At 44.6% G+C, this 115074-nt stretch carries 98 protein-coding genes and 3 pseudogenes; 67 read left to right on the top strand and 34 right to left on the bottom strand.

The window, feature by feature from the left end; genetic code table 11:
- Positions 1-339 precede the first annotated feature (339 nt).
- The gene (locus tag DW205_RS03165; RefSeq protein WP_005866696.1) at positions 340-3795 is read left to right on the top strand and encodes a DUF6383 domain-containing protein; all 3456 of its coding nucleotides are present in this window, start codon (positions 340-342) and stop codon (positions 3793-3795) included.
- 230 nt (positions 3796-4025) lie between these two features.
- On the opposite strand, the gene DW205_RS03160 is transcribed toward DW205_RS03165, so the two are convergent.
- The 4 genes from DW205_RS03160 to DW205_RS03145 all read right to left on the bottom strand — a co-directional run bounded on the left by DW205_RS03160 (position 4026) and on the right by DW205_RS03145 (position 8633).
- Positions 4026-4559: a GNAT family N-acetyltransferase gene (locus DW205_RS03160; protein ID WP_005866697.1), complete on the bottom strand. Its 534-nt coding sequence runs from the start codon at positions 4557-4559 to the stop codon at positions 4026-4028.
- Between the two features lie 86 nt (positions 4560-4645).
- Entirely contained in the window at positions 4646-6241 is a 1596-nt protein-coding gene (locus DW205_RS03155) for a hypothetical protein (protein WP_121963054.1), read from the bottom strand.
- A gap of 4 nt (positions 6242-6245) precedes the next feature.
- Entirely contained in the window at positions 6246-7280 is a 1035-nt protein-coding gene (locus tag DW205_RS03150) for an HlyD family secretion protein (protein ID WP_005866701.1), read from the bottom strand.
- A gap of 33 nt (positions 7281-7313) precedes the next feature.
- A complete protein-coding gene (locus DW205_RS03145) occupies positions 7314-8633 on the bottom strand; it encodes a TolC family protein (protein ID WP_005866703.1) in 1320 nt (439 codons plus the stop codon).
- Between the two features lie 157 nt (positions 8634-8790).
- Here DW205_RS03145 and DW205_RS03140 point away from each other — a divergent pair, with 157 nt between their 5' ends.
- From DW205_RS03140 to DW205_RS03130, 3 genes are all read left to right on the top strand, one after another.
- Positions 8791-9696 carry an AraC family transcriptional regulator gene (locus tag DW205_RS03140; RefSeq protein WP_005866706.1) on the top strand — a complete coding sequence of 302 codons (906 nt, stop codon included), beginning with the start codon at positions 8791-8793 and terminating at the stop codon, positions 9694-9696.
- Between the two features lie 33 nt (positions 9697-9729).
- A complete protein-coding gene (locus tag DW205_RS03135; protein WP_008778476.1) occupies positions 9730-12420 on the top strand; it encodes a LamG-like jellyroll fold domain-containing protein in 2691 nt (896 codons plus the stop codon).
- A 499-nt stretch (positions 12421-12919) separates the two neighbouring features.
- Positions 12920-14014, top strand: a complete 1095-nt coding sequence (locus tag DW205_RS03130; protein ID WP_005866710.1) for a sugar phosphate isomerase/epimerase — start codon at positions 12920-12922, stop codon at positions 14012-14014.
- An 80-nt stretch (positions 14015-14094) separates the two neighbouring features.
- On the opposite strand, the gene DW205_RS03125 is transcribed toward DW205_RS03130, so the two are convergent.
- The 3 genes from DW205_RS03125 to DW205_RS03115 form a co-directional block, all read right to left on the bottom strand.
- Positions 14095-14370 carry an HU family DNA-binding protein gene (locus tag DW205_RS03125; RefSeq protein ID WP_005866712.1) on the bottom strand — a complete coding sequence of 92 codons (276 nt, stop codon included), beginning with the start codon at positions 14368-14370 and terminating at the stop codon, positions 14095-14097.
- Positions 14367-15287: a helix-turn-helix domain-containing protein gene (locus DW205_RS03120; protein WP_005866714.1), complete on the bottom strand. Its 921-nt coding sequence runs from the start codon at positions 15285-15287 to the stop codon at positions 14367-14369. Before DW205_RS03120 ends, DW205_RS03125 begins: the two co-directional genes overlap by 4 nt.
- 345 nt (positions 15288-15632) lie before the next feature.
- Positions 15633-16280, bottom strand: a complete 648-nt coding sequence (locus tag DW205_RS03115; RefSeq protein WP_005866716.1) for an HAD family hydrolase — start codon at positions 16278-16280, stop codon at positions 15633-15635.
- A gap of 178 nt (positions 16281-16458) precedes the next feature.
- Between DW205_RS03115 and DW205_RS03110 the strand changes: the two genes are divergently transcribed.
- Positions 16459-16701, top strand: coding sequence for a hypothetical protein (locus tag DW205_RS03110; protein WP_005861135.1), 243 nt, complete (start codon positions 16459-16461; stop codon positions 16699-16701).
- An 82-nt stretch (positions 16702-16783) separates the two neighbouring features.
- On the opposite strand, the gene rpsA is transcribed toward DW205_RS03110, so the two are convergent.
- On the bottom strand, positions 16784-18574 hold the full coding sequence (gene rpsA, locus DW205_RS03105) for a 30S ribosomal protein S1 (RefSeq protein WP_005861137.1): 1791 nt from the start codon (positions 18572-18574) through the stop codon (positions 16784-16786).
- Between the two features lie 217 nt (positions 18575-18791).
- On the opposite strand from rpsA, the gene DW205_RS22445 reads away from it, so the two are divergent.
- Both DW205_RS22445 and DW205_RS03090 read left to right on the top strand, forming a co-directional pair.
- The gene (locus DW205_RS22445) at positions 18792-20879 is read left to right on the top strand and encodes a HAMP domain-containing sensor histidine kinase (protein ID WP_005866719.1); all 2088 of its coding nucleotides are present in this window, start codon (positions 18792-18794) and stop codon (positions 20877-20879) included.
- Entirely contained in the window at positions 20876-23017 is a 2142-nt protein-coding gene (locus DW205_RS03090) for a sensor histidine kinase KdpD (RefSeq protein ID WP_005866721.1), read from the top strand. The genes DW205_RS22445 and DW205_RS03090 overlap by 4 nt, the downstream gene beginning before the upstream one ends.
- Here DW205_RS03090 and DW205_RS03085 read toward each other — a convergent pair.
- Entirely contained in the window at positions 22962-23318 is a 357-nt protein-coding gene (locus DW205_RS03085; protein WP_005866723.1) for a hypothetical protein, read from the bottom strand. The two genes, DW205_RS03090 and DW205_RS03085, sit on opposite strands and share 56 nt — an antisense overlap.
- The gene (locus DW205_RS03080) at positions 23311-23868 is read right to left on the bottom strand and encodes an RNA polymerase sigma factor (protein WP_034530538.1); all 558 of its coding nucleotides are present in this window, start codon (positions 23866-23868) and stop codon (positions 23311-23313) included. Before DW205_RS03080 ends, DW205_RS03085 begins: the two co-directional genes overlap by 8 nt.
- A 149-nt stretch (positions 23869-24017) precedes the next feature.
- Here DW205_RS03080 and DW205_RS03075 point away from each other — a divergent pair, with 149 nt between their 5' ends.
- The gene (locus tag DW205_RS03075; protein WP_005866727.1) at positions 24018-24425 is read left to right on the top strand and encodes a DUF6249 domain-containing protein; all 408 of its coding nucleotides are present in this window, start codon (positions 24018-24020) and stop codon (positions 24423-24425) included.
- A gap of 41 nt (positions 24426-24466) precedes the next feature.
- Here the strand turns inward: DW205_RS03075 and DW205_RS03070 are convergent, their stop codons facing one another.
- From DW205_RS03070 to DW205_RS03055, 4 genes are all read right to left on the bottom strand, one after another.
- Positions 24467-25108: a carbohydrate-binding family 9-like protein gene (locus DW205_RS03070; protein WP_121963053.1), complete on the bottom strand. Its 642-nt coding sequence runs from the start codon at positions 25106-25108 to the stop codon at positions 24467-24469.
- Between the two features lie 2 nt (positions 25109-25110).
- Positions 25111-25770 (bottom strand): LysE family translocator, encoded by a 660-nt coding sequence (locus DW205_RS03065; RefSeq protein ID WP_005866731.1) that lies wholly within the window; start codon positions 25768-25770, stop codon positions 25111-25113.
- Between the two features lie 103 nt (positions 25771-25873).
- Positions 25874-27436, bottom strand: coding sequence for an arylsulfatase (locus DW205_RS03060; RefSeq protein ID WP_005866733.1), 1563 nt, complete (start codon positions 27434-27436; stop codon positions 25874-25876).
- Complete coding sequence (locus tag DW205_RS03055; RefSeq protein ID WP_008778473.1) at positions 27436-28983, bottom strand: arylsulfatase; 1548 nt, start codon at positions 28981-28983, stop codon at positions 27436-27438. Before DW205_RS03055 ends, DW205_RS03060 begins: the two co-directional genes overlap by 1 nt.
- A 367-nt stretch (positions 28984-29350) precedes the next feature.
- Here DW205_RS03055 and DW205_RS03045 point away from each other — a divergent pair.
- The 3 genes and pseudogenes from DW205_RS03045 to DW205_RS03025 all read left to right on the top strand — a co-directional run.
- Positions 29351-29515: pseudogene (locus DW205_RS03045) on the top strand (AAA family ATPase); the annotation flags it as partial.
- Positions 29516-29523: 8 nt separating this feature from the next.
- Positions 29524-29797, top strand: a pseudogene (locus DW205_RS22790) (HTH domain-containing protein); the annotation flags it as partial.
- A gap of 946 nt (positions 29798-30743) precedes the next feature.
- Positions 30744-31649: a hypothetical protein gene (locus tag DW205_RS03025; RefSeq protein WP_005866741.1), complete on the top strand. Its 906-nt coding sequence runs from the start codon at positions 30744-30746 to the stop codon at positions 31647-31649.
- Positions 31650-31982: 333 nt separating this feature from the next.
- On the opposite strand, the gene DW205_RS03020 is transcribed toward DW205_RS03025, so the two are convergent.
- Together DW205_RS03020 and DW205_RS03015 are read right to left on the bottom strand one after the other, a co-directional pair.
- The gene (locus DW205_RS03020; protein ID WP_005866743.1) at positions 31983-32324 is read right to left on the bottom strand and encodes a type II toxin-antitoxin system HicB family antitoxin; all 342 of its coding nucleotides are present in this window, start codon (positions 32322-32324) and stop codon (positions 31983-31985) included.
- An 11-nt stretch (positions 32325-32335) separates the two neighbouring features.
- Entirely contained in the window at positions 32336-32596 is a 261-nt protein-coding gene (locus DW205_RS03015; protein WP_005866745.1) for a type II toxin-antitoxin system HicA family toxin, read from the bottom strand.
- Between the two features lie 329 nt (positions 32597-32925).
- Here DW205_RS03015 and DW205_RS03010 point away from each other — a divergent pair, with 329 nt between their 5' ends.
- The 10 genes from DW205_RS03010 (at position 32926) to DW205_RS02965 (ending at position 43645) form a co-directional block, all read left to right on the top strand.
- A complete protein-coding gene (locus tag DW205_RS03010) occupies positions 32926-34239 on the top strand; it encodes a porin (RefSeq protein ID WP_005861166.1) in 1314 nt (437 codons plus the stop codon).
- 30 nt (positions 34240-34269) lie between these two features.
- Positions 34270-35481, top strand: coding sequence for an imelysin family protein (locus DW205_RS03005; protein ID WP_008778472.1), 1212 nt, complete (start codon positions 34270-34272; stop codon positions 35479-35481).
- A gap of 17 nt (positions 35482-35498) precedes the next feature.
- Positions 35499-36905, top strand: a complete 1407-nt coding sequence (locus tag DW205_RS03000; protein ID WP_005866749.1) for a di-heme oxidoredictase family protein — start codon at positions 35499-35501, stop codon at positions 36903-36905.
- A gap of 22 nt (positions 36906-36927) precedes the next feature.
- Positions 36928-38163 (top strand): porin, encoded by a 1236-nt coding sequence (locus DW205_RS02995; protein ID WP_005866751.1) that lies wholly within the window; start codon positions 36928-36930, stop codon positions 38161-38163.
- Between the two features lie 9 nt (positions 38164-38172).
- Positions 38173-38880: a hypothetical protein gene (locus tag DW205_RS02990; RefSeq protein WP_121963052.1), complete on the top strand. Its 708-nt coding sequence runs from the start codon at positions 38173-38175 to the stop codon at positions 38878-38880.
- 11 nt (positions 38881-38891) lie between these two features.
- The gene (locus tag DW205_RS02985) at positions 38892-40046 is read left to right on the top strand and encodes a Rid family hydrolase (RefSeq protein WP_008778471.1); all 1155 of its coding nucleotides are present in this window, start codon (positions 38892-38894) and stop codon (positions 40044-40046) included.
- A gap of 82 nt (positions 40047-40128) precedes the next feature.
- Positions 40129-40818, top strand: a complete 690-nt coding sequence (locus tag DW205_RS02980) for a hemerythrin domain-containing protein (protein ID WP_010185248.1) — start codon at positions 40129-40131, stop codon at positions 40816-40818.
- Between the two features lie 10 nt (positions 40819-40828).
- Positions 40829-41440 carry a response regulator transcription factor gene (locus DW205_RS02975; RefSeq protein ID WP_005866756.1) on the top strand — a complete coding sequence of 204 codons (612 nt, stop codon included), beginning with the start codon at positions 40829-40831 and terminating at the stop codon, positions 41438-41440.
- 171 nt (positions 41441-41611) lie between these two features.
- The gene (locus DW205_RS02970) at positions 41612-42178 is read left to right on the top strand and encodes a DUF3575 domain-containing protein (RefSeq protein WP_005861186.1); all 567 of its coding nucleotides are present in this window, start codon (positions 41612-41614) and stop codon (positions 42176-42178) included.
- Positions 42179-42196: 18 nt separating this feature from the next.
- Entirely contained in the window at positions 42197-43645 is a 1449-nt protein-coding gene (locus tag DW205_RS02965; RefSeq protein WP_005866758.1) for a DUF3868 domain-containing protein, read from the top strand.
- Between the two features lie 60 nt (positions 43646-43705).
- Here DW205_RS02965 and DW205_RS02960 read toward each other — a convergent pair whose 3' ends face one another.
- On the bottom strand, positions 43706-44776 hold the full coding sequence (locus DW205_RS02960; protein ID WP_005861189.1) for a nitronate monooxygenase family protein: 1071 nt from the start codon (positions 44774-44776) through the stop codon (positions 43706-43708).
- Between the two features lie 255 nt (positions 44777-45031).
- On the opposite strand from DW205_RS02960, the gene DW205_RS02955 reads away from it, so the two are divergent.
- Both DW205_RS02955 and DW205_RS02950 read left to right on the top strand, forming a co-directional pair.
- Positions 45032-46318 (top strand): hypothetical protein, encoded by a 1287-nt coding sequence (locus DW205_RS02955; RefSeq protein WP_008778470.1) that lies wholly within the window; start codon positions 45032-45034, stop codon positions 46316-46318.
- Positions 46319-46403: 85 nt separating this feature from the next.
- Positions 46404-47222: a PstS family phosphate ABC transporter substrate-binding protein gene (locus tag DW205_RS02950; protein ID WP_005861193.1), complete on the top strand. Its 819-nt coding sequence runs from the start codon at positions 46404-46406 to the stop codon at positions 47220-47222.
- Positions 47223-47315: 93 nt separating this feature from the next.
- Here the strand turns inward: DW205_RS02950 and DW205_RS02945 are convergent, their stop codons facing one another.
- The 8 genes from DW205_RS02945 to rsmA form a co-directional block, all read right to left on the bottom strand.
- A complete protein-coding gene (locus DW205_RS02945) occupies positions 47316-48095 on the bottom strand; it encodes a UDP-2,3-diacylglucosamine diphosphatase (RefSeq protein WP_005861197.1) in 780 nt (259 codons plus the stop codon).
- Positions 48092-48409 carry a metal-sulfur cluster assembly factor gene (locus DW205_RS02940; protein WP_005861198.1) on the bottom strand — a complete coding sequence of 106 codons (318 nt, stop codon included), beginning with the start codon at positions 48407-48409 and terminating at the stop codon, positions 48092-48094. The genes DW205_RS02945 and DW205_RS02940 overlap by 4 nt, the downstream gene beginning before the upstream one ends.
- A 71-nt stretch (positions 48410-48480) precedes the next feature.
- A complete protein-coding gene (radC, locus tag DW205_RS02935; protein WP_005866762.1) occupies positions 48481-49188 on the bottom strand; it encodes a DNA repair protein RadC in 708 nt (235 codons plus the stop codon).
- An 85-nt stretch (positions 49189-49273) separates the two neighbouring features.
- A complete protein-coding gene (gene efp, locus DW205_RS02930) occupies positions 49274-49840 on the bottom strand; it encodes an elongation factor P (RefSeq protein WP_005861200.1) in 567 nt (188 codons plus the stop codon).
- A 100-nt stretch (positions 49841-49940) separates the two neighbouring features.
- A complete protein-coding gene (locus tag DW205_RS02925) occupies positions 49941-50645 on the bottom strand; it encodes an LrgB family protein (protein ID WP_005861201.1) in 705 nt (234 codons plus the stop codon).
- Positions 50646-50648: 3 nt separating this feature from the next.
- Complete coding sequence (locus tag DW205_RS02920) at positions 50649-50987, bottom strand: CidA/LrgA family protein (protein WP_005861203.1); 339 nt, start codon at positions 50985-50987, stop codon at positions 50649-50651.
- Positions 50988-51098: 111 nt separating this feature from the next.
- Positions 51099-52445 carry a magnesium transporter gene (gene mgtE / locus DW205_RS02915; RefSeq protein ID WP_005861206.1) on the bottom strand — a complete coding sequence of 449 codons (1347 nt, stop codon included), beginning with the start codon at positions 52443-52445 and terminating at the stop codon, positions 51099-51101.
- A gap of 15 nt (positions 52446-52460) precedes the next feature.
- Positions 52461-53261 carry a 16S rRNA (adenine(1518)-N(6)/adenine(1519)-N(6))-dimethyltransferase RsmA gene (rsmA, locus tag DW205_RS02910; protein ID WP_005866765.1) on the bottom strand — a complete coding sequence of 267 codons (801 nt, stop codon included), beginning with the start codon at positions 53259-53261 and terminating at the stop codon, positions 52461-52463.
- Between the two features lie 95 nt (positions 53262-53356).
- Here rsmA and DW205_RS02905 point away from each other — a divergent pair, with 95 nt between their 5' ends.
- Together DW205_RS02905 and DW205_RS02900 are read left to right on the top strand one after the other, a co-directional pair.
- Positions 53357-54370: a lysylphosphatidylglycerol synthase transmembrane domain-containing protein gene (locus DW205_RS02905; RefSeq protein ID WP_005866766.1), complete on the top strand. Its 1014-nt coding sequence runs from the start codon at positions 53357-53359 to the stop codon at positions 54368-54370.
- A 50-nt stretch (positions 54371-54420) separates the two neighbouring features.
- Positions 54421-55875, top strand: a complete 1455-nt coding sequence (locus DW205_RS02900; protein ID WP_005866769.1) for an aminoacyl-histidine dipeptidase — start codon at positions 54421-54423, stop codon at positions 55873-55875.
- 91 nt (positions 55876-55966) lie between these two features.
- Here the strand turns inward: DW205_RS02900 and DW205_RS02895 are convergent.
- Both DW205_RS02895 and DW205_RS22785 read right to left on the bottom strand, forming a co-directional pair.
- Positions 55967-56305 (bottom strand): annotated as a pseudogene (locus DW205_RS02895) (PD-(D/E)XK nuclease family transposase); the annotation flags it as partial.
- Positions 56254-56412 carry a PD-(D/E)XK nuclease family transposase gene (locus DW205_RS22785; RefSeq protein ID WP_005866772.1) on the bottom strand — a complete coding sequence of 53 codons (159 nt, stop codon included), beginning with the start codon at positions 56410-56412 and terminating at the stop codon, positions 56254-56256. The gene DW205_RS22785 and the pseudogene DW205_RS02895, both read right to left, overlap by 52 nt.
- 1052 nt (positions 56413-57464) lie before the next feature.
- Here DW205_RS22785 and DW205_RS02890 point away from each other — a divergent pair.
- From DW205_RS02890 to ispF, 8 genes are all read left to right on the top strand, one after another.
- Complete coding sequence (locus tag DW205_RS02890; RefSeq protein WP_005866774.1) at positions 57465-60311, top strand: DUF6383 domain-containing protein; 2847 nt, start codon at positions 57465-57467, stop codon at positions 60309-60311.
- Positions 60312-60607: 296 nt separating this feature from the next.
- Positions 60608-60886, top strand: a complete 279-nt coding sequence (locus tag DW205_RS02885) for a hypothetical protein (protein WP_005866776.1) — start codon at positions 60608-60610, stop codon at positions 60884-60886.
- The gene (locus DW205_RS02880) at positions 60873-61280 is read left to right on the top strand and encodes a type II toxin-antitoxin system VapC family toxin (protein WP_005866778.1); all 408 of its coding nucleotides are present in this window, start codon (positions 60873-60875) and stop codon (positions 61278-61280) included. The genes DW205_RS02885 and DW205_RS02880 overlap by 14 nt, the downstream gene beginning before the upstream one ends.
- Positions 61281-61333: 53 nt before the next feature.
- Complete coding sequence (locus tag DW205_RS02875; RefSeq protein WP_005866780.1) at positions 61334-61984, top strand: redox-sensing transcriptional repressor Rex; 651 nt, start codon at positions 61334-61336, stop codon at positions 61982-61984.
- 3 nt (positions 61985-61987) lie between these two features.
- Positions 61988-62602: a fumarylacetoacetate hydrolase family protein gene (locus DW205_RS02870; protein WP_005861219.1), complete on the top strand. Its 615-nt coding sequence runs from the start codon at positions 61988-61990 to the stop codon at positions 62600-62602.
- Positions 62599-66012, top strand: coding sequence for a type IX secretion system sortase PorU (gene porU, locus DW205_RS02865; protein WP_005866783.1), 3414 nt, complete (start codon positions 62599-62601; stop codon positions 66010-66012). The genes DW205_RS02870 and porU overlap by 4 nt, the downstream gene beginning before the upstream one ends.
- 91 nt (positions 66013-66103) lie before the next feature.
- A complete protein-coding gene (gene porV / locus DW205_RS02860; RefSeq protein ID WP_005861221.1) occupies positions 66104-67306 on the top strand; it encodes a type IX secretion system outer membrane channel protein PorV in 1203 nt (400 codons plus the stop codon).
- A 6-nt stretch (positions 67307-67312) separates the two neighbouring features.
- Positions 67313-67798: a 2-C-methyl-D-erythritol 2,4-cyclodiphosphate synthase gene (ispF, locus tag DW205_RS02855; protein ID WP_005866785.1), complete on the top strand. Its 486-nt coding sequence runs from the start codon at positions 67313-67315 to the stop codon at positions 67796-67798.
- Here the strand turns inward: ispF and DW205_RS02850 are convergent.
- From DW205_RS02850 to DW205_RS02830, 5 genes are all read right to left on the bottom strand, one after another.
- A complete protein-coding gene (locus DW205_RS02850; protein WP_008778467.1) occupies positions 67767-70076 on the bottom strand; it encodes a PAS domain-containing sensor histidine kinase in 2310 nt (769 codons plus the stop codon). The two genes, ispF and DW205_RS02850, sit on opposite strands and share 32 nt — an antisense overlap.
- A gap of 164 nt (positions 70077-70240) precedes the next feature.
- Complete coding sequence (locus DW205_RS02845; protein WP_005866789.1) at positions 70241-71023, bottom strand: DUF6261 family protein; 783 nt, start codon at positions 71021-71023, stop codon at positions 70241-70243.
- Positions 71024-71337: 314 nt separating this feature from the next.
- Complete coding sequence (locus tag DW205_RS02840; protein WP_227793681.1) at positions 71338-71829, bottom strand: hypothetical protein; 492 nt, start codon at positions 71827-71829, stop codon at positions 71338-71340.
- 91 nt (positions 71830-71920) lie between these two features.
- Positions 71921-73054, bottom strand: a complete 1134-nt coding sequence (locus tag DW205_RS02835) for a 6-bladed beta-propeller (RefSeq protein WP_008778466.1) — start codon at positions 73052-73054, stop codon at positions 71921-71923.
- A gap of 4 nt (positions 73055-73058) precedes the next feature.
- On the bottom strand, positions 73059-73295 hold the full coding sequence (locus DW205_RS02830) for a hypothetical protein (RefSeq protein ID WP_005866796.1): 237 nt from the start codon (positions 73293-73295) through the stop codon (positions 73059-73061).
- Positions 73296-73458: 163 nt separating this feature from the next.
- Here DW205_RS02830 and DW205_RS02825 point away from each other — a divergent pair, with 163 nt between their 5' ends.
- From DW205_RS02825 to DW205_RS02805, 5 genes are all read left to right on the top strand, one after another.
- Positions 73459-73803: a translation initiation factor gene (locus tag DW205_RS02825; protein ID WP_005866798.1), complete on the top strand. Its 345-nt coding sequence runs from the start codon at positions 73459-73461 to the stop codon at positions 73801-73803.
- A gap of 12 nt (positions 73804-73815) precedes the next feature.
- Positions 73816-76983, top strand: coding sequence for an exodeoxyribonuclease V subunit beta (locus tag DW205_RS02820; RefSeq protein ID WP_005866800.1), 3168 nt, complete (start codon positions 73816-73818; stop codon positions 76981-76983).
- Between the two features lie 72 nt (positions 76984-77055).
- Entirely contained in the window at positions 77056-77718 is a 663-nt protein-coding gene (locus tag DW205_RS02815) for a phosphatidylserine decarboxylase family protein (protein WP_005861238.1), read from the top strand.
- The gene (locus DW205_RS02810; protein ID WP_005866802.1) at positions 77715-78416 is read left to right on the top strand and encodes a phosphatidylcholine/phosphatidylserine synthase; all 702 of its coding nucleotides are present in this window, start codon (positions 77715-77717) and stop codon (positions 78414-78416) included. The genes DW205_RS02815 and DW205_RS02810 overlap by 4 nt, the downstream gene beginning before the upstream one ends.
- Positions 78417-78472: 56 nt before the next feature.
- Positions 78473-78751 (top strand): DUF4834 family protein, encoded by a 279-nt coding sequence (locus DW205_RS02805; RefSeq protein WP_005861240.1) that lies wholly within the window; start codon positions 78473-78475, stop codon positions 78749-78751.
- 3 nt (positions 78752-78754) lie between these two features.
- On the opposite strand, the gene DW205_RS02800 is transcribed toward DW205_RS02805, so the two are convergent.
- Both DW205_RS02800 and DW205_RS02795 read right to left on the bottom strand, forming a co-directional pair.
- The gene (locus DW205_RS02800) at positions 78755-79195 is read right to left on the bottom strand and encodes a nucleoside deaminase (protein ID WP_005866805.1); all 441 of its coding nucleotides are present in this window, start codon (positions 79193-79195) and stop codon (positions 78755-78757) included.
- Entirely contained in the window at positions 79192-79419 is a 228-nt protein-coding gene (locus tag DW205_RS02795) for a hypothetical protein (RefSeq protein ID WP_005866807.1), read from the bottom strand. Before DW205_RS02795 ends, DW205_RS02800 begins: the two co-directional genes overlap by 4 nt.
- Positions 79420-79488: 69 nt before the next feature.
- Between DW205_RS02795 and DW205_RS02790 the strand changes: the two genes are divergently transcribed.
- From DW205_RS02790 to DW205_RS02645, 29 genes are all read left to right on the top strand, one after another.
- Positions 79489-79854 (top strand): YraN family protein, encoded by a 366-nt coding sequence (locus DW205_RS02790; protein WP_008773876.1) that lies wholly within the window; start codon positions 79489-79491, stop codon positions 79852-79854.
- Positions 79855-79866: 12 nt separating this feature from the next.
- Positions 79867-80226: an MmcQ/YjbR family DNA-binding protein gene (locus DW205_RS02785; protein WP_121963051.1), complete on the top strand. Its 360-nt coding sequence runs from the start codon at positions 79867-79869 to the stop codon at positions 80224-80226.
- A complete protein-coding gene (locus tag DW205_RS02780) occupies positions 80213-80965 on the top strand; it encodes a biotin--[acetyl-CoA-carboxylase] ligase (protein WP_005866811.1) in 753 nt (250 codons plus the stop codon). Before DW205_RS02785 ends, DW205_RS02780 begins: the two co-directional genes overlap by 14 nt.
- Positions 80966-81364: 399 nt before the next feature.
- Complete coding sequence (locus DW205_RS02775; RefSeq protein ID WP_005866815.1) at positions 81365-84694, top strand: DUF6383 domain-containing protein; 3330 nt, start codon at positions 81365-81367, stop codon at positions 84692-84694.
- 855 nt (positions 84695-85549) lie between these two features.
- Complete coding sequence (locus DW205_RS22440) at positions 85550-85696, top strand: hypothetical protein (RefSeq protein WP_226766666.1); 147 nt, start codon at positions 85550-85552, stop codon at positions 85694-85696.
- 78 nt (positions 85697-85774) lie between these two features.
- On the top strand, positions 85775-86194 hold the full coding sequence (locus DW205_RS02760) for a DUF6575 domain-containing protein (protein ID WP_005866817.1): 420 nt from the start codon (positions 85775-85777) through the stop codon (positions 86192-86194).
- 196 nt (positions 86195-86390) lie between these two features.
- Positions 86391-87170: a ParA family protein gene (locus DW205_RS02755; RefSeq protein WP_005861254.1), complete on the top strand. Its 780-nt coding sequence runs from the start codon at positions 86391-86393 to the stop codon at positions 87168-87170.
- On the top strand, positions 87158-88045 hold the full coding sequence (locus DW205_RS02750; RefSeq protein ID WP_005866819.1) for a ParB/RepB/Spo0J family partition protein: 888 nt from the start codon (positions 87158-87160) through the stop codon (positions 88043-88045). The genes DW205_RS02755 and DW205_RS02750 overlap by 13 nt, the downstream gene beginning before the upstream one ends.
- Positions 88042-88752 carry a DUF5683 domain-containing protein gene (locus DW205_RS02745; RefSeq protein ID WP_005866821.1) on the top strand — a complete coding sequence of 237 codons (711 nt, stop codon included), beginning with the start codon at positions 88042-88044 and terminating at the stop codon, positions 88750-88752. The genes DW205_RS02750 and DW205_RS02745 overlap by 4 nt, the downstream gene beginning before the upstream one ends.
- Before the next feature lie 5 nt (positions 88753-88757).
- Positions 88758-90305, top strand: a complete 1548-nt coding sequence (locus DW205_RS02740) for a lytic transglycosylase domain-containing protein (protein ID WP_005866823.1) — start codon at positions 88758-88760, stop codon at positions 90303-90305.
- A gap of 109 nt (positions 90306-90414) precedes the next feature.
- Entirely contained in the window at positions 90415-91434 is a 1020-nt protein-coding gene (locus tag DW205_RS02735) for a sensor histidine kinase (protein WP_005866824.1), read from the top strand.
- 6 nt (positions 91435-91440) lie between these two features.
- On the top strand, positions 91441-92196 hold the full coding sequence (locus DW205_RS02730) for a LytTR family DNA-binding domain-containing protein (protein WP_005866826.1): 756 nt from the start codon (positions 91441-91443) through the stop codon (positions 92194-92196).
- Positions 92197-92508: 312 nt separating this feature from the next.
- Positions 92509-92907 (top strand): hypothetical protein, encoded by a 399-nt coding sequence (locus tag DW205_RS02725; RefSeq protein WP_005866829.1) that lies wholly within the window; start codon positions 92509-92511, stop codon positions 92905-92907.
- Between the two features lie 163 nt (positions 92908-93070).
- Positions 93071-93796 (top strand): ferredoxin family protein, encoded by a 726-nt coding sequence (locus tag DW205_RS02720; protein ID WP_008778460.1) that lies wholly within the window; start codon positions 93071-93073, stop codon positions 93794-93796.
- The gene (locus DW205_RS02715) at positions 93793-95010 is read left to right on the top strand and encodes a radical SAM protein (RefSeq protein ID WP_005866833.1); all 1218 of its coding nucleotides are present in this window, start codon (positions 93793-93795) and stop codon (positions 95008-95010) included. Before DW205_RS02720 ends, DW205_RS02715 begins: the two co-directional genes overlap by 4 nt.
- Positions 95011-95023: 13 nt before the next feature.
- Positions 95024-96580 carry a polyprenyl synthetase family protein gene (locus DW205_RS02710; protein ID WP_005866835.1) on the top strand — a complete coding sequence of 519 codons (1557 nt, stop codon included), beginning with the start codon at positions 95024-95026 and terminating at the stop codon, positions 96578-96580.
- Positions 96581-96593: 13 nt separating this feature from the next.
- Complete coding sequence (locus DW205_RS02705) at positions 96594-97466, top strand: hypothetical protein (protein ID WP_005866837.1); 873 nt, start codon at positions 96594-96596, stop codon at positions 97464-97466.
- Positions 97463-99181, top strand: coding sequence for a prenyltransferase/squalene oxidase repeat-containing protein (locus DW205_RS02700; protein WP_005866839.1), 1719 nt, complete (start codon positions 97463-97465; stop codon positions 99179-99181). Before DW205_RS02705 ends, DW205_RS02700 begins: the two co-directional genes overlap by 4 nt.
- Before the next feature lie 8 nt (positions 99182-99189).
- Positions 99190-100611: a PQQ-binding-like beta-propeller repeat protein gene (locus DW205_RS02695; protein WP_005866841.1), complete on the top strand. Its 1422-nt coding sequence runs from the start codon at positions 99190-99192 to the stop codon at positions 100609-100611.
- A gap of 39 nt (positions 100612-100650) precedes the next feature.
- A complete protein-coding gene (locus DW205_RS02690) occupies positions 100651-101694 on the top strand; it encodes a hypothetical protein (protein ID WP_005866843.1) in 1044 nt (347 codons plus the stop codon).
- Between the two features lie 8 nt (positions 101695-101702).
- The gene (locus tag DW205_RS02685; protein WP_005866845.1) at positions 101703-102278 is read left to right on the top strand and encodes a ferredoxin; all 576 of its coding nucleotides are present in this window, start codon (positions 101703-101705) and stop codon (positions 102276-102278) included.
- Positions 102279-102282: 4 nt separating this feature from the next.
- Complete coding sequence (locus DW205_RS02680) at positions 102283-103566, top strand: 4Fe-4S binding protein (protein WP_005866847.1); 1284 nt, start codon at positions 102283-102285, stop codon at positions 103564-103566.
- Positions 103563-105359 (top strand): PQQ-like beta-propeller repeat protein, encoded by a 1797-nt coding sequence (locus tag DW205_RS02675; RefSeq protein ID WP_005866849.1) that lies wholly within the window; start codon positions 103563-103565, stop codon positions 105357-105359. Before DW205_RS02680 ends, DW205_RS02675 begins: the two co-directional genes overlap by 4 nt.
- 1 nt (position 105360) lies before the next feature.
- Positions 105361-107751 carry an NAD(P)H-dependent oxidoreductase subunit E gene (locus tag DW205_RS02670; protein ID WP_005866851.1) on the top strand — a complete coding sequence of 797 codons (2391 nt, stop codon included), beginning with the start codon at positions 105361-105363 and terminating at the stop codon, positions 107749-107751.
- 4 nt (positions 107752-107755) lie between these two features.
- Entirely contained in the window at positions 107756-108724 is a 969-nt protein-coding gene (locus DW205_RS02665; RefSeq protein WP_005866853.1) for a 2Fe-2S iron-sulfur cluster-binding protein, read from the top strand.
- A gap of 15 nt (positions 108725-108739) precedes the next feature.
- Positions 108740-109888, top strand: coding sequence for a PQQ-binding-like beta-propeller repeat protein (locus DW205_RS02660; protein ID WP_005866855.1), 1149 nt, complete (start codon positions 108740-108742; stop codon positions 109886-109888).
- Positions 109889-109905: 17 nt separating this feature from the next.
- Positions 109906-110577: an ABC transporter ATP-binding protein gene (locus tag DW205_RS02655; RefSeq protein ID WP_005866856.1), complete on the top strand. Its 672-nt coding sequence runs from the start codon at positions 109906-109908 to the stop codon at positions 110575-110577.
- Positions 110578-110591: 14 nt separating this feature from the next.
- On the top strand, positions 110592-113696 hold the full coding sequence (locus DW205_RS02650) for an FtsX-like permease family protein (RefSeq protein ID WP_227793683.1): 3105 nt from the start codon (positions 110592-110594) through the stop codon (positions 113694-113696).
- 14 nt (positions 113697-113710) lie between these two features.
- A complete protein-coding gene (locus tag DW205_RS02645) occupies positions 113711-114973 on the top strand; it encodes a glycosyltransferase family 4 protein (RefSeq protein ID WP_008778455.1) in 1263 nt (420 codons plus the stop codon).
- The last annotated feature ends 101 nt before the right edge of the window (positions 114974-115074 follow it).

Here is a 115074-nt window from a genome sequence, read left to right as displayed (position 1 = left end):
TAGTTAAATACGTTGATATTTGAGAATTTTTTATGGGATAGAAACGACTAGTTTAAACGATCGATTCTTTTAGTCATTTGCAAAGGTACGCATTTCTTCGATACTTGCAACCCTTCCGAGCTATTTTTTTATCACTTATTCTCTTTCTTATCAATAGGATAGGTTATCCTTCACGAAACAAGCGGTTCCTTCAACAAACCTCCCGTTTCGACGCTCAAAAAACGCAAGATTTAGACGATCGTTTAGACTAGTCGTTTTTAATAGCAAACGACGATTTTCAATTAGTCTAACAGGTTGATTATCTTAATAAACACTAGTATTAATATTAATTTATTTATTATGAACAAAAAGTTTTCTACTCTTTTGGCAGGTGCTGCGCTTGTTGCTGCGGTATCTGCTAATGCGCAGAATCTTGCTGATGTTAAGGACGGAGTGGCTCTTGACATTAACAAAAGTGCACAAGCTTTGCCTACGTATGACAAAGATACCAAGGGCGGCCTTTATCAATTGAGAGATGCGAATGATCAGATCTTGATGATGAAGGAAGTGAATGGCGAATATTCATTGGTCGCAATGAGTGCCAATGATAAGGATTTCGTTTTGAAAAATACGTTATGGTGTGTGACTACTCAGCCGTATAGTCAAGGTCAAGCGGTAAAATTCGATTTCATGAACAAGGGTACTGGCATGATGTTGGATATCGCTATGGGTGATGATCTGAAAAGTGCGGATGGTAAGAAGGGCTATTGGTGGAAGCCTATAATCGGTGGTGAGATCTCTGGTTGGGCCTTTTCTTCTGTATTGAATAAGTTGGAGAAGAATGTTCCTTTGTATTCTCACTTTAGCACAGACTCTGTTATTGGTTTGTTGAACGATAACGGAACTATCAAGGTCGCTAAATATGCCTTGAATGATGTAAAGGTAGATCCTACAGCTGCTACAGACGTTACAGATCTTTCAAACCTTTCAACTGAAGCGAAGAATACGTTCTCTGGCTTTACTTTGTATCAAGCAGAAGATATCGTATTAGATGCGGATCAATTGAATAAGATTTTCGATTTGCAGGATGCTGATGCGGGTGTTAAATTGAATTTCTCTCCGGATGTTAAGGGTACCAGCTTAAAGAATCCGTTCAACGAGAAGGAATTTATCGCTGAATCTACAGGTGATAACAAGTATTACGATGTGAATGCTAGCAGTACTGCGACTTTGACAAATGGCGAATGGCTTTATGTGACACGTAAGAACGATGATAATAAGGACACTTATTTGAAGGTCGATACAGCTTATACAAATGAGACCGGTGCCAAGTTCTTGGCTTATGGCTGGACTGGTCCTAGCAAAACACAAGAGGCTATTGATCGCTTAGGGGATTTACAAGATCAACATAAGTTCTTATTTGTTTATTCTCCTAGCAAAGATGAATTGAAGATCTATGTGAAAAAGATCACTTGGAGAGGTGATGATGATAAGGTAAAATATTGGAAAGAGATTTATCAAAAGACAGACAACCAAAGAAATAACTGGCGTGTGTCTTTGCAAGATTTGATCAAGGATGAGACTCGTATCTTGACCGTTGATTATTCCAAACAGAATACAACCATCAAATTAGGTTATGGTGGTTGTGAGGCTGATCAATCAAAGACCTCTGTTAAGGATGGTGTTTACTACATCATGAACAAGAAGGGTGAGTACTTAGCTTCTCCGATCTATGAGAATGGCGTGATTCGTTGGACTACCGTGAATGCTGATGAGCAAAATGTAGCTCATATGCCAGCCTATCAATGGGTTGTTTTGAAGACAAACGCTAAAGATCAGAATAATCTGTCTTCAGTAACAGCTACTAACCGTGAGTTTGATGATGCGAAAGGAACATTTAGTTTGTATAAGAATGCTGATACGGAATATGTATATACAAAAAGCAATGTAGAATTAACACAAGATGGTGTTTCTTCTAAATTTACAGTAGCAGCGAAGAGTGACTTACGTTTTGTAGAGGTTCCGGCCGAGGCTGTATCTGATTCTTTGTTAGGTTATAAGAACTTAACGAACGATGAGTTGAAGGTTAATAAATATACATTTAATTACTGGCATCCGTATGCGACGGATAAATACATCGCTAAGTCTTCTAAAGACTCAACTTTGACAGTTAATGTTGGTGTATCTGCCTTTAATGTAGATACTGCTAAGAGAAGTGCAAACAGCTCTGTATATGCGGTAGAGAAGTTTGGTTTCAAGGTAGAGAAAGAACATCAAGATCGTATCAAAGGCTTGAAACAACTTTATAGAACGGCTTATGTAGTGAAATTAAATGGTATTGGCTTAGCTATCAATAAAGAGGATAAGTTCAATGTACCTACTCATAACGATTATCGGACTACAGGCGAAAATGAGGAGGTTACTCCGTTCTTCTTCAAGGAGAATAATGAGATCAAAGAAACGGGTAAGTGTTATTATGCGATCTTGTCTACTGAAAAAGACCCTAAAGATGTAAACGATGTACATTATTCAATTTCAGATGACAACAAGGCTGGTGTATCTGACTATGATGGCTCTGCTACATTGAAATCTCAAGTATTGAAAGAATCCAGAACATCCGCATTCGCTATCGAACCGGATGAGACTCCACTGTACCGTCGTTTCAATTCTCTTGAGCTTGAAGGTAATGAAGGTGACAAGGCTGATACATTACGTTTCATCGAGAAATATCGTAAAGAGTACTTGCAAGTTGAGAACAACAAGAATTTCATGAATGGTGATATCGATTTCTTAGGTATCTACACTCCGGATAAGACGGAAGATGGCTTGTCATTCATCGTTGATACGGCATGGGTAAATCGTGGCGCTGGTAATATCAAACCTCAGTATTTGATCTCAATCGATCGTAACGACTTCGAGGGTACACCGGGTGTTGCTTGTACATATACTCACAATCACTATGACAATGAAGGTAACAAGGTAGACGCAGCGCACTGTTCACATGCTACTCCAGCTATCGCTGGCTTCGAGAGAGGTAAGTATTTGATCAATTTCCATGATTTCGCTTTGAAACATGATAAGACTAATACTTCCGATGCGAAGAAAGACGCCGCTTATATGTGGAAGAAATATGATCGTGCCGGTTTCGTAGAGGCTGTTCGTGTAGCTGATACATTGTTCATCTTGAGAGACGAATTCAAGAACTTGAAGAATGAGGAGATCACGATTGAGGCTTTAAATAAGGCTGAGGAAGCAGCTTGGGCTGCCGCTAAGAAGGCTGGTGTAAGCAAGGATAACTTTGTATCATACAAATATGTTTTGTCTGGTGACAACCACAAGTATGTGACTTGGTCAATGCGTTTTGTTGACAGAAATGCTGCCGCTAATGAGGTTGAGGCTGATAGATCATTCTTGTTCGAATCAATGCAGGCAGATGGTCTTGACATCGCTCCTACAAAAGCTGCTTGGTTGAAAATGCAGAATGGTTGCTTGGTATTGTCTGATAAAGATGATTCTAAGTTTGACGAAACTGCTACCGGTGGTGATGACGCTTTAATCTTCAACGTAGAGCAAGGTGACGATATCGCTACAGATAACGAGACAATCGATGCTGTAGAAGGTGTTTCCATCACAACTGATAATGGTACTGTAACTATCCAAGGCGCTGCTGGTAAATCAGTAGTTATCTCTAACATCTTAGGTAAGGTAGTCGCAGAGACAGTTCTTACATCTGATAACGCAACAATTGCCGTACCTGCTGGTATCGTAGCCGTAGCGGTTGACGGTGAGGAAGCTGTTAAGGTGGTTGTTAAATAATTAAACAACAATAGATAGGTCAAGAGATGGGGAATATCCCATCTCTTCCTTTTAAAAGATATATAATTCTGAAATTCCCGTGTGGAGATAGATTCTTCAAGTACACCGCGATGGTAGAACATGCGGGAGTATTAATACTAAAGTAATAAATTAAAAGCTCATCCGTAAGTACTTCCGTGAGGATGGAAGCGGATAAAAGACAAGAGGGAACGGCATTTTGCTGTTCCCTCTTATTCTTTAAAATTTGCCATGACGATATTCCGCAAGTCGGAACAGAATTGGATATACTCATCTTCAGTAATTGGCCTCTCTGTTGTCAGGATGATTAACGCATGTCCTTGATAGGTGTTTCTATAAGGAGGATGGAGGTGGTCGTAACTGTTTTCAAAGAAACCACATTTCTTGTAGAACTTTAACCGGTTAGCTGATACCTCGTCCATGATAGGATCGATCTCTAATAAGATGATCTTATTCAGGCGTTTATTAAAATCCTCCAGTAATAAGCTGCCATATCCTTGTCCTCTGAAGTTCTCATGAATGGCGAAATGTTCGATATATACATAGGTGCTAAAATCCCAGTATGAGATAAAGCCAATAAAGAGGTTATCTTTCAGATAAACCTCTAGATGATAGTTAGGAGACTGGAAGGCCTGTTCTTGTTGCTGCTCTGTTCGTTGCTCAAATAGGGGGAAGCTTGTTGCATATACTTGTTCAAAGGCCGGATAGAGAGGATCTTGCTTTCGCGTTATTTCTAGTAGGTCCATATGACTTCGCTTTATTTTGATGCGAAGATAATAATATTTACAGAAAGAGGCGAGATATTCTCCCGCCTCTCATTATATAATTAGGTCTATGCGCTATTTCTGAATCTCATCCTTGCCCGTAACTCATGTTTGATGTAACGACGGATCACCCTGTAACGGGGATGCCATGCGTATCTCGGACGGATATCGCTCTCTTTTATCATAAAAAGTAAAAGGCAAGAAAGCTCGATAATCGTAAGCCATCCATATAACTCTTTCATGGTAACCATTAAAGCTTGCTGCTGCAATGCCCCGTAAAGCGCACCTTGAGGGATGTAGCCGATAACCGGGTTCACATGATCGAGATTGGCGCTAAGCAAGATGGCATTTTTCTTCATCACGACATTTAAGGCCCGTCCCAGAATCGCCGTGCCTAATACGCTCCCAAATCCCGCGCTAACAAAAGCCTGTACGGATACCGCCTCAAAGAAATGCTGGAAAGGTACACGGCTTAGCGCCGTAAGGAAACAAATAGCGATGATAACATACCCGAAACTCCTCAAGAATATAGGAAGGGCCAAGGCCTCTTTGGGTAAATCGTAATCAATGCGGAAATAGAAATACATCAAGTATCCGGTAATAGCGCTGAAAGCGATGACTGTCATGGTCTTGTATTTCCATTTACGAAGAGCGAATACATAATAGGTAAATACGCTTCCCAGAATAATCCCAGATAATGCGACCCAATTGAGCGATATCAAGTTTGTGGAATCATAACCCAGTATCGTTTCCATATAAATATGCTCGAATAAATGGGAGGGGGCTAATAAGGTATCTACTACGATATAAAGTAAGAACGTGATGTATACAGCCTTGTATCTCCAAGTCTGTATCGCTATAAACGGATGCCGTATAAATGAGGCACGCCATAGATTAAGGGCTAAAATCACGAGTGCGGCGATAGAAGCCATGCGGATCGGTGTGGAATCGAACCAATCGTAATGCTCACCATATACACAAACGAAAATGACGCATAATAAGGTGGAGCCCCACATCGCCGCACCTAACCAATCGATACCGTATAATGGGAGCTTGGGCATAGAGCGGTAATTGCGGAATAAGATAACGGAAGCTAGCATGACAAGCCCGATCAAGCCGATGATCAGCCAATGCATATATTCCCATTTACTCCAGAACGCCGTGTATATGGTAATCAAGCCGGATAATTGGATGCATCCCTGTACCAATAAGTAGATGTAACTGAAAAAGATTGATAGATCCCGGGTTGGCGTAAGCCATAGCTGGATCGTAGAATTACATTCGAAGGTAGCCCACATCCGGAAGATGCCGGCAAAAAAACAAGTGACTACCAGTACCGGTATACTTTGGGTATACATGCAAATCAAGTTGGCGAGGATGATGGCGATACCGCAAACGAAGAATGTGACTTTTGTCGGGAAACGGAATTTAAGCCGGAACATAATGGCGAATGTCAATCCCATTCCCACCATCGACGCATACCCTGCCATCATGATATCCTCCTGCATCAAAGCCGTGGAACCTACCATCTCGCTGACCGCCGCCAGATAGACACCCCCGGAGAACTGGAATACCAAGACAAACGCTATGATAATCCAAGGTCGTAGTTTTTGGGGTACAAAGTCACGCATCGCCGGTATGGCGAAAGGAGCTATCTCATGCATAGGATTAATAATTTACCAAACATTCTACATTCATACCCGCACGTAAGCGTTCCATATCCTCCGGTTTATTCTCCTCGGAGAACTCGATGCGGATAGGGATGCGTTGCTCGATCTTCACGAAATTACCGGCGGAATTATCTTGCGGGAACAAGGAGAAGCTGGCACCCGTGGCTTGAGAGATCGATTTTACTTGTCCCTTGAATACGATTCCCGGTATGGCATCCACCTCTATTTCTACGGGTTGTCCTTCCAGTATGTTCGCTGTTTGTGTCTCTTTGTAATTCGCCATGATCCATTTGCTATTTAGGTCTACCAAATCTACGACGGTTTGTCCCGGTTGTATCAATTGACCTTCCTGTATCTCTTTACGACCGGTCGTTCCGTCGCAAGGAGCGACGATTACCGTATAGGATAAGTTTAGACGGGCTATTTCCAATTCGGCTTCCGCAAGTTTAATACCTGCGTCGTTTTGAGCCAGACGTTGTGTTTGCTCTTGTTTCACGAGAGCGGTGGATTGTTTCTGGCGGAGCAATAACTCATAACGGGCCTTGGATGCCTCGTAATTTGTATGGATTGCGTCATATTGCTGTTTGGTGACGGCGTCTTGCTCCAGCAGATTCTTGTATCGTTTGTATTCCCGTTCTGCGTTATCCAAGCGAATTTTAGCCTCTTGGATGCCGGCATCCGATACCGAGATGTTATTCTGGGTCGTATGGATCGTTGAGGTCATTACCGTTTTCCCGGATAATGCGTTCTGGTAATCGGCTTCCGCTTGGGCGAGCCGTAAGCGGAACTCCGCATCCTCGATAATGGCAAGTGTATCGCCTTTACGTACCTTTTGATATTCATCGAAATAGATTTTCTGGATGAAGCCTTGTACCCGGGAGTTGACGGGCACGATGAGTTGCTTGACTTGTGCGTTATCCGTATATTCCACCTTGCCCAGATGAATGAACTTGGCGGATACCCATGCGATTCCACAGGCGATTAATACTCCGACTACGATATTATAAGTTATCTTTTGGGTTCTACGTTTCATTGTCTTCTAGAATTATGATTTGTGAATAATGATTTATAAGTTTCCTGTCGCTTTTTTGAGCCTGTAGTAATTGAATAAGATGTTGATACGTGCGTTGACGGTTTGTAATTCAGCGCTCAACTTGGAATTACTGGCGTCTAGCATGTCGGTTATCAAGGCCAGATCGTTGAGGTAACGGTTATTGACTACCTCGTAGTTCTGGGTGGCTAGCTCTTGGCTTTTCAATTGGGTCTCATAAACCGTAAAAGCCTCTTGGAAGCGGATATAGGCCTCTTTTATCCCGGTGCGGATGTTCTCTTGTGCCAGCAGATCGTTCTCTATCGCTTTCCGGGTGGATAGTTTCGCTAGGCGGATCTTTTTGCCGGACTTGAACGTGGAGGAGATATCGAATTTTACGCCTACTCCTACATACCAATAGTTAAGGTTCTTGTTGATCGGTGGAACCTCGATCGTGATGGGGCCGTCCAGACGATCGCCGGCTATTAAGGCGATAGAGGGCAGACGTTCGGCTTTCGCTATCTTCTCATTATGCCGGGATTGTTTGATATTTAGTTTTGCCTGCCGCAAAACGGGGGATAGCGTGGCGGCGGTTTCCTGCCATTCGGTCTCGTTGGAGATAACCGGAAGGATGGCGTGAGCGGTTGAATCCACTTCTATCACTGTTTCCCCGGGTAAACCTAGCACGGTTATCAGTTGGTCGTTTAGGATAATGATACTGTTTTGTATCTGTGTTAGGGCTAGTTCCAAGGATTTTAATTGAAGCTCATAGCGAGTGATATCATTTTTCAACGCTAATCCCTGACTTTGTTTTGCGTGGATGTCTGCTACCAGTTTCCGGGTCTGCTCTATATTCTTCCGATAAACTTCCGTTTGATTTCTTAGTTTGTACATCTCCAGATAATTGCCTACCAATAAGAAACGTATATCCTGCTTGTTCTTTTCTTTATCCAGCTGAGCTAATTGCTGCTGTAGTTTAGCGACCGCGATGCGATTCGTGATGGCTCCGCCTGTATAAAGTACTTGCGATGCCTCTATCGCGAAATTATTTCCGAAATGCGGCATCGGGGCATTCTCGCCGTTTGAGAAATCCCGGTCCGACAGCCAAGCGTCGCCTAGATAACTGGCGGATAAAGAGACGTCAATGGAGGGCAATAATGCGTTTTTGGCCACTTTTACCGCCTGTTCCGCCTCTTGTTCCGCTATATGGAACGTCCGGATGCTCCGGCTGGCGGAATCCGCTAACTCAAACATATCCTCGATACTCAATTGTAAAGCCGATGTGTTTTGAGCGGACACAAGAGAGGTGTTGTTTAAGAATAGGAATAAGATAAATAGTCCTTTGAATTTTGTCATATATCTGTTATTTACGATTATTGCGGAACCTTGAAAAGCGGTTGCAAATTTCGGCTAAATTTTAGTTTAGGGAGAAATCCCAAATTACATAAAAATGGTTTTATTTGGACATGCTGAAAGCTTTGGTTATCTTTGTATATAATCGGAACATGGTATCATGAAAGCTGAGATCTATATAAAAAACATCAGTGAGTTGCCGTTGGTTAGCGGTGGAAAGAACGATATGAGGAAGAAGATCAGTTGCGTGACCGTTAATTATGAGGATGCGGTTACCCATTTCTCCACTGCGCTCTATCTGGATGCTCTTATCACTGTTTTGGTTTTATCCGGAAATGCTACGGTGTATATTAATTATAAGGCGTATTCGATTCGTCCCGATACGTTGCTTGTCCTATCCTCTTCCCATCTTTTCCATTTTCAGAAATGTAGCCCGGACTTTAAATGCTTATGTCTATTCGTGAGTAAGGATTTTATTCAAGATATGGATTCTACGGATATGATTTACCGGAGGGTAAAATATGGGGTTCGCTTGTATAATATGCCGCTTATATCGTTGAGTCATGCGCACGTCATGTTGCTTTGTGAGAGGATACTTACGGTGAACAAGCGGATCGACGAGGTGAATCATCTGTATTATAAGGAAACGATATTGAATAGCTTATTTACTTTTTATCTGGATTTGAGTGATATCATCGAACGATCGGAAGTGTTCGTGGAGGAAGGGAACCTGACTCGTTACGAAAGTATCATCAAATCTTTTATCGAGTTGCTTGCCTCCAATTATAGGGAAGAGCATAAGGTAGAATTCTATGCGTCCCGGTTAAATCTGTCCGCTCATTACTTAACGTTGATCGTGAAACGTGTCACCGGTCAGAGTGTCGCCGATTTTATCTTTGAGATGCTCTATAGTGAGGCCCGTACTTTATTGACTCACTCTAAATTGTCGATCCAAGAGATCGCTAGTTCCTTGAATTTTTCGGATCAGTCTTCTTTTGGTAAGTTCTTTAAACGGAAATCGGGAATCTCGCCTGCGGATTATCGAAATGGACGCATTTCTGACTGAAAAACATTGTCATGTCATATTAAAGCCTTATTTTTGGATGATCTTATAATTAAGATATTGTATACGATGATAGCGTGGTTTCGTTATATATGTTTAATTGTTAGCCTTATAATCACCCTGCCGGAATTACTTTCGGCACAACGTCTGGTTTCTCAACGTCAAGAGGATGTAGAGGCCGGTCTTTTATATAACGAGAGCGTCTACATCCTATCTAATTATTCTTGTCTATCCTCCAATTCCCCGGAAAAACTTTCTTTGGACGAGTTATTGCGGAAGCAGATCGAAGGCTTTTATTTCTATTTGAAGCGGGATACGGAGACAAATGTATTGTTACTAAGGAAACCTGATGGTACGTTTACTCCTTTTAGTGAATCATTGGAAGCCATTAAGACGGCCTTGGATGCGGACTCCACTAAGGTTATGACGCTTTTCCTCGATTTCTATGTAGAGATGGAGCTGGAATCCTCTTTTAAGGAAATAGGCTTGATGGAGTATGTACTTGAGTATGATACGAAAAACGGATGGCCATCCCTGAAGGATATGTTGAGTTCCGGAAAGCGACTGGTCGTTTTCGAGGTTCAGAAACATTTGAACAGTCCTTCATGGTTGCATAATATGAGGGATTTTGTGGAGCATACGGACGCTGATTGGGGAAATCAACCGGAAGGGGTTGAGAGTTTTGATGAGCGGCTGAAAAAGAATTTGTCTTTATTTACCGGATATAAGTTCTTGGAGACTTCCCGGGGAAATAGTAATGATATCTCGGCTTTAGCCCGGCAGACACCCTATTTAATAGAATCGTTTAAAAGAGCGTGGATCCGGGATGGAAGGGTTCCCAATTTTGTGTTAGTAGATAAGTATTACGCATGGTTGGATGTCTCGTTGGTTACTTTCCGGAATTTCGATATCATTTACGGCGCGGTTACGAATAACAATGAGTTGCTTAACTACGTGAATTGGGATGGGATGTCTAATTATACGACGGGTAAATATTGCTTTCCGCTAGAGCCCGGAGCCGAGTTGATGCTTTCCCCGATCTCTCCGGGCTATAGGATAGAGCCGGCTACGGTTTATATCTCCGGTACCCAAAGGAAGGCTTTCGCTAGCGATTTTAAGGCTAGACCTTTGCGGATTGACGAGGATATAGAGATTTATTTACCGTTTGAGGGCGATGAGAAAGATGGTTCGTCCAATCATAATCTCACGGTATCTAGGAATGTCGAGTTTATTCAGGACCCTATACGGGGACAGGTCGCTTCCTTGGAGAATCAGGCCCGTGTGGATTTACCGACCGCTTCGGAACTTCATATGCGGGATCATGATTTCACTGTCGGCGTTTGGTTGAAAATACCTAAGTACCTGCCGGAGAAGGAGGATTATTGTATTCTGGGAGCTAAGAACAGTACTTATCAACAAGCGTTGCATCTACTGATACGGAACCGGAAACCGTATATGGGATTCTTTAACAACGATCTGGTTGGTAACACGGAGATCGAGCCGGGTAAATGGTATAATGTCGTATGGCGGTATAATAAGCGGAATGGGGAGCAGGCTATATTCGTAAATGGAAAACTGGACGCGATCTCTTTTGATCGTCCGGCTTATCTGGGTAGTGATAGCTTATATGTCGGTTTCGTGAATTTCAGCCAGTCCTCGAACTTCGTGGGTGTGCTGGATAATCTTTGTATTTGGTCTCGTGTGTTGAGCGATAAGGAGATATTGGGATTGAGCAACCAGTTATTAGATTTACATATATCGAATGCGATTACTTGGTTGGATGTCCTTGGAATTGGGTTGATTTTGATGGCTCTGGTCTCGATAGCTTATCTAGGCTATCGGAAGGTGAAAGAAAAGCCAAGGCAGGATGAGGCTGATGCGGGAACGGTTGCGGAGGAGGGAATCGAGGAAGGAATCGAGGAGCCGGATCGTTCTTCGCGAGAGATGTCGGAGGAGATTGAGGAGGTTCCGGTTCTGCGCAATTATATCCGATTGTTTGGAGAGTTCTATGTGTTGGACCGGGATGGAAATGATATAACCTCTCTATTTACCCCAAAATTAAAACAGCTGTTTATCTTGATTATGCTTCACTCTTCCCGTGGAGGTTTCGGGATATCGAGCAAGGACTTGACACGGATGATTTGGGGGAATGACAACCCCTCGAAAAGTACGAAGAGCCTTCGAAGCGTATCTATATTGAAACTCCGGAAGATATTGGAACGTATCGATACGGTCGAGGTTCTATTTAACGCGAATCGATATATTCTCCAGCTTTCGGAAGATGTCTATTGCGATTATTTGGCTTGTTTGGATTGGCTGAAAGATAAACGGGTACGGACTCAGCCGGACTTTGAATATTTCTATGATATTATCAGCAAAGGAGAAGTGTTCAAAGGGGAATCGTTTGATTGGATGGATGATTTTAAAAGTTATATCTGTAATAGTACGGTGGATGTCTTGTCTCGCTTTATCGACACTTACTCGATCGAGGATGAGGCGGATCGGGTGATCCAGATAGCAGACCAGATCCTTCTGAACGATCCTTGCAACGAGGAGGCTTTGCTCTATAAGATCAAAGCCTTGATTTACCAGAACAACTTCAAATTGGCCCGTTATGTGTACGACCGCTTTTGCGCTTTATACCAAGAGATGTATGGCGAGGCTTTCCCCTCTTCTTTTGAGCAGGTCGTACCGTCTTCGCTGATGAGTCAGCAATCTCCCCAGTAATATTATAGTGTGCCTGCTCATTGGCAGGACTGTGCCATCGCTATTGTCACACCTGTGCCATCGTTGTGGCAAGACCGTGCCACCGTTATGGCATGCCTGTGCCATCCGTGTGGCACTCCTCTGGCATTACAGTGACAAATGTATGCACCCCACTGATAGCGATCCTTTCGAATAGGGAGGCAGGTGCTATGCCTCTGACTTATCGAAGATTTTTATAAATATTTCTTGATTTATTTATGTCGCTGTTATTGCGTGAATTATGCTTTGTGCGGATATGAAATTTGCCTTAAATTAGCCCTAGGTTAATGCCTTGTTTAGCGTTCGTTAACTCATGGTTTACTGCTCCTCCCTATATTCGCTCTCGTTGTTTCGCACGAGGAAGCGAGGAAGCGAAGTTGTGTTTTACTATATATTTTTTCTTACGATGAATATCGTAAAGGTTGAAGTCTGTAAGCGCCTTTCTTCTAAGAGTTGATATTTATGTATAAACTGAATAGTTATGAGTAAAGATGTGAACAATGGTCAGTCCAGACGTGAGTTTCTAGGAAGATCGGTCGCTGCTTTGGCGGCCGCGTCTTTCCTTCCGAGTGCTTTCTCTTGTACGGGGAAGAGTGTGGCGGCTCCCGCTCCGGTTGATACGGCGGCGGAGGCAGGCAAGGTTAACTCGAAGTTCGGTGGCGTGCAAATCGGCACGATCACTTATAGTTGGCGTTCCATGCCGGGTGGATTGGAGAATATCATCAAGTATTGCCAAGAGGCGAATATCAGTTCCATCGAGTTGATGGGAGGTGATCTGGAAGCTTATTTAGGAGCTCCGGAGAATCCGATGATGAAATTCTTCCGTCAGCAAGCTTCTCAACCCGCGGCGAAACCGGGTGAGAAACCTGCGGCTCCTCGTCGGATGGGTCCCCCGAAGTTTACTCCGGAGCAGCAGGCTGAGATCGATAAATATAAGGAAGAGGTGAAAGCGTGGCGTCTCGGGTTGGATCTATCAAAGGTAGAAGGTGCCCGTAAGTTATTGAACGAAGCAGGAATATCGGCGCATATCGTGAAGATGGAACCTTCCCGTATGGGTTCGGACGAGGAAATCGATTATGCGTTCAAGGTAGCCAAGGCCATGGGCGCTAAAGCCGTGACGGACGAGATTAATTTGGAGACGGCGAAAAGAGTCGCTCCATTTGCCGAGAAGCATGGGATGTATATGGCTTTCCATAATCATATGCAATATGCCGAAGAAGGGTTTAGTTGCGATCCGATCTTAGCGGTCTCTCCTTCTATTATGTTGAATTTTGACGCGGGCCACTTCTTTGGCTCTACAGGTATCCACCCGAATGAGATGATCAAGAAATATCATGATCGGATCTATAGTATCCACTTGAAAGACAAGACGGGGCCTACGACAGGGGACCAGCCGAATACGAATCAAGTATGGGGACAAGGGGAGATGCCGTTGGAAGACGTACTCTTGTTGATCAAACAAGAGAAATGGCCTATCTATTGCGATATAGAACTGGAATATGATATCAAGCCTTGGTCTGACTCCGTGAAAGAGGTAGGCACTTGCGTGAAATATGCTCGACAAATATTGATGTAGATTATAGAAAGTTGTCTTTGGTATGTCATTAATAGGTATAACGAAAGGGCCGGTTCCTGATGGAGCCGACCCTTTATTTTTCATTTATTGATCTCTTTTACCAAATTGGGCGCGCACTTAAAATGGACAATGGTTCTGGGGATCAACATTAAAGTCTCTCCGCTTTTCGGGTTTCTAGCCAACCTGCTTGTCTGCAAGCGGGGAGTATAAACACCGAAACCCTGTATACATACCTTTTCTCCGGCTCTCGTTTTCTCTAAGATGATGTTATTCAGTTCTTCCAATATGTACCGGATTTCTTCTTTGTCATTACCGACTCTTTTCGATAATTCCTCGATTAGCTGACTTTTATTCATATCGTATTATTTTTTGAGAAGTTTGTTCTTTGCTCTGTTGTTAAATATTTTTTCCTGTATTGCAAAGGCGATAAGCCCGTGTGCCTCCGAAAGAAGCGTCCCAACGAAGATTGGTTCGAGAACTGCGTCTTCTCAACAATCTCTTGGATATTCAAGGTAGAGTTGGTGAGTAATCCTTTTAATTCTAGGATCATATATTCCGTAATCCAATCTTTGGCGGATTTGCCGCTTACCTCCTTAACAACCATGGTCAAGTATTTAGGGGTGATGCATAGAGAGTTCGCGTAGAACGTCACGCTTCTGTTCACTTTGTAATTACTCATGACCAATTGAAAGAATTTGTGGGTCAGTTCTTTCTTGTGTACATCTATCGTTGCCGTACTGTCTAAAGAATTGACTTTATAATGGTTATATATATCAAGGAATAATATGCGAAGTAAGAGTATAACCGACTCTCTTCGATACTGGTTTTCCGGATCGACGGCTTTTCTTATAAGTAATTCAAAGAAGTCTACAAAGGAAAGAGTTTCCACGTCTTCCATCTTGAAATAGTAATGTTGCCTCATATAGAAAAAGAAATGTGGCGAGAAACGACTGATACCGCTTAATATATCAGTATAAAAGGATTCCGTGATCGTGAAATATCTGATTTGGAAATCTACGCTAACGTCCGTTAATGCGACCAATTGCCCCGGCAAGATGATGATGAGCTCTTTAGGGGTTATAATGTGCTTGTTGGAATAGATATCAATTTTAGCGTTTCCTTTTACACAATAGATGACAATCCCTAATCTTATATAAGAAGGGTAAGTGGTAATAGGGAGTTCTTTGGAAAGTGTAAAGATCTTGAAGTCCTTCTCCAAAGAATAATCAATACCACTATTCGGCTCAACTATTTTTTTAATATTTCCCGACATTCTTTTTGTCTATGTTTCTTATGTAAAATTATAACTTCGTCTTTTACTATATTTATCTAGTGGTTGTTTGGTATAATATTACAGAAATATAGGTCTCGTTTTGGCGTTTTTTAAAGTTTGGTTTAAATGATACCTTGAAAAATAACCGCTATTGGATGTTTTTGTTTGTAGGTCTAATACTTTTTTGCAAGTACGGTTGAGGTGATGTTAGGGATAACTTGTATTCTAAGGGCTGTGCGAGCTGGATGGAATATGTGTTAGGAAATATTAGTAATTCAGGTTAAGGACAAGCGTGCGAGACAAGAACGGGAAGGATTGCCTCGCACGACAGGCTTAGGTCGTATTTTAAATAAACTTGAGTATATCTTCTGCCTTTTCCGCTATATGATCGGGTGCGTATTTCTCTAATTCCGTACGAGGGCGAAACCCCCATGTTACCCCACAGGAGGTCACTTCGCTGTTGATGGCGGTTTGCATGTCTACGTCCGAGTCACCGACATAAAGAGCGTTCTCTTTGGATATGCTCGCTCGTTCTACGATCTCATTGACGATACTGGGATCTGGCTTCGCCTTTACTCCTTCACGCTGTCCGAGAACCTCCGTAAATTGTATGGAAGGGAAGAAATGGGCGATGAGCTTACGGGTAGCGGCTTGATATTTATTAGAAGCGACTGCCAGTTTTATCCCTCTTTCCTGCAACAAGGCTAATAACTCAGGGATACCGGGGTAGGGAACGCTGCGATCTGTGTTATGCAGATCGTAATGCTTCAAGAACTCTTCCCTTACCTTTAGTATATTCTCTTCCGTCTTTTCACCTTCGGGTAACGCACGTTCGAATAATTTGTTGATGCCGTTTCCTACGAAGAAGTTATACTCCTTTACGTCATGTGTCGGAAAGCCGTTTTGCCGCAACGCATGGTTCGTGCTATGGGCTAAATCCGCGATCGTATTTAATAATGTTCCGTCAAGATCGAATATTACTAACTTTTTCATTTTAGTTTTCTGGCAAAATTAATGGAATGTAGAGATATACTTTCTCTTTCGACTGATAAAATAGATGAACCGATTTAAAAATAGATAAAAGTATTAGGTCATATATAAGATATTTGTATCTTTAGGACAGGAATAGAAATCCTTTGTAATATATTGTATAACCTAAAATTGGAACATCATGGGAAAGAATCAATTAATTCACGGGAATGAATTTCATTTGCTGAAACAAGCTGAGATTCATAAAGCTACAGGTAAATTAGTCGAGTCACTAAACTTGGCAGCCGGTTCTACGGGAGGTTTTGATATTTATAAAGTTGTAGAGGCTTATTTTACGGATTTAGAGAAAAGAAAGGAGATCAATGATTTGTTGGGTATTTCCGAGCCATGTGAGACACGTGTCACGGAAGAATGCTTTTCTTAAATAAGCCGCAGTAGGAATAACATAGAAAAAGGAGATACCTGAATCAGATATCTCCTTTTATTATATCTCAAAGAAGAATCAATTACTTACCAGAAAGTTTTTCTTTCAAAGCAGCCAATTCCTCGATGTCACCTAATGTAGTCTTTTCAACCGGACCGGTTACCATTCCAGATTCCTCTTCTTTTTTACCACCACGTTTTGAGGATGCCTTCTTTTCAGAAGTTGCCTTAGCGCCTTTTTGCTCATCTTCAAAGATGCGGCTGTGAGAAAGGATGATACGTTTAGCTTCCTTGTTGAACTCGATTACCTTGAATGAAAGTTTCTCATCTACTTGAGCTTGAGAACCATCTTCTTTTACAAGATGCTTCGGAGTAGCGAAACCTTCTACGCCGTAAGGCAAAGAGATAACGGCACCCTTATCCAATACTTCGATGATTGTACCTTCGTGGATAGAACCAACCGTGAAGATTGTCTCGAATACATCCCAAGGATTCTCTTCCAATTGCTTGTGGCCTAAGCTTAAGCGACGGTTTTCCTTATCGATTTCCAATACTTGAACCTCGATCTCTGCTCCGATCTGAGTGAATTCAGACGGATGTTTGATCTTCTTCGTCCAAGACAAGTCAGAGATGTGGATCAAACCGTCAACACCTTCCTCGATTTCTACGAATACACCGAAGTTAGTGAAGTTACGAACCTTAGCCGCATGACGAGAACCTACCGGGAAGCGCTCCTCGATGTTTTCCCAAGGATCAGCCTTCAATTGCTTGATACCAAGAGACATCTTACGCTCGTCACGGTCCAAAGTCAAGATTACGGCCTCGATCTCGTCGCCAACCTTCATGAAGTCTTGAGCGGAACGCAAGTGCTGTGTCCAAGACATCTCTGAAACGTGGATCAAACCTTCTACGCCCGGAGCGATCTCGATGAATGCGCCATAGTCAGCCATAACGACAACTTTACCCTTAACCTTGTCACCAACCTTCAAGTTCGTATCCAAAGCATCCCATGGGTGCGGAGTCAATTGCTTCAAGCCAAGAGCGATACGTTTCTTCTCGTCGTCGAAGTCCAAGATAACAACATTGATCTTCTGATCAAGCTGAACGATTTCTTCCGGATGAGAAACACGTCCCCAAGAAAGGTCTGTGATGTGGATCAAACCGTCTACGCCACCCAAGTCGATGAATACACCGTAAGAAGTGATGTTCTTGACAGTTCCTTCCAATACCTGTCCTTTCTCCAATTTGGAGATGATATCTTTCTTCTGTTGTTCCAACTCTGCCTCGATAAGAGCCTTGTGAGATACAACAACATTCTTGAATTCTTGATTGATCTTAACAATCTTGAATTCCATAGTCTTACCTACAAATACATCGTAGTCACGGATCGGCTTCACATCGATCTGAGAACCCGGCAAGAACGCTTCGATACCGAATACGTCAACGATCATACCGCCCTTCGTACGACATTTGATGTAACCTTTGATAATTTCGTCTTTTTCAAGAGCCTCGTTAACACGATCCCAAGAACGTGTAGCGCGTGCTTTCTTGTGTGAAAGGATCAATTGTCCTTTTTTGTCTTCTTGGCTCTCGATGTAAACCTCTACCTCGTCACCAATCTTTAAATCCGGGTTATAACGGAACTCGGACATAGGAACAACACCGTCAGATTTGAAACCGATGTTTACAACAACCTCACGTTTGTTCATAGAAGTAACGGTACCCATAACCACTTCTTTGTCTTTTACCGTGTTCAGGGTCTCGTCATACGTTTTTACAAGATCGTCCTTGCTTACTTCGGTGTAAGTCTCGCCTTGCTCGAAAGCGTCCCAGTTGAAATCTTCAACCGGCTGGATGTTTTTTAAATTTTCCATTCTTTAATTGTTAATACTAAGTTTGTTTTAATTAGTAAGTTAGACTTTATGTTGTCATCTCTCAAAAATCGGGGCAAAGGTAATGCTTTTTTTCTGATTGACAAGAGTTTTGAGGGGTAAAAACATTCATTTGGGCCGTGTTGGCTGTAATTACGGAAAACTGTTGATTTTTATTGATATTTATTTTGTAAGTTTGCGAATTGTAAGCGATAAATCAATGAGTAGAGGATTTTTAAGAAAGTCCAGCGTCAATACTTTTATAGGAATAGTGTGGATTTTGTTTGCGGTGGGCACAAGTGCGCAGAATGCCGTGAGTAAATTTCGTGCGGATAGCATACGCCAATCTTTATCACGTATCCAAAAACCTCAGGATAAGATACCCCTTCTTAAAGAATTAATCGGCTTGTACTGGCAATTGCCGGAGGAGGTGCCAGCGTTGAAAGAGATAATCGATATCGCGATGCCTTTGGATTCCATCGGGATCGTATACGATGCGATGGCTGGCTTGAGTCGTTATTATTATAATGTAGAAAATAGGGATAGCCTATTATATTGGGTGGGGCAATTGGATTCGTTGGCCTCAAAAAGGCATGAGAGTCCCAGAGGGTTGTTTTTATCCGGTAGCTTGGTTTGTCAGGATTATCTATGGTCCGGCAATTATGAGCTGGCTATGGACAAGGCCATGCAATATCTGGATTTGGCCCGGGAAAGTAAGAACGATTACGGCCTGCTACGGGCTTATCGCGATCTAGGGATGGTGTACCAGCGGATTAAGAAAGACAGTGACGCGGTAGAGATCTTCGGGAAAGGCCTGCACTTATTGAAAGGGGAGAAGGCGAATCCTGCTTTCCGGATTATGTATTTGTCTAATATGTTGGAATCTACCCTGCTATTAGGACGTTTGTCCGAGTCGGAGGCGCTCTTGAAACAGTATGATCATTTATTGGATTCCTTGGAAAGGAAGTATAATGGGGAGGGAAAGATTTTTCCGGTAAAACGTCATCGTTGCTTGATGAGTTGCTATTATTGCGAGCTGTATACCATGAAAGGGAATTCGGGAAAGGCACAGGCGTATTTGGATCAGGCGACCGCTTATTTGGATAGTTCTTTTGGGGATAGGGTGGAGGCTCAATATCTGCGGACAAAATCATTTTATTATTGGAAGGAGAAAGATTATAGGCATGCGTTGTCCGCTGTCAATCTGGCTTTAAAGATCAATCGTGATCTGGATAAGTTGGAGATGAAGAAAGCGATATTGCAATCATCCGGCCAATTGCAAGAGGCGGTCACTATCTATGAGGAGATCATCAATAAGACGGAGACGATCAACACGGATGCCTTCGACCGGCAAATCGAGCAACTCCGTGTATTGAATGACTTGAATGACCTGGAAAAGCAAGATCGGGAGTTGAAGCTGAAATCGGAGCAAGAAGCTTTGAAGCAGAAGCAGATTGTCGTATCTATCGGTCTTCTATTGGTCTTGATGGGCCTACTCTATATGTTGTGGCGTATTTATATGCATACTAAGAGGTTGAGAAATGAGTTGCTTCAGGAGAAAGACTCCTTGATCGCTTCGGAGAAGCAACTGCGGGTCGTGACGAAAGAGGCGGAGGCGGCGAACAAGAAGAAAAGCGCCTTTATCGCCAATATCAGCCATGAGGTGCGTACGCCGTTGAACGCCATTGTCGGGTTCTCGGAATTATTGGCGAGTAGCGAGTATAGCGAGGAGGAGAAGATCCGGTTTGCCGGGGAGGTGAACCATAGTTCCGAGTTGCTATTGAATCTGGTGAACGATGTCCTGGATTTATCCCGTTTGGAATCCGGCAAGATCAAGTTCAGCGTGAAGCCAAACGATCTGGTCGCCTGTTGCCAGAGGGCGTTGGATTCGATTCGCCATCGGGTGAAGCCCGGGGTCCGATTGACGTTTACTCCCTCGCTTGAATCTTATACCTTGAATACGGATGCCTTGCGTTTGCAGCAGTTGTTGACAAATTTGTTGTCGAATGCCGCTAAATTCACTTCCGAGGGAGAGATTAATCTCTCATTTGCCGTGGATGAGAGCAAAGGTGAGGTTCGTTTCTTCGTTACGGATACGGGCTGTGGAATCCCTGAGGATAAGTGTAAGAAGATATTCGAGCGTTTTGAGAAATTAGACGACTTTGTTCAAGGTACCGGTTTAGGACTTTCTGTTTGCCAGATCATCTCGGAACAGCTTAAAGGTTCTTTATCTGTAGATGTCTCTTATAAGGGCGGTGCCCGGTTTGTCTTTATACATTCAACGAATTTAATTGAAACCCCTATATGAGACTGATGAATCTATTCAATAACAGGATATCTATACGTATAGGGGTGGTTATTATGATCTCCCTTGTATTTTGCGGCTCGATGAAATCTTCCACGCCTCCTCCCGGCAAGGATCGTTTAACAGAGATCGACAGCTTGGAGAGGGTATTACCGGGCTGCCCGACGATAGCGTCTACTTTACCTATATTGCAGCGGTTGGCTTTGCTTTATCGGCAAGATCCCAAAATGAAAGATTATTATCAACGTCTTTATGAGAACGCGATGGCGGTGGATTCCATATCTATCGCATATAGGGGATTGAAAGGTATGGCCGAGTATTATTACAATCAGTCTAAGCGTGATAGTTTGGTCTATTGTTGTAATATCGTAGATTCTATGGCGAAGGCCCGCCATGAATATCCGTATGTCTTGTTTGAGGTGAAGAGTTATTCCAGTCAAGATCTCCTTTGGCTAGGGAATTATGAGTTGGCAATGAGTGAGGCGATGAATCTGTATCGGTTGGCGAGCAATCTGAATCATAAATACGGCTTGCTTCGCTGTTCGGAGACTTTGGGGCTGATTTACCAACGTATCCGTAGGGATAGCGATGCCGTAGTCTCTTTTCAGGAAGGTTTGGATTTATTGAAGGATATAAAAGATGTTCCCGATATCATGGATACTAAAATCCGGTTAACTTCTTATCAATTGGAAAGTAGTGTCCGAACGAAACAATATACGTTGACGGAACGAATCTTGGAACAATATAAAGCCCTGCTGGATGAGCAATATGAGATTAATCAAGAAAAAGGTGATGTTTTGCTACTAGAGCGGGAGTATTGGCTGCTTTATTCTTTTTACACGAGCTTTTATCTTTCGAAAGGAGATTTGGCAAATGCCAAGAAAGCGTTGGATAAAGCCTCTTCCTATGTCGGCAATAGTTTGGTAGAGAAGGACTATGCAATCAATACTTATCTAGCGGTTAAGGCTCGTTATTATAAGGCGGCTGGAGATATCCCGTTGGCACTGCGTTATATAAATGAAGTGTTGGAGACAGAGCGATTACCCGAAGATATTCAGTTCAAGGCGGATATCTTAAAGGAGCAGGGCCGACTCGAGGAGGTTATGGCTCTATATGATGAACTTTATAGAACGCTGACGAAAAGGCGGGGAACTTCTTTTCTCCGGCAGGTGAATCAATTGCGAACCTTGCATGAGTTGCATGAAAAGGAATTGAAAGAAACGGAACTGAAGGAAGCCGGGTTACGTATCGCCCGGAAACAAGATTTGTTGGTGTTTATCTTATCTATATCGGTCGTGTTATCGATCCTCCTCTATATCTCGTTTTTATACTACCGCCATCTACGATCCTTGAAAAACCAATTACAGCGAGAGAAAGACTTGCTTTTGGAATCCCAAAGACGATTGATGAGGGAGAAAGCCCGTGCGGAAGAGGCCAGCCTGATGAAAAGCGCTTTTCTCGCTAATATGAGCCATGAGATCCGGACCCCGTTAAATGCGATCGTAGGTTTCTCCAGTTTGCTGGTGGAACCTTCTACCGATGCGAAAGAGCGGGAGGAATATTCGTCTATCATCCGGAATAATACGGATTTGATGTTGAATCTGGTAAACGACGTATTGGATTTATCCCGGATGGAGACTGGAGACCTTCATTTCAATATCAAGGATTATCCGCTTTTGGAGTGTTGCCAAATGGCATTGGAGAGTGTACGCTACCGGATGCCGGATGGGGTTAAATTGACTTTTTCTCCCGCTGGGGAACCAATCGTGGTACATGTAGATAATCTGCGCCTGCAACAACTGTTGACAAACCTGTTGACAAACGCCGCTAAATTTACGGAGAAAGGTGAGATTAACCTATCGTTCCAACTTGCGCCGGATCGGGAAAAGGTATGCATAGCCGTTACGGATACGGGTGCCGGTATTCCCCTTGAAAAACAAGCTGCGGTATTCAATCGCTTTGAGAAGCTGGATGATTACAAACCCGGTGCGGGTTTAGGGCTTTCTATCTGTCTTTTGATCGCCGAGCGGCTGAATGGTTCCTTGTCCATAGATTCCTCGTATACGGACGGAGCTCGCTTCGTGCTTATCCTTTCTTGTGAAATAGATTCCTCAATTTATAATCCGCCAATAGAAGTATGAGCGTGATGGCCCCTATGTATAAATAGAAAGCCAAGGCCGATGTGCTTATCGTGGGGACGGCTATCTTGGGTATCTCCATATATACGAAAGATACGATCGCAAGGGAAATCATGATAAGCGAGGCCACGATCGCCGCTAACAGGCTGAACCGTTCGTCACGTTTCTTCGCCTTTGCGGACTCAAGCATGATTTGTCGCATTACGTTCGAACGGAACGAGGCGGGAAGCTCCTCCTCCGGTATGCGTTTGAATAAATCCCCCAATAAATCGGGTTGTTCCTTATTTGTGTTTATCTTACTCATGATCCATTTCATTTAATAATACAAACAATTTTTTTCGGATGCGATGTAGCTTGACTTTAATATTCGAGGCGGTCAAGCCGGTGATAGAGACCAGTTCTTCTATTGTTTTTTCTTTCCAATAAAAGAGCAAGATCAAGGCCCGTTCGTCCGGTAGAAGTTGTTCAAGGGCGACTTCCAATCTTTGAACCTGTTCCGTGGATTCGGTTTGTCCGAACAGGTTCGTAACCTCCTCCTCCGATACGTTTTCAAGTGTAGTCTCCTCAATCGCTAGAAACTCATATCTCTTCTTCCTGACCGATGATATCGCCGTGTTATAGGCGATCCGGTAAATCCATGTGGAGAAACTACAATCCCCTTTGAATGAGGCGAGGTTTTTGAATACCTTCATAAACGTATCTTGCGCCAACTCCTCAGCCTCCTCTTGGCTTCGTACCACTTTGAGGATCAACGAGTGAATCGGACGGCTATACTTGTCCAAAAGGCAAGCGAAACATGCCACGTCCCCCGCTTGTATCCTTTGTATGTAATATGTATCGGTATACAATTCCATTGTACTTAATGGACGCAAGCCGGGTAAATAGGTTACAACTTGCGGTAACAAAAATAAAAAATATTTTTCAGCCCGGAGGTGTAACCTATGGGAAACTGTTGCGTCAAATTAGCAAACAATATGAATGAATCAATTAAAATTATACAGTTATGATGGATTTTATTTCTGTTCCGCTAGTTGTCGGAATCGTTTGTGCAGGTATTTACGGATTATTTGAGTTGTTTGTTCGCAAGAGGGAACGTTTGGCGATTATCGAGAAGATCGGTGATAAACTGGATGCCTCTGCTTTCGATGGTAAATTGGGACTGCCTAACTACATGCGAAACTTCTCGTTCAGTAGCTTAAAGGCCGGGTGCCTTTTGGCGGGAATCGGATTAGGTTTGTTGGTAGGCTTTATTATTAATATGTGTATGGCGACAAATTCTTATTATGATGATGGTTGGTACAGGCATGAGGTAGCGGGTACGGCTTATGGGGCTTCGGTTCTTTTGTTCGGGGGAATCGGCTTGATAATAGCGTTCGTCATTGAACTGAAACTAGGTAAAGGTAATAAATAGTCATAGGCTTGTTGGTAGAGACGTAGCACGCTACGTCTCTACTACAAGTAGATCTCCCCGAAGAATTCCGGACAGTGGAAATTCGGTTCCGGCAAGTCTATTGGGCTCCAACTTACGAAATGCGGATACTCGGTATCATCCGCGCATTTATAGAAATTACCCAATATCTTTTCCGGTAGGTTCTCGGGGGCCAATCCCATCAGCTTGAAAGGGATGACGACAATCAGGCTCCATGAGTAGATCCCTTTCTTCTCTGCGAATGACTGCCTTTTTAGGGATGGAAGTCGCTGGATACTTTTATACTCATCTTGCGAGAGGGATGTCTTGATATCCCGGGATGTCCGGCGGGCGGCATCGCAAGTCCCGATACAATTAAACTCGAAATTCATATAATGCGAGTCACCTTCCTTTTTCATGAAGAACTCCACGCAACTATCCTTATGCACCGACGAGTTGTCCATCTCATAAGACGCTTTCAAGGAGTAGCCTTGCACGGTATATCGTATGTAAAGATTCTGCTTGCTCCGGACGATATCAAAAACGGTGATAGGCTTATAGGGATATTCCCGCCAATTGGCATGGCTGATATATTCTCGTTGGGCTTTCTCCTCAAGAAGGGATCCTATGGATGTTATATCGAGTACATCCAGTACGTTGATTGTAGGTACTTTTAGTCTTTTCATTTTTAACTATAGATTTGAAGTAAAGGCCATTGTAAATATGTGGTCAATAAAACAGACAGCGCGCCGATAATAGACAATATTATTATGACCGACCCTACTATCCGGTTTAGTAACCATATTCCTCTGACATTAAACCATTTCCTCAGCTTAGCGATAATATATGTTATACCGAACCACCAAAGAATGGCCCCTATCCCTATACTGACGATGCCTACGACCAGCAACCAGAATGAATATTCCGGAAGCACGAAGCCAAATCTGGCAAACAGCCCGATATAGAGCAGGACGATTAAAACGTTGCTAAAGGTAAGTAGAAAAGCTGTAATAAAGTCTTGCGTGAAGGATAATTTTTTTTCCCGTTGTTTCTTTAGGTTCCGTACCGGGTTGCTTTGGAAGATATAATACCCGAAAATGCCGAGAACGATACTTCCGATCAACTGCAGGGGCGCTTGGTTCGCTTCCACGAAATTGACCACAACTCCCATGCCCAGACAAGTCAGTGCCGCATAAATCACGTCGGATAGTGCGGCCCCTAATCCGGTGACGAACCCGTGCCAACGTCCTTTATTTAGTGTTCTTTGTATACAGAGCATACCGATGGGGCCCATGGGGGCCGAAACCAATACGCCTATAATGATTCCTTTACTAACGATTCCTAGCATTAAGTTGAGTCTCTTCTAGTTTCTCGGGCAAAGATACATCCATTCCGCGATAAAAAAAAGGTAAAAAACGTAAGGGACTGTAGGGACGAGGCTCGCTCGTCCCTTATTTCGGGAAATTGGGACTGTACAATAGGGTCGTATCGAGAGTCATCAATTTACCGTCTTTCACGAATGAATCTCCTCGCTCGGACAGATGCTCTACCATCATCTTGCGTAATTCGGACAACTTATTCTGATAGGCTGCGTCCTCACTAAGGTTATGTGTCTCTCCCGGGTCTTCCCGTAAATCGAACAACTGCTCGCTTCCGTTGTGGAAATTCCATATATACTTAATCTTCCCATCGGTAAGGGCTGCCCAGTAATTATCGTCGCTATAGCAAGTGGCATGCTCCATGTCTATATAGGGGCGCCATTGTTCCTGCTGGCCTTGGATCAGCTTGAGTAAAGACCGCCCGTCCATATCGGGAGGAACCGACCCGCCGGCGATATCGATAAAGGTAGGCAAGAAGTCTCTCAGTTCTACAGGTTGTTCTATGCTGCTTCCGTCCGGTATGGATTTGGATATACCGGCGGGCCATTTTACGATATAAGGAATATGGGCCGAACCCTCGTACGGATAGGTTTTCCGCCAATGATAATGATCGCCCAACATATCACCATGATCCGCCGTGAAACAAATCAGGGCATTGTCGTACATACCTTTGTCTTTTAGGGTCTGGATGATTTGCCCTACTTGATCGTCGATAAAGGTGATATTGGCGTAATAATGGCGACGGGAGTTTATGGCATACGCATCCCCGAAATTACCGAATGGGGCATCCGATGCTCCTTGGAGAGGATCTTTCGGCTCGGCGTATTGTCCGCACCAATCTCCTATATGGGGTTTCGGGATATCCGCGTCCTTATACATATCCAGATAACGTTGAGGCGGATCATAAGGACTATGCGGGCGGGCGAATGATATCTTGAGGAATAAGGGCTTGTCGTTGTCGTAGTTCCGGATCAACTCGCAAGCGGTCTGTCCGGTCCAAGCCGTAGGATGAAGTCTCTCGTCTAACTTATAGACACCGGCGGCATGGTCGTTCCAGCCGATACCCGTAAAATCCGGGTCTTTGCCGGGTGCCTGCAATTGAAACCATTCCCGGTAATCGCTGATGAAATCGGGACTTTCCACCCGGCCACTCTCGTCGATCAAGGTCGCGTGGAATCCGTGAAGTGCTTTCTGCGGAAACCAATGCATCTTACCGATCCCGAAGGTATAATACCCCAGATTCCGCATCATCTGAGGCATCTCGTAACGATACTTCAAGGCCATGCGTCCGTATCCCAGCATACCATGATGCCAAGGAGACATCCCGGTCAATAAACCGGCCCGTCCCGGAGTACTACTTGGAGCGGAGGAATATCCGCTCACGAACAACGAGCCTTCTTGCGCCAGCCGGTCGATATTCGGTGAGATCACCGCCTTGTTTCCCATGCAGCCGAGGGTGTCGCCCCGTTGTTGATCGGTCATGATCAGGATGATATGCGGCTTACCGCTCTTTACGGGCATGGCGGGAGAGACGACGGTCTCTGCCTCTTTCCCGCTTTTGCTATGCGTCATCCCCGGAAGTGTCGCACCCAGACCGATTCCGAGGGATGATTTAATGAAGTTTCTTCTTTCCATTATTTAGCCTTGATTGTGTGATCCCGAACTCCTTTTAAGATTCCCTGCAATTGGAAAACGATCTCCGGATGTTGCAAGGCCTTGTTTCCTTCCTCGTAGACCTTCGTCATGTCGTATAACTGAGGCTCGGGGGAATATCCGGTCTCAATCTTCTCATATTCCATGATAGCGGAACCTACGCTCGGCTCGATATATTTCCAATCTTTCGTACGGACGGAAAGTGCCTTATTAAGCGCTTGCTCAATTACCCACGGGCGGTCTTCCTTGCTTTTCCCGATCCAAGTATCCAGATAATCATAGCTATCCGGCGCGCTTCCTTCCGGAAGACGGGAATTCGTCAGTGAGGCAAGGGAGGCGAACCAGTCGATCTGGCTCACTAGCGCATCTGATACGGCGGCTTGCTTGATCTCCTTTGGCCAATGTACGATAGCCGGGATACGGGTTCCCCCTTCGAAGGCACTGTATTTATTACCTCTAAGCGGTCCGGCGGGTTTATGATCGCCTAGTAGCTCCACGGCCCGGTCCGCGTAACCATCGTCTACGACAGGTCCGTTGTCGCTTGACAAGATGATCAAGGTGTTTTCCGTCAATCCCATCTCATCCAATGTTTTCATCAATTGGCCTACGCTCCAGTCGAATTGCTCGATAGCGTCGCCCCTCACGCCCATCGGGTTCTTTCCCCGGAAACGGTCGTGCGGGAAGCGGGGTACATGCACGTCGTTCGTGGCGAAATACATGAAGAAAGGCTTCTCTTTATTCTCCTTGATAAAATCGATGGCGTGTGTCACGATAGAATCGGCGATATTCTCGTCTTTCCAAAGCGCCTTGCCGCCACCTTTCATGTAACCGATACGGCTGATTCCGTTTACGATGGATTGGTCGTGCCCGAAACTAGGCTTCTGGTTGTATAATAATTCCGGATTATCTTTTCCGGTCGGCTCTCCGGGAAAGTTCTGCTGGTAACTGACATAGATCGGGGCGTCCGGATCGTAGTTCGCCACCTGCCCGTTCTCGATGAATACGCAGGGGACGCGGTCTGCCGTCGCCGCCATGATATAGGAATAATCAAATCCCAGATCGCCAAGGGCGGTGGGGAGTGGGGCGTTCCAGTCTTGCTCTCCCGCTTTGTCTCCTAGGCCAAGATGCCATTTGCCGATAGCGGCCGTGGCGTATCCCGCGTTCTTGAACATATCGGCTATCGTATAACGCTCCGGTCGTATGATCATTCCGGCGTTTCCCGCGGCGATGTCCGTTCCCGGGCGGCGCCATGCGTACTCTCCGGTTAGCATGGAATATCGGGAGGGCGTACTGGTAGAGGCGGTCGCGTGAGCGTTGGTGAAGCGGATACCGTTCTTGGCGAGCCGGTTGATATTCGGGGTTTTCACTTGCGTGCCGTCGTAGCATTCCAAGTCTCCATATCCCAAGTCATCCGCATAGATGAACAATATGTTTGGCGTTCTAGGTGTAATGTCTTGTCTCTGTTGGGCTTTTGCGATACCGGCTGTAAGAAGCGAGGCACCGATCCCTACGATAAGTGTTGATTTCATGTTGTTTATTATTTAGATGTTCTTGTTGTGTATCTGCGATTTCTTATTCATGGCATGTTCTATGGACATTAATTGAATTATATACAAAAATAACCAAATTATTTCAGAATAAGGGTAACCACACCAAAATATCTATGAGATGGAGCTTAGGAAGAAATGCTTTTTGGCTCTGGTTAAAAGGGGGGCTTATCGTATATTTTCATGTACGCTCTTGCTCCTTATCGTATAATGCTGTAAAAAGTCGTACGTGTTTCCCGAAAAACATGTACGACTTTTTACAGAAACACGTACGTGTTTTTCAAAAATCACAATCGTGTTTTTAAGGTGTTGATATTAAGCAATTTATATATTTGTGCCATTTGTATACCTTATTGTATATTATTATTACCAAGACGGAACACGCACTGCCTATACAAGAGTGGGTAATGAAAGTGTAGAATGTAATTCTCAACAACTTCTTTCATTGATATTGAAGGGTATGCACATGACATGGGATTCACTTCCTACCCAAGTGGATGCCAGCAAACATTCTTGTAAATGAAGAAAAGTTCGGAGAGAAGGTTCGGAGAGCCCCATAAAAGTTCGGAGAGTGAGTTCGGAGACACTGCGGATAAGCCTAAAAATATAGGTAGAACAGCACAGAAGATCATCGACCTTGTCATTTCCGACCTTTCTATGTCAGCCGAAGCTATGGCTTATAAAATTAGGTATAAGTTCCCGTGCTGTAGAAAAACAAATCGCAAAATTGCGTTCTATGGGTATATTGTCTCGTGAAGGCGCAGACTTTGGTGGTTATTGGCGTATTATTTTAAGTTACCATTTTGAGGGGATGAGACGCAGCACGCTGCGTCTCTACAACTGGAGACAAAATTGGGCGAAAAAAGTAAGTTAACTTCGTTGGCAAAGTAAGTTAACTTACTTTGCCAACGAAGTTAGCTTGCTTTGGAAGTGAGGTATTGGAGTTTGAAAATCAAATAAAATATTATACATTTGCATGACTGGATAAGTCAAAGCGAATAATTGGTATCAAACAATGATAAACTAAAAAACATATGGATTATCTTAGGTTGAAATATTATTAATACGTATATTTGCGACAAGAAAAGGCTTTTTAATTAAGAGCCTCGTGTTGCGTGTGATATTTGTGCTGTAGGACGAAAATCGGCTAATTTTCTTAAATCTCCCTATGCACGAAGAAGGCCCCGCAACCCTTTACTGGATATACGTGTTATCTATGCTAATATAGTATGGATATATTTTGTATACAGATAAAGGGGGCGTGTGGCTGACTTTATTGGGAGTTGGGTCTTAGCCGAACCTTCGTCTACATAAATGTTCAGTCCTCGCCCTTCCTTTATTTTATAAGAAAGGACCACTACTTAACAAAAGCCATATAGCGCTCGTCTTTACGAAGGACATCTTTTCTAAAACATGTCCGGATCTTGTAAATCTAATAATTAATTATGTAAAGTGAATGGCTTATGGACGCTTGTGATATTGATGAGATCCAGAATCTCTTTATTTACTACTCCGCTTGTTTCAGCAAGTATTTTCCAGAGTTAGGGTTTTATTGTAATGAGAGGGAATTCCAGATACATGGTATCGTGCGGAGATATAGTGACGTCACGGGAGTGTCCCATGATGGCTCTTATTTCTTAATTGAGATGCGAAAAGAATACCTGATCTACTTACCGTTATTGGTCGGTTCCAAATTCCGCATTTTAACTAAACAAAAACAACTTTATTCGTAATACGATCTTATGCCAGAACTCATATCCATAGAAGAAGCCGCCCGTATTACCGGTTTCCCGTACGAGGAGATTGAAGATTGGGTAAAATCCCGAAAGATAACCTCTTTCCATACGAGAACCGGTACATGTATGGTAGATCCTGAGAACCTACGTGATTTCATTGCCCATATCGAACATCTAGGGATCCAAAAACTATACTTGCAACTGGTCATTCAAGACAAGGAGGAGGAAGCCGACGAGATTATCGCCCAGTACGACGATTACCTTTTCTGCCTACGATCCTTAAAGAACATCTCTCCCCTACTTAAACAAATCATCGCCGAACTATCCACATTTATAGATGATAAGCAAGATCGGTATATATTCACGGAAATAACCTCTGGGGCAAAAATACTGGACGTAGCCAAACGCTGCGATATATTTTACGATAGGATGTGCTACCGATATAAGAACATAGTACTCCGCTTGCAGGAAAACACCGGATTCTTAGCCGAATATAAGAAAACGATCAGCTGTCAAGACCTAGAGATAGAGCGCCTGCGGCTTGAGAAGCGAAACATGGAATATGAGCTGAGAACGCTCTATAAAGCAGTCCTCAAAAGTGGCTTGAGTCTCGATGCTCCGAAATCGTCGTTCGACATCCCCACGGATGCGGCCAGACGGATCTCCCTACCGGTCACAAGCCTAACTCTGTCTCCCTACATCCGTAAATGCCTCCAAAAATTGGAACTGGAGACTATGGAGGACCTATTGCGCTACGCTAGGAAGAAAGGGCTCGATTCTTTGTTGAAGATTCCGGGATTCGGCCCTCTCGGTTTAGACCAGTTAAAATTTCAGCTGGAAAAGCATAAGATCATGAATAAGGCCGGAGACTCGGATCTCTATCAATACATCATCAATGAACCGGATAGCTGAACACAAAAAGAGCCTCTCTTCACAGGGAGGCCCTTTTTATGTGATGCCGGAAATAACCAATAAAAACTTCCCGACACTACGGTGTTAATCATCTTATATGCTTACATAAAATTAGCAGAAGGCTTTGGTTTGCGATATACTAATAGTGTTACATTCTTTTTGACATTGCAAAGATACGTCGGCCTATAAGGGTGCGCAATACCTATATATATGTAAAAAAGGAGAGTTCGTACCTATTAATTGCTATATTCTTCTTCATGGCCAGTGAAATATGGCGTAAAAAAGGCGTGAAACCAAGTGGAATCACGCCTAAATCTATCTATGCCTTTATTTTTAATGGGCAAGCTTCAACTGATTCTCCAAAGCCTGTTTTATATACCCGTTAATCGTAGTTCCCGCCTCTTGCGCCAATGCTGCGATTCGGCTATGTATTTCTGGTGAAATACGGATATTTAACGTGCCACTATAAGGTTTACGAGGTTCCACGCCATCAGCCAAACAGCCGGCAAGATAGCTTTCTACTCCGGCTTCAAAATCCGCACGAAGTTCATCGATAGTATTACCTTCATAAAGAATTAAATCTTTACTCATACCAAGTACCTTTCCGCAAAGACAGTTATCAGCCTTACTGTACTCAACAGAACCTTTATAACCTTTGTATTCCAAATAGTCCATATTGAATCATTTCATTTAATTAAACCATTACTTTTTAAATGCTGATATATCGCTTTCATCATCCACTCCTTCATAATACTACCCGGATGCGGTTTATGAATATCAATATATTGTCCCGTCTGTTCATTTTTAAATCTCACGCGAGAACCTGACGTTGCACCTTTATTATGCTCGTTATAGCCATAAGAAGAAAGCAATTTTAAAGTTTCCTCGTAGGTGAAATCTTTAGGTAGTTTACAAAAACGCTCGATCAACTTTTCTTTAGAACCCATATCCTTGTTCTTTCTGCAAATGTAACTAATATTAGTTGCAAAACAAAAGAATATGGAGGAAAACTTCCCGACACTACAGTGTTAATCATTTAATGATCTTCTCGCTTGTAATAACTAACGCTTACCTCTGAAATAATACAAAACCGTATTTTCCAAAATTAACTATCAAGTTGTCTTGCGGGTCAATAATGGGGCCTATTGGGTGTGACGTCCTGAAAATATTCTTCCGGGATACCTATGAGTAGGTAATTAGGGTCTTATTTTACCTACTTCGGGCGATTGTAGCAAATTCTCAGCCCCTGTAATTTTGCCAAAAATTATAAAACGCAATGAGAACGTTAACAAATTTATTAGCGATTGGATTACTTTCCTTTACCGCTCTACATGCTCAAGAGAGTAATATGAGCTCTACCGTAAAGGCATCGGAGATGTATGCCGACGGTTTTTCTAAATTCCGTTTTGGAGGATATGGTGAGATGGCTGCCAGTTATATGGATTATGATTGGAATTGGGTGACACCTCAAGGTACATCACATATGAATCGGGCTACTGTCTCTATCCCTCGTTTTATTTTAGCTTTTGATTATAAGTTCTCTCCCAAATGGGTACTGAGTTCCGAGATTGAGTTTGAGTATGGAGGAACAGGCGCCGCACGGGAAGTGGAGTGGTACGAGGAGAATGGAGAATATGAGACCGAGATCGAGAAAGGTGGCGAGGTCGCCTTGGAGCAGTTCCATATCTCTTATCTGATGAACAAGCATTTAAACTTCCGTTTTGGACATATGATCGTACCGGTAGGCTTGACCAACGCACATCATGAACCCTTGAACTTTTTCGGTGTATATCGTCCGGAAGGAGAGACTACCATATTACCTTCTACTTGGCATGAGACGGGTGTGGCTCTATTTGGTGATTTAGGAAATTTCGATTACGAGTTACAAGTCGTTTCCGGTCTGGACCCACAAGGTTTCCGTATGGAGAACTGGGTTGGCAAAGGTACGCAAGGCGCTTTCGAGGAAACTCAATTTACGCATCCTGCCTTTGTGGCTCGTGTCAACTATAATGGAGTGAAGAAATTTAAAGGCTTACGTGTGGGCGCTTCTTTTTATTATAACCAACCCTCTAAGAATAGTAGCAAACCGCTGCGTAACCAAGGTGAGAAATATCCGCTTACTATCGTGACGGCGGACGCTCAATATAAAAGTCCGAACAATAATTTGATCGCCAGAGGTAATATCGTTTACGGCCATCTGGGCAACAGCAACGCTTTGACAAAGGTAAACAATAACTCATCTTCAGCTTCCGGATATCCTAATTCAACCGTGGCGGAGACCGCTGTCAGTTATGCGGCTGAGGTTGGCTATAATGTAGGTTCCTTCTTTAGTCGGAAAGCCCCTAGAATTTATCCTTTCGTTCGCTACGAATATTATAATCCGATGCAATCCGTGGAGAAAGGCAGTAATAAACTGGCGGATAGACGTCTTCAAAAGAGCGTGATTACGGCTGGCCTTAACTATTACGCATTGCCTAATCTGGTCGTAAAGGCGGATTATGCGCACCGTATTGTAGGTAAGGGTGATTATAATAGCCAGAATATGGTTTCTGTCGGTATCGCTTATATCGGCTGGTTCTTATCAAGATAATAGACTATTAACAAATATATATGTAAGAATATGAAAAAAGTACTTTTATTACCCATGATGTTGATGGGTGTGGCTTTGAGCTTCACTTCTTGTGGAGACAACGATGATCCGGGCAAGGACCCCGATGTTGTAACTTATGACTTTAAGAATCTTCCTGCGGATTCGGGTGCAAAACCAACAGAAGATCAGATGAGTGCGGTTGTCGCTACTTTCGTTGATGAGGTAGCTTTGCCTACCTATAAGGACATGTTGACAAAGATGACCGCTTATAAAAATGCGGTAGACAAGTTCATCGCGTCTGGTTCTAAGAATGATTTAGCGGATGCCTGCGACGCTTGGCGTGCGGTTCGTGTACCTTGGGAACAAAGTGAGGCATTCTTGTTCGGTGTGGCGGATTTGGCACAGCTCGACCCGAGCTTGGATAGCTGGCCTTTGGATAAGAACGGTATAGAGGAGATTATAGCTACAGGAGAATTCAGCAAGATTTCAGGAGCTGTAGACGAAGATGCGGAAGATGGTCCTCAAAATTTACGTGGATTCCATACGGCGGAAAAGATGTTATTCTTAGACGGCGAGCCTCGTGATCTGGAAACAAGCCCGTTCGCAAAGAATGAATTGGAGTATTTGAAGTTAGTGTCCGAACGTATGTTATCTGATACTCAAGACTTATACAATGGTTGGTTGAAAGGCTTAGGAACTTCGGATGTTCCTTCTTCTTATGCGGAGGCTATGAAGAAACATGACGGTTCTGCCTATTCCATTGGTAATGTGTATCAGGCGATTGAGCTTATGCTGAATGGAAATAATGGTATGGCTGGAATCTCCAATGAAGTAGGTTCCGCTAAGATAACTGACCCGGTGACCGCATGGAATGGAAGTAATAAAGACGCTACTGACCCGAATAACCCCGGTGTCTTGGCTGTAGAGTCTTGGTATAGCTGGAATTCCTTGGACGACTATAAGAACAATATCGTAAGTATCAAGAACGCTTATTTCGGCGGTCGTGATTTGGATGAGAAATCCGCTTCCGAGAGTAGCTTGCATGCGTTGACTAAAATGATTAATCCTACGTTGGATAGTTTGATGGTAGTTCAAATTGATAAGACAATCGACGCTATCAATGCGATCGGCTATCCTTTCCGTAACAATCTAGGGGATACGGAGCATATCAATACAGCTACAGAAGCTTGCGCTGATTTAACGACAGGTTTGGGCGTTGTTAAGTCTAAGTTCACGAACTAATCGGACAAGCCGATACGATGAAACGAAGATTACTTCTATTATTCGCTTTATCCGGTAGTCTGCTGTGTAGTTGCGAATCCGAGGACTTGGAAAATTGGCAGGTTAAGAAACCCAATGGGCAGGTAGCTTCCGAGAAGGAATTGTCCGCGGGTATCTCAACCATTTTCTCCAATGCCCCGGATGCGTACGATACGCAGGCAAACTGGGTTACGGGCGAATTAGAGACGCGATTTAATCGTGGTGATGGATTGTACGACGATGCTCGCGGTGTTGAGAATGTGGATGGTGGAGGACTAGGGCCGCTTTATGCCGGATATTCTTGCGGTTCCTGTCATAAAAGTACCGGGCGGACCCGTCCGGCTATAGCCGATGGAGGGTCCGGCCCCGGCTTCTCATCCATGCTTATTTATATATCACGTAAAAGTGGCGGCTATTTTCAAGATTACGGCCGGGTACTACATGATCAAGCGATATACGGAACGAAACCGGAGGGAAGGGTTAAGATTACTACTACTTCCCAAAAATATACGTTCCCCGATGGGGAGGAATATGAGTTGGTCACCCCTCATTATGAGATAAAGGAATGGTATGCTGATAGTATCCCGATGTCGGATTTACGGATTTCCGTACGTCAACCCTTACGGCATGTCGGAATGGGGCAGATGATGGCGCTCGACTTGGATATGCTAAAGCAGATCGCTGCTAAAAGCAATTATCCGGAATATGGTATTAGTGGACGTATAAACTATGTGACGGAAAAGGGAAAGAAGCAGATCGGTATCTCTGGTAATAAGGCGAATCATGCCGACTTAACGGTGGAATTGGGATTCTCTTCCGACCTCGGTGTAACGAACGATCGTTTCCCGCATGAGGTAGGAGAAGGACAGAGTAATATGATGGGTTTTGCCATGACCGGGGCGCAGGTCTCTACGGAAGATATGGAAGATGTGGATTTATACCTCCAGACCTTGGGGGTACCCGCCCGTCGGAATGTGGATGATCCTACGGTTCTTCAAGGAGAGCAACTTTTCTATCAAGCGAAATGTCATTTATGCCATGTGACTTCCTTGAAGACACGCCCTCGCGGATCTGTCCTTTTGAATAATACGGAATTGCCTCAATTAGGTAATCAGGTGATCCATCCTTATTCGGACTTTTTATTGCATGATATGGGGGTTGAGCTAGGGGATGATTATCCCAGTGGCTTGGCCAACGGTAATGAATGGAGGACTACCCCGTTATGGGGATTGGGATTACAAGAGGTCGTAAACGGCCATACCTATTATTTACATGATGGCCGTGCCCGGAACCTGACGGAGGCTATTATGTGGCATGGTGGGGAAGGGGCTGCGTCGCGTACCCTATTCTCTCGCATGACAAAAGACGAGCGGGCCGCTTTGATTAAATTCCTACAAAGTTTATGAATAAATAACGCATAGAATCGAAATGAAAAAAATATATAGGACGTTGCTTGTGGTGCTTCTATCAGCGGGTGTTTTCTCCGTGAAAGCTCAAGATACAAAGAAAGAGATGGATGATAAATATGTAGAGAACGATGTGGTTTCACTAGCGGGAAAGAAGGGCTTTTCCTTTTCTACCAAGGCTGGTGACTTTTTGTTTAAGCCCTATGCGTTGGTACAGGCAAGCGCTTGCTACAACCGGTATGACGACCAAGGGCTGGAAAGCCATTATGCCAAGAGCGTAGCGAACTCTGGTTTCGCGATCCCTAACGCTATTCTCGGTTTTACGGGTAAGGCTTTTGGACGGGTTACTTTCAATTTATCGCTGAATGCCGCTAAGAGTGGAGGGGCCTTATTGCAACAGGCTTGGTTCGACGTAGCGATCAAGGAATCGTTTCGTATCCGTGTCGGTAAGTTCAAGACACCGTTTATGCATGGCTATTTAAGTACTTTGGGGGAGACGTTGTTTCCGGTACTGCCTTATTCCGCTTCCCAATCCGTATTGCTTCCTTACGACGTGAATTATGTTATACCGAATATGTCCACGGGATTCGACTTGGGTGTACAGGTACATGGTTTGATCCATGATAAATGGAATTATCAAGTCGGTATTTTTAATGGTACGGGTATCGACGTGAATTTGGCGACTAAGACAAACTGCGATGATCATAAATGGTTGCCTTCGCTGTTATATGCGGGTCGTCTGGCCTTTATGCCGAAGGGGGAGATGCCAACGTCTCAAGGCTCGCCGGAGAATCTGAACGACGATAAGATGTCTATCGCCGTATCTGCCTCTTATAATGCGGAGGCTGAGTTCTTGACCAGTAGCGACACCCGTGTGGGCGTTGAGTTCGCATGGATCAAGAACCGCTGGTATGTAGCAGCCGAAGGTTATTATATGAATATGCATTTTACCAAGATCATGCAAAAGCCGGATAAGAATTTCTGGGGAGCTTACGCTCAATTGGGCTATTTCATCACTCCGAAATTACAGGGTGCTTTGCGATATGATTTCTATGATCGAAACGCTACGGATGAGGGTGGTTTGTTAAATATGCCCGCCGCTGGTTTGAATTATTATTTCTTTAATAATAATTTGAAACTACAGGTTATGTATCAATATTTAGGTCGTAGCGGTCATGCTACGCAGAATGACCGGGATGAGGACGCTATTGGATTGGCTCGTCACTCCGCTACGGCTATGTTGCAGTTCACGTTCTAATCTTTGGGTATGAAACTATATAGTCTATATATAATGTATGCCTTATTCCTGTTATTCGGGCTGGGTTGTGATGAGGGTAAGATTTATCCGGATGAGACGGTTGATTCCGGGCGAACCGCTACCGTGTCACTTTCTTTCACTGGCCTGAAAGCTTGGCCGAAGGAGAATATGCTCTCGTTATGCGCTTTTGGCGAGGATAAGTCGAAACCTTTGCAAACCCAGCGTATCAGTAAGCCGGCGGAAGACGGCAAAAGACTAAAACTCCGATTGAATAATGTCACTCCGGATACGAGGAGTATAGAGGTCGCTGTGATTAGTAGGGGATTGCGGTTGGTTTACTCCTATTATACGTCTCCGGTGGATGATTCGGACGAACCGCTTAATTTGTCTGTGGGCGAATTGGATTTAGCGAGCTTCAAACGTGTACAAGCGCAGGTGTTCGACTTGAATTGCCTGTCTTGTCATGGCGGGGGATCGGGATTGGCCGGTCAGCTGGATCTTAGGGACGATGTAGCCTATAAATCCTTAGTGAATGTCAAGGCGCCCCTTTCGGAAGAGGGTAAGAACTACGTGACCCCGGGTGATATAAACGATAGTTTCTTGCTGGATATATTGGAGGATAATCCGGTACATAAGGATATGTTCAATAGTTCCGGGAAACAGGAGGTCCTTGCTTTGATCCAAGGTTGGATCTTAGGAGGGGCATTGGATAATTGATAAGAAAGAAAATGATGAATTATACGAGAAAAATAGATACGGATAAAGCGGTAGAGGTTCAGATCTCTTCATTCACGGGCAAAGGTGGAACAACGGAATATCAGGTGATGGTATCGATTACAGACCCTTGTTTGTCTTTCGTGGAGCAATTGCAAAACCTTTTGCGGGTTTATGTGACTGTCGTGAAGGAAGAGCTATCGAATGACGCTACCGCCGTTTTCCGCCGTTATTTTTTAAGTGACGCGGCTAATCAGACGGATAGCGTGATGGAGTGGGAGTGCGAGAGCGCCTTTTGTCCGCTCTCTATCGTGCAGCAACCGCCTTTGAATGGAACAAAGATCGCTATGTGGACTTATTTGCAAACGGGCATGTCGGTACAAACGTACGATTCCGGTTTACTGGAAGCGTCGCATAACGGTTATAGGCACCTCTGGGGGGGAGGTGCCTTCAATAAGGCGGCCAATTCGGAATACCAGATCCGGCTTTTATTGAATGACTATGTGATGCAATTGATGGGGCAGCGTTGTACGTTGGCCTCTCATTGTGTCCGTACTTGGTTCTTTGTGCAAAACGTAGACGTGAATTACGCCGGTGTGGTGAAAGCCCGGAAAGAAGTTTTTATCACGCAGAATCTTACGGAGAAGACGCATTATATCGCTAGTACGGGTATCGAGGGACGTCATGCCGATCCCTCGGTGTTGGTACAGATGGACAGTTATGCGGTGGATGGGTTGGAGCCGGGACAGATTCAGTTCCTTTACGCTCCCACGCACTTGAATCCTACTTATGAATATGGAGTAACCTTCGAGCGGGGTACGGCTGTTACGTATGGGGATCGTAAACAGGTCTTCATCTCGGGTACGGCGAGTATAGATAACCGGGGAGAGATTGTCTATCCGGGCGATATCGTAAAACAAACCGAGCGGATGATGGAAAATATCAGCGTGTTGCTGAAAGAGGCGGACGCTACTACTCGTGATATTACGCAGGCGATCACCTATTTGAGAGATATGGCTGATTATGCGGTGGTTAAGAAGTATTTTGAGGCGCATTACCCGGATTTGCCACATTTGATAGTCTTGGCCCCCGTTTGCCGTCCCGGATGGTTGATAGAGACTGAGTGTATAGCGGTCGTGCCGACGGAGTCGTCCTTTAAGCCTTTGTGAAATAATAATAAATGTACGAGATATGGAAGAAAAAGGAGTATATTTGGCTATTCAAACACCAAGACAAGTTAGAAAGAAGCCTATGTATAAAAATGGAATGTACCGGGAAACCGATAAAATGAGTGATCTGATCTGCGAGAACTATCCGATGGTTTTAGTCATGAGCCGTTTTGGTATAGCGCTCGGGTTCGGAGAGAAGAATATCGGGGAGGTTTGCCGGCAGAATGGGGTGGATGCTTGTACTTTCCTGACGGTCGTGAATTTCTTGGTCGAGGAAGTGAATACGCCTGTCGAGAATATCAGCAAATGCCTGTCGATCGAGAACTTGATCCGCTATTTGCATAATGCCCATGATTACTTCTTGAACTTCCGCTTGCCACATATCCGTCGTAAATTGGTAGACGCTATATCCGGGTGCCCGGAGGATGTCGCTTTTGTGATCACGAAGTTTTTCGATGAGTATGCGGAGGAGGTAAATAAACATATGTCTTATGAGGAACGTGCTGTTTTCCCTTATGTCCGTAATTTGTTGGAAGGAAAGAGAGATCCGAAATACAATATTACGATCTTCCGCAAGCGTCATGATCAGATCGAGATGAAGATCACGGAGTTGAAAAATATCCTGATCAAATACTATCCGGGAGCGGGTACGAATATGCTGAATAGTGTCTTGTTCGATATTTTTGCCACGGAGGAAGACTTGGCTTCACATACCCGTGTGGAGGATTATTTGTTTGTACCGGCCATATTGGCTTTGGAAAAACAATTATAAGCATGAATCGATGAGTACAAATCTAAAGATTGCGATAGCCGAACCTTCTGTTATCATAAGGAGCGGACTGGAGAACCTGTTGAAACGGTTACCGGGTTTCCGTATCCAGATGGTGGAGATTCATTCGGTGGAATCTCTTTTCGACTCGCTTCGTATGCACAAACCGGATGTGTTGATCGTGAATCCGGCTTTGCCCGGCTATTTCACGTTGCAGCATTTGAAGGAGGAAAGCGGCTGTGCCGAGATGAAATGTATCGCTTTATTATATTCTGTCTCAGACAGTGTGTTATTGCGTTCTTATGATGAACAAATTAACATATACGATAGCGCTGATGAGATCAAGCACAAATTGGAACGGTTGAACGCCGAGGTACTTCCGGATGACGAGCCGGAAGGGGATGACGAGCAACAATCGTTAAGCTCGAGGGAAAAAGAGATCGTAGTCTGCGTCGTGAAGGGAATGACAAACCGGGAGATAGCGGATCGTTTGTTTCTTTCTACGCATACGGTCATCACCCACCGCCGTAATATCGCTCGGAAACTTCAAATTCATAGTGCTAGCGGTCTTACGATCTATGCGATTGTCAATAAGCTGGTCGAATTAGGCGACATCAAGCAGTAATCGTATATTTATAAGTAAGTTAAAGGGAATGTGGATAAGCGATAAAAGCGCCTTCCGCATTCCCTTTACTATTAATATAATTAAATTTAATGATCATATCTTATTAACGCTTATCGAAAACTAAAACCCGTTTATTCCTGTTTCTTCTTCAAATCATTAAGCTTATAAGAAATGAAGAAAGCATTTTTACTTGGATTAGCATTGTTATTTTCCTTATCTATGAGCGCACAGCATTTCGCGTTGAAGAACAATCTTCTCTACGATGCGACTACGACTCCGAACTTAGGATTCGAGGTGGGCTTAAGCAAAAAGGTTACATTGGATGTCTCGGCGGGATATAATCCTTTCAAGTTCAATGACGGTAAGAAACTGAAGCATTGGCTTGTCATGCCGGAAGTGCGTTATTGGACTTGCGAGAAATTCAACGGTACGTTTATTGGCGTGCATGCGTTGGGCGGACAGTATAATATCGCTGGGATTAAATTACCCTTTGGCATATTCCCTAATTTGAAGGACCATCGTTATGATGGTTATTTGTACGGTGGCGGACTTACGTTGGGACATCAATGGATACTGAATAAGCGTTGGAGTATAGAAGCCGCTATCGGCGCCGGTTATGCCCGTGTACATTATGATAAGTATAATTGCGGGGAATGTGGCTCCAAGATCGAGACCAAGAACTCGAACTATTGGGGTGTAACGAAAGCGGCCCTTTCTATCATTTATTTTATCCACTAAAAAACGATCTAGAGAGATATGAGACATTTATTGAGTATATGTATCGCTTTATTGTTCCTCGGAGGTGTGAGCCTACAGGCACAGAACGGTGTGCGAGGAACTGTTAGTTTCGAGAATGTAAGCGCAAAGAAGGACGGAAGCCAGCTTATGATGAATTTTACGACCAATCTGAGCAATCTGCGTTTGAAATCCCAAGAGATGGTCATCCTGACACCGGTATTGCAATCGGTGGATAAATCGCAGTCTTACCAGTTTAACCCGATCGTGATTACCGGGCGGGCACGTATGAAGGCGTTGAACCGTGAGTTGGGTTTCGATAGTTATGAATTTCCCCAAACTCCTAGCTTGATTATCCGTCAGACGAAGAAGGGGCCGGAATTGATTCCGGTGGAATTGTCCGTACCCTATGCGGGATGGATGCGAAACGCTACCTTGATGGTGGATGAGAATACCACGGGATGCGCTTCTTGTGAGGTCTCAAATGACATCTATGGGGTGATGAGCCGTGTATTGCCTCCGTTAGCTCCTCCCGTTTATGAGCTTAGCTATGTTACTCCTCCGGTAGAACCTGTGAAACAACGGAGCGAGACGCATTCCGCTTATTTAAACTTTGAGGTAGGCAAGTCCGTATTGTTACGTGATTTCAAGGATAACGCTACCGTGCTGAATGAGGTGAATAAGATTGTAACGGAAGTCCGTAACGATAAGAATCTTAGCTTTACCGAATTTAAGGTTACCGGATACGCTTCCCCGGAAGGTGGCTACGATTATAATATGAGATTGTCCGAGAGTCGTGCCAAGGCTTTTGTCGCTTACATGAAAGATAAGGAGAAGATGGACCCTTCCTTGATGAAAGTAAATTGGATGGGTGAGGATTGGATCGGATTGCGTCAAGAGGTTACGAAATCGGATTTGGCGAATAAGAAGGAGATTCTGGAGATCTTGGATATTCAAGATATAAACAAGCGCAAGGCTAAACTACATGCCTTGAACGGAGGTCGGACGTATAAGATATTATTGGATAAATACTATCCTCCTTTAAGACGTATTGATTATACCTTGGCTTATATCGCACGTCCGTTCGACGTGAACGAGGCCAAGCAAGTGATCAAGACGAAACCTCAATATTTAAGTTTGAATGAGATGTTCTTGGTAGCCAATTCTTATGATAAAGGTAGCGATCAGTTCAAGGAGGTATTCGATATCGCCGTTCGTCTTTATCCGACCGACCCGATCGCTCAATTAAATACGGCGGCCCTTGAGATTGAGACTGGTGCTTACGATCCGGCCATCAGTCGTTTGCAAGGTATTAATTTGCCGGAAGCATGGAATAACCTAGGTGTCGCTTATGCGATGAAGAAGGATTATACGACCGCTATGCAATATTTCGATCAAGCTGCCCAAGCCGGCGTGCAAGATGCCGCCGCGAACCGGGATGAGCTGGCTGCTTGGTTAGCCGAGCAATAATGGAGATACTTACCTTCGAATATAAAAAAAAGCCCCCGTTCCCGGAGGCTTTTTTTGTGCTTATAATTTCGCTTTCCATTCATTCATCAACTCGGTAATGGTTTCTCGTACCGAAGTGATCTTATTCGCTCGCCAAGCGTTACTGCCGGCGAAAGCGTATCCATTCTCGAAATTCCCTTTGAAGGCGTTGTATAAGGCGGTGACGATACAATACGGGCTGCGTGATATATCGCACGTCTTGATACAGTTGAAGGGACAAGCTTTCGGTTGCTTGATTCCCGCCTTTACTTTCTCAAGGAAACTGCAATGGATGGCTCGTCCGGGCATGCCGACGGGACTTTTGATGATCTCTATGTCCTTCTCCTCGGCCTGTATATAGGTCTGTTTGAAGGCTTCCGAGGCATCGCATTCCGTGGTGGTAACGAACCGGGTTCCTAACTGAACGCCTGATGCTCCAAGGTCTATCATGCGTTTGATATCTTCACCCGTATAAATGCCTCCTGCCGCGATTACCGGGATCTTTTTGTCGTATTTCTGCTCGAAATGAGAGACTTCCTCTACGACTTGAGGTAATAATTCTTCCAATGAGAAATGCTGGTCTTCCAACTGGTTTTCCTTATATCCCAGATGTCCACCCGCTTTCGGGCCTTCTAGTACCACCGCATCCGGAAGATAATCATAGTTATTCTTCCATTTCTCGCAGATGATACGTACGGCACGTGCGCTGGAAACGATGGGAACCAGCTTGGTGACGCTATCTTTCTTGAGGAAAGAAGGCAAGTCCAAAGGCAGTCCAGCACCGCTGAAAATGATGTCTACCTTTTCCGCTATACTGGTCTTCACCAGTTCAGCGAAGTCGGAAAGAGCTACCATTACGTTTACGCCGATGATACCTTTCGCTTTTTCCCGGGCCTTGCGGATCTCTTCCGCTAACCCAAGATTCCCAGCTTCCGTATAATTGCTGGGTGACAATTTCTTATATAAAAGTCCGAGACCGGCTGCGGAGATAACGCCGATCCCACCTTCATTTGCGACGGCCGAGGCTAAGCCGGAAAGAGAGATGCCTACGCCCATTCCACCTTGGATGATTGGAATACGAGCCTTTAGGTCTCCGATTGTTAATGTCTTCATTAAAAAAATAAATATAGTGTTTCAATAATCGAGGCAAAGGTAGCACAATATCCCAATAAATGTGCGAAATGGACCAGAATTATCGCGCAAATATTCTAGTCATGTGCAATGTATGGAACGAACCGATTATTTTATGTAAATTCGTCCCTGAATAATTAGGCAAGACGTCTGTAACAGGATTGTAATGTATGTGAAACGGGTGTGAAACAGGAGCGTTGTAACTTTGCGACGCAAATATAGTTTTTATAGTTAGGAATGAAATTAGGAAAAGTTATAGCGCTCATGTTAGTGCTGCTTCCATTCAGTATGGGAGCGCAGGAGGTGGATCAGTCGGTGGAAAAACGTATCGATTCCTTGGCTACGGAAGTGACTACCTTGGATAAGGTAGTCCAAAAGCTAAGCAAATTCAATGTTTCCGCTTATATCCAAGGACAATACCAATATGGACAGGAGGACGCTACCTTGAAGGTGGGCGATAAGAACGAGAACTTGGATAAAGGGTTTAACCGGATCGGTATCCGCCGGGGCCGTATGAAGTTCGAGTACAATGATGGGATCGGAACAGGTGCTGTCCAGATCGAGGTGAATGATAAGGGAGTAAGTTTCCGTGATCTGTATATCGGTATCAAGGACCCTTGGACGAAGCGTAGCCAGTTGATGGCTGGTGTGTTCAACCGTCCTTTCGGTTATGAGGTCTGTTATTCCACGAGTTCTCTCGAATCTCCGGAGAGAGCGACTATTATCCAGTATTTCTTCCCGGATGAGCGTGACTTTGGAGCGATGCTTACCTTACGTACCAAGACTACCAGCCCATTGAGTTTCTTGCGATTGGATGCCGGTCTGTTTGCCGGAAACAGTATCAACCGGGAGACGGATAGCCGGAAAGATTTCATCGGGCGTCTGGGTGCCGAGAAGGCGATAGGCGACTGGGGAAAATGGGGAGCCGGTTTCTCCTATTACCATGGTTTTGTCTACAACCCGACTACCGAGGCGTATGAGATGCGTGGCAATCATTTCGTTAAGAGGGATATGGGAGAGACGGGTACTTATATGAAGCGCCAGTATTTAGGTTTGGATGGACAGTTTAGTTTTCTTTCATCTTTAGGAAAGACCACTCTCCGTGCGGAAGGTTTGATCGGTACCCAACCCGGTATTGCCGGAAGCAGTAAAAGCCCTAACTACAGTACCCGACCGGAGAATTTGCCGGAAAATTCTTTGTTCAAGCGCCCTTTCCTTGGTTACTTCTTTTATTTGGTACAGGATATAGGTGCCTCTCCTTTCTCCGCCGTATTGAAATATGACGTTTACGATCCGAATACGAAGGTGAGTGGAAATGAGGTCGGGGCGGAAAATAGCTTCACCTCAAAAACCGATTTGGCTCAAAGCACGATAGGTATCGGCGGTATCTATAATTTCAATAAACATATCCGTCTACAAGCTTACTACGAGTTTAACTTCAATGAGAAAAGTAACCTCGTGAAGGGCTACGAGAACGACTGGAAGGATAATGTATTGACAGTCCGTCTTCAATATAAGTTTTAATTCATAGGATTGTAATATCTGTTTCATCCCATTGAAATACCGAAGTATTTATTTTGTATCGTAAATAAAAGATAAATACAAAGTAATGAAGAAGACGATTTTATTAGCTGCCATGGCAGCGTGTTTGTTTGCTACGAATGTGTTTGCCCAGAAGATAAAGGGTAGCGATACTTGTTTGCCTCTTACCCAGACTGAAGCCGAGAATTTCATGAATAAGAACAAAGCTGCTAAGATAACGGTGACGGGTGGTGGCTCCGGCGTGGGGATCTCCGCTTTGATGGAAGGCACTACGGATATAGCGATGGCTTCCCGTAAGATGAAATTCGACGAGCGCATGAAGTTGCAAGAAGCCGGAAAGAAGACGAAAGAGGAGGTGATCGCCTATGACGCTCTGGCTGTTGTCGTGCATCCTTCCAACAAGGTATCCAATCTGACCCGGGAGCAATTGGAAGGCATTTTTACCGGCAAGATCAAGAATTGGAAAGAAGTGGGTGGTGCGGATATGAAGATCGTGGCCTATTCCCGCGAGACTTCTTCCGGAACCTACGAGTTCTTCAAGGAGAGCGTGTTGAAAAATAAGAACTATATGAACGGTATCTTGAGCATGCCGGCTACAGGTGCCATTATCCAAAGCGTAAGCCAGACGAAAGGAGCCATTGGCTATGTAGGTCTTGCTTATTTGAATAAAGAAGTGAAGCCGATCCATGTATCGTATGATGCCGGAAAATCCTACGTGGAGCCTTCGTTGGAGAACGCAAGGAATAAGACCTATCCGGTTGTCCGTCCGTTGTTCTACTACTATGAGACGAAGAATGCCTCAAAGGTGCGACCGTTCATCGATTATGTGATGTCTGCCGAAGGACAAGCGACGGTGAAGAAGGTTGGTTATATCCCGGTAAAGTAAGCGGAGAATCCGGACAGCGTTGTATGAGCACATCATACAACGCTGTCTAAGGTGCTTCGACAGTACTGTCTAAGGTGTTAAGACAACGCTGTCTTATGTGTTGGGATAAGATTGTCCGTCCGTCTCTTCCAGAAACTGATCCATATACAGATTCTCGCCATCCCATACGATATAAGAGAAGAATTGCATCCAATCCCCGGCTATGAGAATACGGGAGGTACGGCTTAACATCAAGTCCAACATGATGTGGCGATGGCCGAAAATGAAGAAGTTTATATCGGGATGCGTCTTTAGATATTCCTTGGCGAAAACAACCATATATTCAGCGTCTTCCCCTTGATACTTTTTAGCCTCTTGCTTTTCCAGTCCACTCTTCCGGCTGTTGAGCGACCAACCTAAAGCGAACCCGAACGTCCAGCGGGGATGTATTCCCGCGTATAGCCATTGGCAGAACTTGTTTCGGAAAATGGCCCTGATCAGACGGAATGCCTTACTCCGGAAATCTACCTCATCGCCATGCCCGAGGAAGAAACGTTTCCCCAATAAATCGACTGTCAAGGTATCCCGATGGATGATGGCGCCTATCTCTTTCGGCAAGTAGTCGAACATCCAGATGTCATGGTTACCGATAAAGATATGTATTTCTATGCCTCTGTCCGCTAACTCGGCCAATTTCCCCAGAAAACGTACATGGCCTTTCGGCACGACGTATTTGTATTCGTACCAATAGTCGAATAGATCTCCCAGAAACCAAATGGCGGAAGCGTCTTCCTTGATGCTATCCAGCCAACGTACCAGTTTCTTTTCGATGGCTAAAGGGTCCTTGTGGAAACGGGCTCCCAGATGTGCGTCTGAGGCGAAATATATTTTCATAGAAAACCTAATTCCAGTTTAGCCTCCTCCGTCATCATGTCCTTGTCCCATTCCGGCTCGAAGACGAGGTTTACCTCTACATTGTTCACCCCATCGACCGCTTCTACCTTCATACGGACATCTTCCAATATGAAATCGGCCGCCGGACAGTTCGGGGCGGTGAGGGTCATATCGATGCGTACATTTTTTTCCTCATCGATATCTACCTTATATATAAGCCCAAGATCGTATACGTTTACGGGTATTTCCGGGTCGTATACCGTCTTCAGCATAGCGACGATCGCTTCTTCTGTTTGGAGAAATTCGTTGTTCATCTTCTTTTGTTTTATACGCGAATATACATTAATACTTCTATATACTAAACCGGGGGAAAAGAGAATTTGTTTCACCGGACCAGCCTTCCTTCATCCGCATAGCTATAATAACCGCTATCGGACAGGATGATATGGTCCAGTATCCTAATATCCATCAGCTTCGCCGCCTTTTGGATACGCTCGGTCAAGGCATCGTCGTGCGTACTGGGGCGGAGGCTGCCGGATGGATGATTATGGCATAGGATTATACCGGAGGCCAAGGCGTTGATCGCCGCTTTTAATACCAAACGGATATCCACGGAAGTCTGGTTTACTCCGCCCTGACTGATTTTTACCTTTTGTATCACCTTATTTAAGGGATTGGTTAGAGCGATCCAGAGTTCCTCATAAGGTAAATCGCATAGTTGGGTACGGAATAGGAGATAGGAGTCTTTGCTGCTTCGGATAGCATCTTGAGGAGACGCCTCTGAGGTTTCCCGCCGTTTCCCTAGTTCCATAGCGGCGCAGATCGTGACCGCCTTCGCCTCTCCGATACCTTTAAAGCCGGAAGTTAATTCTTTGATGGAACGTTTACCCAATGTATTCAGATTGTTGTTTACGGAGTGAAGTATCCGTTGAGAGAGTTGTACGGCCGTCTCCTCATTGTTGCCGGATCCGATCAGTATGGCGATCAATTCGGCATCGCTTAATACGGAAGCGCCTTTTTGAAGCATTTTCTCACGGGGCCTGTCTTCTTCGGCCCATTCCTTGATGGAAAGTTTTCCTGTCTTTTCTTTCATAGTCGGGAAAGGTTTATGATTTGGTTAAAAAAATAGTTCCCGCCTGCTTATCAAGCGGGAACCGTATATTTTGACAAGACCCGGATTACTCGCGGATACGGCCTACGTAAGAACCATCAGTCGTATTGATCTCGATAACCTCGCCCTCGTTGATGAACAACGGAACGCGAACTTCCGCACCAGTCTCTACGGTTGCCGGTTTCAAGGTGTTAGTAGCAGTGTCACCTTTAATACCCGGTTCTGTATAAGTAACTTTTAATTGAACTTTTGTAGGCATGTCGGCGAAAAGAACCGTATCGGTAGATGCATCAGAAACAACGTCTACAATTTCTCCCTCTTTCATGAAATCAACGCCGTTGATCAAGTTTTTGTCGATGATCACGTCATCGAATGTCTCTTGGTTCATGAAATGATAATGCTCGCCTTCCGTATAAGTGAACTGATACGGGCGACGTTCTACGCGTACATCTTCCAACTTCTCACCGATATTGAAACGACGCTCGATCTGACCGCCTTTTACAACATCTTTCAATGTGGTACGCATGATGGTATTACCTTTACCCGGTTTTACGTGAAGGAAATCGACGCAGAAATAGAGTTTTCCGTCCAAACGGATACAAGTTCCTTTCTTAATGTCTTGTGAATTGATCATATTTATTTTCTTTATTTATATATGTTATAGAGTAATCCGTAACGTTTTTCGGGTGCAAAAGTAGTACATTCCTGCTAAAGTAGCAAAAAGTTTTGCGTATTTATATGGAAAAATAGTTGCAAATCAACCGAATAACCGGAACCAAGACCGCTGTCATGATACCCATCAAGCCAATCGCCAGTCCGCTTAATGCTCCTTCGATGGCCCCGATTTGAATGGCCGCTGCTGTTCCTACTCCATGGGAGGAAGCCCCTAACGCCAGTCCTTTAGCGATATGGCTATCTATTCCCAGTACCCTCATCACGATAGGGCCCACTATACTGCCAAAGATTCCTACCGCTACGACGATGACGGCGGTAAGTGAAGGTATGCCGCCCGCTTTCTCCGCTATCCCCATAGCGATCGGGGTGGTGACGGATTTCGGCTGGAGCGTGGCGATCAACGCTTGGTCGGCTCCCATCAATTTACCGATGATGATTACGCTTACGATTCCGACAATGGCCCCGACAAATACGGAAGTCAAGATCGAAACGACATTTCCCTTTAGATATTGGATTTGCTCATATAACACATAGCCAAGGGCCACTACGGAAGGCCCCAGCATAAAATGGATCAAATGACTGCTTTGCTGGAACGACTCATATTGAATGCCTAGGACTTCCAGTACCACGATAATCACGAAGATGGTCGTAAGCAAAGGATGCAAAAGACTGATATGGACTTTCTTGTAAAGAGCCAAGGAAGTCAGGTAGGTACCAATTACCAAGGTAAGAGCGAAAATCTCGGAATGCGCCAGATTATCCATGGTCTATTTTCCCTTTTCCAGTTTTTGTTGCACCAACGCTACGCTGGCGATGACTAAAATTGTACTTACTACGGAAGCGATCAGCAGGACTGCCCAATACTCGGAGATGATCCCGAAGGAATTCATAAGCCCTACACCGGCAGGAACGAAGAATAATCCCATGTTTTGGGTAAGAACCGTGGAAAGACGTTTCACCTTTTCAGGTTTTACTTTCTTGAACGCAAGGGCTAAGAACAATAGCACCATCCCAATTACGCTACCCGGTATGAAACCGTCGATAAAGTAGCTGATAAACTCTCCCGTGAAATAGAAGAAGAGAATGTAAAATGCTTCTGTTAGCATAGTTTTTCTACCTTTTTTGATAACCGCTACAAAGATAACAGCTATTTCGTAGATATGTTCTATAACATATTATTTTAACATAATAGGGGCGGGGTTCGCCCACCCGTGGCATCAAGCTAACGCGGAAGTAATGAACATATAAATCATCATACCGATAATATCGTTGGTAATGGTGATAAACGGTCCGGTCGCCAAGGCCGGATCTATCTTCATCTTATCTAAGGTCATGGGAACTAGCGTGCCGAATATACTGGCGAACATTACGACGGCGAATAGGCTTAAAGATACGGAGGCCGTAATCCCCCGGTCTCCCAGCATGAAGAAATTGTAAATGAACACGACCAGACTGATAATGCTGGCATTGATTAACGAGACTACAGACTCTTTTAGGATTTGCGGTACGATATTCCCTTCCTTCAAGGTATTGTTTGCCAAGCCCTGTACCACGATAGCGGAAGATTGTATGCCTACGTTTCCACCGGTACCACCGATCAGCGGGATAAATAGCGCCATCTTCGGGTTAGTGGCGAAACTGCTCTCGAAACCACCGAGGATAACGGAGTTTCCCAATCCTCCGATCATGCCGATCAGCAGCCAAGGTAGGCGGGCGGCGGTTTGGGTGAATACATTATCCGAGGTTTCCACGTCTTGCGAGATACCAGATGCCAACTGGTAATCACGCTCGTGTTGCTCGCGTACCTCATCCATAACGTCGTCGATCGTGATACGTCCTACCAGACGTCCGATACTATCGACTACGGGCAAGGCTACCAAGTCGTATTTCTCGATCGTCTCCGTAACCTCCTCGATACTGTCGCTGTCGCGAACGGAGATCGGGTCTTTTTTCATGACATGCTTGATCTTGGAGACGGATGGGTGGGTAATCAGTTTCTGCAAGGGGAGCACACCTTTCAAGCGCTCGTCGTCATCCACTACATATACATAATAGATCTCGCTCATCTCCTCCGCTTGCTTGCGCATCTCGTCGATACATTTGGGCATACTCCAATTCTCGTTCACCACGATCATCTCGGTACCCATCAAACCGCCGGCGGTGTCCTCGTCGTATTTCAACAAGTCCACGATATCACCGGCCTGCTCTACGTCCTCGATATGCGAAAGGATCTCCTCTTGGGTATCCTCGTCCAACTCACGCATCAAGTCAACGGCATCATCCGTTTCCATGTTATCGACGAAACGCTTGGCGATAAGCTCATTGGGAAGTTCCTTCAATAATTTATGACGGTCTTCCTCATCCAGCTCCATCAAGACATCCGCCGCTTTGTCGCCATCCATCAATAGATAGAGATAAATGGCCTCTTGCAAGTTCAGTTCTTGATAAAGCTCGGCTATATCGGCAGGATATAGTTCATGAAGTACCTCCTGTGCCTTCGCGTCATCTTTGGCCTCGATGATGCTTTTCAGGTTCTCGATGTAATCTTTCGTCAGTTCGATCATTGGACTCTTATATTATTATAGGACATCACCAGCCTGCTTCTCCAAATGCTTTTGGCTGATCAAGGTCAGTTCCACGAATTGCTCCACGGATAACTGTTCCGGGCGCTTGTCGAATATCGGCAAGGCGTAATCCGGGCAATCTTTACCCAATAGGGGTTTCATGGAATTACGAAGCGTTTTCCTTCGTTGGTTGAATGAGGTCTTTACTACAGTCTTGAATAACTTCTCGTCGCATCCCAGCTCCTTGCGGTCGTTACGGGTAATTTTCAATACGGCGCTTTTCACTTTTGGAGGCGGATCGAATACTTTCTCACTGACGGTAAAGAGGTATTCCACGTCGTACCAAGCTTGCAACAGTACGCTCAATATCCCGTACGTCTTGCTACCGGGACCCGCCGCTAGGCGTTCCGCTACCTCTTTTTGTAACATCCCCGAGCAGCAGGGAATCTGGTCCTTATAATCGAGGACCTTGAAGAATATCTGGCTGGAGATATTATAGGGGTAATTACCGATCACACAAAACTGCCCCGGAAATAGCTTCGAGAGATCCAATTTTAGGAAATCCTCGGCGATGATACGTCCTTTCAGATCGGGGAAATTCAGGTTCAGGTAATCTACGGATTCCATGTCCAACTCGACAACGGTTAAATCATGTCCCGCCTCCAGCAAGAACTGGGTAAGGACTCCCATTCCCGGTCCGATTTCCAAGACCGGCAAGGATTTGAAAGTATCGAGTGTGTCCGCAATGCGCTGTGCTATTTGCAGATCCTTTAGGAAATGTTGCCCTAATGCTTTTTTTGGCTTAACTAATCTCATCCACTTTTCGGTGTAATGTGTTTGTTTTTAAATATTATGCTTATCTTTGCGGATGCACAAAAGTACAATAAATAATTTAAAGTTCCCTATACCTAATGGATTTTAAGAGCATTCTACGTACGTTTCTGAAGATAATTCTACCTTTAGCCTTCGGCTGTTTACTTCTTTGGTTTTTGTATCGGAAAATGGATATCACTGAGATTTGGCGAGTAGTCAAGGAGGGGGTTCGTTATGATATTATTCTGGTTTCTTTATTGTTCGGCTTGTTCGCCAATATCGTCCGTGGCTTACGGTGGGGATTGCTGATCAGTTCCTTGGGCGAGCGCTTCAAGATGAGTAACGTGATTTACGCCGTGCTGGGTAATTACGCGGTGAATCTGGTGTTGCCCCGTGTCGGCGAGGTATGGCGTTGCGGCATGATCACGAAATACGATAAGATCTCGTTTACCAAGCTGTTAGGTACGCTGTTGATCGACCGTGTGAGCGATACGATCATGGTCGGTTTGATAACCTTGATGATATTCATATTTAATATAAGCTTCTTTACGAGTTTCTTCGCCAAGAACCCGGCTTTGCTCGAAGGGTTCCAGTCCATGTTTAATTCGATATGGATTTACGTGGCGGTGATAATTTTTGTCGCTGTAATTTGGTTTGTATTCACTTATATGAGTAACTTTACGCTGGTACAGAAAGCCAAAGGCATGTTGAAGAATGTATGGACCGGTATGAAGAGTATCTGGTACATGGAGCATAAGATGCGTTTCGTGATAGAGACGTTATTGATTTGGGGAGGTTATTTCTGTTACTTTTATATTACGTTCTATGCTTTCGACTTTACCAAGGACTTGGGTATCGTGGTCGGGCTGATCACGTTTACGATGAGTAGTATCGGCGTGGCGGTGCCTGTTCAAGGCGGTATCGGACCGTGGCATTTCATGGTGATCGCTACCTTGGTTTGTTTTGGCGTGAACGAGAATGACGCGGCGGCGTTCGCCTTGGTCGTTCATACGGTACAGACGGTATGGACGGGATTGTGCGGATTGTTCGGCGTGGTGGCTTTGCCGCTCACCAACCGGGAGAACAAAGAGATTCCGGTCGCTGTTTCGTGATGAATACAAGATATGTATTAAATATGAACTGAACTAAATTATTAACATCTATGTCAGCAGAAATCAAAGATCTATCTCCGAAGCATGTATGGGGTTATTTTTATGACCTTACGCAAATCCCCCGTCCGACCGGACATATGGAGGCAGTAACCCGTTTTATGATATCCTTTGGTAAAGGATTGGGACTGGAAACCCTGCAAGATGAGGTGGGTAACGTATTGATCCGTAAGCCGGCTACGCCCGGAATGGAAGGTCGTAAGACCGTGACATTGCAGTCTCATCTGGATATGGTTCCCCAAAAAAACTCTTCTGTAAAGCATGATTTCGAGAAAGATCCGATCGACGCTTACATAGACGGTGATTGGGTGACGGCCCGTGAGACGACTTTGGGGGCGGACAATGGCATGGGCGCCGCTCTGGCGATGGCCGTGTTGGCGGACAATAGCTTGCGTCACGGACCGATCGAGGCCCTGTTTACGATTGATGAGGAGCAGGGAATGGACGGCGCTTTCGGCTTGAAGCCGCATTTCTTAAAGGGTGATATTTTATTGAATTGTGATTCCGAGAAGGAAGGGGAGTTGTTCGTAGGTTGCGCAGGTGGCGCTAACGTGAATGTCTCTTTCCAATTTAAGGAGGATACTTATATTCCGGAAGGTGACGTGGCTGTCAAGGTTAGCTTGGCTGGCTTGAAAGGTGGTCATTCCGGTGTGGATATTCATTTAGGGCGTGCGAACGCGAATAAGTTGATCTTCCGTTTCTTGAAAGAGGCGGTATGCGATTATGGCGCTCGTTTGTCTTCTGTGGCGGGTGGTTCCTTGCCTAACGCAATCCCTCGTGAGGCTTTTGCCGTGATAACGATTCCGGGTGATAACGTGGAGTCTCTTTGGGAGCTAGTGGCTGATTACCAAGATATGTTCCGTACGGAGTATATGGGTGTGGAGGATAAGATCGATTTCGTCGCGGAGATGGTTGAATTGCCGTCTACGTTGATTCCGGAGGAGATACAGGATGATTTGATCAATGCGATCGAGGGTTGCCAGAATGGTGTGATTAGCATGTTGCATGATTTCCCGGGTACGGTTGAGTCTTCCTCTAACTTGGCGATCGTGAAGACATCTGATGAGTTGATCGAGGTGAAAATCTTGGTGCGTAGCTCATCCGAGTCTCGCAGGGATTCTGTTTGCTCAAGTCTGGAAAGTGTATTCGCTTTGGCAGGGGCTAAGGTGGAGGAGTCCGGTCATTATAATGGCTGGCAGCCTAATATCAATTCCCCGATCTTGAACTTGATGAAATCTACCTATCTGGATTTATTTGGTAAGGAACCTGAGGTGAAGGTGATGCATGCCGGATTGGAATGCGGTATCATCCAAGGTGCTTATCCGGATATGGATATGGTTTCTATCGGACCGGATTTGGAATATCCGCACTCACCGGATGAGCGAGTGAATATTCATTCCGTACAGAAGATCTGGGAGTTTATTACAGCTACATTGGAGAGAATCTAAGGATCTCTTTCCTTATAGATATTAAACAAGCCCTCCAGCCTTTATTCTTCTAACCATTCGGTTAGCGAGAATAGGGCTGGAGGGTTTATTTTTATAGTTTCTCTATATCCTCAAGGGAGAGCCCAGTGTATTTTTGGATAATTGAGTGGGATAATCCATCCGCTTTCATGTTGCGGGCCGTAGATTCTTTCCCTTTCAATATCCCTTTCTCCTCTGCGTAATCGATCGTATTCTTATAATCCCTGTATCGTTTCAGAGCCTCGTCGTATTGTATGCGTTCTTCCTTGCTGAGGTTTGCCACGTCGGCTACTTCCAGCAACTTATCGAAGACCGCCTTTTTCGCCTTGAACGGCATTCTCTCTAAAGTGTCCATATGCTTCAATAAATAAATCCAACGTTCAAAATCATTCTCGCACTCGTCCGGTTCTCTCCGAAGAACAACTGGTTCAGGAAATCGATTAGTAACTCCTTGTGTACCTCCTGCCCGAATATCCGGTGAAAGCCGAAATCGGTGAAGGGATTGATAAATTTCCCCATAGTGTTTATAGGTTTTAGTGATTAATATGAAAGGGATGGTTCTTTTCCCATCTCTTGCGGTAAAGATACGCTTTTAAAAATAAACACGTACGTCTTTTTGAAAAAACATGTACGTGTTTCCGGAAAAAGACGTACGTGTTTTTTGAAGGTCATAATGTTACCGTTATATCTAGGACCTTGAAAGAATCAGATGTCTTGAAAACGGTTGTTGACTTGACTTTTTGCTTGATATAAGGCTTGAATCGTGACAATCCCTTTTTGCTAGCATCGTGAAATAGGGGGAAGGGGGAGACGATAATCGGGGTTTTTTATGGAAAAGTATGGCTTTTTACGCACGATATACGGTAAAAGCCTGCGCATATAGTTGCGTTGGGTAACGCCTATACTGCCGTTGGGCATTATAAACAGTCACGAATAGGATTGGCGGTAGTCGTGAATGGGCATTGTAACCCTGTTAGAACCCAGTCGTAACCCCATGGAATAGCCAAAAGAAGTCAATAGATATGAATTACGATGAATTAATTTCGCTAGAACGGAAGGCGGTTTTTGGACATTGTTCTGCCAATGAGTGGATTACTGATTTTTTCTTGCGTATTTGGCGATGAGTTGTACGTTGGCCTAGGAAAATCGATTCTTGGGAGGTTCAGTTTACAATTTGTCAAAATGTCAAAAAGGAAAGCTTTTGATAGATGTTAGACTGAATGGAGAATATTATTAAATATGTACGTGCGTACATTGATATTTATAAGGTATAAAACGATTAGTTTAAACCTTCGTTTAAATCTTGCGTTTTTTAGATCTTCGGAAGGGTGTTCGTAAGAGGAAGCGACGGGTTTGTCAGTGATAGGCTATTGTATTGATAAGAAAGCTAATAAGGATGTGAAAAAATAATGGGTAAGGGTTGCAAGTGTCAAAGAAACGCGTACCTTTGCAAATGCAAGATTTAAACGAAGGTTTAAGCTAGCCGTTTTTACGGTGAATTGAATGCCTTCGAATGATTTAATAGCTTGATTATCTTAATAAACACTAGTATTAATATTAATTTCAGTATTATGAACAAAAAGTTTTCTACTCTTTTGGTAGGGTTAGCTTTAACTACGGCTTTCTCTGCAAATGCGGCGGATCCTGTTGACAAACAACTGCATCAGTTGAAAGTTGGCGGCAAGTATTTGTCCGTGACAAAATCCAAAGTCAATACGTCTGCGGATAGTTTGATCCTTGTATCTGAAGATAAAGTGGGTGAGGACGTAATGAAAGATTCTTACAAGAAATCTTTATGGAAGTTGACGAAAGGAAGCACTGATAACACTCAAGATCCGGTATGGACGTTGACAAACTGGGCTACCGGTAACGTGCTGAGCTTGGATCTTACTAAATCAACTACAACTTTCGCTGAAGGTAAGCAGTCTAAGTGGTTGATCGCTGATAATGGCAATATTAAGGCTATCAGTGGCGGTAAGGTGTATGCCCTTTATACGGAGGAGGTAAAAGACAAAGAGGATAAAGTTGTAGGTACAGCCTTGAAGATCGGTAAGGATAAGACTTTCGCTAATTTCGTTTATACGCAACCTACGGCAAAGGATGCGTTATCTGTTAGCGAGATCAATGGTTTGTATGGAACTTCTTCCGTATTCGATTTCGAGAAGGATTTGAATGGTAACCCGATTGACGGTGTTGCAATCAATGCGACAGAGATAAAGGGTGAAACCGATGGTTTTGTGAATATCCGTTTGAACAATGGCAAATATTTGGTAGTCGATTCTACTGTATGGACAAACTCGGTTAATAAGAATGAGTATTGGAAGTTAACGACAGACGCATTACCTACGGAAATTGCGGATAACGATGAGAAATCTGCGGCTTTAGAGGATGTGGAGTTGTTAGAGAATGGTCGTTCCGCAGACTTCTATGCGTTCAAGATTAAATTGAATATCGCTGAAGGCTATAAGATGACTATTTATCCGAAAGCAGTTCCTACTTATTCTAATGATGATGAGAAGAGAGGCGAACAAACTGCGTTCTCTTTTGGAACAGAGACAACAAGTCGTGCTTTGGTTTACGGTAAATTCGCCGATAGTAAAGAGGTTTTAGCTGCGACAAAAGTTGTCGCTACAGGGGATAACTTGAAAGATGCTGTCGCTACGTTTGGTGTAGTTGAGGCTCCGGATGCTTTGGATACAGATTATACTTATTATGTACAGTTCTACAATAAGAAGAAAGTATCTACAGAGACAGGTAAGTGGATTTCTGATTCGAACTATAATAAATATGTATATACGGCTTGTGATGAAAGCAGAGCTTATGAAAAGGCTTCTGTAGAGGCTCCGGCTTATATGTGGTATTTGAATGGAGAGGGTGTGTTGAAGAATATGATAGTTCCTACTGAATCATATACAGGATTCATCACATTAATCAACGAAGAGAATGGTGTTTACGCATTCGGTACGGATACGCTTAAATTGACAAAAGGTCCGAAGGTAAAGGATGCTCAGAAGATGGGTTATAAGCTTGTCACTAAGGCAGACGAGGTAAACGGTGCGTTGTCTTTCCGTTTGGTTTCTCTTTTGGCAGATGACTTGTATATGATCTCTAAAGATGGCGTGATGTATGTGGCTAATAGCGAATTGGCCGACGCTCAGAAACTGAAAGTAACCGGTGCTGAGACTCCGGATGAGGAGAGCGGTGAAATCGAATATGCTAAGGTTGGTAACGATGTCATTAAACCGGTTTATAAGATTACGGATCGTTTAGGCAAGAAAGTGCTTGTCTTGAAAAATGAAAAGTTCGTCTTAGTAGACAAGGACAGCGAGGACGCCGAGAATCCATTGGCTGTTTCTTTCTTGTCTATGGGCAAGAATAATCAATATAAGATTGTTTATAGTGCCGACAACCAGGATTACGCTATCACGGCAAACGCCGCTTCCGGTATCTTAGCCGAGACGACTCTTTGCGATAATCAGAATGTAATCTTCGAGTTCGCTACGCAAGAAGCTCCTGCTTATGGCGCTCCTGCTATCGGTCACGTACAGATCTCCACGATGGAGGATGATAACAAAGTGATCGCTAACCAGAAAGATGGTTTTGCGGCGTTGAAGGCTGAGGGTCAATCCATCTTGAAGAGTGATGTTTATACTCAAGATACGTTGACTATGTGGTTGGATACAGCTTGTGTGACATTCGATGAGACTATGCCGTTGTATTATATCTCTACGAAGACATTCAACGCAGAGGCTGAGACTCGCAACTTCTTGATTAACCCGGCTAATATTTCTGCCGAAATTGAGAAGAATAATGAAGATCCGGATGCGGCAGAGATCGAGAATATCTATGATTATGCTCATGTAGCTGGTGATGATACTTATCGTGCGGCATTTGCGGCAGCTTCTGTATGTGGTCTTGACTCTATCGCTATCGATGGTGATACGATCGGTTTGATGCAATTGAATCCGGCAGCTGTTGCTTTTGAAGTAGCCGCTGAGATTAGCGATGAGGCTTATCGCATCGTTTCTAAGTTGCATGCTAAAAATGAGGAGTATGATGCAGAAGTTGAGGGTTCTCTTCCTTACGTGGAATCAGAAACGACTCTTTATCTGGCTCAATTGAACAACGTATTGTTCTGGACGGAAGATCAAGCTAAGGCTGAAATCTTCGTAATCAACCGCGCTTCCACTCCGACATCTAACGAAGGCTTCGAGGCTGAGTCTGCTGTTAAGGTTATCGCTGGTAACGGTACTGTAACCGTACAGGGTGCAGCTGGCCAGACTGTAACAATCGCTACCGTATTAGGTAAGGCAGTTGCTGACGAGGTGGTTGCTTCTGATAACGCTACGATCGCTGCTCCGGCTGGTGTAGTATTCGTAACTGTTAACGGTGAGACTACGAAAGTGGTTGTTAAATAAGCACTTTTGATATAGAATGCGAAAAGCATTTGAAGAAGATATATAATTCTAAGATTCCCGTGCGGAGATTCGTCTTCAAGTAAACCGTGAGGTTGAACATGCGGGGATATTAATACTAAAGTAAAAAATTAAAGCTCTCCGTCAGTATTTCCGTGAGGCAAGAAAGCGGAAAAAGAATAAGCCCCGGTCGGTTTCTCGATCGGGGCTTTTTGCCTATTCTTTATAATTGAAACCCAATTAGGAGATTTGCGGGAAATGCGCTATCTTTGCTTTCAGTTTTAAAAGGAGGATTTATCATGAAAGCAACCATCTCATTAGACGGTATTTTAGCTTTTCTAAAGTCATTGTCACTGAGTGCGAGCAATAAAGAATGGCTAGCTGAAAAGCTTATAGAGGAAGCTCGTAAAGAAAAGAAGGCCGCTCAAAGTGAATCTTATGAAGACTTCATTAATAGAATGTGTGGGGCTTGGAGGGATGACCCACGTTCGACAGAGCAGATAATTGCAGATATACGTGGTTCGCGCCAGTTTGATGTGACGCGTCATATTATGCCGTTGACAGATGAAAAAGAGTAAGTATTTATTGGATACTAATATCTGTATATCCTTATTGAGAGGTAACAGGGATGTTGCTCGAAAGTTGATAGGGATAGGTGAAGATAAGTGCTTCTTATCGGTCATTACATTATATGAGTTGATGTTTGGTGCCTATAACTCTGGACGTAGTCAACAGGAAATTCTTAAGGTGAAAGAATTTGTGAACCGTTTTCCTGTTGTCTCGTTGATGGACTCTGCCGAGGAATATGCTTTTAGAAAAACTCAACTTCGTGCTTCCGGCATTATGATTGATGAATTCGACTTGTTGATAGCAGCTACGGCTTTATCTGGTAATTATATTCTAGTGACAGATAATATAAAACACTTTCAAAGAATAACAAACCTTAGGCTAGAAAACTGGATCAAGAGATAATATCTCTTCTTGCGTAATTATGATTTGTTATACATGAATAGGAAAATTAGACAATGGCCAGCGATGATATAAAACAGGCATGGAAAGTGCCGGAACCTACGTTAAGGAGGTTGCCGTGGTATCTTGCGTTTGTAAAGTTGATGAAAGGAAAAGGGGAAACGTTTATCTCATCCACCCAGATCGCTAAGGAGATAAATGTAGATCCTAGTCAGGTCGCTAAAGATCTCTCTTTTGTGAATATCTCCGGGAAGACGAGAGTGGGATACGATATTAACGCGTTGGTTGACGTACTGGAGGATTTCCTCGGTTTTACATCCCAGCATAAGGCATTTCTGTTTGGGGTAGGGAGTCTGGGCGCTTCTTTGTTGCATGACACCGGACTGAGCCAATATGGTTTGGAGATCGTGGCGGGCTTTGATGTCCGTGAGGATTTGGACGGGAGCATGATCAATGGCATTCCCGTTTTTCATATGGATGATTTTCCTGCCAAGCAGAAAGAATATGGCGCGACGATCGGGGTGATCACCGTGCCGGTGGAGAAAGCGCAGGAGGTGACAGACCGGATTATCGAGGGAGGAATCAAGGCTCTTTGGAATTTTACCCCCTTCCGTATACGGGTGCCGGAACATATCGTAGTCCAGAATACTTCTATGTATGCGCATTTAGCTGTTATGTTTAATCGATTGAACTCAATGAATCACTAAAATATGAAGATTATCGCCGTTGGAATGAACTATGCCGCTCACAATAAAGAGCTGCATCATTCGTTAGAATTATCAGAGCCTACTATTTTTATGAAGTCGGACTCCTCTTTGTTGAAAGATGGGAAACCGTTTTTTATTCCGGATTTCTCATCGGAAGTTCATTATGAGACGGAGATCGTGGTACGGATAGACCGTTTGGGGAAAAATATAGCCGAGCGTTTCGCTCATCGTTATTACAATGAGGTTACGGTCGGTATTGATTTCACGGCACGGGATTTGCAGAATAAATTGCGTGCGCAAGGGCTACCGTGGGAGATTAGTAAGGCGTTTGATAATTCGGCTGTGATCGGGACCTTTATTCCGCTGGAGCAAGCGGGGGATGTAAACCGGCTTCCGTTCCATCTGGATATCAATGGCTCGAAGGTACAGGAAGGCAATACCTCGAATATGCTGTTTTCGGTAGATAAGATTATCGCGTACGTAAGTCGCTTCTTTACGCTGAAAATAGGCGATTTGATTTATACCGGAACACCTGCTGGCGTAGGTCCCGTGAAGATCGACGATCATCTGGAGGGATATCTTGGCGAGCGGAAGCTTCTGGATTTTTATGTGAGATGAGAAGATTAATATATATATTCATTATAGGTTTATTACTTTGCTCATATACATGGGCGGATGGTAGCCGTTATGCTTCTAAATCCCTGTTATCGGAGGGGAAATGGGTGAAGATCCGGGTGGATAAGACCGGAATCTACAAATTATCCTATGCGGATTTGAAGAATATGGGTTTCTCGGCCCCATCGAAAGTCTCTGTCCATGGCTATGGAGGATGGCCCTTGGATGAGGATTTCAGTAAGGAATATATCGATGATGTCCCTTCTACACCGGTTTGGCGTGGGAGTGATTACCTGTTATTCTACGGGAAAGGGCCGGTTAAATGGGAGTATGACTCGTCGAGCCAGACATTCGTGCATACGAATAATCCTTATTCATTGTATGGCTATTATTTTGTGACCGATGCCACTCCGACGAATGATATGACTTCCGTGGCTCAAGCGAGTGGCGCGACTAATCGGATCACGACTTACGATGATTATTTGGTGCATGAGCAAGAATTAGTATCGTTGGCGAAATCGGGTAGGGAGCTGTATGGGGAAGATTTTAGCGGAGCTACCCCCCGAACCCTATCAACATTCTCTTCAATTCCGGGAATCACGAATGAAGACGCTAAGGTAACCATGAGCTTTGTATCCAAAGTCACTTCCGGTACGGGAGTCGCTTCTTTGAGTATTAATCAGTCTAATGTTCTGGACGTTTCGATCCGCTCGAATAGAGAGGAATATGTGAAGGCGCTAGAAGGGGTAAGCACGGCGGTATGGAAAGGCGAGAAGAGTGAGAAAAACAGTGTGGTCGTGTCTTATAATTCGGCTTCTCATAACAATGTACGGTTAAATTACGTTCGGTTACATTTTAAGAGGACTTTGCAGCTGTATGGGGCCTATACTTTTTTTCGTAGTATAGCTTCTATCGGAAATGTTTCCCGGTTCGTGGTACAGGGCGCAAACGCGAATACCTTGGTCTTTGATGTGACGGATGCTCAGCGGGTAAGACTGATGGAGACGGAATTGAATGGCTCCGAACTTACTTTCTCTATTCCTGCCGGTACCTTACGGGAGTTCGTTTTGGTACGGACGGATCAGAGCTTTATCTCTCCGGAGGTTGTCGGTGAGGTGGAGAATCAAAACCTACATGCCTTGGAGCAAAAAGACATGATCATCATAGCGGCTAAAGCTTTCCAAACGCAAGCGGAACGGTTGGCGGAGGAACACCGGGCAACAGACGGATTGACCGTGGAAGTCGTGGATCCTCAGTCGATTTATAATGAGTTCTCAAGCGGTGCGCCTGACGCTACCGCTTACCGCCGGTTCATGAAAATGTTCTACGATCGTAGCGTGTCTGCCGGTAACGCTCCAAAATACCTGTTATTGTTTGGCGATGGTATTTACGACAACCGGGGAATTTGCTCGGACGTGAAAAATATAGCAAGGGATAATATGTTGCTGACCTATCAGTCGAGAGCGTCCTTGTTTGAATATTCAGGATTGTTCTATAATTCTAATTTCTCGTATGTAACGGATGATTATTATGGGCTATTGGATAATGTATCCGAGGAGGCACTTGATAAGCCGAACAGTATTTGCATAGGTGTAGGACGTTTCCCCGTGCGGACGGTAACGGAGGCTACCCAAATGGTAGATAAGGTAATCGGTTATATGCGGAACGAGGACAGAGGCGGCTGGAAAAACCAAATCACCTTCGTGGCGGATGATGGTAACAATGCGGATCACTATACGAGTAGTCATGCGGAACAAGCTGATGAGCTGGCCCGGTTTATAGAGGAAAATCATGGGGCTTTCCTAACGAATAAAGTTTATTTCGATGCGTTTAAGCGAGATAATAGCGGAACGTATCCGGATGTACGTAAGCGGATCTCTGAATTATTGAAGAAAGGGCAACTGTTGATTAACTATACGGGGCATGGTAATACGACCGCTTGGTCTGACGAATACGTGTGGACACAGACGGATATCTTACAATCTACTTATACGAAACTACCCATTTGGGTGACGGCGACTTGCGATTTTACCCGTTTCGATGACGTGAATACCTCGGCGGGAGAATCTGTTTTCTTGAATGCGAAAAGTGGAGGGATCGCATTGTTTACGACAACCCGTGTGGTTGTATCTAGCGGTAACTCGGCACTGAATAAGGAACTTTACCGCAATCTCTTTGAGAGGGAGAGTGACGGACGGGCCCGTACCTTGGGCGAGGCCATGATGGAGACCAAGCGGAAACTGTCTGGTATCAATAAACTTAATTTTATTTTGATAGGTGACCCTGCTTTGAGAATCTCCTATCCGGAGTATAAGGCGCAAGTGACAGCCGTGAACGGCAAGGCCATATCAGATGAGCCTTTTACGTTTAAGGCTTTGGAGAAAATAACGGTGGAGGGAGAGATCTTAGATACGAAAGAGGGCTTGGCTAACGATTTTACCGGTATCCTAAATGCTACGGTGCTGGATAGTAAAGCTTCATTGACCACCTTGGGCAATAATACGAATGAAAAAGGAGATACGGTCCGCTTCTCTTACACAGATTACCCGAATACGATCTATATCGGGCAAGATTCGGTACGGCAAGGAAAATTTAGTTTTACATTTATGGTACCGAAAGATATCTCTTATTCGAATAAGCAGGGAAAACTGAATCTCTACGCCTCGGATGAGGTGAACAAGCATGAGGCACAAGGATCTTTCTTGAATTATATCGTTGGCGGTACCGCTGATAATGCGGAGGCAGATACGATCGGCCCTGAGATCCGGCAGATTTACTTGAATGATTCTAGTTTTGTAGAGGGTGATCAAGTGAATACGACTCCTTATTTTGTCGCTAGGCTGTGGGACAAGAGCGGTGTGAATATAACAGGTAGTAGTGTAGGGCATGATATCATGCTGACGGTCGACAGTATGCCTTCCATGAGTTATAACTTGAATAATTACTATGCACTATTACCCGATAAAGAAGGGGAAGGACTTGTCCAGTTCTCCATCCCCGAGCTGGAGCCGGGAATGCATACGGCCGAGTTTAAGGTGTGGGATATCTTAAATAACTCCACGACCTATACCTTTACTTTTGAGGTGGCGGAAGGGTTGAAACCTAATCTGATCGAGATGTATGCCACCCCGAATCCGGCACGGGATCAAGTGGAATTCTTTCTGCATCACAATCGTCCGGAGTCGAACTTAAAGGTGACGGTTATGGTTTATGATATGACCGGTAAGTTCCTATGGAGTACCGAGAAGAGCGGTTCCTCCGAGTTGTTTAAGGCTTATATCGTAACTTGGAACTTGACGGATAACGGTGGCAGGCGGTTGCGCCCGGGAGTTTATCTGTATCGGGCGGCGATTAGTACGAATAACTCGAAAGAGGCGACGAAAGCGAATAAATTAATCATTCTCGCACAATAAAGTATCGGGTAATTAGTTTATAATAAGCATGGGGGTATGTTTATTACCCTCTAGGAATGATAAATGTAAATGTATTTTTAGAATAGAATATATGGTAAGAGTTTCAAGATTCAGTCTGTTACTAGCGGTTTTCAGCTTTTTGACGGCATTTACGGCTTTATATGCCCAAGGAGGCGCAGACGATGTTAAACATAAATTCGCCCCGATTAATACGGCGATACCGTCTTTGTCTATCGCGCCCGACGCTCGCGGAGGTGCTATGGGTGATAACGGTGTGGCTACTACGCCGGATGTGAATTCCCAATACTGGAACCCGGCTAAGTATGCTTTTAGCTATAGTAAGGCCGGAGTCGCTTTATCCTATACGCCTTGGTTACGTAAATTGGTGAATGATGTGGCTTTAGCGTATCTGGCCGGTTATTATAAATTAGGCGATAGCGATATGCAGGCGATCGGAGCTTCTTTGCGTTATTTCTCTTTAGGAGAAGTACAGGAAAGCCGGGATGGAGGAATGGGTAATCAGCTCATATTGAATCCTTATGAGATGGCTTTTGATGTAAGTTATAGCCGTAAATTATCGGATGTGTTTTCTATGGCAGTCGCCTTGCGCTATATTCGTTCGGACATGGGTGCCTCGTCGGATGCGGATATGGTTCCGGATAACGCTTTTGCCGCCGATATCGCCGGTTATCTGGAGAAATACGTGATCTTAGGGAATAGCGAGTGCCTGTGGAGCTTTGGTTTTAATGTCTCCAATATCGGTACGAAGGTCTCTTACGACGGCGGAAATACCAACCAATTCTTGCCTACGATGTTAAAGGTTGGAACCGGTTTGCTGTATCCGATCGATGATTATAACCAAATCGGTATCTATGTGGATTTGAGTAAATATTTAGTTCCTACCGAACCTATTCAAGAAGGTACGACTCCCGAGGATGAGGCTGCTTATAAGGAAAAACATGATGAATATAACAATATGTCCCCGATCACGGGTATCTTCAAATCATTCGGTGACTCGCCGAATGGCTTCAAGGGCGAGCTAGAGGAGATTATGGCCTCTATCGGTCTGGAGTATAATTACAATCAGCAGTTCTTTGTTCGTGGCGGTTATTACTATGAGAATAAATATCAGGGAAACCGTCAGTACTTCTCAGTCGGCGCAGGTTTCCGCATGAGTGTTTTCCAGTTGGATGCCGCTTATCTGATCAGTACGGTACAGAGTAACCCGTTGGACCAGACATTGCGCTTCTCCTTGTCGTTCGATATGGATGGAATCAAGAACCTTTTCAGATAAATGGGTATGAAGATACGTGTAGGTTTTGGTTATGACGTCCACGCCTTGGTGCCGGACCGGGAATTATGGCTGGGCGGGATTAAGATCGAGCATACGTTGGGCCTATTGGGACATAGCGATGCGGACGTGCTGATCCATGCGGTCTGTGACGCTTTACTGGGAGCGGCCAATATGCGGGATATCGGTTATCATTTCCCGGATACGGCAGGTGAATATAAGAACATTGATAGCAAGATATTGCTTCGTGACACCATGAAGCTTTTGAGAGACGCGGGCTATGAGTTGGGTAATATCGATGCCACCGTAGCCGCCGAACGCCCTAAATTGAATCCCCATATCCCTCTGATGAAGAAAACGCTGGCCGAGGTCATGAACGTGGACGAGGAGGATATCTCTATCAAGGCTACGACCACGGAGAAGCTGGGCTTCACCGGACGGCAGGAAGGGATCTCGGCTTACGCTACGGTCTTGATACAGCGCATGGGATCGTAAACCAGAAAGTACTCCCTTTTCCTTCTTCCGACTCTACGCCGATCTTCCCGTGAAGATTCTCTAGGATCGTTTGGCAAATGGATAGCCCGAGTCCGGTTCCTTGGATAAAGGAATCGAATTTGGCGAAACGCTCGAATACGTGCGGGAGGTTCTTCCGCTCAATACCTTTTCCTGTATCTTTTACGTAAAAGTATAATCCATCTTCCCTCTCCTTGTATCCCATGCGGATAGACCCTTGGAACGTGAACTTACAGGCGTTCGTGAGGAAGTTGGTGATCACTTGGGTCAAGCGATTCTTCTCGGAATAGATAACACAATCCTGTTCGGGTATCTCGCAATAGAGAGTGACTCCGCCTTTCACCCGGCTTTGGAAGGTCTGGTATAAGCTCCGGAATAGCGTGGATACGTTGAACTCGGAATAGATGAAATCCATTTGCCCGGCCTCGATCTTTGATAGATCCAGAATATCGTTCACGAGTTGAAGGAGAAGTTCGTTGTTCGTCTCGATGATCTCGCAAAATTCTTTTGTCTCCTCGGAGGGGTTTGTTTGGGCGAGCAGGTTCGAGAACCCTACGATAGCGTTCAGCGGGGTACGTATCTCGTGGCTCATGTTCGCTAGGAAGGCGGATTTCAACCGGTTGGATTCCTCTACCTTCGCTTTGTCCCTCAATTCCTGCTCCATCAGCTTGCGTTGGTGGATCAGGGCAGTTCCCCCGATCAGGTAGATAGGTTTACCGACGGGATCGGTCTTGCCGGTGATGGCGTAAATTTCTATCCATATATAGTTTTCCCCCGTATCGTCTAGGTAGCGGATTTCCTCATCTACCGGTTGGCCCTCGCCGGAGGCAAGTGCTTCCATCTTATCACGGAGCCGGTCTAGGTCATCCGGGTACACGCCGCTATAGAACTCATCGGGCGACATCTTGAATATCCCGTTTACGCCTTTGTCACGGGCGGATCTTTGGGTGAGGTAGACATTATTGCACTCTATGATCTCGGCTCTTACGTCCCACGTCCATGTCATCATGTTGCTGGCTTTCAAGACGAGTTGATATTTCTGGTTTAAGTCCTGCGCTTGGCGTGCGATTCGTAGTTCCTTGTCTTTGCCCTTTTGCTTTTGGATAAAGAGGTGTACCCGTAATATCCCTATCGTTATCAATAACACCAGAATGACGAGTAGGCTTATGATATGGACCTTGTATTTCTGAAAGAAACCGGGAGGCTCTTGGAAATAAGTGGCGTTTGGGGGATATAAGCCGGGATCGATTTGGTGAAGCAATAGGTGTTGGTAATTCAGGTAAGTCTTCGGGGTTCCCGAAGTCAGGGTAGAGATTTCTTTGCTATCTTTTCCCGAGAGGATCATTTCGATCGTGTTGGCCGTCACCTGCGCGTAATCCTCCGGAGAAACATAATATCCCCCGGCGAAATTCCCGTTTTTTGTTTGTACGTCCTGCAAGGTAAAGACGGGGGGAACTGAGAAGCTGTTAATCATTTTCTGGACGTTATCGACTAGATAACGATTCTCGTTGTCCTTCTGGGTCCTGTACCATGAGTAATAAAGGACGCCGGTCTTATTGTCGAAAGAGGCCAACCTGTCCAATAAGTTCTCGGTGGAAATGGAAGTCGTAGACAGCGGCTCGAATTGGATGCCCGGGAAATCTTTCTGTAGCACGGCCTCCACATCCGCTTTCGTTTGCTGACTTATATAACGATGGTCGAAAATAAAGGCCAGCTTGGTTAATCCCGGTTGTAGCTTTTTGATTAGCTCGATCGTCTGCTTGATATAGACTGAGTATTTTATAAAAGTGGCGTTATAGCCTTTTACTACGTCCGTGATGGGGGTTAAGGTCTCGAGCGCGTTGGTATCCAGATCTATCAGATATTCTTCTTTCGGGTACATATTATCTCTGGCATAGCAGATGATAGAGGGAACATCTTTCCATTCCTTGTCAAACAACGGGCGGGTGATAAGCCAAGAGGGATCTCCTATGCATACGACTAAGGTGGGTGGCACAGGTACTCTCTCTAGGATCATTTGTCTCTTCTCTTGAAAACCTTCCATCGTGCGGATACCGGGGATCTGTAAGGGAATCGCCTTTACGGTAAACCCTTCCTTCCCGAATTTATTTTCTATATCAAGATAGGTCTGTTTCGTCCAGCTTTCCTCAAAGTTGATGGAGTGCAGTACGACTATAGACGGTTTCTCGCCGGAGCCTCGCGCACTCATGTTCAAGTGGACCGTTAGTATAATAAAAATAAAAAGAATGATATTTCTCATGGCCGTTAATTCTAAGCGATATATGTAGCGAACGTGATTCTGGCAGCAAATGTAGTGATTCCGCTTTATTAAGCAAGAGGTTTGCCTGAAAATAAAGCTCTTGGGAGGAGATAGGGGATATACCCCGGCGGGATTTATCCGCCGGGGCATATTGCCGGGGTGATTTATTGGGCAGGCATGTCCGTTTTGTTTTTCTTTGCGTTGATAGTAGACCGGGTACGTAGGATCGTCTTTCGCTCGTCTATCATCACGTTCACGTGATCAATGAAGGTAGTGTATTTCTCCTCGCCCTCAATCAAGCAAAGGGCGTTTACGGTGCTCACCAGCTGCCTGTAGGCGTTGTCTGCCTCGGAACGGCATTGCTTCACGACACCTACGATGACTCTCGACTTTTCGTCCGTTCTTTTTTGGGCCGCCTCCTTGAAGGCTTTTTCTTTGTTCTCTAGGTTGTTGATCCATGGGGTGAGCGCCAAGAGCCGCGCTTTCTCGGCGTCCAGCGCCTTGAGGTCTTGGATGAGATTGTGCAGCACTCCGCTTTCCTCAGTCTGGGCGAGGCTGGTGGGGTCGCCATAGGTATCAAATAACCTCTTGACCTCCATAGCGGCGGTGGCGGTGGCTACGTCCGGATGCTCCGTCATGGCCTTTACGTAAGCGTTGGCGCCCCGCCACGCGCTGTCTCGCTCCACGTCAGCGTCTGTCGCCAAGGCTGTGGAAGGCAGGCTGCTGGATGATTTCAGCGCCTCGTCGAATGCGTCTAACTTGGTCTCGAACGCGCTGATCTGGCCGTCCAGCACGGGGTTCACCTCGTCGGCTATCTCGTCGGGGCTCTCCGAGTCTCCACCCGATCCGCCTCGTAGCGTTACCGCCTCATCGTGGAATTGTTTCAGGAATCCGAAATCCTCCTCCACGTGAAGTGGGGACAAATTGAAAGCTTTAATTGTTCTCATGTCTATTAGATTTAAAAATGAATGATCAAGAAACTTGTGATCTCCCAAATGTAAGGAGTTAGCGCTTACGATACAAATTTAAGGCTGGAATAACGCGGGATAACGCGCTAGAAACTTCTAGGACCCCGTACTCACCCCTCGACAGGGCCGCTGGAACTTCTACGGCCTTGTACTCACCCCTCGACAGAGCCGTAGGAATTTCTAGGACCCTGTACCTACCCCTCGACAGAGCCGTAGAAACTTCTGGGAGGCTAGATGTTAAAAAAACTTACTTGACAAAGTCCCGGGATCTTTCCAATGAGGTCATCTATCATCTACCACATTTTTCTTATTTCTTCCAAATAGATTAAGGTAAGTTGTGGCAGTGCTTTATTGTGGATATGTAGATATTTAACACATAAATCTTTGTTCATGATGAATAAAAAAGGAGCGAAAGAATCTTCTAGTTCTATGGGTAACCCTAAATATTTATTATGTAAGGTCAATAGCTTTTTTCCATAGCAATCATTTCTTAATCGAGCGGGATAATCGGGTGATATGAAAACTACTTTTGTCTTTATTTCCTCTTCTGTAAAAACCTCGTTTAACATATCGACAACTGCGTCAATACAAGGAGGACATGTTTTTTCTGAAAAACAAAAGAATAACTTTTTATCATTACATAGATTGCTTAAGGAGAAGGAACTTAGAGAGTCTGTTCCCCAATAGCACCTTTGGTCGAGGCATTCATAATGCCCATTTTTTAATTCTTCCTTTTTGTAGATATACAGACTTTCTTTCTCGTATTCGAAATTGTCTATATACATATCTTTTGGGGACTTTTTTAAGTGATTCACACATCGTACGCAAATTATACCAGCTAGTATCCCCAAAAGGAAAATGTAAATTAGATTCTCGTTAATCTTCATTTTTGAAAACATATTTAATTAAGATTGGATTCTCTTCTTCCGAATGCGATTGAATGATCCTTCGCTGCTCCTCATTCCGTAGTTTCTCGGGAAATATGTCATCTAAAGGAAGCCCTCCCTCGGGAGTGCAAAGGATAAAGTCCTCTCCGAAGTAGATCGGATACAGTTGCAAACCCTCTTTGGTTCGCTCGAATTGGAGCAAGCTTTGCTTTTTTCCGTCATAAAACAGCTGGATATACTTGTTTTTACGGACAACCATAGCGTATCGGTATCTGCTATTTTGCCCATGAAACTCTATCACATAATTTACACTCTTAGAGGAATAGGCATCCTTCGCGTATTGGATTTTTTCTTGTTGGTTCCAGCCGGAAGGAAACTCCAATTTCTCGATGTCGTTATTTAAATTACCAAAATCCCAGTGATAAAGCTCTGTCAAGGTAGTTTTTGAGAGTGAGTAAATCGTGTTAGTCAAAGATCTGCAAAGAGAGTGTGGGAATGGAAATACGTCTTTGCAAAATATATCTTTTTTCTCTTCATGGAAATATTCATCGATTATTTTATCCTTTGATAAGGAATAGAACTTCAGGCGATTGTCATAATCATAGGTAAAGAAAGCGATTGTATCCTTGTTTTGGAACTGTAGAGAACTATAAGCCCCTGCGATATCGGGAAGTCTCTTTTTCTCGATGAATTTACCCCCTAGGTCATAGAAAAAGAGAGCGTTGCTGACGGCGCAGAGTACTACAAGATTCCTGCGGGCTGTATCGATCGCGAAATCAGACAGATTTAGGTACTGCCCCGGGCCGTCTCCTTTTTCGTTAAGTGCGAATTGGAAACGTCCCTCCCGGTCGAAAACAAAGATTTGGGATCTTCGATAATCATGGATATAATATCGGCCCTCAAAAAACTTGATCTGGGTTATATCACGGATCAGCGATTCCGGCGTTGTCTCCAGTGGGATGACTTGGATATCGGAAAATAGTTCCTTGGTGGAGACATTATCTCTCCTTTCCAGATTTGCGGTTATGATATCAGATTCCATATTTCTCTTATCTTTCCATCCCGTACAAGAAAGAAAGAGAAATATGGATACTATCGAATAGTAGTAAATGCTATTTTTCATTCGGTTAATCTGGATAACAATGATCTTCTTGCCATCCTGAAAAATAGCAATGAATATAAATAATAGGGCTTATTCGGTCAAGAGCCCAACAAGCTCCCTCATATCTACCACAAGTTATACCCGGGCCTCCTCCGTCATCAGGACATGCGCTATCGTCACTGTTTTCAGCTAAAACATCAGTGTTTAGAGCGAAAAAAATTAAACCGATTAGTGCTGTAAACTTTAAAACTTTTTTCTTCATAACTTTATTGGATTTAAGTGATACAAATTATTAATTGCAAATATATATAATTGAGTTAGGATTGGATGATTTTTGATGAGATTTTTTAGAAAGAGAGAAAGAATAATTCCCGTTTGCCCATCCCAAGATAAATCCGTAGTTTTGGCTCTCAAAAAAGAGCGATATGAAGACGAACGACTGGAAAGATCGATTAGGCGTGATGTACTCCACGAATCCCGATTTTCAATATAATACGGGAGATACGGAGGAGGAAGATACGTTGCCGAAGGAGAAACAAGCTTTGCGTATTTCCTTGGACAAACGGAACCGGGGAGGGAAGATGGTTACCTTGATCACCGGGTTCCGGGGTACTTCCGAGGATCTGACCGCCTTGGGGAAACTCTTGAAAGTGAAATGCGGCGTAGGCGGCTCCGCGAAGGACGGGGAGATAATCATCCAAGGGGACCTGCGTGCCAAGGTGTTGGATATCCTCCGGAAAGAGGGCTATTCGAAAAGCCGTACGATCTAATCCCCGATCGCTATGCTAACAATCTATAGGGCTTCTGCCGGGGCGGGCAAGACGCATAAATTGACAGGGGAGTACCTGATGTTACTCTTCTCCCAGCCGGGCGCTTACCGCCGGATCTTGGCCGTGACGTTTACGAATAAGGCGACGGATGAGATGAAAACCCGTATCGTTCAAGAACTTTATCACCTCGCTTCCGGCCGCGCGTCCGATTATATCCAGCTACTCTCTTCCGCCTATTCCTTGACGGAGCGGCAGGTGAGGGAGCAGGCCCGGAAGATTCTGGTCGCTATCCTGCACGATTACTCCGCCTTTAATATCAGTACGATCGACCGCTTTTTCCAGCAAACGATGCGTGCCTTTACCCGCGAGATCGGTTTGCAAGGCGGCTATGGCATCGAGATGGACCAAGAACTGGTCTTGACCGAGGCGATCGATAACCTGCTGGCCGATCTGGAGAAGCCGGAGAGCAAGGATTTGCTAGGTTGGCTGCTGCGTTTCGCCGAGGACAAGATCGAGGATGGTGGCGGCTGGAGCTTGCGGAAGGATATCATGTCGCTCAGCCGGGAGGTCTTTAAGGAGAGTTATAAGGCATTTAGCGAGGAGGTCGGTAAAGATATTGCGGATAAGCAGGCCCTAGATGCCTATAAGAATGAGCTATACGCCATTATCCGCTCCGTAGAGGCGGAGGCGAAACGTTTAGGAGAGGAGGGAGTGGCGTTGCTGAAACAGTTCGCGTTACAACCCTCGGATTTTAAGGGGGGAAGCCGTTCCCCGTTTTTCTATTTCGAGAAGCTGGCGAGAGGTGAGATGAAAGAGCCGACTGCCACATTCCAAACTTTGCCGGATAATCCGGAGGCCTATACGACCAAGACGACTCCACCGGGCCTCCGGCAGATCATCGGGTGTGTATATGAGGAAGGGTTGAATGCCTGCGTAAAGAATATCGTATCCCTGTTCGCCAACCTGACGGCCTATAACACGGCCCGGGAGATCGTGCGTTATTATTATACGTTAGGGATCTTAACCGATATCTCCCGGCAAATCGCCTCTTACCGGGAAGAAAAGAATGTGATGCTGATCGCCGATACGACCGAGTTGCTGAATAAGGTCATCAGTGGCAGCGACGCCCCCTTTATCTACGAGAAGACGGGTACGCACGTAGATCATTATATGATCGATGAGTTCCAAGATACCAGCGGCATGCAGTGGAATAATTTCCGGCCCTTGGTGGAGGAGAGTCTGGCGAATGGTAGGGCGAACTTGATCGTTGGCGATGTGAAGCAAAGTATTTATCGTTTCCGTAACTCGGATTGGAAGCTATTGGACGAGCAAGTCCGCAGGGATTTCGAGGAGGAACAGGTCCGTGAGGAAACCCTGATGGATAATTGGCGAAGCTGCCGCCATATCGTGGAGTTTAATAACGGGTTCTTCACCACCGCTCCGGCAATCCTGCAAGATCTATATAATGAAGCGTTGAAAACCTCCTCATTAAACGAGGAAGAACGCACGGCCTTTTTCACGAAGATCATGACCGCTTATGATAAGAGCATTCAGCGTGTCCCTCCCCCTTTCCAGAAGAAGGACGGACATGTACGGATCGATTTCTTGTCCGGCGATGAGGAGAAGAAGTGGGAGCAAGAGGCGATGGAGCGCTTGCCGGCTACCTTGGAGCGCTTGCAGGATAACGGTTACGCGCTAAAAGACATCGCCATACTCGTGCGTACCAATCAAGAAGGCGCTTTAGTGGCTGATACGTTGCTAGCCTATAAGGAAGAGCATCCGTCCGACCGGTACAATTACGATATCATCTCCGATGATGCTCTGTTTGTGGGTAGTTCTCCGGCGGTCCGTTTCCTGATCGCCGTATTGCGCTATTTGCGAAATCCGGAGGACCAGACGAACAGGAAATTGGCGATGTATGCCTATCAAGTATTAACCGGAAAATTCGGGGAGAGCGAGGCGGATAAGTCTGTTTCTCAAAACCTTCAGTCTATTTCCCGGCAATCCTTGTACGAGGTAACCGAAGGGCTCTTCCGTAACTTCTCCGCTTACTTCCCGGAAACGGAACAGGTATTCGTGCAAGCCTTTCTGGATATGGTTTCCGAGTACGCCCAAAAAGAAAGCGCGGATTTGAACCGTTTCTTGAGATGGTGGGACGAGACCGGTTATCGAAAGACGATCGCTACCCCGGATGGGCAAAACGCTATCCGCATCTTGACCGTACATAAATCCAAGGGCTTAGGTTTTAAGGTCGTTATCATTCCTTTCGGGGACTGGGAGATCGACCATAAGCCGACAAAGCCCGTTATCCTTTGGTGCCACCCGGAGAAGAAGCCGTTTGACCGCCTGCACTTAGTTCCTGTCCGTTACGGACAGATCCTGAGTAGCACGATTTTCGCCAAGGATTATTTCAAGGAGCGCTTGCATGCTTTCATCGATAACTTGAACACCTTATACGTCGCTTTTACCCGTTCGAAAGAAGAACTGATCGTATTCTCCCCCCGTCCGAGGAAGATCAACAAGGAAGGTAAGGTTGAGAAGATAACTTCCATCGCCGATCTATTGTGGGCGGGGGTGGAGACGGATATCGAGGATGATACCTTTGAAAGGGGCGAATGGTGGCATCCAGCTTCGGGTAGAACGGCAGAAGATACCCTGGAGGAAATCCCCATGAGCCGCCTGTATTCCGTTTCCCCGGATGATCGTTTACAATTACGCCTGCATGGGAAAGGATTCTTTTTCGATAATGCCAGGCGGAAGCACGGTACCTTGATGCATGAGGTATTGAGCCGGATACGTACGCCGAAAGATATTCCCGCTTCGGTCGAAAGTTATCGGTTAGCCGGGGTGATTAACCGGGAGGAAGCGGCGGAGTTGATCAGCCGTCTGGAAGAATTATTGCAAGCGGAGGAGGTAAAGGCTTGGTATGATGGTTCCGCCCGTGTCTTGAATGAAGTGGATATCCTGTTCGGTAAAGGCTTGTCTAAACGCCCGGACCGGGTGATGATAAAAGATAACAAGGTAATTGTCGTGGATTATAAATTTGGCGAACGGCAAGATAAGCGCCATCCTAATCAGGTAAGAAATTACCTGCAATTAATTCGTAAAATGGGTTTCGAGCGGGTCGATGGATACCTTTGGTACGTAGAGTTAGGCAAAATAGAGGCAGTGAATAAGTGATATATTTTTGATATTCGGTAAAAATGAATATTTTTGCAGATTCTTAGTATAAAACGATACAGTCAAAGAAGAATGAAAGTACATAAAGAAGGAACCGGTTTACTGCTTACGTTGTTTACAATATTATTTATTGTGAATATAACTTTGTACCATACGGTAGGTAAGGGTATGCTGTTTTATTCTGTCGCTTTTGTTTCTACCGTATTGTTCCTATTGGTATTAAACTTCTTCCGTAGTCCTTTCCGTCGGTTTCCTTATGATTCGGAAGGCTTGGTGATCGCTCCCGCCGACGGTACGATCGTTGCCATCGAGGAAGTGATGGAGAACGAGATCCTTCATAAGAAGTGCCTACAGATATCTATCTTTATGTCTATCTTCAACGTACATGCCAATTGGTTTCCCGTAAACGGTACCGTTAAGCATGTTTCCCACCAGAACGGGCGTTTTATGGCGGCTTATCTGCCGAAGAGTAGTACGGAGAACGAACGTTCGGCGGTCGTGATTACCACGAGGAACGGGGTGGATGTCTTGGCTCGTCAGATTGCCGGGGCGATGGCACGCCGCATTGTTACATATGCCAAACCGGGAGAGAAATGTCATGTGGACGAGCAAATGGGGTTTATTAAATTCGGTTCTCGCGTGGATGTCTACCTGCCGGTAGGAACAGAGGTGTTAATAGAGATGGATCAAAAAGTAACAGGCAATCAAACGCCTATAGCCCGTTTGTCAAAATGAGTATAAGAAAACATATTCCTAATACAATTACGTGTCTGAGCCTTCTGTCCGGGTGTGTCGCCAGTGTTATGGCCTTGCACGGAAATTTTTTATCTGCGTTGATTTGGATTATTATAGCCGCGGTCTTTGATTTCTGCGATGGCTTTGCCGCTCGTTTATTGAAGGCTTACTCGCCGATGGGAAAGGAATTGGATTCCTTGTCAGATATGGTAAGTTTCGGCTTCGCTCCGGGCATGGTGGTCTATTGGTTGTTGGGAGAGGCTTCTACGGCTTTGCCTTTTGGCTCATTGAATACGTATATCCCTTATCTGGCGTTCGTGATCCCTACGTTTTCAGGTTTGCGTTTGGCTAAGTTCAATATTGATGAACGGCAAACTACCTCGTTTATCGGCTTGCCGGTTCCGGCGCATGCTTTATTTTGGGCTTCGGCTGGGTATTCTGTTTTACCGGTTGTCCATGCGAATGAAGGCTTGTTCGTGTTGGTGACTGTTATCTTGGCGTTTATTACCTCCTTGCTGTTGGTGTCTGAGATACCGATGTTCTCGCTGAAGGTGAAATCCTTAGCGTGGAAGGGTAATGAGCTTCGCTATATATTGATCGCTTGTGCCATTATTTTCGTGGCGTTATGGGGATTCTTGGGAATCTCTGGAACCATCCTGTTATATATAGTCTTGTCTATTTTTAACAAAAAGGGATAAACAAGAATTCTTATCTTTGTGTTTGTGATAGTAAAGAATCATTTAAGTATCGGATTATGTTTAAGTTTTTGTTTGTAATATTCTTTTTCTTTATCCTGTTGGTGTTTCTGATGGGTTTCTCCATCTTGCGTACCTTTAAGAACATCTTTTTTGGTAGCGGAAACAGCACTCGTAAGGGAGAACAACGTCGTCAAACAAATAGCAATACTTCCGGACATCGTTCTACGACTACTACCGCCCGGGACGATGATGATGATCGTACACCTTATGTGCACCGTAAGAAGATATTCGCCAAGGATGAAGGGGAGTATGTGGATTACGAGGAAGTTAAATAGAGCTTAGCGTCTTTGCTTAAAGAAACGCTGCATTTCTTCCGCGCACTCTTTTTCAAGGATACCTTTTTTGATAATCGCTTTCGGATGGAAGGCTTGAGGGGCGAATTTGGAGAAACCTCTTTTATCATCGGATGCCCCGTATACGATCGTGCTTAATTGTGCCCATCCGATCGCGCCGGCACACATTATGCAGGGTTCCACGGTTACGTATAGACTACAATTTGTTAGGTATTTCGCTCCTAAGACTCCGGCGGCGGCCGTAATCGCCAACATCTCGGCATGTGCGGTCACGTCGTTCAAGCATTCGGTTTGATTATGCGCCCTCGCTATGATCTGGTTGTTGCAGATGATAACAGCTCCTACGGGAACCTCACCCTCGGACGCTGCCGCACGAGCTTCCACCAACGCTTGCTTCATGAAATATTCGTCATTGAAAGGATTCATCTTCTCATCTCATTTTCGTTGAAAAGAGTCGGATAATCCTCCTCCAAGGTCTTGAGGATGTGAGAAAGGATCGTCTCTCGGTACCAACGGGACTTATTCTCGATCTTGTAGCGTGAAAGGTAACGTTTTACCGCTTTATGCTCTTCGTCATTCAGCATAAAGGTCACTTTGTGTACCCTCGGATGATTGGGGTGAGCCGATGAATATTTACGTTCTTCTCTCATACATTTGCAAATGTACGAGTGAATAGCCGAATAACAAAGAAAATGGCTATATTTGTGCAAATTAATGCGATGGCAAGACAGAACGATATGGGTCGGGAAGGTGAGTCTGAGGCTCGTGCCTATCTGGTAAAACATGGATATAACGTGTTGCATACCAATTGGCATTGGCATCATTATGAACTGGATATTATCGCTGTCAAGGAAGATGAGTTAATCGTGGTGGAGGTAAAGACACGCTCTGAGGATTTTTTGCTTTCACCGGAAGATGCGGTAGACACCAAGAAGATTCGGAGGATTGTCGCCGCTGCGGATGCCTATGTCCGTTATTTTAATATAGACTTACCAGTCCGTTTTGATATCGTGACATTGATCAAGAAAGAGACGGGTTTCCTGATCGACCATATCGAAGATGCTTTCTATGCTCCTTGCCGTTAAAAGATAAAAGTTATGAATATAGAAGAAGTACTTGAATACTGCCTTTCCTTGAAGAATACCATCGAGTGTTTCCCGTTCGATGAGGTATCGCTGGTCTTTAAGGTAGAGAATAAGATGTTCCTGCTGCTTCCTTTGGATGCGGAGGAGCCTCATGTCTCCTTGAAATGCAGTACGGACTATGTGGAAGAGTTACGGGAACGGTATACGGCGGTTGAGCCGGCTTATCATTTTAATAAGAAATACTGGAATAGCATTTATCTGGATCGGGATATGGAGGACGAGGAGGTTAAACGTTGGATCTTCCACTCTTACCGGGAGGTGATCGCTAAACTACCAAAAAATATAAGGGAGATTTATAATGATGAGCACTGATAATGAATCTCCTCGCATCTTGCGTGTGGCGGAAACCACTTCTACGAATAGCCTGCTTCGTGAGCTGGTTATCAAGGAATCTCTTCCGGAAGGAAGTGTAGTTGTCGCTGATTTCCAGACAGCCGGACGTGGGCAGATAGGGAATGTCTGGGAGTCTGAGGCGGGAAAGAACTTGATGTTTAGTACAGTCCTGTACCCTACGTGTATCCCTGCAAATCGCCAATTCTTGATTTCTCAAATAGCGGCCTTGAGCGTAAAAGAGACGTTAGACTCATATACGGATCATGTCACGGTGAAATGGCCGAATGATATTTACTGGAAAGATAAGAAGATTTGCGGAATGTTGATCGAGAACGATCTATCAGGGCATAATCTATATTGCTCCATCATCGGGATCGGCATAAACTTGAATCAAGCGGTGTTTCGGGGAGATGCTCCGAATCCTGTTTCTTTGTTTCAAATAATCGGTAAGGAAGTAGATCGAGAAGAGGTTTTGGACCGTTTCCTCTCGGTATTCTATCGCTATTATTTATCTCTCCTCCAAGAGGAATACGAGGATATTCGTATCCGCTATCAATCCGCATTGTATAGGAGGGAGGGCTATCATGCCTATAGGGATGAGGCGGGAGAATTCGAGGCCTGTATCCATGATATTGAATCAACCGGGCATCTTTTGCTAGCGTTACGGGATGGCAGTATTCGGCGTTATGCTTTTAAGGAGGTTTCTTATTGTAAGTGATGTTTTTGAGCAGCGAAGGTACGTGTTATTAATATATCTAGTTCCAGATAGCTCTATGTATTATTTGCGGAAAATAATATATCTATATACTAAGGTACGTGTACATTATATATAAATCTCTATTTATTAATGAAATTAATCGGAAAATATATATCTTTTGTACCGAACAATAGTGGGTTTGTCTTTGTAATCGGTGGTTTTGTAATGAATAGTCTATTTGATTGATAAGAAAGCCTATATGGCGAGAAAAAAATGATAAAGAAGGGTTGCGCGAATCAAAGAAACGCGTACCTTTGCAAATGATGAATAAAGTCGATCGCCGTTTGTATTGATTTTTAAGAGAGCGATCGTTGTTAAAGAGCTTATTACACTTTAGTATTAATATTAAATTATTTAATTATGAACAAAAAGTTTTCTACTCTTTTAGCTGGTGTTGCGCTTTTAAGTGCGATGTCAGCAAATGCGCAGACAACACCGGCACAAAACGTTTTGCCTACGGCAAATGGTGCTTATTCAATCGGGAAATTAGTTGAGGGTGCTAACTCTGGCCTTTTCCAATTGAAAGATGAGGCATCCGGTAAGGTCTTGTCTATGGACGAAGATGGTGTTTTATCATTGGTTGCGTCTTCCTCTACTTCCACTGGCTTAGCAAACACGCTTTGGTGTGTTACTGTTTCTTCCGAGAATCAGGGTCAAGCTCCTAAGTTTGACTTCATGAACAAGGGTACAGGTCGTATGTTGGATATCACGATGGCTGAAATTCTGAAATCTGAAAGCCAAGTGGATTTGACTCCGACTACAGGTGGAGAAATCGCAGGTTGGGCTTTCTCTAGAACTATTACGAAATTGGAAGATAAGAGACCTTTGTTCTCTTACTTTACAACTGACTCTGTTGTTGGTTTCACTACTACCAATGGTGTGAAAGTCCAGAAATGGGCAGCTAAGGATGTTCAAAATAATACTTTTGCAGCATTTACATTGCAAGCTCCTGGACAGGTTTATTTGAGCGCTAACGAGTTGAACACTATCTTTGGTAACCAAAAAGCTGATGCTGGTGTTAAGTTAGGTTTCGATAAAGATATCCTAGGTACTACTTTAACGAATCCGTTTAACGCTAATAAGTTTGTAGCTGAAGGTGCTGGTGATGCTGATAGCCGTTATTTGTTTGTTTCTGACTTGAAGAAAGAAGCTTATTTGAAAGTTGATACAGCTTATACAAATGAGACTGGTTACAAGTTCTTAGCTTATAACTGGACGAAAAAGGGTGAGACTGGTACAGCTCTAGATGCAGTAGAGAATAGTGCTATTAAAGATCAACACAAGTTCGCTTTCCTTTATTCTCCTGCTTATGATAGCTTGTATATCTATGTAAAACAAATTACATGGAAAGAAGATAACGTTAAGTATTGGGAAGATGCTGCTGCAAATACTGGTGCTAACTGGCGTGTTTCTTTGCAGGATTTGATCAAGAACGAAACTCGTATCTTGACTGTTGACAGCAAAGACCAAAATACTCATATCTCTTTGGGTTACAAGGATTGTACAGCTGTAGAGTCTACTAAGACTTCTTTGAAGGATGGTGTATATTACATCACAAATAAGGCTGGTAAGTATTTGGCTTCTCCGATCTACAGAAATGGTGAGATCGAGTGGACAACTGTTAATGCTAATGAGCAGAATGTAGCTCATATGCCGGCTTATCAATGGGTAATCTTAAAGAAGAACGTAACAGATAAGAATAATATCTCTACTTTAGAGGTTTATAACCGTGAGTTCTCTGATGGTGTTCTTGCTGATTATACTTTGAATTTGAATAAGAAGGCTGGTGCTACTTATTGGTACTTGACAGCTGATGTAAATTCTGCAAATGGTGTTACTATCAATTCTACAGATTCATTGTTCTTTGAACTTGTTCCTGCTGCTTCTGTAGCAGATTCATTGTTAGGTTACAAGAACTTGGATAAAGAAGAGTTGATGATCAACAAGTATACATTCAACTACTGGCATCCGTATGCTACAGACAAATACATCGCTAAGTCTTCAAAAGACTCTACGTTGACTGTATTAGAAGGTAAGACTGCTTTCAATTTGGATACTTTGGTAAATGACGCAGCTGCTGTTAAGGCTCAATATGGTTTCCCTGTTACTGCTGCGGTTGCTAAACGTATCAATGGATTAAAGAACCTTTACAGAACTGTTTATGTAGCAAGTAATGACAATGCTAAAAAGAATATCTGGTCTGTAAATAAGGAAGAGAAATTCAACGTAAGTCAATATTCTACTGACAATAACACGAAATTGACATCTGGTTACTACTTCAAGGAAAATAACCAAATCGATGGTAAGTGCTATCATGCTGTTATTGCTGTAACGAAAGAAGCTGGTAAATATGTGATGAAACTTACTTCAACAAAGGCTGGTGTATCTGACTATGATGGTGCTGCTACATTGAAAGCTCAAATGTTGAACGAGACTAGAACTTCTGCATTCTACATCGCTCCGGATGAGACTCCGTTGTATCGTCAATTCAACAATGCACTTCTTGGTGAGAACGTTGATAATTCAGCAGATAGCTTGATGTTTAAGGAAACTATCCGTGGTGAATATTTGATGGATGAGCATAATGGAAACTTGTTGAACAAGGATGTTGATTACGCAGGTATCTGGGGTGAAGCTAAAGCTGATGGTAAGTTAGCTTTCCGTATTGACACTGCATGGTTAACTCGTGGCGCAGGTAAGGTTAAACCTCAATACTTGGTATCCGCTTATCGTGAGTTGATCGAGGGTGAGAAGATCATTCCTTGTACTGAGACAGGTAAGCACATCACTGCTGATGGTCAAGTTACAGACGACCCATATCAATGTGTACACGCTATTCATGTGAAGACTCCGGCATTTATCTATGGTAAGTATTTGGTTAACTACTCAGACTCTGCTGCTGCTGTTGCAGATCGTAAGGAGGCTCTTAACCCATACTTGTTCAATACGAAGGCTGTTTCTAACAGTAGCTACACTCGTGTAGGTTTCGTTCCTGCTGTTCAATATGGTGATACTTTGTTTGTCTTGACTGGCAAATACAAAGGTATGACTGCTGATCAATTGAAGAATGAGGGTATCGAGGCAATCAGCGCTGACTACCATAAGAACTATGCTAAGTTCATCAATGTATTGACAGGTGACAAGCACAAGAACGTAACTTGGTCATTCCGTTATGTAAATCCGGATAAGGCTGCATTAGCTTATGTAGATGGCGAAGAGGGTGCGAACAACTCATTCTTGATTGAGTCTAATGTATATGGTGCAACTGATAATCAATATCAGACTGTAGCTGGTGATGTTGCTAGTGCGATTGCTCCGACTAAGAAAGCTGCTTGGTTGAAGATGCACAATGGTTGCTTAGTATTGACAGATGCTAGCTCTAGATTTGATGCCGCTAAGACTGGTGGTGATGGTGCATTAGTATTCAATGCTTATCCTAAGACTGATGCTGATGATATGGTAACATCTAACGATAACATCAACAATGTTGAAGGTGTATCTGTAGTAGCTGGTAACGGTACTGTAACTGTTCAAGGTGCTGCTGGTAAGTCAGTAGTTATCACTAACATCTTAGGTAAGGTTGTTGCTGAGACAGTTCTTACTTCAGACAACGCAACTATCGCTGTACCTGCTGGTATCGTAGCTGTAGCTGTTGATGGTGAAGAGGCTGTTAAGACAATCGTTAAATAAGTAGAAAACTGACCGGATTTCCGTAAGGAAAGACACAGTTCATAAGATAGAGCCCCGTCGATGTACTTCGGCGGGGCTTTTGTGCGTTCCCCTACGAGTGTTTCATATTTAAATATAAAAACAAGGTATCTTAGTTTCATTGAGCAAGTATCCTAAGTTCATTGGCGAAGTATCTTAGGCGTATGGGGCGATGAAACTAAGATACTTTTCTCATGAGCACCTTGTGTGAGTATCGGTGTTGTCATATGCGACTACCGGCGTGGATTGTAAGGACTACTCGTGCAGGTTCTAGGCTCTACTGCCCTGTTATTCTTTCTTTTTGATAAATAAATGTCTATATGTGTGACATCCCTTTTCGGTGGAGAGCGTAAAATAGCAGAGGCTGGATGACTGTAAACGGCATTTTTCATTGAAAAAGCCCCCTTTTTGTACGTGATAAGTGGTGAAAGCCTATGCGATAGGTCGCGTTGGGCAACGCCGGTAGTGCCGATGGGCATCGTGAATAGTCAAGAATAGGGTTGTTGATACTTGTGGATGGGCATCATAACCTTGTTACGACCCAGTTCTAACCCCATAAACCCCCTCAAGCAACCCACTAAATATGAATTACAATGAATGAATTCCGCTAGAATGAAAGGCCGTTTTTCGATAAGACGCTGTCATGTAAATGATTGCTGAAATTTTTTCTCGTATTTGAGAATGAACTGTCCATCAGCCCGGAAAAATCGATTCTCCGGGACTTGATATTACAAATTGTCAAAATGGTAAACGTGGTTTAGCTATGGTTTCTCGTTAGTCATATTTATGGGATTCTTGATATGGTATATTGTTTATTCTGCTTATATTTGCGATATCATGGAAGAAAGGAAATGGTTTGAGGAGCTACCGGACTTATGTCCACCTTCGGATGCTATGGCGTGTAGTGGGGTATTTTATAGAATTGCGGAAGGAGATCCTGTGAAATCATTGGATTTCTTCTCGCAAAGAAGATGGCATGATTAAAAAGACATTCGGTGTGGCTCATTATTCTTGGTGGCGATCTTATTGTTTTGATGTAAATAAGGCAAAGGTAATGATGTTATGACTAATTTGTTTTTAGATAGGATCCTAGAGTTTTATGGTGTGCCTCAAATCCTTGTGGCTAAAGATTCTTTTGGTACGCAATACTTATGCCTGCTTTTCGATGATGGGGCTGGATGCAGGTATACGGGTATTAAGATTTCATCCTCTAGGCTGGATGATTATTTGGGAGGAAGGATCGATTTAAGGACTCTTTATCTGAATCCGGAGAATGACAATGAATATTTCAATGTGTCTTATAATGATAATCATTATGAGCTACAGTCTTTTGAGGGAAAGGCCTTGCCGGAGGAAAGGCTTCCGGAAAAGGGATATTTTCATGTGGAATCACGGTCTGAGATCTATACGATAAAGGTTCCTTCCTGCGATAAAAATATATTCCAAGACATTGCCCGAAGGATGGGATGGGTCTGTATGTAACTTAAAACTTCGTTATCATTTCCAAAAAAACACCTATATACCAGCCTTATAACCCTCTATTTGATTTATTCTGCTTATATTTGCGAGTTATCAACAGTTAGGGCGATTTATCAACAAAACAAGCATTGTTTTGATTGAACCCTGTTTGGTTCAGTTTTTAATGTTTAGTTTTGCCCTCGAATTAATTAGGTATAGTATGGGAAAGATTATCGCTTTAGCAAATCAGAAAGGTGGAGTCGGGAAGACAACCACCACGATTAATCTGGCTGCGTCATTGGCCGCTCTTGAGAAAAAGGTGCTGGTCGTAGACGCTGATCCGCAGGCGAATGCCTCATCCGGTCTGGGTGTGGACATACGTAATGTAGAACTTTCTATCTATGAATGTCTGGTGAACGGTGAGGACGCGAGTGGCGCTATCACACAGACTGAAGTGGAAGGACTGGATATCATCCCCTCTCATATCGATTTGGTGGGAGCGGAGATCGAGATGCTAAACTTGGAGAATCGTGAACGGATATTGAAGCAGATATTGACACCGCTGAAAGAGAAGTACGATTTTATCTTGATCGACTGCTCTCCTTCTTTGGGATTGATAACCGTGAATGCCTTGACAGCCGCCGATTCGGTGATTATCCCGGTACAATGCGAGTATTTCGCCTTGGAAGGTATCAGTAAGCTGTTGAACACGATCAAGATTATCAAATCAAAGCTGAACCCGGCACTGGAGATAGAGGGATTCCTCTTGACTATGTATGATTCCCGCCTGCGTTTGGCGAACCAGATTTATGAGGAAGTGAAACGTCCGTTCCGCGATTTGGTATTTACTACCGTGATCCAACGAAACGTGAAGTTGAGCGAGGCTTCCAGTTACGGTAAACCTGTCTTATTGTATGACGCGGATTCGAAAGGATCTATCAACCATATGCAGTTGGCACAGGAGATTGTTGAAAAAAATAAAGGATTATGGCAGCATTAAAAAGATCGGCGTTAGGCCGTGGATTAGACGCGTTAATTACGATGGATGACCTGAAGACAGGTGGTTCATCGTCTATTAGTGAGATCGAGTTAAGCAAGATCCAGCCTAATCCAGAGCAACCTCGATCCGTCTTTGAGGAAGAGACCTTGGAGGAGTTGGCTACCTCTATCCGCTCGTTAGGCGTGATACAGCCGATTACGTTGAAGGAAATCGGCCCCGAGCAATATATGATCATCTCTGGCGAACGCCGTTATCGTGCGTCGCTTAAAGCAGGTTTGGAGCGTATTCCCGCTTATATTAAGACGGCGGCCGACGAGAACGTGGTGGAGATGGCTTTGATAGAGAATATCCAACGAGAGGACTTGAACTCTATCGAAATCGCGTTAGCTTATCAAAAATTAATCGATAATTACGGCTTGACCCAAGAGGGGTTGAGCGAAAGGGTTGGAAAGAAGCGTGCTACGATCGCCAATTACCTTCGTTTGTTGAAACTTCCCGCCGAGATCCAAGTAGGATTGAAGGACAAGAAGATCGATATGGGACATGCCCGGGCATTGATCCCGGTGGATGATCCGGAGATTCAATTAGCTTTATATGAGCAGATATTGGCTCAAGGACTCTCCGTTCGTAACGTGGAGGAGATGGTGCGTAATATAGCCGAGGGAATACAACCGGAATTGCCGGAAAAGAAAAAATCGGATCGTAAGCCGATACTTCCGGAAGAGTTTAAATTGCTGAAAGATCATTTGTCCCGTTACTTCAATACGAAAGTCCAGTTGACTTGCAATGAGAAGGGAAAAGGTAAAATTACGATTCCTTTCGCCACGGAAGAAGAGTTAGAGCAATTGATCGGGTTACTGGATAAATTGAAATGAGAAATCGAATCATACTCCTTTTGATCGGATTCATGTGCTATGCCGGGATGGGTAACGCACAGGAGGATAAGACGGAGAAAGCCGTTCCTGCTATAGTTTCCGATTCCGTGGAGGTAGCTGCCCCGGATTCTACCGTGCAAGCCGTCTTGATGGCGGCCGATTCGGTGGGCGTACCGGAAGTGAAGATGAAGCTGGCTTTTAAGCCGAATCCGACAAAAGCGGTCTTGTTCGCCTTAGTTCCGGGTCTGGGACAGATCTATAACCGGAAATATTGGAAATTACCAATCGTTTACGGTGGCTTGATGGGATGTATGTATGCCGTGACTTGGAATAATAAGAATTATAAGGATTATTCGACGGCTTATAAGGATATCATGTATGATGCCGCTAAGAATCTGGAAAATCCGGATGCTTGGAGTAAAAGTTGGCAAGACTTGACTTCCATGGCTCCTGAGGATGCGATTAATAATTCAAATTTCAAGGATCAATTGAAAAGACAGAAGGATTATTTTCGTCGATATAGGGACTTGAGTATAATTATTACGGTCGGGGTGTATGCGTTGAGTATCGTGGATGCCTACGTGGATGCCCAGTTATTCGATTTTGATATATCACCGGATTTATCCTTGCATTTGGAGCCGGTTGTTAGTCCGAAGACGAGTGTCACGCCTCGTACTTACGGATTGAATTGCAGTCTAAAATTCTGATATACATGAAAAGATACCTGCTAGCACTCATTTGTTTAAATTGTTTGGTCTCATTGGTCTATGCGCAGGAAGAGACCCGAATTGAGGAAAAAGATACCTTAAGCTCGCTGGAGTCTGAGGTCGGATTGATTCCGGAAAGCTTGGATGCGAACGTGGATAGTTTGCTCCGTACTTGGCATGTGCAATATTTCTCAAAAAGAGAGGACTTTTGCCATGATGACGACGAGAATGTCTATTTCCCGGATTCGGTCTATATCGACCGCCTGTCTAGGCTTCCCAGCGTGATCGCTTTGCCCTATAATAATATAGTGCGTGATTGTATTGACTTATATGCGGAGCGTAAACGAAATTTAGTGCGTTATATGCTGGGGATGGCGGACTTTTATTTTCCGATAATCGAGCAGGTGTTGGATGAGCATGGCCTGCCTATTGAATTGAAATATCTCGCCGTCGTGGAAAGTGCCTTGAATCCGGTAGCCCTCTCTCGTGTGGGCGCTTGTGGTTTATGGCAATTCATGCTTCCTACGGGTAAGAGCTATGGCTTGGAGATTAATAGCTTGGTGGACGAGCGCCGGGACCCCTTGAAAGCGACCGAGGCCGCTTGTAAGTATTTCAAGGATATGTACGCTATCTATGGGGATTGGAATTTAGTGTTGGCATCTTATAACTGCGGGCCGGGCAACGTGAATAAAGCGATCCGTCGTTCGGGGGGCAAGACGGACTTCTGGGATATCTTCCCTTATTTACCGAAAGAGACTCGTTCATACGTCCCCTTATTTATCGCCGCCAATTACGTCATGAATTATTATTGCGAGCATAACATCTGTCCGATGCAAACCAGCTTGCCGTTAGCCACGGATACGGTCATGGTGAATAATGCCCTACATTTGCAGCAAGTATCGGATCTATTGCAAGTAGATATTGAGACGTTGCGTGCGTTAAATCCACAATATAAAAGAGACATCGTTCCGGGTAATACCCGCCCTTCGGTCTTGAAACTACCTGCGGCGGAAACCTATGCTTTTATCGATAAAGAAGATACGGTCTATACGCATCGGATCGAGGAACTGTTGGCGAATTGCATTTCTGCGAATAACTCTAATGGCTCTTTACCAAGTGGTGCGACCCGGGAAAAAATCACCCACGTGGTATTGAGTGGTGAGAATCTTTATACGATCGCTAATCGCTATGGAGTGACAGCGAAAGATATCCGTAAATGGAACGGGCTAGGCTCCAACCGGGTAGCGAAAGGAAAACGGTTAAGATTATATGTAGATAATGGGGGTGTCGCTTTTGCCTCGGCTTCGACTAAAACGACAGCGAAACCTGCGGAGAGGTCTTCTACCGCTTCAGCCTCGGCTAAAAAGATAACCCAGCCCTCATCTGCCACGGACCAGAAAGGCTTTGTGTCTTACAAGGTACGATCCGGAGATTCCTTGTATTCTATCTCGAAAAAGTATCCGGGGGTTAGTACGGCGGCTTTACAGAAAGCGAATGGTTTGTCCAGTCCTGATATACGTCCGGGTCAGGTATTAAAGATTCCTGTCGGATAGCAGGTTGCTTTTTCGTTTTCAATCTTCTTTTTTTCGTTTTGCTTCAAACAATGAGAGAAGTCGTGAAAAATTGATGTTACTTTGTATTTTGAAAAACTATAGGATATTTATGAGTTCATTTGAGACATCTATTTCACGTAAGCTCCCGCTGGTCAGCTTGATTAGCGCAATCTTTATTATCTATACGAATATTGCGTGGATACCTTGGGAGTTGAGTTTTCTGAGCAAGTCCGAGTACTTTGGGTTCTTTGCGTTTTTCACGTATCGTTTTCTATTTTTCTTGACGTTCATCTATCTGTTGCTTCGCTATAATCTGGGTAAGCTCCAGACATCATTGTTTACGAAACGGTTATGGAAGAATTTCTTGTTTTCCTTTATCGCTTATCTGTTTTATGCGACGATATCTTTCGGGATCTCATTTTGTACTCGTAAGACGGATTGCATGGGAAGTATCTTGATCTTCCAGTTCTTTGTTACTTGTCTGTTGTGTACCTTTATCGGATATATATCGATGCTTTTCACCAAGCAACGGGAAAAAGAGCAAGAGATAGAGAAGTTGCGCATCGAGAGTTTGCAGAGTCGGTGCGATGCTTTGGCTAACCAAATAAATCCTCATTTCTTTTTCAATGCCTTGAATGGGATCTCCTCCTTGATCCGGAAAAAGAACGATGAGCATACGTTATCTTATGTGACAAAGTTATCTGATATTTTCCGTTATATCTTACAGAGTGATAAAAGAGGGTTGGTTGCCTTGAAAGAGGAATTGATGTTCATTGAGGCTTTCCGCCATGTGATGGAGGTGCGTTTTGCCAATAAGCTGACTTTTACGATCGACATTCCCGAAGATAAGTGGAATTTGCGGATACCGGTTCTTTCTTTGCTTCCTTTGGTGGAGAATGCTACCGTACATAATATTATTGATAGTGATCATCGAATGGATATACGGATAGAGTTGAATGAGCGAATGGAATTAGTCGTTACGAACCCTATTTATCCAAAGTTGACACCTCCCGATACAAATGGGACTGGACTAAAGAATTTGGAAAACCGTTTTTTACTGTTAATGGATAAACAAATAAGGGTAGAATCAGATGAACAAATGTTCAAGGTCTATCTTCCTTTAAAATAATGCTATATGAAAATATTGATCGTAGAAGACGAGACTGCCGCCTATGAGAATTTGGCAGATATGATACTGAGCTTGGATTCTTCCATAGAGATAATGGGGAATACGGAGAGTGTCCGGCAAACGGTTCGTTGGCTGCAAGCCAATCCGAAACCGGATTTGCTATTTATGGATATTCATTTGTCGGATGGTTCCGCTTTCGCGATCTTTGATCAGATAGAGGTGGAGACTCCGATTATTTTTACGACAGCGTACGACCAGTATGCGATTGATGCGTTTAAGGTGAATAGTATAGACTATCTATTAAAACCCGTAAAACCAGAGGAACTAAACCGCTCATTAGAGAAATTCAGTAGATGGAACCAACAGGATGTCTTACACTATTTATCTCAATTAACGCAATTGTCTTTAAGCCCGAAATATAAGGATAAATTGTTGATACCTGTCAAGGATAAACTATTGCCTATTGGTTTGAATGAGGTATCTTGTTTCTATACGGCGGATAAGAATACTTATATTTATTTAAGGAATGGAGGTTCGTATCCGTATGCTAAAACATTGGAACAAATTATATCTTCGTTGAATCCGGCGGAGTTTATTCGTGCGAATAAACAGTTTATAATTTCCCGTGACAGTGTAAAGGATATTACGATTTGGTTTGATAGCCGTTTATTAGTCACTCTCGATATAGAAGTCCCTGAGCGAATTTATATTAGTAAAAATAAAGCATCCGAGTTTAAGTCTTGGATAGTCAGTCAAGAATAGTACTTAATATCAATGCCGGTTCATTAAGAATCGGCATTTTTTTGCTGTTTTCGTGTTGAATCCCGTTTTTTTCCCTTTCGTCATAAACTAGAAACTATCTATTATATAATTCACCATCTTTGTAACAGAAACAAAGAGATGTATTGATGATATGTAAGTTGATATTTCTCAAAGTTATCATACTATAGAATAGGTTAATGGTTTGGTAAAAGGATTAGTCTGAAGTCGAAAGAATGTTTAGGCTATCTTGATTAGGATTGGTTGGTTGTTTTGTTATGTTATTGATTTTTTAATAGGTAAATTTTAGGTATTATGAGAAAGTTATTTATGGCAGTAGCGATTTTAGGTATTAGTGCTACAGTAAGTTTTGCGAAAGCGCAATGTGTGAATGAAAATGGTAATAAAGAACCGTTTGCGGTAGAGTTCGGCAAATTAAGTTCTTATTTGGATTTGACCCCATCTCAGATGGATGAGGTATATGACATTAATGAATATTTTAAAGGACAACAAAAGGAAAGCTTGAGTAGAGACACGAAACGTCAGGAGGAGCGATTGCAGAAAGCTGTTTATGGAAATCTGAAATTGATGAAAAGTGCTTTGAGCGATAATCAGTATCGTAAGTATGTCACATTGTTGAATGTTACTAATAATAATAACCGATTAACTGGCGCTGTGACATTTACGGATATTTACTTGGCTGATAATAAATGAGTGTAACCTTAGCTTGATGTGATGTTGACAAGAAGGCGGTTTCTGTATGGTACGGAAATCGCCTTTTTTCGTGATAAGTACTCAATTTTTCGCCTTGCGCCGGATGCTGTACTAGTGTTTGGATATTGTTTGTAATATTGCGAAAGACGAATAATAATACTTGATGGAAATGCTATATAATAATAGAGTTACGATTTGTACTTGTGCCTCCCGCTCTTTTATAGATAAGGAGAAAGTGGTAAAGGTGGCGGCCTTTTTAAGGCAAGAAGGATATGATGTGGTAGTAGAGCCTGATCTATGTGAGAAAGTGAGGGAGAGAACATCGGATTTGCCGGATGTCGCCTCATCCACGATTATCGCTTGCTATCCGAGGGCGATCCGTTCCCTTTTCGCTTCCGTGGGAATGGAAACTTCTCGTGTATTGGATATCCGGAATGAGGGTATGGAAGCGATTTTGGATTCTTTCGGATTCGCATATGAGGTTAGTCCCGTAGAAATAGAGGAAGAGGAGGTTATTCGCCAGTCGGTATCTTCTTTTCCGGTCAAGATTGGTGTCGATGCTTGGTATCCTACATTGGATAAAGAACGTTGTACGGACTGCGGTAAATGCCATGACTTCTGCCTGTTCGGTGTTTATACGATAGAAGACGGTGTCGTAACTGTAAAACAGCCCCAGAATTGTAAGAATAATTGTCCGGCTTGTGCCCGGATGTGCCCGAATAAAGCGATTATATTTCCCAAATATGAGAAATCTCCGATCAATGGGGGTTTGAAGGATGAGGAATTGGCGGTTTCCATCGATGCGAAAACGGTTTATGCGGATACACTTCGGGCACGTTTGGCACAACGAAGAGCCGGTGTCTCTTTCTTGAAAAAAGATAATCAATGAGATTTAACGAATACATAGCGACTGCAAGGACCTCTTCACGGATATTCAAGGAATGTTCGCCTCGTCTGATATGGAAGTTCATGTACAATTTCGGTTGGCGTAATTTTCGGAACATGGCCGCATTTGAGAAGCGACAAGCATTAGGCGCTCCGTTTTTCCCCGCATTCGTGATGATATCCATCACGGAGAGTTGTAATTTGAGTTGTAGCGGTTGTTGGGTCTCTGCCGGTGGCAGGAAAGCCCTCTCTATAGCCCAATTGAATGGTATTATAACCGAAAGTAAAAGACAAGGTTCTTATTTTTTCGGGATACTGGGAGGAGAGCCTTTGATGTATAAAGGTCTGTTGGAAACCATGGAGAAACATTCGGACTGCTACTTCCAATTGTTTACCAACGCTACTTTGCTGACAGAAGAGGTGGCCTTTCGCTTAAAAAAGATGGGAAATGTTACTCCTCTGATCAGTATCGAAGGATTGAAAGACGAGAGCGATATCCGCCGTGGGAAAGATGGCGTATTGGATCGTACGATCCGTGGAGTGCGTGCCTGTCGGAAAGCCCGTTTGATTTTCGGTGTAGCTGCCAGTATATGCCGGAGTAATTATGAGGATTTGGTGAGTCGGGCCCATATCGAACGGATGGCTAGGGAGGGTACGCTCTATTTGTGGTATTATATCTATCGTCCGGTGGGAGCGGTTCCTAATGTGGAGAATGCGTTGACTAAGGAGCAAATTAGGGATTTCCGTCGGTTTATTGTCGAGCAACGGAGGGATGCGCCCTTGTTTATTATCGATACTTATTGGGATGATAAGGGAAAAGCCCTATGTCCGGCGGCGACGGGTATGAGCCATCATATATCTCCGTCGGGGGCGGTCGAGTTTTGCCCGCCTTTACAGATGGCTAGGGACTTTATTAATGGGGATGCCTCAAACTTGGTGGAGCTATTCCGTGATTCAATGTTTTTGGCGGATCTGCGGAAAATGACAGCCGAGACATCCAGAGGCTGTATCCTTTTGGAAGATCCCGGAAAAATGTGGAGATTCTTGGAACAACAGGGTGCGATAGATACTACGACTCGGGGTACGGTAAGGGAGGAATATCAGAAAATGAACCCGGTTCCCGGTCATGATATGGAAGGGGAGGAGATTCCCGAGCAGAATGTTTTTTACAGACTCTTGAAGAAGAAATACTTTTTTGGATTTGGAGCTTACGGTTAATCTTTGAGTACGCATGGAAAACAAACTGATACATAACATACCGGCATCTTATGCTGAACGGGATGAATTGCGTAATCGAATTCAAGCATTTGTGGACGATTTAACGATCCAGCCCCCACTGTCCTTGGACGATTTGTCGAACTTCGCGGATCAATTGATTCGTGAGTATGCACTAGACGTAGAGGTAAGAGGGTGGCTGATGGTAGAGATCCATAATCAAGTATGGAAGGAAACGGTCGCTTCCATTCCCTATGAGAGACGTGTATTACTACTACCTAAGTGTTTGAGTAATTCTGCTAAATGCCAGGCGGAAATTGATGAATTAGGTCTTTTATGCCATCGATGTAGTCATTGTTCGATTCCCGATCTTCAAGATAAAGCGGAAAGTCTGGGCATAATGAGTATTGTAGCGGAAGGTTTTACTTCCGTGGTAGGCTTGATACAGAATCGGGTAGTTGATTCAGTGATCGGGGTAAGTTGTTTGGATTCCTTGGAAAAAGCTTTTCCCTTGCTTATCAGTAATGCTGTTCCGGGCTTGGCTATACCCCTAAATACGTCCGGATGTAAGGATACCCATGTTGATTATGAATATGTGATTCGTATGATGGGGATGCGCTCGGATAATGAGGCTAGGCTGTTGGATTATGATGGATTACGAGCGGATTTGAAAAGATGGTTCTCGAAAGAGAATTTAGCAGGCCATTTCTCTCCGGCTAAAGACCAAACCTCTTCGGTCGCCTTAGAATGGATGGGCGGTGAAGGCAAGCGATGGCGTCCTTATTTATTGGCGGCTACTTATCTGGCTTTGACCGGGGGGGCTGAGGTTCCGGACGATGTACAGCGGGCCGCTATTGCGGTGGAATGTTTCCATAAAGCCTCTTTAGTGCATGATGACATACAAGATAATGATAAGGAGCGGTACGGTAAACCAACGATAAATGCTTTGTATGGTGTGCCTATAGCGATTAATGTCGGTGATATCTTATTGGGTGAAGGCTATCGGCTTTTATCTCTGTGTGATGCGAGAGCACTAACAGCGGTGGCTGCTGATGCGCATATAGCGCTTTGTAAAGGACAAGGAATGGAACTGGAATGGAGCGTTTCCCCTCGCCCTTTGACATTGGATTGGGTATTGGAAATATTCTGTAATAAGACAGTCCCTGCCTTCGAGGTATCCTTGGTATTAGGATTGATCTGCGCAGGTGATGACGAGGTGCTTCGTCGGATCTTTCATCAGTATTCCCGGGCATTGGGTATCGCGTATCAGTTATTGGATGATATAGAGGATTTTAAGGATGACCGGCCGGTAGCGTTAAGGCCCTCTGCCGTATTAGCCGTGCTTTGTGAGCAAAATCCGGAACCTGTATTTACGCGTTCCCTTTTGGAATGTGAGAATTTGAAGGCTTTCTTAGGCCGTTCGGAGAATAAGCCGCTTTTGCGAACGACTCTTGAACGGGTCGGGCAGATGGCAGATACATATCATCAAGCTGCGTTGACAGCTTTGCATGAGATCAAGAATGTGGAGTTAAAACGACTTCTTTTCCGGGTAACCGAACGAATCTTGAAATAAATGACTGTTTGAGATGAAAACTACGATATCAACAAGATTGATGCATACCCTTTACGGAGGGAAAAAGCGGTTGGGAAGTGAGGCTCTTCTGCGTTTATCGTGCTTTGTCGAATCCCAGAAGACCGAGGGGGATACTTTCGTAAACAAAAGTGGAGAGGTTGATTTGTACTATACTTCGTTCGGCTGGCTTCTGTCATACGTATTGGGCATTGATTTGAGTATGGAGAAAAGGAGATCTTATTTGGAAAAGCAGCCTGTAATGTCGTTGGATTTGGTTCATTACGCAGCCTATATGCGTTGTGTATTGCTACATCGGTTGATGAAAGAGGGAAAGTTCCGTTTTCTATTGGGGGCAATGCGTCCGATGCCGATTAGGAGTCTTACTTCTTTTATGGACCTGCCTCATGATGACATATGGTCTCCTTATACCCGGTTTATTTGGATGTCTTTATTGGAAGATACACAAAATAAGGAAAACGAAAAAAAGGCCGTCTTGGAAAAGCTAAGGTCTTATCGTGTAAAAGGAGGAGGCTACTCGAATTTGCGGGATCGGGAGGTCGCTACGACAAACGCTACGGTCGCAGCCCTTGCGATTATCGGACAATTGGAGGGCTATAAGCCGATCGACGATCTTTTTTATTTACGGGATACGCAGGATGAGACCGGTGGTTTCAAAGCTGGACGAGGAGCTCCTGTTCCGGATCTTCTTTCTACGGCTACGACCCTTTTTCTTATGGGATGCTATGATATACGACCCGTTAGGCCAGTTCATGATTTTATTGAGGCTCATTGGTTGGATTCGGGTGGTTTCTCGGCGACACTGCTGGAAGATAGTAGTGATGTGGAGTATGTGTTTTATGGATTATTGGCATTAGGAGCGTTATGAGAACAGAACAGGTAAATGAAATGATAGCGGACATTACCCGGCAACTTTTACAGAAACGGTCGTCCGATGGAGTCTGGAGGGGGTGTTTATCTTCAAGCGCAATCTCGACATCTGTCGCTATTTTTGCTTTATATCAAATCGACTCGGATACGTATGAGCCATATATAAGGAAGGGAGCCGGATGGTTGAAGAAAACGATGCGTGCGGATGGTTCTTGGGGGGATAGCGTGGAAAGCCCTTCTAATATGACAGCTACCCTGCTTTCGTATGCTTCTTTATATGCGGTGGATATACCGCCTCATGAGACAGAAACCTATTTGAAGGAACGTTTAGGAGGGAATACGGATGAGGATATCGTACAGGGGGTTCTCTCTTATTATGGAAAAGACTTGACTTTCTCCGTTCCTATTTTAGTTATGTGTGCGTTGGCGGGAGTTATTACACATTGGGATCGTATCCCGCAATTGCCTTTCGAGCTTTCCGTGTTACCTCAACGGCTGTTTCGCTTTCTGCGATTACCGGTCGTTAGTTATGCGATACCTGCCTTAATAGCGGTGGGAATCCTTCGTTATAAAAAGGGAAAACGGGATTTTTTATCATCTGTTCGGGAGTCGTTTATAGGGAAATCCTTACGTGTATTAGAGAAGTTGCAACCCAGTCATGGTGGTTTTCTGGAAGCTGCCCCATTGACCGCTTTTGTTAGTATGTGTATGAGTGGGGCCGGTTTCCGGGAACATGCGGTAACACAAAAGGCCGCTCAGTTCTTGATAAAAACGGTTCGTCCAGATGGCGCTTGGCCGATTGATACGGATTTGTCTTGCTGGGTTACCTCTTTAAGTATAAAAGCATTAGGGGAAGACTTGGAGGATAAAACTTTTTTTATTGAACGGATAAAGCGGAATGCTTTTGCGTTTAGGCATCCTTTTACGGGTGCCAAGGAAGGTGGTTGGGGATGGAGTGATCTTCCCGGGTCTGTGCCTGATGCGGATGATACTTCCGGTGCGCTGGTCGCTTTGCATGTCTTAACTGGCGGGACTTATAGCGAGGAAGTAGGTAAAGGTGTGGAGTGGCTTTTAGCTTTGCAAAATGAGGATGGGGGAATGCCTACTTTTTGTAAAGGTTGGGGAAAACTCCCTTTCGACCGGAGTAGTCCCGATATCTCTGCGCATTCACTTTTGGCTTTCGAGCTTTGGCTGGATGCGCTCCCTAAGGAATTGAGGGTTAAATGCCGGAGGAGTATCCGTCGGTTATTGGGTTGGATGTGGAAGATTCAGTCATCGGATGGTTCATGGACTCCTTTATGGTTTGGAGACCAAGATGCGAAGGATGAGCGTTCTCCTGTTTATGGTACGGCGATGGCAGTGGAATATTTGTCGACTTCCCGGAATCCATTGGCTCGGAAGTTGGCAGAGAATGGTCTCCGGTATCTTTTAGCTTCTCAGAATGAGGATGGGGGATGGGGAGGTGCTCCCAAGGTTGCCTCAAAAATCACTTTGACAGCCCGTGCGTTAAGTGCCTTGGCTTCTTATCCCGAAAGTGATCTTAAATCGATGGAACGAGGCTTTGATTATTTATATGGTATGTATCAAAGCGGACTATTGTTCCGTCCCGAACCTATAGGGCTTTATTTTGCCCGTCTTTGGTATTCGGAGGAATTGTATAATCACACATTTGTGCTGAATGCGCTGAAGAAGTTGAAACAACGAATAAAATAAGATAGATCGTGAAAGAGAGAAAGACCTTATTAATAACGGTTGCTACGGTATGTATTTATACCGCTATCCTCGTAGGGTGGCATTTGTATGTCCCTCGTGAGAATCTTACGATTCAGGTTCCCGGAGCGGATAATCGCCCGGAGGGATTGGCTCGTAAAGCGAATGATGTCGTGATCGGTGAATATTTCATGAAATATGAGGAGGAGCCTCCTTCCGGACTTACGGGGGAATGGACTGGATTTAGAGGGGAGCGTTTTGATAATGTAGTTGAGACTCCGGACAAGATCAATACCGAGGCGGGAGATTACCCCGTAGTATGGAGCTTTGAGACAGGTGAAGGACATGCGGCCCCTGTGATCTATAAGGGCAGGGTATATGTATTGGATTATAATGAGTCCTTGAACTCTGATGCTTTGCGTTGTTTTTCCTTGGAAAGTGGTAAAGAGCTATGGCGGAGATGGTATAGGGTTCCTATGAAACGTAATCATGGCTTTTCGCGTACGGTTCCGGTTATACGTGACGAGTATGTGATAACGATCGGTCCTCAAGGGCATGTAATGTGTTGCGATCCGGTGACTGGTGACTTGAAATGGGGTATTGATATGCAAAAGCAGTTTAAGACGGAAGTCCCTTTCTGGTATACCGGGCAGTGTCCTTGCGTAGATGATGATGTTTTGGTTTTGGCTCCGGCCGGTGAAGAGACTCTGTTGGCGGGTGTGGATTGTCTTACGGGTGAGATCGTGTGGAGTACTCCGAATACATTGGGTTATAAAATGTCGCATTCTTCTGTAATGCCGATGAGTTTGAGTAATAAGAGAACATATGTTTATGCCGGAGTAGGAGGTGTTTGCGGCGTATCGGCGGAAAAAGCGGATCGGGGTACTCTCTTATGGGATACAAAAAAATGGCAGCCTTCCGTGATCGCTCCGTCTCCATTACGTTTGTCATCAAGCCGGATATTCCTTGTGGCGGGCTATGGGACGGGAGGGGCTCTCTTACAAGTGGATAAGGCAGGATCGAAGTGGACCGCTACGGTTTTGGACCAGTATAAAGCGGATAAGGGCTTATCTAGCGAGCAGCAGACACCTATCCTATATAATGATATGATCATTAGCGTGATGCCGAAAGATGGTGGGGGATTACGTGGTAAACTGGTCTGTTTCTCGCCTACGGATTTGCATAATCCAATTTGGAGTTCCGCTGCGGATGAACGTTTTGGACTTGGTCCTTATTTAGTTATCAATAAGCATCTGTTTGTTTTCAAGGATGATGGTGAATTATATGTATATGAGATACAGTCTAAAGCGATGAAACTCTTGAAAAAACAACGAGTCATGGACGGTGTAGATGCTTGGGGGCCGATGGCCTATGCGGATGGGATGCTTGTACTGCGGGATGCTCATACGGTTAAATGTCTAAAAATCGTATGATCAAGTAAATAAGATAATCAATTCTAAAAGATAAAAGGTATGGAACCGAATCAAGATAATGGAAATAGAATATCGCGCAAGAGTTTTTTGCGTATTTGTGGTTCTGTCATAGCGGGTGGAAGTATATTGGGGGTTACCGGTAACCTGTTATGGAAGATGTTTACGAGGCCGGATGATATTTTTTATGGGGTGGATAAAAAGAGTACTACCATAAATCGTAGTCATGTGAATAATATTGTATCCCCTTATAGGAAGGTTTCCGCATTTAAGATATCAGACCAGATCGACGCTTTTGATTTGTATGAAGGCCGGTTGATTGTTGCTGCGCCAAACAATATTTATGTGTATGAACCCTCCGGGGCATTGGTGAGTAACTTTCCGGTCGGGAGTTCTGTACGGGATGTTACGGTGGATGATGATCGTGTTTATCTTTTGTATCCTACGAGGGTGGAAGTCTATGATCTGGAAGGCGGATGGATACGGGATTGGGAGGCTTGCAGCGAGGAGTCTGATTATTGTTCGTTGACGGTTTTATCAGGGAATGTCTTTGTTACGGATGCGGCTAATAAAAATATTTGTATGTATACGATTGAAGGAGGTTTTGTGAAGTTTATTCAAAGTCCGTCCGGTTTTATCGTGCCCAGCTATTCTTTTGGTATTACGAATATAGATGGAGTGGTTTACTGTTCGAATCCGGGAAGACACCTTGTGGAAAGTTATTCACCGGAAGGCGAGTATATCTCCTCATTTGGCAAACCGGGCGGTGCTGCCGGCCTATTTAGCGGATGCTGTAACCCAGTCTATTTAGCGGGTACACCCACAGGAGAGATTATCACATCTGAAAAGGGGATTCCTCGAATCAGTTGTTACGGAAAGAATGGCGAGTTCCATAGTGTATTATTGGATGAAAAAGCATTGGGAGGTGGCCATGCCGCTTATGAGGTGAGAGTTTGGGATGACAAGTTGGTGGTTGCCGGTAAAGATGCGTTATCGATATTTCAATATGATAAAAAGCTGGCGGTACAGACCGCATGTTCAACTTGTGGTATTGATTGTCCTTTGAAGATAGGTGTTACGATTTAAGGAAGAATATGGAACAGAAGAAAGATCATCCGAAAAATAGTCCGATTAAACGGCGAGAGTTTTTCAAGCTTTGCGGTTCGGTGGTTGCCGGAGGAACGATCCTAGCGGTTGCCGGCGGTATGGCCCGGAGGGTGGAAGGAACGGAGGCTAGTTTATTCTGGCAAATCGATCCGAATGTATGTACGCAATGCGGACGTTGCGAGACACATTGCGTGTTACCTGTCTCGGCCGTAAAATGTATTCATGCGAATAAGGTATGCGGTTATTGTGATTTGTGCGGAGGCTATTACCGAACGAACGTGAAAGAGCTGAATACTGCCGCTGAGAATATGATGTGCCCGACGGGTGCCATCCTGCGTAAATTCGTGGAAGACCCCTATTTTGAATATACGATCGATGAGGATCTTTGCAATGGCTGCGGCAAATGTGTGAAAGGATGTAGCTCTTTTGGAAATGGCTCGCTCTATTTACAGATTAAACAGGATTTGTGCCTGAATTGTAATGAATGTCAAATATCTACCGTATGCGCATCGGGTGCTATAACGAGAGTTCCGTATGCGACGGCTTATAAATTAAAAGGTTAATCGGATGAAAAAGCTTTTATCAATAGGGACCCTACTCTTTTCGTGGGTGATGCTTCAGGCACAAAACCGGTTTCCGAAACCGGATTTTGAGTCTGGTTACCAATATCCGGAATTACATTATGCCATACCCAATGAGACCTTGTGGGTGGTATTGGATCTATTTATGTTGGTACTTTTGATGAGTATCGTGGTATGGGCGGTATATAAGAAACATACCCGTAAGCCTATTTTCTGGGTTTCGGTTATCTCGGTAGCTTATTTTGGTTTTTTCCGGAGTGGCTGTGTCTGTAGCATCGGCTCGATACAGAATATAGCGTTGGCCATGGTGGATTCTACTTATCATTTACCGTTGACGGTATTGTTATTTTTTATCTTGCCAATATTATTTGCTTTTTTGTTCGGGCGGGTATTCTGTGCGGGTGTATGTCCGTTTGGGGCCCTACAAGAATTGGTGAACGTCAAGAACTACCGAATCTCGAAGGCAGTTACGGCTACGTTGGGAATAATCCCTTGGTTATATCTTATATTCGCCGTTTTATACGCTGTGACGAGAAGCCGTTTTATCATCTGTCAGTTCGACCCGTTTATTGGTATCTTCCGTTTAGGAGGAGATGTGGGACTTCTTTTGTTCGGGGCCTTGTTGCTGATTTTATCTGTTTTCACAGGGAGGCCGTTTTGTCGTTTCTTATGTCCTTACGGAGCGTTATTAAGTCTTTTCTCTTCGGTGTCTATCTGGAAAATTCGTCTTTCCCGAAAAGCATGTATCAATTGCGAACTTTGCCATAATTCGTGTCCTGTGGATGCGATCCGCTCTCCTTATGCGAACAAGGTAAAAGAGAGCCGGAAAGAAGGTGTACGGAGACTTTTAGGTTATTTGGTCGTATTGCCGTTGATGATCGCGGCGGGGGCTTTCTTGATGCGTTCGGCAAGCTCGGATTTGAGTCGGGCAAATAAGGATGTGCGTTTGTATGATATGGTGGAACGGCATGAGGCGAATCCGGAAGAGGAGCTGTCTTTAGAATTGGAGGCTTTTTACGGACAAGGGCGTACCTTGGAAGAGCTGACGAGTGCGTATGAGGCGAAATTGGACGAATTTCGTTTTTATTCCACGATAGCGGGAGGTCTGATCGGTTTGGTAATTGGTTTGGCCTTGATCCGCTTGTCCGTAAAGCGTACCCGTAAGCAATATGAGATCAATCATGCGGCTTGCGTGGCTTGTGCCCTGTGTTTCAGTTATTGCCCTCAGAATAAGAATAGTGTTGAACTGCGTAAATCATCAGAATCATGAATAAGGATATTTACAGAAATATAGCTGCGGTTACGGCTATCTTTATTATTTCGTTGTCGGTCATGTTGATCACGAATTATTTTCAAGTGAGGGGCGTTACGCCGCTTCAGACCGAGGTGGTGGAGACCTTGAAGCTACTGAACGATACGAATCCGGATAATCCGGAATTGCAAGAACAGATACGCCAATTGGATTTATTAGCTCGCAGGGCTTATTTTATACAAGCGGATCATTTGAAGTTGGGTGTTTATATCTTATTGGGCATGGTAGCCGTGTTCGTTGTCTGCTTGCGTTTTTATTTTAAGGGGGAGATGCATATCCCGGATAAGGAAATCGATCCGATCGACGAATGGATGCTGAAGTCTAAATCCCGTAAATATATAACATGGAGTATGTTCGGGTTGGTCGGAGTCTCTTTATTTTTCGTGTTCTTATCATCTCCTTTCTTAGCAACGGAGAAGACCGAGAGTGTGGCGGAGGAAACACTAATAGCCGAGAGTACGCAAGTTGAGCCTGATAGTGAGGTGATAGAACCGGCTATAGATATCGAAGAGCCGATGAATGAAGTAATTATAGATACCACTAATGATGTGACTCCGGTAGAAGAGGCTTTTCCCGCAACCAGTGAAGAGCCTCAGCCGGTAGTCCCTAAAATTACGCATAATGCGTTTAGGGGGAATTATTCAAACGGTGTGTCTGCGGCTAAGGGGATACCGGTGAAATGGGATTTGGGTAGTGGTACCAATATCGCTTGGAAAAAGGAAATACCCAGACCCGGCCATAACTCGCCGATCATTAACGGTAATCATGTGTTTTTTACAGGAGCGGACGAGCAAGCTCGTGAGCTGTATTGCTATGATCTGACAACCGGTGAGCAGCGATGGAGTTTGGCGGCTACGAATATTCCGGGTTCGCCCTCCGTGATGCCGAAGGTGACGGAAGACACGGGCTTGGCTTCCTCTTCCGTAGCGACCGATGGGAATCGGGTATGCGCTATCTTCGCTACCGGTGATGTGGTTTGTGCGGATATGGATGGTAAACAGCTATGGGCTAAGAATCTGGGGGTTCCGGATAATCATTATGGTTTCGTATCCTCTCTCCTTATTTTCGGCAATACGCTTTTCATACAATACGATAATAATAAAGATCCGAAACTGATCGCGTTGGATGTAGCTAACGGTAACCAGCGTTGGGTGAAGAACCGGCCGGGAAAAATCTGTTGGAGCTCTCCCTCTATTGCTTACGTGAATCGGAAGCCCCAGTTGATTCTAATGGGTAACCCAGCGATAACCGCATACGACCCGAATTCCGGTGAGCAATTGTGGCAGGTGGATTGTATGGGAGGCGAGGTATGTTCCTGTCCGTGTAGTATCGACGGGGTGATATTCGGAGCTAACGAATACGCCAAGCTAGTGGCGATTAATGGCGCGGACGGAAAGGTTCTGTGGGAAAGCTCGGATTATCTGCCAGAGGTATCCAGCCCGGTAGCGACAAAAGATCATTTGTATGTGGCGACGAGTTATGGCGTCCTTGCGGCTTATGATACAAAGACCGGTGCGTTGGCTAAAGAACATGAGTTGAATGTAGAGTTTTACTCTTCCCCGATGATCGTGGAAGGCAAGCTTTATCTTTTCAGTAATGACGGGAAGATGCATATTTTCTCCACGGATAATGAATTTAACCTGTTGAGTTCTTTTGAGACCGGAGAACGTACGATGGCTACTCCTGCTTTTACGGATGGAAAGATCGTGGTGCGTACGGAAAAGAGTATTTATTGTGTAGCGATGAATTAATATGGCATGTGATAATTGTAAAAATAACGGGATCCGGACAAAAGAGGCGATGACAGCCCGGGTAGATGCGATCATCGACCGGATCGGTACGTCACGACGGGATATTATACCACTATTGCAGGCTTTGCAGGATGAGTTTAGTTACCTGCCTTCAGATGCATTATTGCGTGTATATGAACGAACGGAGATCGATCGTGCCCAGTTGATAAGCGTCTCTACCTTCTATTCCCAGTTTCGCCATGTCCCTTATGGGAAACATATCATTAAGGTTTGTACCGGTACGGCTTGCCATGTAAAGGGCGCGAATAATGTATATGACGCTTTCCGTCGGGAATTGAAGATGGAAGAGGATCGTATAACGACAGCCGATCAGGAATATTCGATAGAAAAGATTGCGTGTTTAGGATGTTGCGCCTTGGCTCCGGTCGTGCAGATCGACGAGAAGATTTACGGGCATGTACAACCGGGTAGGGTCAATGAGGTACTCGATGAGTTCCGGATATATAACCAAGAACATGAGCGGGAAGAGGAAGGCAATGCTACTCGTCAGATCGTGGGGGAGATCCGTTTAGGGATGGAGAACTGCTGTCAGGCAAGTGGGACATCAGAGATTTATCAGGCGGTTATCAAGGCCTCCGATGAGTTGGGGATCGAGGTCAATATCAAGCCGGTATCTTGTGTTGGAGCCTGTAACCAAGTGCCTTTGATCGATGTAGCTCATCCGGACGGTTCTATCGAACGTTATCCGAACGTAAGGCCGGAGGAGATCAAAGAAATCTTATTACACCATTTCCAACCGGCAAGCCGTTTGAGGCGTTTAAAGAATTCGATCTTGAATCATATAGACATGTTTCATACGGATACGACTTGGGATAATATTCTCTGGAAATCAGAACAGGAACGGACTGGTGCGATCAACACGTTCTTGTCTGGACAAAAACGGGTCTCTACGGAAGGATATGGACTGATGTCGCCGTTGGATATTGATGAGTATATCGCACGAGGAGGTTTTGAGGCATTGAAAAAGGCGATTACGTCGAAAAGTCGTCAAGAGATTATCGATACGATTTTACGGAGTGGTCTTCGTGGACGGGGCGGCGGCGGTTTCTTGACCGGTCGTAAATGGGAACTCGTGGCGGCTTCGGATCAGCCTGAAAAATACGTGATCTGTAATGGAGACGAAGGTGATCCGGGTGCGTTTATGGATCGTATACTTCTGGAATCTTATCCATTAAGGGTTATAGAGGGTATGATTATAGCCGGATATGCCGTAGGTGCGAAGGAAGGAATATTCTATATCCGTGCGGAATATCCGCAAGCTGTTATCCGTACCCGGAAAGCGATAGAGTTGTGTCGGGAGAGAAATTGGGTGGGAGATCATATCTTTGGAAGTGACTTTTCTTTTGAGATTTCGATATTTGAGGGAGCGGGCGCTTTTGTCTGTGGAGAGGAAACCGCTTTGATCGCCTCCATTGAAGGGGAGCGAGGTTTTCCGCGGCAACGGCCGCCCTATCCGGCCGTGGAGGGATTGAACAAGCGTCCTACCTTGATCAATAATGTAGAAACTTTGAGCCAAGTTTCGTATATAGTCAATCATGGGGCTGATGAATATCGGAAGATCGGTACTGAGAATAGCAAGGGTACGAAAGTATTCGCCTTGGCGGGTAAGGTTCGTCATGGTGGTTTGATAGAGGTGCCGATGGGGACGACCTTGAACCAAATCATCGAGGATATAGGCGGTGGTGTGGAAGGCGGCGAGAAATTGAGGGCCGTACAGATCGGTGGCCCTTCGGGTGGTTGTATCCCCGCTCATCTATGTGATGCGAAGGTGGATTTTGACGCACTTATCCAAATGGGAGCGATTATGGGTTCCGGGGGAATGGTCGTATTGAGCGAGAGCAATTGTATGGTGGATGTGGCTCGTTATTTCTTGGCGTTTACTTGTAATGAGTCTTGCGGGAAATGTACATTCTGCCGTGTCGGCATTCGTAGGATGTTGGATATACTGGATAAATTATGTACCGGGAAAGCGGAGATGGCGGATATTGATAAGCTGGAGGAGTTGGCCTTGAGCGTGAAGAAAGCGGCTCTTTGCGGATTGGGGAAGACAGCGCCGAATCCCGTGTTGGCTACCTTGAAATATTTTAGGGAAGAATATGAGGAACATGTAAGGGGCATTTGCCGTACCGGTACTTGCAAGGATATGGTGCGACTGATGATCACGGATGACTGTGTGGGATGTACGAAGTGCTCCAAAGCTTGTCCTTCGGATGCGATCCCTTATACCCCGTATGAGAAACATTCGATAGATATAGAGAAATGTGTTTTGTGTGGTTTATGTATAGATGAATGTAGTTTTGACGCTATACGGAAGGTCTCTTTAAAATCTTAAGGCTATGGTGATAACAATCAATAATAAAGAAATAGAGGTGTTGGAGGGAGAAACCTTGATTGAGGTAGCTCGCCGGGCAGGTTTTCGGGTCCCTTCCATGTGCTATGCGAAAGAAGCAAAGCATAAATCGTCTTGTATGGTATGTGTCGTGAGGAATAGTGTCTCCGGGCAAATGATCCCTTCCTGCTCCACGTATCCGGTGGAAGGGATGCGTATAGAGACGGATAGCGAGGAGGTATCTCGGCTTCGTGCGTTATCATTGGAACTTTTGTTAAGTGATCATCGGGCTGATTGCGAGGCTCCGTGTACCCTGGTTTGTACTCAAGGCTTGGATGTGGAACGTATGTTGTATTTATATGATGCGGGACGTTATGGGGAAGCCCGTTCGTTGTTGGCGGCTGTATTCTCCTTGCCTGCGGTAGGTTGTGATACCTGTAAGGCTCCTTGCGAGAAAGCTTGCCGTAGGGGTACGGTCGATAAGGCCGTTGAGATCCGCGCCATAATCAAAGAATTGGCCGGGAGGGTAGACTTACCTGTCGGGGATGATTATCATGTGGTGGATAAACGTGATAAGAATGTGTTTATTTCCCGCTTGGGGCGTTTTACCATGAAGGAAAAAGAGTGGTTAAAAGAGACTACGTCCGCTCCTTCCGGTTGCTTGCATTGCGCCTGTGGAGGGAAAGCGGATTGCAAGTTACGCCTATACGCTACAGAGGCTGGTATCAAACGTCCCCGGTATGAGGTTTCTTCCATGTTACCGGTAAAGGAGAAGATACATGTGAAAGGCCGGATGTGGTTTGAACCGGCTAAGTGTATCCGTTGCGGCTTATGTGTTTACAATAGTGAGAATGGTTTTACCTTTAAGAACAGGGGATTTGGCATGCAGGTCGTAATTCCCGAGGAGAGTAAGACGAATGTAAAGGAGGAACTGGCCGGACTTTGTCCTACAGGAGCTTTGTATTTAGTAGACTAAGAAAAATCTGGAATTATGAAATGGGTGAGCTTATTTATGTGCATGGTCGGTCTATTGGTTGGCTGTGAGGGAAATGAGGATACGGTGGACGATGGGAATAGCCTGAACTGGTCGTTGTTCCGGGGAGATGCCTCTTTGAGTGGATATACGGACCGGTCTTTACCGAAGAAACCTTCCTTATTGTGGAGCTATAAAAGTGGCGTACGTACGGTTTCTTCTCCAATCGTCCATCAAGGAACTACTTACTGGTGTGACAAGAAAGGTCATATATGGGGGATTGACCTAAAAGGGGAGCCTGTTTTCGGATATGACTTGGACACGCCCGTAGAGGCTATCCCGATGGTTTATGATTCAGTATTATATATAGGTAGGTTAGATGGTTGGATGAGCGCTATTTCCTTGGAATCCAGAGATACGCTTTGGAATTTCGAGACGATGGGACAAATCTCCGCCTCGCCGAACCGGGTTGGTTTTGAGGGGCGGAAGGCGATCGTGTTCGGTAGTTATGATAATTATCTTTATTGCGTGGACGAGCGCACCGGGCAGGAGATTAACCGGTTTGAGTCCGGCTATTATCTGAATGGGGCTGTGGCCTTGTGGAAAAAGCACGTTTTGTTTGGCGGGTGCGACTCTTGGATACGGGTCATTAATTGTAAGACGGGTTTGCAGACGGATTCATTGTTGATGGATTCCTATGTACCTGCTTCGCCTGCTATTATGGGGGATTATGTATATGTGGGGGATTATGCCGGAAATATTTATGAGTTATATCTGGAAGGAGGAAAGATCGTCCGGCAACGGAAGATTTTGGCGGCCACGGATGAGGGAGGTTCATTCGTATCCGTTCCCGCCATCACGGATAACAGGCTGTTTGTCTTGTCTAATGACCGTTATTTGTATTCGATCGATCGTATTGACGGGACGATAAAATGGAAGTATATGTTGAAAGGAAAGGTTGGAGAGAGTTCTCCGGTTGTTTGTTTCGATAAGGTGATTGTTTGTACGAAGACGGGTATTGTCTCGATTCTGGATACGGAGAGTGGGGATTTGAAATGGGAGTACGATACGGGAGAGCAGATCGTCGGTTCGCCGGCTGTTATAAAAGATCATTTCTTTATTCTTACCGCGAAAGGTACGCTTTTTTGTTTTGGGAAAGGACGGTAGACAAATCATAGAGGAATATGGCATTAATTAGATTATCAAATATAGAGAAGAGTTTTCAAGATGGGGAAGACCGTGAGAACAACGTGCTCCGCGGAATAAATATGGAGGTGGAGAAGGGAGAGTTTATCGCGATCAAAGGACCTTCCGGTTCCGGAAAAACCACTTTATTGTCGATCTTAGGAACGATACTCCGGCCGGATAGCGGAATTTATTTGCTGGATGGTATGGAGATGACGACTGATGGCATCGATCTTGCTACGATACGTAATAGTCGAATAGGCTTTGTCTTCCAAGATCATCGTCTGATGCCGCAATATACAGTCCTTGAGAATATCCTTTTACCGGCTTTGGCGACAGCTTCCCGATGTACACGAGAGGAAATAGAATATGCTCATCAACTGATGGAGTTGACGCATATATCTAAATTGGCGGGGCAATATCCGCATACGTTATCCGGAGGTGAGGCGAGCCGGGTAGCAGTTTGCCGTGCCTTGATCCGGAAGCCTTTGTTAGTATTGGCTGATGAACCTACGGGACAATTGGATAAGGAGAACGCCCGGAATATAGCCTCGCTGTTTTCCGAGATCAACCTGCGTATGCGAACGACGATCGTGATGGTGACACATTCGGATGAGACCTCGTCTTTCGCTCACCGGATACTTAAGCTTAATGGAGGGATCTTAGAGTGAATATAAGGTGGCTTTTGCATAGGAATATACGGTATTTCGCCCGTTACTACCGGTTGGTGGCGATGGCGGTGGTAATCACTGTTGCCGTAATTGTGGGCAGTTTGGTCGTAGGCGATTCGGTTCGCATGACATTGGTGAGACGGGTTACGGAGCGTTTGGGAAATACTGAGACCATTATCTTTTCCCGGAGTTCTTTTATTTCCGATTCGATTTTGTCTGTTTCTTTATTGGGAGAGTCCGCTAGGGGTGTTTTGTTGACCGATGGCTTTATATCCCGGAATGGTAAGCTGGTTCCTGTATTTGTGTGGGGTGTCGATGATCTTTCGTTATCGGAAGGTTCGGCCAAAATCAACCCGGCTTTGTCGGAGGAACTCGGATTGGAGGCTTCGGAAGATATAGTGCTACGTTTACCGGCGACAGGCCTGGTGCCTTCCGGCTCTCTTTTCGTGACCAAGAATTATACGGTTGGTTTGCGCCTGTCCTATGAGGGGCTTGTCCCGGTGGATAGTGGGGGTAACATAAACCTAAAGAATGAGCAGGTGCTTCCCTTTAATGTTTTCGTGCGCCGGAGTGATTTAGCGGAGGCATTGAATGTAGGGGGAAAGATTAACTTGGTATTGACAGATAGACAGATTTCTTCTACGGATTTAGACGATATATGGAATCAAGAGTTGTCTGGCTTGGTGGTACGGCGGAAAGCGGATTTCACGGAGATAACCTCCGGGCGGGTATTCTTGCAGGAGAAGGTCGTGGAGACGATCTGTCAGGATAACTTAGCGTCTGATCGGCTATTTTCCTATTTAGTCAATTCCATTGAGCGAGAAGGAAACTCGATTCCTTATTCGTTCATAACCGCTATGGATCGATATAAAGGGCATATCCTTCGGAAAGATGAGATACTGCTTTCCGATTATGCCGCTAATCGCTTGGGGGCACGGGTGGGTGATACTATTCGGGTAAGCTATTATAAATCGGAAGGATTGAAGAGACTGGATACGGATGCCCGTCAATTTAAGGTAGGACGGGTCGTTCCTTTGTCTGAATGGGTGTCTGATGGCTCCTTAAGCGCTGATTTTCCGGGACTTTCCAACGTGGAGAGATGTACGGATTGGGATAGTGACCTGCCGATTCAAATGGACTTGATTACCGATGAGGATGAGCGGTATTGGGATTTATTTCGTAGTACCCCGAAAGCAATCATAGCGTATGATGCCGTAGTCGGGGATTGGGGGAACGCCTATGGAAGCGCGACGGCGATCCGGATTCCAAATGCGAGGCCTGATTTGACGGGACTTAGACCGGAGATGTTTGGTATCCAACTGATTCATCCCCGGGAAGCTGGAATCTATGCCGCCCGAAACGGGGTGGATTTTGCGGGATTATTTCTTGCCTTGGGATTCTTTATTATTGTCTCCGCCGTGTTGCTGATGTTGAATCCCTTATCGGAGATGTTTTACCGACGGCGTCATGAGATCGCTTTACTGAGATCGATGGGCTATACCCGGAAACGTATCAAAGGTATGTTATGGATGGAATCTGTCCCGGTCGTAGGGGGCGCTTCCGTGGTAGGAGTCGTTATGGGGCTATTATATACGAGGCTTATCATGTGGCTTTTAGGGGGAGTGTGGCAAGGGGCTACGCAAACGGATGGCTTTGGGGTTTATCCGGGTACATGGACGCTTATCGCCGGTACATTGGTTAGTGTCGGACTATCCTTGGGGCTTCTTCGATGGGCGATTATACGGGCATTACGAGAAGAAAGCCATAAGGTTTATTCGTCTGGATCTTCTTTGCGGAAGAAAAGGCTCGGAATGATCGTGTCGGGTATGATGACGGTAGCTATGATCGGCGTGAATGTATGGGTTTTACATTCAGTGCCTCTTTTCATGGTTATCGGTGCCGCATGGATCGTGACGGCGGCATTATGGGGTGACTATCGGGTTGCGAAGAACGGTTCGGTGCATCCTTCTTTGTTCAATCGAAGCCAATTGATTTGGGCTACTATATATGCGAACAGGAAACAATCCTTATTATCTTTTTTCGCTCTCTCTATCGGGGTCTTTATCGTGTTTTCGGTCGGTTTGAACCGGAAAGGATTTGCGGATAGCTCACAGATACGCATCGGGACGGGAGGATACAGTCTTTGGTGTGAAAGCAGTGTTCCTGTTTATTACGATTTGTCTACGTCCTCAGGCAAAGCGAAGTTATCTCTTTCCGATTTGCCGGAGGATACGGAAGTTCTGCAATGCTTGCGCTATAACGCGGATGATGCCAGTTGCCTAAACTTGAATAAGGTAACGACCCCTACGGTATTAGGGATAAATATGAAAGCGTTGTCAAATAGCGATTTCCAGATCGAGCAAACGATTTATGGGGAAGACCGGGAAGTCGTTTTCGAACGAGTGCGAGAACGTACAAATTCCGTATATCCGGCTTTGGTGGATGCTACGGTATTGACTTGGGGTATCGGCATGAACTTGGGAGATACGCTTTATTATAAGAATGATCAAGGACTACCGATCGCGATACGGTTGGTAGGTACCCTATCCAACTCCGTGTTCCAAGGAAATATATTGGTGGATCAAGCGCTGTTCTCTGAGATCTGGACGGAAACGACCGGTAGCGAGGTGTTCTTGCTAAAAACAGGAGAATCCGAGAGGGAGGAGGTGAAAAAACTTATTTCCCAAGCTTTGAGTGAATATGGCGTACGGGTGATGACCACGAATGATCGTCTGAGACAGTTCAATACGGTAACGGATACGTATCTCACAATCTTCATGACCTTAGGAGGTTTGGGATTGTTATTGGGAATCTTGAGCTTTATCATCGTGATCCGTAAGAACCTAGCGATGCGAAGGGATGAGATTCGCCTGTATCGTGTGCTAGGTTTCACGGACGGGCAGATCGGACGGATTTTCTATAAGGAGAATATCCTCGTCCCGTTATATGCGATCTTGACCGGAGTGATCGGGGCTTTGATAAGCGTGAGTGCTAATTTCTCGAATGCGGGAACCGGAGCTTGGTCGCTGGCCTTGGGTTTCATGTTATTCTTTACCGGATGTGTGATGATTTTTGTCCGCGGGTTGGTAAAACGGGAAATCGGGAGTTCCAAACTTTAAATAGATAGAGGCTTATGAAGATATTGTTTATAGTTCCGGGTTCGGGAGATTCTTTTTATTGCGGGAACTGCTTCCGGGATAACCTTCAGGCGTCGGCTCTTCGGAAAGCCGGTCACGAGGTGATCGTGATGCCTCTTTATCTACCTTTGAGACACCGCTCGTTCCAAGCGGATACTCCTTTGTTTTTCCCTGCCACGACATTCTATACGGCACAAAAATTCTTTGGTAAACGGAAAATGCCGGATTGGTTAAAAAGGATTACCGGTTCGGATACCTTATTAAATGTAGCTTCTTCCTTGTCCGGTTCCACTTCGGCGGAAGGATTGGAAGAAATGACGTTAGCGATGATTACCGGCAAGGATGCCGCTTTCTTGGATATGGTGGATCAGTTGATCTGCTGGGTGAAAGATCGGGAGAAGCCGGATATCATTCATTTATCGAGCACCTTGTTGATTGGTATCGCCAAAGAGATCAAGCGGTATTTGGATACGCCTATCGTATGTTCCGTACAAGATGAGGAGGTATGGATTGATAATTTGGACGAGCGTTGTATTCCGGAGGCTTGGCGGGGAATAGAGGAGAATTCCCGCTATATAGATCGTTTCGTGACAACCTGCCATTTCTATAAGGAGATTCTTATTCGGCGGCTTCCCGGATTGCGGGATATCGAGGTGATTTATCCGGGAGTAGACCGGGATAAATATAGATCGTTCGATTATCCGGAAGATCCGGTTATCGGCTTTTTTTACCGGATGAATGAGGAGAACGGTTTGGATCTGCTGGCGGAAGCTTTCGTTAAGCTGAAGAAAAAGGATACGGTACCGAATCTCCGTTTGAGGATCGGAGGAGGCTATACGGGAAAGGATAAGCCTTTTCTCCGAAAAATAAGGAAGATTCTCGATCCTTATCAAGATTATGTGGTGATAGATGAAGGGTACAGAATGGAAGAACACGCCCGGTTCTATCGGGAGATTAGTGTCCTGTCGGTCCCATTGAGGTTTGAGGAAGGAGTCGGACTTTATCTGTGTGAGGCTTTTGCCGCCGGGCGGCCTGCGGTGGAGCCCGCTACCGGGTCTTTCCCGGAGATTGTGGATAAAGCCGGCATTCTTTACGAATGGAATGATAGCGATTGCCTTGCTACCGCTTTGGAGACTTTACTGACGGATAAGGTCTTGCTGAGGCAGTGCCGTGAGAATGCGCTTCTACTGTCTTCTTCCCGGTATAATGACTGGGTTTTGGGGGAGAGATTATCAAATATGTATCAATGTCTAATTTAATTCGATAAAAAATGAAAACATTAAAGCTAATAAAACTTCTTTGCGCCTCTGTCTGTATGGCCGTAAGTATTCGATAAACTCCCTCGTATATTGGGTAACGT

The organism is Parabacteroides sp. AM17-47 (assembly GCF_003434625.1).
Classification (GTDB): Bacteria; Bacteroidota; Bacteroidia; order Bacteroidales; family Tannerellaceae; genus Parabacteroides; species Parabacteroides distasonis.
This window is presented reverse-complemented; position numbering and strand designations above follow the sequence as displayed.

Bases quoted from the DNA above. Each gene is read 5' to 3' on its own strand.
- DW205_RS03165 (WP_005866696.1), top strand. From the start codon at position 340: ATGAACAAAAAGTTTTCTACTCTTTTGGCAGGTGCTGCGCTTGTTGCT.
- DW205_RS03160 (WP_005866697.1), bottom strand. From the start codon at position 4,559: ATGGACCTACTAGAAATAACGCGAAAGCAAGATCCTCTCTATCCGGCC.
- DW205_RS03155 (WP_121963054.1), bottom strand. From the start codon at position 6,241: ATGCATGAGATAGCTCCTTTCGCCATACCGGCGATGCGTGACTTTGTA.
- DW205_RS03150 (WP_005866701.1), bottom strand. From the start codon at position 7,280: ATGAAACGTAGAACCCAAAAGATAACTTATAATATCGTAGTCGGAGTA.
- DW205_RS03145 (WP_005866703.1), bottom strand. From the start codon at position 8,633: ATGACAAAATTCAAAGGACTATTTATCTTATTCCTATTCTTAAACAAC.
- DW205_RS03140 (WP_005866706.1), top strand. From the start codon at position 8,791: ATGAAAGCTGAGATCTATATAAAAAACATCAGTGAGTTGCCGTTGGTT.
- DW205_RS03130 (WP_005866710.1), top strand. From the start codon at position 12,920: ATGAGTAAAGATGTGAACAATGGTCAGTCCAGACGTGAGTTTCTAGGA.
- DW205_RS03125 (WP_005866712.1), bottom strand. From the start codon at position 14,370: ATGAATAAAAGTCAGCTAATCGAGGAATTATCGAAAAGAGTCGGTAAT.
- DW205_RS03120 (WP_005866714.1), bottom strand. From the start codon at position 15,287: ATGTCGGGAAATATTAAAAAAATAGTTGAGCCGAATAGTGGTATTGAT.
- DW205_RS03115 (WP_005866716.1), bottom strand. From the start codon at position 16,280: ATGAAAAAGTTAGTAATATTCGATCTTGACGGAACATTATTAAATACG.
- DW205_RS03110 (WP_005861135.1), top strand. From the start codon at position 16,459: ATGGGAAAGAATCAATTAATTCACGGGAATGAATTTCATTTGCTGAAA.
- rpsA (WP_005861137.1), bottom strand. From the start codon at position 18,574: ATGGAAAATTTAAAAAACATCCAGCCGGTTGAAGATTTCAACTGGGAC.
- DW205_RS22445 (WP_005866719.1), top strand. From the start codon at position 18,792: ATGAGTAGAGGATTTTTAAGAAAGTCCAGCGTCAATACTTTTATAGGA.
- DW205_RS03090 (WP_005866721.1), top strand. From the start codon at position 20,876: ATGAGACTGATGAATCTATTCAATAACAGGATATCTATACGTATAGGG.
- DW205_RS03085 (WP_005866723.1), bottom strand. From the start codon at position 23,318: ATGAGTAAGATAAACACAAATAAGGAACAACCCGATTTATTGGGGGAT.
- DW205_RS03080 (WP_034530538.1), bottom strand. From the start codon at position 23,868: ATGGAATTGTATACCGATACATATTACATACAAAGGATACAAGCGGGG.
- DW205_RS03075 (WP_005866727.1), top strand. From the start codon at position 24,018: ATGATGGATTTTATTTCTGTTCCGCTAGTTGTCGGAATCGTTTGTGCA.
- DW205_RS03070 (WP_121963053.1), bottom strand. From the start codon at position 25,108: ATGAAAAGACTAAAAGTACCTACAATCAACGTACTGGATGTACTCGAT.
- DW205_RS03065 (WP_005866731.1), bottom strand. From the start codon at position 25,770: ATGCTAGGAATCGTTAGTAAAGGAATCATTATAGGCGTATTGGTTTCG.
- DW205_RS03060 (WP_005866733.1), bottom strand. From the start codon at position 27,436: ATGGAAAGAAGAAACTTCATTAAATCATCCCTCGGAATCGGTCTGGGT.
- DW205_RS03055 (WP_008778473.1), bottom strand. From the start codon at position 28,983: ATGAAATCAACACTTATCGTAGGGATCGGTGCCTCGCTTCTTACAGCC.
- DW205_RS03025 (WP_005866741.1), top strand. From the start codon at position 30,744: ATGCCAGAACTCATATCCATAGAAGAAGCCGCCCGTATTACCGGTTTC.
- DW205_RS03020 (WP_005866743.1), bottom strand. From the start codon at position 32,324: ATGGACTATTTGGAATACAAAGGTTATAAAGGTTCTGTTGAGTACAGT.
- DW205_RS03015 (WP_005866745.1), bottom strand. From the start codon at position 32,596: ATGGGTTCTAAAGAAAAGTTGATCGAGCGTTTTTGTAAACTACCTAAA.
- DW205_RS03010 (WP_005861166.1), top strand. From the start codon at position 32,926: ATGAGAACGTTAACAAATTTATTAGCGATTGGATTACTTTCCTTTACC.
- DW205_RS03005 (WP_008778472.1), top strand. From the start codon at position 34,270: ATGAAAAAAGTACTTTTATTACCCATGATGTTGATGGGTGTGGCTTTG.
- DW205_RS03000 (WP_005866749.1), top strand. From the start codon at position 35,499: ATGAAACGAAGATTACTTCTATTATTCGCTTTATCCGGTAGTCTGCTG.
- DW205_RS02995 (WP_005866751.1), top strand. From the start codon at position 36,928: ATGAAAAAAATATATAGGACGTTGCTTGTGGTGCTTCTATCAGCGGGT.
- DW205_RS02990 (WP_121963052.1), top strand. From the start codon at position 38,173: ATGAAACTATATAGTCTATATATAATGTATGCCTTATTCCTGTTATTC.
- DW205_RS02985 (WP_008778471.1), top strand. From the start codon at position 38,892: ATGATGAATTATACGAGAAAAATAGATACGGATAAAGCGGTAGAGGTT.
- DW205_RS02980 (WP_010185248.1), top strand. From the start codon at position 40,129: ATGTATAAAAATGGAATGTACCGGGAAACCGATAAAATGAGTGATCTG.
- DW205_RS02975 (WP_005866756.1), top strand. From the start codon at position 40,829: ATGAGTACAAATCTAAAGATTGCGATAGCCGAACCTTCTGTTATCATA.
- DW205_RS02970 (WP_005861186.1), top strand. From the start codon at position 41,612: ATGAAGAAAGCATTTTTACTTGGATTAGCATTGTTATTTTCCTTATCT.
- DW205_RS02965 (WP_005866758.1), top strand. From the start codon at position 42,197: ATGAGACATTTATTGAGTATATGTATCGCTTTATTGTTCCTCGGAGGT.
- DW205_RS02960 (WP_005861189.1), bottom strand. From the start codon at position 44,776: ATGAAGACATTAACAATCGGAGACCTAAAGGCTCGTATTCCAATCATC.
- DW205_RS02955 (WP_008778470.1), top strand. From the start codon at position 45,032: ATGAAATTAGGAAAAGTTATAGCGCTCATGTTAGTGCTGCTTCCATTC.
- DW205_RS02950 (WP_005861193.1), top strand. From the start codon at position 46,404: ATGAAGAAGACGATTTTATTAGCTGCCATGGCAGCGTGTTTGTTTGCT.
- DW205_RS02945 (WP_005861197.1), bottom strand. From the start codon at position 48,095: ATGAAAATATATTTCGCCTCAGACGCACATCTGGGAGCCCGTTTCCAC.
- DW205_RS02940 (WP_005861198.1), bottom strand. From the start codon at position 48,409: ATGAACAACGAATTTCTCCAAACAGAAGAAGCGATCGTCGCTATGCTG.
- radC (WP_005866762.1), bottom strand. From the start codon at position 49,188: ATGAAAGAAAAGACAGGAAAACTTTCCATCAAGGAATGGGCCGAAGAA.
- efp (WP_005861200.1), bottom strand. From the start codon at position 49,840: ATGATCAATTCACAAGACATTAAGAAAGGAACTTGTATCCGTTTGGAC.
- DW205_RS02925 (WP_005861201.1), bottom strand. From the start codon at position 50,645: ATGGATAATCTGGCGCATTCCGAGATTTTCGCTCTTACCTTGGTAATT.
- DW205_RS02920 (WP_005861203.1), bottom strand. From the start codon at position 50,987: ATGCTAACAGAAGCATTTTACATTCTCTTCTTCTATTTCACGGGAGAG.
- mgtE (WP_005861206.1), bottom strand. From the start codon at position 52,445: ATGATCGAACTGACGAAAGATTACATCGAGAACCTGAAAAGCATCATC.
- rsmA (WP_005866765.1), bottom strand. From the start codon at position 53,261: ATGAGATTAGTTAAGCCAAAAAAAGCATTAGGGCAACATTTCCTAAAG.
- DW205_RS02905 (WP_005866766.1), top strand. From the start codon at position 53,357: ATGGATTTTAAGAGCATTCTACGTACGTTTCTGAAGATAATTCTACCT.
- DW205_RS02900 (WP_005866769.1), top strand. From the start codon at position 54,421: ATGTCAGCAGAAATCAAAGATCTATCTCCGAAGCATGTATGGGGTTAT.
- DW205_RS22785 (WP_005866772.1), bottom strand. From the start codon at position 56,412: ATGGGGAAATTTATCAATCCCTTCACCGATTTCGGCTTTCACCGGATA.
- DW205_RS02890 (WP_005866774.1), top strand. From the start codon at position 57,465: ATGAACAAAAAGTTTTCTACTCTTTTGGTAGGGTTAGCTTTAACTACG.
- DW205_RS02885 (WP_005866776.1), top strand. From the start codon at position 60,608: ATGAAAGCAACCATCTCATTAGACGGTATTTTAGCTTTTCTAAAGTCA.
- DW205_RS02880 (WP_005866778.1), top strand. From the start codon at position 60,873: ATGAAAAAGAGTAAGTATTTATTGGATACTAATATCTGTATATCCTTA.
- DW205_RS02875 (WP_005866780.1), top strand. From the start codon at position 61,334: ATGGCCAGCGATGATATAAAACAGGCATGGAAAGTGCCGGAACCTACG.
- DW205_RS02870 (WP_005861219.1), top strand. From the start codon at position 61,988: ATGAAGATTATCGCCGTTGGAATGAACTATGCCGCTCACAATAAAGAG.
- porU (WP_005866783.1), top strand. From the start codon at position 62,599: ATGAGAAGATTAATATATATATTCATTATAGGTTTATTACTTTGCTCA.
- porV (WP_005861221.1), top strand. From the start codon at position 66,104: ATGGTAAGAGTTTCAAGATTCAGTCTGTTACTAGCGGTTTTCAGCTTT.
- ispF (WP_005866785.1), top strand. From the start codon at position 67,313: ATGAAGATACGTGTAGGTTTTGGTTATGACGTCCACGCCTTGGTGCCG.
- DW205_RS02850 (WP_008778467.1), bottom strand. From the start codon at position 70,076: ATGAGAAATATCATTCTTTTTATTTTTATTATACTAACGGTCCACTTG.
- DW205_RS02845 (WP_005866789.1), bottom strand. From the start codon at position 71,023: ATGAGAACAATTAAAGCTTTCAATTTGTCCCCACTTCACGTGGAGGAG.
- DW205_RS02840 (WP_227793681.1), bottom strand. From the start codon at position 71,829: ATGTATATAGACAATTTCGAATACGAGAAAGAAAGTCTGTATATCTAC.
- DW205_RS02835 (WP_008778466.1), bottom strand. From the start codon at position 73,054: ATGAAAAATAGCATTTACTACTATTCGATAGTATCCATATTTCTCTTT.
- DW205_RS02830 (WP_005866796.1), bottom strand. From the start codon at position 73,295: ATGAAGAAAAAAGTTTTAAAGTTTACAGCACTAATCGGTTTAATTTTT.
- DW205_RS02825 (WP_005866798.1), top strand. From the start codon at position 73,459: ATGAAGACGAACGACTGGAAAGATCGATTAGGCGTGATGTACTCCACG.
- DW205_RS02820 (WP_005866800.1), top strand. From the start codon at position 73,816: ATGCTAACAATCTATAGGGCTTCTGCCGGGGCGGGCAAGACGCATAAA.
- DW205_RS02815 (WP_005861238.1), top strand. From the start codon at position 77,056: ATGAAAGTACATAAAGAAGGAACCGGTTTACTGCTTACGTTGTTTACA.
- DW205_RS02810 (WP_005866802.1), top strand. From the start codon at position 77,715: ATGAGTATAAGAAAACATATTCCTAATACAATTACGTGTCTGAGCCTT.
- DW205_RS02805 (WP_005861240.1), top strand. From the start codon at position 78,473: ATGTTTAAGTTTTTGTTTGTAATATTCTTTTTCTTTATCCTGTTGGTG.
- DW205_RS02800 (WP_005866805.1), bottom strand. From the start codon at position 79,195: ATGAATCCTTTCAATGACGAATATTTCATGAAGCAAGCGTTGGTGGAA.
- DW205_RS02795 (WP_005866807.1), bottom strand. From the start codon at position 79,419: ATGAGAGAAGAACGTAAATATTCATCGGCTCACCCCAATCATCCGAGG.
- DW205_RS02790 (WP_008773876.1), top strand. From the start codon at position 79,489: ATGGCAAGACAGAACGATATGGGTCGGGAAGGTGAGTCTGAGGCTCGT.
- DW205_RS02785 (WP_121963051.1), top strand. From the start codon at position 79,867: ATGAATATAGAAGAAGTACTTGAATACTGCCTTTCCTTGAAGAATACC.
- DW205_RS02780 (WP_005866811.1), top strand. From the start codon at position 80,213: ATGATGAGCACTGATAATGAATCTCCTCGCATCTTGCGTGTGGCGGAA.
- DW205_RS02775 (WP_005866815.1), top strand. From the start codon at position 81,365: ATGAACAAAAAGTTTTCTACTCTTTTAGCTGGTGTTGCGCTTTTAAGT.
- DW205_RS22440 (WP_226766666.1), top strand. From the start codon at position 85,550: ATGGAAGAAAGGAAATGGTTTGAGGAGCTACCGGACTTATGTCCACCT.
- DW205_RS02760 (WP_005866817.1), top strand. From the start codon at position 85,775: ATGACTAATTTGTTTTTAGATAGGATCCTAGAGTTTTATGGTGTGCCT.
- DW205_RS02755 (WP_005861254.1), top strand. From the start codon at position 86,391: ATGGGAAAGATTATCGCTTTAGCAAATCAGAAAGGTGGAGTCGGGAAG.
- DW205_RS02750 (WP_005866819.1), top strand. From the start codon at position 87,158: ATGGCAGCATTAAAAAGATCGGCGTTAGGCCGTGGATTAGACGCGTTA.
- DW205_RS02745 (WP_005866821.1), top strand. From the start codon at position 88,042: ATGAGAAATCGAATCATACTCCTTTTGATCGGATTCATGTGCTATGCC.
- DW205_RS02740 (WP_005866823.1), top strand. From the start codon at position 88,758: ATGAAAAGATACCTGCTAGCACTCATTTGTTTAAATTGTTTGGTCTCA.
- DW205_RS02735 (WP_005866824.1), top strand. From the start codon at position 90,415: ATGAGTTCATTTGAGACATCTATTTCACGTAAGCTCCCGCTGGTCAGC.
- DW205_RS02730 (WP_005866826.1), top strand. From the start codon at position 91,441: ATGAAAATATTGATCGTAGAAGACGAGACTGCCGCCTATGAGAATTTG.
- DW205_RS02725 (WP_005866829.1), top strand. From the start codon at position 92,509: ATGAGAAAGTTATTTATGGCAGTAGCGATTTTAGGTATTAGTGCTACA.
- DW205_RS02720 (WP_008778460.1), top strand. From the start codon at position 93,071: ATGGAAATGCTATATAATAATAGAGTTACGATTTGTACTTGTGCCTCC.
- DW205_RS02715 (WP_005866833.1), top strand. From the start codon at position 93,793: ATGAGATTTAACGAATACATAGCGACTGCAAGGACCTCTTCACGGATA.
- DW205_RS02710 (WP_005866835.1), top strand. From the start codon at position 95,024: ATGGAAAACAAACTGATACATAACATACCGGCATCTTATGCTGAACGG.
- DW205_RS02705 (WP_005866837.1), top strand. From the start codon at position 96,594: ATGAAAACTACGATATCAACAAGATTGATGCATACCCTTTACGGAGGG.
- DW205_RS02700 (WP_005866839.1), top strand. From the start codon at position 97,463: ATGAGAACAGAACAGGTAAATGAAATGATAGCGGACATTACCCGGCAA.
- DW205_RS02690 (WP_005866843.1), top strand. From the start codon at position 100,651: ATGGAACCGAATCAAGATAATGGAAATAGAATATCGCGCAAGAGTTTT.
- DW205_RS02685 (WP_005866845.1), top strand. From the start codon at position 101,703: ATGGAACAGAAGAAAGATCATCCGAAAAATAGTCCGATTAAACGGCGA.
- DW205_RS02680 (WP_005866847.1), top strand. From the start codon at position 102,283: ATGAAAAAGCTTTTATCAATAGGGACCCTACTCTTTTCGTGGGTGATG.
- DW205_RS02675 (WP_005866849.1), top strand. From the start codon at position 103,563: ATGAATAAGGATATTTACAGAAATATAGCTGCGGTTACGGCTATCTTT.
- DW205_RS02670 (WP_005866851.1), top strand. From the start codon at position 105,361: ATGGCATGTGATAATTGTAAAAATAACGGGATCCGGACAAAAGAGGCG.
- DW205_RS02665 (WP_005866853.1), top strand. From the start codon at position 107,756: ATGGTGATAACAATCAATAATAAAGAAATAGAGGTGTTGGAGGGAGAA.
- DW205_RS02660 (WP_005866855.1), top strand. From the start codon at position 108,740: ATGAAATGGGTGAGCTTATTTATGTGCATGGTCGGTCTATTGGTTGGC.
- DW205_RS02655 (WP_005866856.1), top strand. From the start codon at position 109,906: ATGGCATTAATTAGATTATCAAATATAGAGAAGAGTTTTCAAGATGGG.
- DW205_RS02645 (WP_008778455.1), top strand. From the start codon at position 113,711: ATGAAGATATTGTTTATAGTTCCGGGTTCGGGAGATTCTTTTTATTGC.